The 95222-nt window shown below is 39.3% G+C and carries 71 protein-coding genes and 2 tRNA genes (1 of these 73 cut by a window edge); 33 read left to right on the top strand and 40 right to left on the bottom strand.

The window, feature by feature from the left end:
* The first annotated feature begins 274 nt into the window (after nucleotides 1-274).
* The 3 genes from ACYVM0_RS23970 to pyrH all read left to right on the top strand — a co-directional run bounded on the left by ACYVM0_RS23970 (nucleotide 275) and on the right by pyrH (nucleotide 3415).
* Entirely contained in the window at nucleotides 275-1081 is an 807-nt protein-coding gene (locus ACYVM0_RS23970; RefSeq protein WP_460561437.1) for a class I SAM-dependent methyltransferase, read from the top strand.
* 71 nt (nucleotides 1082-1152) lie between these two features.
* Nucleotides 1153-2604: a tetratricopeptide repeat protein gene (locus ACYVM0_RS23965; protein ID WP_460561435.1), complete on the top strand. Its 1452-nt coding sequence runs from the start codon at nucleotides 1153-1155 to the stop codon at nucleotides 2602-2604.
* Nucleotides 2605-2695: 91 nt separating this feature from the next.
* A complete protein-coding gene (gene pyrH, locus ACYVM0_RS23960) occupies nucleotides 2696-3415 on the top strand; it encodes a UMP kinase (protein WP_460561434.1) in 720 nt (239 codons plus the stop codon).
* 1044 nt (nucleotides 3416-4459) lie between these two features.
* Here the strand turns inward: pyrH and ACYVM0_RS23955 are convergent.
* From ACYVM0_RS23955 to ACYVM0_RS23945, 3 genes are read right to left on the bottom strand one after another with little or no spacing between them, the layout of a single operon-like run.
* Nucleotides 4460-5437, bottom strand: coding sequence for a hypothetical protein (locus ACYVM0_RS23955; RefSeq protein WP_460561432.1), 978 nt, complete (start codon nucleotides 5435-5437; stop codon nucleotides 4460-4462).
* 60 nt (nucleotides 5438-5497) lie between these two features.
* Nucleotides 5498-6997, bottom strand: coding sequence for an outer membrane beta-barrel protein (locus ACYVM0_RS23950; RefSeq protein ID WP_460561430.1), 1500 nt, complete (start codon nucleotides 6995-6997; stop codon nucleotides 5498-5500).
* Entirely contained in the window at nucleotides 6994-7539 is a 546-nt protein-coding gene (locus tag ACYVM0_RS23945; protein ID WP_430988137.1) for an RNA polymerase sigma factor, read from the bottom strand. Before ACYVM0_RS23945 ends, ACYVM0_RS23950 begins: the two co-directional genes overlap by 4 nt.
* Nucleotides 7540-7697: 158 nt before the next feature.
* On the opposite strand from ACYVM0_RS23945, the gene ACYVM0_RS23940 reads away from it, so the two are divergent.
* The 3 genes from ACYVM0_RS23940 (at nucleotide 7698) to pdxH (ending at nucleotide 9525) form a co-directional block, all read left to right on the top strand.
* A complete protein-coding gene (locus ACYVM0_RS23940) occupies nucleotides 7698-8195 on the top strand; it encodes a hypothetical protein (RefSeq protein ID WP_460561427.1) in 498 nt (165 codons plus the stop codon).
* Between the two features lie 122 nt (nucleotides 8196-8317).
* Nucleotides 8318-8791 (top strand): hypothetical protein, encoded by a 474-nt coding sequence (locus ACYVM0_RS23935; RefSeq protein WP_460561425.1) that lies wholly within the window; start codon nucleotides 8318-8320, stop codon nucleotides 8789-8791.
* Between the two features lie 95 nt (nucleotides 8792-8886).
* Nucleotides 8887-9525, top strand: a complete 639-nt coding sequence (pdxH, locus tag ACYVM0_RS23930; protein WP_460561423.1) for a pyridoxine/pyridoxamine 5'-phosphate oxidase — start codon at nucleotides 8887-8889, stop codon at nucleotides 9523-9525.
* Between the two features lie 125 nt (nucleotides 9526-9650).
* On the opposite strand, the gene ACYVM0_RS23925 is transcribed toward pdxH, so the two are convergent.
* The 6 genes from ACYVM0_RS23925 to ACYVM0_RS23900 form a co-directional block, all read right to left on the bottom strand.
* Nucleotides 9651-9764 carry a 30S ribosomal protein THX gene (locus tag ACYVM0_RS23925; RefSeq protein ID WP_460561421.1) on the bottom strand — a complete coding sequence of 38 codons (114 nt, stop codon included), beginning with the start codon at nucleotides 9762-9764 and terminating at the stop codon, nucleotides 9651-9653.
* Between the two features lie 102 nt (nucleotides 9765-9866).
* Nucleotides 9867-10136, bottom strand: coding sequence for an HU family DNA-binding protein (locus tag ACYVM0_RS23920; RefSeq protein ID WP_430988132.1), 270 nt, complete (start codon nucleotides 10134-10136; stop codon nucleotides 9867-9869).
* Between the two features lie 289 nt (nucleotides 10137-10425).
* Entirely contained in the window at nucleotides 10426-10731 is a 306-nt protein-coding gene (locus ACYVM0_RS23915) for a DUF4286 family protein (protein WP_460561419.1), read from the bottom strand.
* Nucleotides 10718-11971 carry a hypothetical protein gene (locus ACYVM0_RS23910; protein ID WP_460561417.1) on the bottom strand — a complete coding sequence of 418 codons (1254 nt, stop codon included), beginning with the start codon at nucleotides 11969-11971 and terminating at the stop codon, nucleotides 10718-10720. Before ACYVM0_RS23910 ends, ACYVM0_RS23915 begins: the two co-directional genes overlap by 14 nt.
* Complete coding sequence (locus ACYVM0_RS23905; RefSeq protein WP_460561415.1) at nucleotides 11949-14414, bottom strand: DUF2339 domain-containing protein; 2466 nt, start codon at nucleotides 14412-14414, stop codon at nucleotides 11949-11951. The genes ACYVM0_RS23910 and ACYVM0_RS23905 overlap by 23 nt, the downstream gene beginning before the upstream one ends.
* A 157-nt stretch (nucleotides 14415-14571) precedes the next feature.
* Complete coding sequence (locus tag ACYVM0_RS23900) at nucleotides 14572-15348, bottom strand: exodeoxyribonuclease III (RefSeq protein WP_460561413.1); 777 nt, start codon at nucleotides 15346-15348, stop codon at nucleotides 14572-14574.
* An 85-nt stretch (nucleotides 15349-15433) separates the two neighbouring features.
* Here ACYVM0_RS23900 and ACYVM0_RS23895 point away from each other — a divergent pair, with 85 nt between their 5' ends.
* Nucleotides 15434-16420 (top strand): class I SAM-dependent methyltransferase, encoded by a 987-nt coding sequence (locus tag ACYVM0_RS23895; RefSeq protein WP_460561411.1) that lies wholly within the window; start codon nucleotides 15434-15436, stop codon nucleotides 16418-16420.
* A gap of 21 nt (nucleotides 16421-16441) precedes the next feature.
* Nucleotides 16442-17380, top strand: a complete 939-nt coding sequence (locus ACYVM0_RS23890; RefSeq protein ID WP_460561409.1) for a DUF3137 domain-containing protein — start codon at nucleotides 16442-16444, stop codon at nucleotides 17378-17380.
* Nucleotide 17381: 1 nt separating this feature from the next.
* Here ACYVM0_RS23890 and metH read toward each other — a convergent pair whose 3' ends face one another.
* From metH to ACYVM0_RS23815, 15 genes are all read right to left on the bottom strand, one after another.
* Nucleotides 17382-20102 (bottom strand): methionine synthase, encoded by a 2721-nt coding sequence (gene metH, locus ACYVM0_RS23885; RefSeq protein WP_460561407.1) that lies wholly within the window; start codon nucleotides 20100-20102, stop codon nucleotides 17382-17384.
* Between the two features lie 3 nt (nucleotides 20103-20105).
* The gene (locus tag ACYVM0_RS23880) at nucleotides 20106-20651 is read right to left on the bottom strand and encodes an ORF6N domain-containing protein (protein ID WP_460561405.1); all 546 of its coding nucleotides are present in this window, start codon (nucleotides 20649-20651) and stop codon (nucleotides 20106-20108) included.
* Nucleotides 20652-20746: 95 nt separating this feature from the next.
* Nucleotides 20747-21745 (bottom strand): homocysteine S-methyltransferase family protein, encoded by a 999-nt coding sequence (locus ACYVM0_RS23875; protein ID WP_460561403.1) that lies wholly within the window; start codon nucleotides 21743-21745, stop codon nucleotides 20747-20749.
* 341 nt (nucleotides 21746-22086) lie between these two features.
* The gene (locus ACYVM0_RS23870) at nucleotides 22087-22509 is read right to left on the bottom strand and encodes a hypothetical protein (protein ID WP_460561401.1); all 423 of its coding nucleotides are present in this window, start codon (nucleotides 22507-22509) and stop codon (nucleotides 22087-22089) included.
* 114 nt (nucleotides 22510-22623) lie between these two features.
* Nucleotides 22624-23385 (bottom strand): LytR/AlgR family response regulator transcription factor, encoded by a 762-nt coding sequence (locus ACYVM0_RS23865; protein ID WP_460561399.1) that lies wholly within the window; start codon nucleotides 23383-23385, stop codon nucleotides 22624-22626.
* Nucleotides 23385-26294 (bottom strand): sensor histidine kinase, encoded by a 2910-nt coding sequence (locus tag ACYVM0_RS23860; RefSeq protein ID WP_460561397.1) that lies wholly within the window; start codon nucleotides 26292-26294, stop codon nucleotides 23385-23387. Before ACYVM0_RS23860 ends, ACYVM0_RS23865 begins: the two co-directional genes overlap by 1 nt.
* 11 nt (nucleotides 26295-26305) lie before the next feature.
* Nucleotides 26306-26851, bottom strand: coding sequence for a YceI family protein (locus tag ACYVM0_RS23855; RefSeq protein ID WP_460561395.1), 546 nt, complete (start codon nucleotides 26849-26851; stop codon nucleotides 26306-26308).
* A 58-nt stretch (nucleotides 26852-26909) separates the two neighbouring features.
* A complete protein-coding gene (locus ACYVM0_RS23850) occupies nucleotides 26910-27809 on the bottom strand; it encodes a DUF5777 family beta-barrel protein (RefSeq protein WP_460561393.1) in 900 nt (299 codons plus the stop codon).
* 22 nt (nucleotides 27810-27831) lie between these two features.
* Nucleotides 27832-28383: a YceI family protein gene (locus tag ACYVM0_RS23845; RefSeq protein WP_460561391.1), complete on the bottom strand. Its 552-nt coding sequence runs from the start codon at nucleotides 28381-28383 to the stop codon at nucleotides 27832-27834.
* A gap of 27 nt (nucleotides 28384-28410) precedes the next feature.
* Nucleotides 28411-28809 carry a hypothetical protein gene (locus ACYVM0_RS23840; protein WP_460561389.1) on the bottom strand — a complete coding sequence of 133 codons (399 nt, stop codon included), beginning with the start codon at nucleotides 28807-28809 and terminating at the stop codon, nucleotides 28411-28413.
* 14 nt (nucleotides 28810-28823) lie between these two features.
* The gene (locus tag ACYVM0_RS23835) at nucleotides 28824-29516 is read right to left on the bottom strand and encodes a c-type cytochrome domain-containing protein (RefSeq protein ID WP_460561387.1); all 693 of its coding nucleotides are present in this window, start codon (nucleotides 29514-29516) and stop codon (nucleotides 28824-28826) included.
* 12 nt (nucleotides 29517-29528) lie between these two features.
* Nucleotides 29529-29984 carry an OB-fold protein gene (locus tag ACYVM0_RS23830; protein WP_460561385.1) on the bottom strand — a complete coding sequence of 152 codons (456 nt, stop codon included), beginning with the start codon at nucleotides 29982-29984 and terminating at the stop codon, nucleotides 29529-29531.
* A gap of 98 nt (nucleotides 29985-30082) precedes the next feature.
* The gene (gene recR / locus ACYVM0_RS23825; protein WP_460561383.1) at nucleotides 30083-30706 is read right to left on the bottom strand and encodes a recombination mediator RecR; all 624 of its coding nucleotides are present in this window, start codon (nucleotides 30704-30706) and stop codon (nucleotides 30083-30085) included.
* 100 nt (nucleotides 30707-30806) lie between these two features.
* A complete protein-coding gene (locus ACYVM0_RS23820; RefSeq protein WP_460561381.1) occupies nucleotides 30807-32207 on the bottom strand; it encodes an Ig-like domain-containing domain in 1401 nt (466 codons plus the stop codon).
* A gap of 69 nt (nucleotides 32208-32276) precedes the next feature.
* Nucleotides 32277-35426 (bottom strand): ATP-dependent helicase, encoded by a 3150-nt coding sequence (locus ACYVM0_RS23815; protein WP_460561379.1) that lies wholly within the window; start codon nucleotides 35424-35426, stop codon nucleotides 32277-32279.
* 130 nt (nucleotides 35427-35556) lie between these two features.
* Between ACYVM0_RS23815 and ACYVM0_RS23810 the strand changes: the two genes are divergently transcribed.
* A complete protein-coding gene (locus ACYVM0_RS23810; RefSeq protein WP_460561377.1) occupies nucleotides 35557-36033 on the top strand; it encodes an SRPBCC family protein in 477 nt (158 codons plus the stop codon).
* 94 nt (nucleotides 36034-36127) lie between these two features.
* On the top strand, nucleotides 36128-37045 hold the full coding sequence (locus tag ACYVM0_RS23805; protein ID WP_460561375.1) for an OmpA family protein: 918 nt from the start codon (nucleotides 36128-36130) through the stop codon (nucleotides 37043-37045).
* A 6-nt stretch (nucleotides 37046-37051) separates the two neighbouring features.
* Here ACYVM0_RS23805 and ACYVM0_RS23800 read toward each other — a convergent pair whose 3' ends face one another.
* From ACYVM0_RS23800 to ACYVM0_RS23790, 3 genes are all read right to left on the bottom strand, one after another.
* Nucleotides 37052-38983: a beta-N-acetylhexosaminidase gene (locus tag ACYVM0_RS23800; protein WP_460561373.1), complete on the bottom strand. Its 1932-nt coding sequence runs from the start codon at nucleotides 38981-38983 to the stop codon at nucleotides 37052-37054.
* Between the two features lie 144 nt (nucleotides 38984-39127).
* The gene (locus tag ACYVM0_RS23795; protein WP_460561371.1) at nucleotides 39128-39781 is read right to left on the bottom strand and encodes a tetratricopeptide repeat protein; all 654 of its coding nucleotides are present in this window, start codon (nucleotides 39779-39781) and stop codon (nucleotides 39128-39130) included.
* Between the two features lie 51 nt (nucleotides 39782-39832).
* Entirely contained in the window at nucleotides 39833-40297 is a 465-nt protein-coding gene (locus tag ACYVM0_RS23790) for a VOC family protein (protein ID WP_460561369.1), read from the bottom strand.
* A gap of 737 nt (nucleotides 40298-41034) precedes the next feature.
* On the opposite strand from ACYVM0_RS23790, the gene ACYVM0_RS23785 reads away from it, so the two are divergent.
* Nucleotides 41035-41109, top strand: a tRNA-Arg gene (locus tag ACYVM0_RS23785).
* 52 nt (nucleotides 41110-41161) lie between these two features.
* A tRNA-OTHER gene (locus ACYVM0_RS23780) sits at nucleotides 41162-41247 on the top strand.
* 64 nt (nucleotides 41248-41311) lie between these two features.
* Here the strand turns inward: ACYVM0_RS23780 and ACYVM0_RS23775 are convergent.
* The 6 genes from ACYVM0_RS23775 to ACYVM0_RS23750 all read right to left on the bottom strand — a co-directional run bounded on the left by ACYVM0_RS23775 (nucleotide 41312) and on the right by ACYVM0_RS23750 (nucleotide 49417).
* The gene (locus ACYVM0_RS23775) at nucleotides 41312-43894 is read right to left on the bottom strand and encodes an outer membrane beta-barrel protein (protein ID WP_460561367.1); all 2583 of its coding nucleotides are present in this window, start codon (nucleotides 43892-43894) and stop codon (nucleotides 41312-41314) included.
* A 302-nt stretch (nucleotides 43895-44196) separates the two neighbouring features.
* Nucleotides 44197-44904 carry a LytR/AlgR family response regulator transcription factor gene (locus ACYVM0_RS23770; protein WP_460561365.1) on the bottom strand — a complete coding sequence of 236 codons (708 nt, stop codon included), beginning with the start codon at nucleotides 44902-44904 and terminating at the stop codon, nucleotides 44197-44199.
* Entirely contained in the window at nucleotides 44904-45953 is a 1050-nt protein-coding gene (locus ACYVM0_RS23765) for a sensor histidine kinase (protein WP_460561363.1), read from the bottom strand. The genes ACYVM0_RS23770 and ACYVM0_RS23765 overlap by 1 nt, the downstream gene beginning before the upstream one ends.
* Before the next feature lie 155 nt (nucleotides 45954-46108).
* Complete coding sequence (locus tag ACYVM0_RS23760; protein WP_460561361.1) at nucleotides 46109-46483, bottom strand: Hpt domain-containing protein; 375 nt, start codon at nucleotides 46481-46483, stop codon at nucleotides 46109-46111.
* A gap of 28 nt (nucleotides 46484-46511) precedes the next feature.
* Nucleotides 46512-48767, bottom strand: coding sequence for a sensor histidine kinase family protein (locus ACYVM0_RS23755; protein WP_460561359.1), 2256 nt, complete (start codon nucleotides 48765-48767; stop codon nucleotides 46512-46514).
* Between the two features lie 32 nt (nucleotides 48768-48799).
* Entirely contained in the window at nucleotides 48800-49417 is a 618-nt protein-coding gene (locus ACYVM0_RS23750) for a thioredoxin domain-containing protein (RefSeq protein WP_460561357.1), read from the bottom strand.
* A 233-nt stretch (nucleotides 49418-49650) separates the two neighbouring features.
* Here ACYVM0_RS23750 and ACYVM0_RS23745 point away from each other — a divergent pair, with 233 nt between their 5' ends.
* Together ACYVM0_RS23745 and ACYVM0_RS23740 are read left to right on the top strand one after the other, a co-directional pair.
* Nucleotides 49651-50199 (top strand): hypothetical protein, encoded by a 549-nt coding sequence (locus ACYVM0_RS23745; protein WP_460561355.1) that lies wholly within the window; start codon nucleotides 49651-49653, stop codon nucleotides 50197-50199.
* Nucleotides 50200-50245: 46 nt separating this feature from the next.
* The gene (locus tag ACYVM0_RS23740; RefSeq protein ID WP_460561353.1) at nucleotides 50246-52060 is read left to right on the top strand and encodes a response regulator; all 1815 of its coding nucleotides are present in this window, start codon (nucleotides 50246-50248) and stop codon (nucleotides 52058-52060) included.
* A 138-nt stretch (nucleotides 52061-52198) separates the two neighbouring features.
* On the opposite strand, the gene ACYVM0_RS23735 is transcribed toward ACYVM0_RS23740, so the two are convergent.
* Entirely contained in the window at nucleotides 52199-52582 is a 384-nt protein-coding gene (locus ACYVM0_RS23735; protein WP_460561351.1) for an Hpt domain-containing protein, read from the bottom strand.
* A 392-nt stretch (nucleotides 52583-52974) separates the two neighbouring features.
* Here ACYVM0_RS23735 and ACYVM0_RS23730 point away from each other — a divergent pair, with 392 nt between their 5' ends.
* The 14 genes from ACYVM0_RS23730 (at nucleotide 52975) to ACYVM0_RS23665 (ending at nucleotide 82059) form a co-directional block, all read left to right on the top strand.
* A complete protein-coding gene (locus tag ACYVM0_RS23730) occupies nucleotides 52975-54189 on the top strand; it encodes a glycosyltransferase family protein (RefSeq protein WP_460561349.1) in 1215 nt (404 codons plus the stop codon).
* A gap of 129 nt (nucleotides 54190-54318) precedes the next feature.
* Entirely contained in the window at nucleotides 54319-55668 is a 1350-nt protein-coding gene (locus ACYVM0_RS23725) for a sigma-54-dependent transcriptional regulator (protein ID WP_460561346.1), read from the top strand.
* A 60-nt stretch (nucleotides 55669-55728) separates the two neighbouring features.
* Nucleotides 55729-56871 carry an FIST signal transduction protein gene (locus ACYVM0_RS23720; protein WP_460561344.1) on the top strand — a complete coding sequence of 381 codons (1143 nt, stop codon included), beginning with the start codon at nucleotides 55729-55731 and terminating at the stop codon, nucleotides 56869-56871.
* Nucleotides 56858-60634, top strand: coding sequence for a PAS domain-containing hybrid sensor histidine kinase/response regulator (locus ACYVM0_RS23715; protein WP_460561342.1), 3777 nt, complete (start codon nucleotides 56858-56860; stop codon nucleotides 60632-60634). Before ACYVM0_RS23720 ends, ACYVM0_RS23715 begins: the two co-directional genes overlap by 14 nt.
* A 142-nt stretch (nucleotides 60635-60776) precedes the next feature.
* Complete coding sequence (locus ACYVM0_RS23710) at nucleotides 60777-65198, top strand: PAS domain S-box protein (protein WP_460561340.1); 4422 nt, start codon at nucleotides 60777-60779, stop codon at nucleotides 65196-65198.
* A gap of 28 nt (nucleotides 65199-65226) precedes the next feature.
* Complete coding sequence (locus ACYVM0_RS23705) at nucleotides 65227-65673, top strand: response regulator (RefSeq protein WP_460561338.1); 447 nt, start codon at nucleotides 65227-65229, stop codon at nucleotides 65671-65673.
* A 9-nt stretch (nucleotides 65674-65682) separates the two neighbouring features.
* The gene (locus ACYVM0_RS23700) at nucleotides 65683-72588 is read left to right on the top strand and encodes a PAS domain S-box protein (RefSeq protein WP_460561337.1); all 6906 of its coding nucleotides are present in this window, start codon (nucleotides 65683-65685) and stop codon (nucleotides 72586-72588) included.
* Nucleotides 72589-72605: 17 nt separating this feature from the next.
* Nucleotides 72606-73244, top strand: a complete 639-nt coding sequence (locus tag ACYVM0_RS23695; protein WP_460561335.1) for a response regulator transcription factor — start codon at nucleotides 72606-72608, stop codon at nucleotides 73242-73244.
* Between the two features lie 146 nt (nucleotides 73245-73390).
* Nucleotides 73391-73804, top strand: coding sequence for a response regulator (locus ACYVM0_RS23690; protein ID WP_460561333.1), 414 nt, complete (start codon nucleotides 73391-73393; stop codon nucleotides 73802-73804).
* A complete protein-coding gene (locus tag ACYVM0_RS23685) occupies nucleotides 73770-75950 on the top strand; it encodes a PAS domain-containing sensor histidine kinase (RefSeq protein ID WP_460561332.1) in 2181 nt (726 codons plus the stop codon). The genes ACYVM0_RS23690 and ACYVM0_RS23685 overlap by 35 nt, the downstream gene beginning before the upstream one ends.
* A 51-nt stretch (nucleotides 75951-76001) precedes the next feature.
* Nucleotides 76002-76631, top strand: a complete 630-nt coding sequence (locus tag ACYVM0_RS23680; RefSeq protein WP_460561330.1) for a response regulator transcription factor — start codon at nucleotides 76002-76004, stop codon at nucleotides 76629-76631.
* Between the two features lie 435 nt (nucleotides 76632-77066).
* Entirely contained in the window at nucleotides 77067-78860 is a 1794-nt protein-coding gene (locus ACYVM0_RS23675) for a sensor histidine kinase (RefSeq protein WP_460561328.1), read from the top strand.
* Between the two features lie 23 nt (nucleotides 78861-78883).
* On the top strand, nucleotides 78884-79513 hold the full coding sequence (locus ACYVM0_RS23670) for a response regulator transcription factor (RefSeq protein WP_460561326.1): 630 nt from the start codon (nucleotides 78884-78886) through the stop codon (nucleotides 79511-79513).
* Nucleotides 79514-79896: 383 nt separating this feature from the next.
* Entirely contained in the window at nucleotides 79897-82059 is a 2163-nt protein-coding gene (locus tag ACYVM0_RS23665; RefSeq protein WP_460561324.1) for a right-handed parallel beta-helix repeat-containing protein, read from the top strand.
* Nucleotides 82060-82138: 79 nt separating this feature from the next.
* On the opposite strand, the gene ACYVM0_RS23660 is transcribed toward ACYVM0_RS23665, so the two are convergent.
* On the bottom strand, nucleotides 82139-83926 hold the full coding sequence (locus tag ACYVM0_RS23660) for an AMP-dependent synthetase/ligase (protein ID WP_460561322.1): 1788 nt from the start codon (nucleotides 83924-83926) through the stop codon (nucleotides 82139-82141).
* A gap of 345 nt (nucleotides 83927-84271) precedes the next feature.
* Between ACYVM0_RS23660 and ACYVM0_RS23655 the strand changes: the two genes are divergently transcribed.
* Nucleotides 84272-86950 (top strand): T9SS type A sorting domain-containing protein, encoded by a 2679-nt coding sequence (locus ACYVM0_RS23655; protein WP_460561320.1) that lies wholly within the window; start codon nucleotides 84272-84274, stop codon nucleotides 86948-86950.
* Between the two features lie 15 nt (nucleotides 86951-86965).
* Here ACYVM0_RS23655 and ACYVM0_RS23650 read toward each other — a convergent pair whose 3' ends face one another.
* From ACYVM0_RS23650 to ACYVM0_RS23630, 5 genes are all read right to left on the bottom strand, one after another.
* The gene (locus ACYVM0_RS23650; protein ID WP_460561318.1) at nucleotides 86966-87973 is read right to left on the bottom strand and encodes a tetratricopeptide repeat protein; all 1008 of its coding nucleotides are present in this window, start codon (nucleotides 87971-87973) and stop codon (nucleotides 86966-86968) included.
* 256 nt (nucleotides 87974-88229) lie between these two features.
* Nucleotides 88230-89471 carry a DUF1015 domain-containing protein gene (locus ACYVM0_RS23645; RefSeq protein ID WP_460561316.1) on the bottom strand — a complete coding sequence of 414 codons (1242 nt, stop codon included), beginning with the start codon at nucleotides 89469-89471 and terminating at the stop codon, nucleotides 88230-88232.
* A 42-nt stretch (nucleotides 89472-89513) separates the two neighbouring features.
* Entirely contained in the window at nucleotides 89514-90626 is a 1113-nt protein-coding gene (gene serC / locus ACYVM0_RS23640; protein ID WP_460561314.1) for a 3-phosphoserine/phosphohydroxythreonine transaminase, read from the bottom strand.
* 56 nt (nucleotides 90627-90682) lie between these two features.
* Nucleotides 90683-91651 carry a zinc dependent phospholipase C family protein gene (locus ACYVM0_RS23635; RefSeq protein ID WP_460561312.1) on the bottom strand — a complete coding sequence of 323 codons (969 nt, stop codon included), beginning with the start codon at nucleotides 91649-91651 and terminating at the stop codon, nucleotides 90683-90685.
* Nucleotides 91652-91696: 45 nt separating this feature from the next.
* Nucleotides 91697-92314 (bottom strand): DUF502 domain-containing protein, encoded by a 618-nt coding sequence (locus tag ACYVM0_RS23630; protein ID WP_460561310.1) that lies wholly within the window; start codon nucleotides 92312-92314, stop codon nucleotides 91697-91699.
* Between the two features lie 120 nt (nucleotides 92315-92434).
* Between ACYVM0_RS23630 and ACYVM0_RS23625 the strand changes: the two genes are divergently transcribed.
* The 4 genes from ACYVM0_RS23625 to kdpA form a co-directional block, all read left to right on the top strand.
* Nucleotides 92435-93775: a sigma-54-dependent transcriptional regulator gene (locus tag ACYVM0_RS23625; protein ID WP_460561308.1), complete on the top strand. Its 1341-nt coding sequence runs from the start codon at nucleotides 92435-92437 to the stop codon at nucleotides 93773-93775.
* 261 nt (nucleotides 93776-94036) lie between these two features.
* Nucleotides 94037-94378 carry a GxxExxY protein gene (locus ACYVM0_RS23620; protein ID WP_460562318.1) on the top strand — a complete coding sequence of 114 codons (342 nt, stop codon included), beginning with the start codon at nucleotides 94037-94039 and terminating at the stop codon, nucleotides 94376-94378.
* A gap of 235 nt (nucleotides 94379-94613) precedes the next feature.
* Nucleotides 94614-94808, top strand: coding sequence for a potassium-transporting ATPase subunit F (locus ACYVM0_RS23615; RefSeq protein WP_460562316.1), 195 nt, complete (start codon nucleotides 94614-94616; stop codon nucleotides 94806-94808).
* A 3-nt stretch (nucleotides 94809-94811) separates the two neighbouring features.
* Nucleotides 94812-95222: the 5' portion of a potassium-transporting ATPase subunit KdpA gene (gene kdpA, locus ACYVM0_RS23610; RefSeq protein WP_460561306.1), read on the top strand. 1290 nt of this gene lie beyond the right edge of the window; 411 of the gene's 1701 nt are visible here — the first part of the coding sequence; its start codon is at nucleotides 94812-94814; the stop codon falls past the right edge of the window.

Here is a 95222-nt window from a genome sequence, read left to right as displayed (position 1 = left end):
GCTGAAGATGCTTTGCCTTTTCTTTATCCGGGTGAGCCACTCATAAGGAGTGACCCACCCTGCAGCCTTTAGCTTATCATAAGCTGAAGATGCTTTGCCTTTTCTTTATCCGGGTGAGCCACTCATAAGGAGTGACCCACCCTGCAGCCTTTAGCTTATCATAAGCTGAAGATGCTTTGCCTTTTCTTTATCCGGGTGAGCCACTCATAAAGAGTGACCCACCCTTTGTGTGGGCGGGCTGCCAGGTTGAAAAAATTTAAAATAGATTTGCAATATGACAACAGAGTACCAACAATATTTTGAAGCCAACAAAGAAGGCTGGAATAAAAGAACAGCTATACATAAGGCGTCCGCCTTTTATGATCTTGATGCATTTAAAAAAGGCAAATCCTCTTTAAACAAAATTGAACTGGAAGAAGTGGGAGATGTAAAGGGACGGTCCTTGCTGCACCTGCAATGCCATTTTGGTATGGATACATTAAGCTGGGCAAGAGAAGGAGCAATGGTTACCGGTGTAGACCTTAGTAATGAAGCCATTGCGCTTGCACAACAAATAAATGACGAATTGCAATTGAATGCTTCTTTCATCTGTTGTAATGTATACGATACTACGGCGTATGTAAAACAACAATTTGATATTGTTTTTACATCTTACGGTACTATCGGCTGGTTACCCGATTTAGAACCCTGGGCAAAAATGATTGCTGCAACATTACAACCCGGTGGCTTTTTTTACATTGCCGATTTTCACCCCACACTCTGGATGCTGGATGATGCAATGGAAAAATTGACCTACAGTTATTTTAATGATGAAGTAATTGTAACCGAACAACAGGGTAGTTATACAGATAGAACAGCAGCCATACAATACACAGAGTACGGATGGAACCATCCTTTTTCAGAAATTTTTACCGCATTGATTGAGGCGGGATTACAGATTGAATTTTTACATGAGTATTGTTTTTCTCCCTATAATTGTTTTGCCAATACCGAGCAGGGCGAAGATGGTATGTGGCGCCTGAAAGGCATGGGTAATAAATTCCCGATGATGTATTCGATAAAAGCAGTGAAAAAGCAGTAAAATACCTGCTGGTGGGTATGGCAGGTTGTATTTAAAAGGTACATATTTACAGCTTACAAAACCACCATACAATGAATACTGTTTTAAAACCGGCAGCTTTAATAAGCCTGTTATTTTTTTCTGTTGTAAGTATTGCACAACCAGCTAAGCCAAAGGTTACAAAGCCAGCAGCTTTAAAACCTGCGGTTGCAAAAACTGCCACTGTAAAAAAAATCGATTACGATAAATTAAAATCAGACATACGCAGCCTTTACCGTGATGAAAAACATGCAGAAGTAATTACCAAGGCAACGCAATACCTGCAGAAATATCCCAATGATACCACAGTGGTGTTTCAAAAAGCAATGAGCCATGTTTCTTTAAAACAATATCAAACAGGCTTTGATATGGTGCGTAAATTTTATCCCAATGCAGATTCTGCAGCAAAATATATTGCCGTAATGAGTTTCTCGGTTCCGCAGGACGATCTTTTAACCACCGGTATTGCCTGTGCAGACGAAGCTATAAAAATGGTAGCTGCAAGCCCTTATGGTTATTTTGCAAAAGCCGGTATTTATTCTGATGGCGGCGATCATGAAAAAGCATTACCCTTGATGGAAAAAATGTTTAACACCTGCAGGGATGATTTTGAAAAAAGATCTTTCCGTCATTTTTATGCCAAGGAATTAGCATTCAACAAACAATATGATAAAGCCATAAGCACCATCAATGATTTGTATATAAGTTATCCAAAAGATAAAGAGATCATTTATAGTTATGCGGCTATTCATCGCTTAAATAAATCTTACGATAAAGCGATTGTGAAATATGATGAGTTAACCGCATTATTTCCTGGTGAAGGAGAGTACCAGGCCCTAAAAGTAAGTGCATTGGATGCCTGGGGAAAACCAACTGAAGCCTGTGCCGAAGTAGAAACATTAGTTGCCATAGACAGCACGTATGATTTTATGCGCTATCGTTATAAATGTCCTGCTTACTTTGCTACCCCTGCTATTAACGGTTTTAAAACGGCTACCTGGGAAGTAAATGCCAATGGCGCTAGTTACGATTTTTTAGTTAGCAATCCCCGGGGAAATATAGATACCGATTTTGAATTTGATTGGGCCATGAGTAACAAGGATGATATGAAAGGCCATATCAAACTGACCAAAGACGCTATGGAAAAAGCGATTGCACAAAACAATTATTTTGGCCCCGCTTTAAAAAATGCCACACTAACAGATAAAACTACAGTATGGATAAGCAAGGCAGTTTTTGGCGACCTTACAAAAAACAACAGTGCTAAAATGGATGTAGGCAACGGGGAAGAAACTTTTACCGTTGTACCCGATGTGCAGGATAACAGGGATAAAGCATCTTTTGAAGATAAAGTGATGGTAAGCGGCAGCAACAAATATGTAAACACCCTGCATGTGCAAAATGAAGATGGCAGCCGGCAGTTGTGGATATTACATGATGCTAAAAATCCCCTGATCATAAAAATGGACCTGGGCTGGAGCATCGTTTTAAAAAGCATTGAATAATTTGTAAAAAAGCCGGCAATTTTTTTTGTTGTTATTAAATAAGAATGGTTAAACAGCCATAAAAATATATCTTCGCAAAAATTTTTAAGCAATGGCTTTAAAGTACAAACGCATTCTGCTAAAACTCTCCGGTGAGTCTTTAATGGGCAAAAGCAATGATGGTTACGAACCTTTGGATATCAGCATTATTGCGCAATATGCAAAAGATGTAAAAGAATTGATAGCGGCGGGTGCAGAAGTGGCGATTGTAATTGGCGGCGGTAATATTTACCGTGGTATGAATGAAGCAGAAACCGGTATTGAAAGAGCACACGGAGATTATATGGGCATGCTGGCCACAGTAATAAACGGTATGGCATTGCAGGCCGGTTTGGAAAAAGCTGGTGTGTACACCCGCCTGCAGAGCGCTATAAAGATGGAACAGATCGCAGAACCATATATCCGCCGCCGTGCTATCCGCCACCTGGAAAAAGGGCGTGTGGTGATCTTTGGTGCAGGCACAGGTAACCCTTATTTTACAACTGATACAGCAGGTTCGTTAAGGGCTATTGAAATTAAAGCGGATGTTATTTTAAAAGGAACCAGGGTAGATGGCATTTATACTGCCGATCCTGAAAAAGACCATACTGCTACCAAATACGAAACCATTTCATTTGCAGAGTGCATACAAAAAAACCTGAAAGTGATGGATATGACCGCATTCACACTTTGCATGGAAAATAAACTACCCATTATTGTTTTTGATATGAACAAAACCGGTAACCTTTTAAAAGTAGTAAAGGGAGAACAGGTGGGTACTTTGGTAAGCTAAAAAATACTGCAGCAATAGTTGGTATGAAACATACAGTTATCCTGCTTGCATTTATTATCTATTGTATCACAGGCTTTGCACAGTTTGTGCAGGTTCCCGATTCGAATTTCAGGAAGATTTTGAGAAAAGAATGTCCGTCTTGTTTTAATGACAAAATGGAGCTGGATACCAGTTGCACTATTTTAAACAGTATTACAGATTTAAAGTGCAACAATTCGGAAATCAATTCAATTGAAGGAGTACAATTTTTTAAAAAACTGGAATACCTGGATTGTTCAGGAAATAAAATTCAAGAGATTCCGCAACTGCCCCGGGAGTTGAAGTCTTTTGATTGCAGCAGAAATCAAATAACACGGCTTGTATATTTTTCAGATAGTATTACTTATCTCAACTGCTCATTTAATAAGATTGACACAATCAATCAGCTACCACAAAAACTTATATCTTTAGATTGTTCTGTTAACAAAATAAGGCTAATTAAAAAACTGCCGGATAGTTTAAAAAATTTTGACTGTATTGCTAACCTGATCGAAGAGCTGCCTCCCCTTCCTGTAAAGCTTCATGTATTATCTTGTGCCAATAATTTACTTAAAAAATTACCTCGTTTACCATCCGGTATCGAATATTTTACCTGTAACTATAATAAGCTGGTGAGTTTACCACCGCTACCTGAACGATTAATAAATTTTTACTGCCGCAGTAACCTTTTGAAATCATTACCAAAACTTGGAGAAAATATTAAGGAACTAAATTGTAGTTACAACCAGCTTACTGTACTGCCGGTTTTGCCTCAATCACTTACCTTTTTATCCTGTGAATTTAATTTTATACAACAGCCTCCTTTACTTACGCCAAAGTTGTGGTATTTGCATTGCCAGATGAATTGCTTTAAAACGCAGCCAGTTAATAAATACCCTTCTGTACTTATAAACTACTTAACAGGAAACAGAGGCGATTGTAACGATACCAGGTAACAATAGTTATAAAAAATGTTCCCCCGGCAAAAGTCGGGGGAACATTTTTTAGGTGTAGTTTCTATAGAGTTTATAAAGTGGCCAGGTAGGCTCGTATATCTGCCAAAGAAGTTTTTACAGGTGTTACCGGAACTTTTTGCACATTGTTAGCAGAAGCATTTACACCGGTAGAAATGGTTTCTTTTCCCAGGAAATAATCGTTGCCTTGTTTTGAAATAACTACTACCACAGCTGCCTTACCATTAGGTACCTTACCAGAGATAAATCTTCTTTCCGGCACATCTGCATTCATACGCAACACCGACCGGAAATCTTTAAATACTAAAAATGCAGTGGTATTGGCATTGGTATAATTAGAAGGCAGGCTTGCACTTACCTGCGAACGTGTGATAGCTGCAGTATCATAAAAATAATCGCAGTTGATCCAACGCAGGTGACTGGTAGCAATTTCATAAAACTGCGAACCAATACCAATGGTGTCTGTAGAAGTATTGGGTATCCAGTTAAATTGCCCTGGCACAGATTCATCACCAAAGAATAATTTCATTTGCTGACTGGTAGGTGCATCTGCATAACGGAGATAAATTTTTACATTAGGAGCCAGCTGTAACAGCTGGCCGTTTTTACTGATGCTGATAAAAATTTCGCCGCCACTTACCAGCATACTTCCGTTTGATGTGGTAGGTTTATTCAGCAATATCATATCGCCTTTGGCTTTTACCAGGCGGGCTTCTACATATACCTTACCCGTTACCGGTAGCCCCGCAAGTGTAACACAACTCAATGGCGGAAAAGTTATTTGCAACCCGTTAGAAGCAGTAATGGAAACCGTGTTGGCATTTATTTCAAAGCTATCCCTTACAGGCTCTGATAATAAACTGCTTTGTAATGAAAAGACGGGTGCACTTGTTGGTACCGAAGTACTCCAGGTAGTATCAGCACCGTTAAGTTGCCCGGCATCAGGCACAAAAATGTCAGTATTTTTCTGGCAGGCATTTAAAAAAAATGCGGCGCCGATTAATAATATGGTTACTATTTTTTTATTCATCGTTTCTTTAAATTGTGGTTAGTACTGTATAGATGCTTTAAGTTTTTGCTGCGCTGCCTGTTAATGCAAATCAACTCTCAGCCCTAACCTTATACCTGCAGAATTATATTTTTGAGTTAACGTTAATTTTTCTTTACTCATCGGTGATAAGTTGTAGCGGAAATACGGTTCTGCCAATACATGTATCTTATCGTTGAGCTTATAATAAAAAGATGCACCTGCCATAAAGCCAACTCCGATATTTGTTTTAAACTGGTAAGGCGAACTGGTTTTTCCTGTGGTGATACTTACCGGCCTGAATGCAGTATCCAGCACATCACCTTTTTGCCAGCTGTAAGCATTTACAATTATACCGGCATTAATATTCGCATGCAATCTTCCGTTTCCCATTTCGTAACCAATCAGCACGGGCACATCAATCGTTCTGAATTTATTGATGGTAGTTTTATACCTTGTTCCGGTGGTGATGTAGCTTCCGGTAGTATCGCCATTGGCATTAATGATATAAGTGATCTGCACTAAGTTACCCTGTACAAAAGTGAATTTTTCGTTGATCTGGCTGTAGTTAATGCCGGTGCGAATGCTCATGCCATTGCCGAATACTTTGGTGTACCGTATGCCTGCGCTGTAAGCAGAAGAAAATTTAGTGCTTTCTTTTCTTTTTTGTAAATAAGCAGAGTTGCCGGTATCGCTGAGGCTGCGGAAAGCAATATCAGGCCCGCCATAAACTTCTATGTAAGATTTATTACCGGCAGCATCTTTTTCTATCGACGGGCAATCTGGTAAAAATATATTGGGTAAAAAATTCTTTTTTAAAGTAGCTGTTTTCTTTTCAGTACCTATTCTTTGTATGTCGGCAAAAATTAATCTTCTTAAATAAAAATCCTGTAAAGCCTTATCAGCATTGTTGCCAGGTGAATTGTCATCATCAATATCATCAGCAGCATTTGTTGTGGCAGAATTTTTATTTTTCTTACCCGTTGTGGTTAAAGAATTATCCTCTCCGCTTTGTGCAAACGGCGAACGTATTTTTATTCTGGATGCACCACCTGATGTAATTGTATTGAAGCCTGTAGTTTTATTACTATTATCAGAAGTTATTGCTGTGTTATTATTACCTGCGTCTTCGGCAACATTTATACCTGCAGCTGTTTTAGAACCAGGGCTTGCAACAGCGTTTTCAGTATTTGTAATTGTAACCGGGGTGTTGTTGGTTTGCTCGCTTTCACTTGTTGCTGTAACATTACTTGTGGATGCTGTAGTATTTGTTTTGTTGTTATTATTTAAGGTTGCTGGTGTTGCAGTATTTGCAGCAACAGTTGAAGCCGCGTCTTTTTTATCTGTATTTTTTAATAATAAGTACGCACCACTGCCGGTAGCAATCAGCAACGCCGTTAACAGTAAAATATTACGGCCATTAAAAAAGTTGAGCCAGAAACCTGCAGGCCTTCTTTTTTCTCTTTCCTTAACAATATTCTCCCAAATGCGGGGATGCACTTCAGGAGTATAATCCTGGAACTGCTCCTTTATATTGTCGTCAAATCGCTGGTTATTACTCATACCGCAACCTTTTGTAATTGTAAAATTTGTTTCTGCAACATCGTCCGGGCTTTTACCAGCTGGCTACGGCTGGTGCCGGGTTGTATATGCAGCATTTCTGCTATTTCTTCGTGCTGAAAACCTTCAATCACATACAGGTTAAAGATCAGCCTGTATCCATCGGGTAAATTATTGATCAGCTCCAGTATCTCTTTCTGGGTAAGGTGCCCATATGCTGATGGTTCTGTGCCATCGTCTTCATCACGGTCTTTCACTTCATACCCCACCACTTCTTTTTCGTACCGGCGTAAAGAATATTTCTTCAACGCTGTATTTACCATGATCCTTCTTATCCAGCCTTCAAAAGAGCCTTCAAATTTAAACTGGTGTATTTTGTCAAAAATCTTAATGAACGCATCCTGTAAAATATCTTCGGCATCGGCTGCATTACGGGCATAGCGGTTACACACCCCCAGCATACGGCTGGCGTAACGGTTAAAAACCTCCCGTTGACAGGCGGCTTCTTCCTTAATACATCCTCGTATGAGTTCCTCTTCCGTCAAATTTTTTATACAGGTTTACACGGGGTGTTTGTTATAGATACCCCGACAGTTGATTACGCTGCCCCAAAGGTTTTATTGTACATAAGGTACAAAAAATGGCTGGTTTTTTTGTTTTTGGCTGCTAAATCGTATAATTTGAAGCTCTTATAACAACCCTTATGTTATCTGCAGCACAAATACAGCAATTAATGGCCGAAAATGACAGCCTGCAGGTACAGCTGGAAGAATTGAATTATATATTACTGCAACGGGAGCAGGAGATTGCCCGGCTTAAAGAAAATAATGCCGCCGATGCCGAATTACGCAGTGTACTGGATATGCAGCTGGAAGAATTGCAACTGATGCAAAACCGCATTGGCAAACACCAGCAAAAGGCCGAAGGTGCCGAGGAGAGGGAATTTGAGCTGCACCAGGAGCTGAGCCAGACGGTAAAAGTACAACAACAATACAGCGATCTTTTTCAACAATATACCTACATCAATACACAGCTGGAAGATATACAGGCCGAGCTGGCTAAGGTTAAAAAACGCAACGCCATGCTGCAGCAGATTGCCGTAAAGATCGGCGAAATGGAAAGCACAGTGGAGAATATTACCATGGAAAGGGATGAACTGAAAGCCCGGCTTGCCGAATTAGAAAAATTGCAAAACAGCTAACCTAACGCTGTGTATTAATTGCCGAAATGCCACATTGTTTAATCACTGTTCATAAAAAAGGCCTGTAATTATTGCAAACCTGCAATCCTTTTTTTACATTACATATCTAAAACTTAAAACTTATGAATTTTCAGACAATGAACAAACAGCGGAAATTTATCTTAATTGCCGCGGCTGTGGGAATTATTGGAATGTTTTTACCCTGGGTAAATGTTTTTTTCTTTAGTGTAAATGGTATGCATAGTTGGGGTATCCTTGCTTTCCTAAGCTTTATAGGCGCAGGTGCAGTGTCGTTAATGGGAGACCAGACAAAAAACCTGGACAAAACTTTTTGGTTCATAGCCTTAGCCTGTGGTGCTCTTGCAACATTGGTTATCTTCTGGACATTGCTCAGCGCAATGAGTGATGGTGGTATGTCTGTACTTAGCGTGGGTATTTATGTTGCAGCCCTGGGTGCAGTTGGTACTTTGTTAGCGGCATACATGTATCGTTCTCCAACGGATAGCATAAAAGGTGGCTTTGATAGTTTGAAGCATGATATTGAAGAAAAAACAAAAAACCCCAATAATCCTCCGCCACCTCCATCTCAACCATAAAAAAAATAAAATTTTATACCTGCACCCGGATTAATTTATCCGGGTGTTTTTTTATGTGTATGAATTAGATGAATTTTGCAGCTAAATAAGTGTATATGAGTATTGCCGACATAAGAAAGGATTATCAATTGCAAACATTATCTGAAGCGGATGTTACCGCAGACCCGATTGCGCAGTTTGGTAAATGGTGGGATGAAGCCGTGAAAAGTGATATTGTTGAAGTAAATGCCATGACGCTGGCTACAGCCGATAAAAACGGTATACCATCGGCAAGAATTGTTTTGCTGAAAGAATATGATGCCAAGGGCTTTGTGTTTTTTACCAATTACAATAGCAAAAAAGGAGAGCAGCTTTTACAAAACCCTAATGCCTGCCTGGTATTTTTCTGGAAAGAACTGGAAAGGCAGGTGCGTATAACAGGCACCACAGAAAAGATTAGTATAGAAGAAAGTATTGCTTATTTTAACAAGCGGCCCGATGGCAGTAAGATTGGTGCCTGGGCATCGCCACAAAGCCTGGCAGTAGCGGGCAAAGCATGGCTAAAGGAAACATTTGATTATTACCGGGAGCGTTTTAAGCACGGCGAAATTCCTAAGCCCCCACACTGGGGTGGTTACCGTGTAAAACCATTTACAATAGAATTCTGGCAGGGCCGCCCCAGCCGTATGCACGACAGGATACAGTATACTTTAAATGCTGACGGTACCTGGAGTATTGAGCGGTTAGCCCCTTAGTAATGGATAATGAAATAATGGATAATTAATAATGCGTTAATGATGAAATACTGTTACGTAATCAACAGGCACTATAAACCGAAAGAATTATCCATTATTCATTAATCAATTATCCATTAAAAAGCTTACGCACTCTTCTTAGGCGCTACATTTTTCTTTTTAACTTTTGCAGGCCTTGATTTACCGAAAGAAGCTTTAGTAATTTTTCCTTTTTTAGTTTTTATATCACCACGTCCCATAATAGATAGATTTTATTTTTTTAATTAATAAGAAATTCAAAGGTATAAACAAAAAGCAAGGTGCAAAGGCGCCTTGCTTTTTTAATGTGATTACTTACAGCATTACATTTTAGCAGATAATTCTTTACCGGCTTTAAATTTAGCAACCTTCTTGGCTTTAATTTTGATAACAGCACCAGTTTGTGGGTTACGGCCATTACGGGCAGCTCTTTTTGATACAGAGAAAGTACCAAATCCAACCAATGTAACTTTACCACCTTTTTTTAAAGTAACAGTTACAGCTTCCACAAAAGAATCCAACGCTGCATTTGCCTGTGTTTTGGTGATACCTGCATCGTCTGCAAGTTTTGTAATTAATTCAGCTTTGTTCATGATAATTTTTTTTGAATTTTATTGAGCGACAAATATATATGGTTTTTAATTGCAACAAAATTTTTTCTTCAAAATAATTTTTTGTAAAAATGGCTGTAAACCGCAAGGAATAAGGACTTGAGGGGATTGCAAATTTTAGATTTTGGATTTAATATTTATGATTTTCCGCTGAAAGTGTTGCTGGTAAAGGGTTTTGGCTTAAGGTCTTTGAAATCCTTTGCCAATGCGGCTTGCGGCGGAATATACAAACGATTTGAATAGGACCAAATTAAAATTATTTTTTTGCACATTAGTGCACAACCTGCATTAAAGAGCGGAATGCAATGAACTGGTTGCCCCATTTATCAAATGCTTTTTGACGCATTGCGGCGGCATGTTTTTCCATGTAATTATTGTATAAAGATTTGCTGTCTGCAAAATACTGCACAGCGTAGGTTGGGCCTTCGCTGTCATCAATGTCCAGTAACTGTAAAACAGTGGCATGTGTAAAACAACCGGTATTAATGATGTCGGGAATATGTTCTTCCTGTATCCATTGCAACCAATCGGTTTGTATTGCGGCGGCAACTTTTGTGGTAACGTTATATACTATCATGTTCTTTTCTATTATTTACTTCTGCCATCATTTTTTTGGTAAACACAAGCAACACAATTAATACGGCAATGATTGATGCCCATAGCATCCAGGTGTTGTTTTTTTGTGGTGTTACGGTAACTGCTGCTTCTTTAAATGCCATTATTTTTTTGAAGGATAATAATGGGGTACTATCGGAAAACTTTGCATTGATGCCGGCGAGGTCATAATTGGGTTTTGTTGCAGAAGCATTTTTCATTATCAATTCGTACTTATTTCCCTGCTCTAAGTAAGAGGTGATGTAACGGTAACCAATTGATGTATTAACGGCCGTAACTTTTAACGGCAGATTATCTTCATTGTGAATAAGCAGGTAAAATATACCGGCATTAATAAGTGGTACATAAAATTGCAGGGTACTATTATTGGAAACTGTAAAATTTTGCAATAATTGCCCGGGATTGGAAAACGAATGAGTTACTGAAGCGGGAATATACAGTTCAACATTTCTTGAAAAATATTTTACGCCGTCTACTTTTAAACTGATGCCCGAAAAGTGAAAAGCCTGCTGCTGCGTAACTTTTATGTAAGAAATTTTACCGCTATCTTTTTGCTCAATTATTGTTTTCGGGTTTTCAAGTAACTCAGGCTTGTCATTAATCATTGCAGAAGTGTTGGTGAAATGCAATACATCCCTGATGTCAAATGGATCTTTATTTTTATTATCAATTACTATTTTGAAAAAACTATAATTATTCGGAGGGAAATCTATTCTAAAACTGTTGACGGTGCTTTTTTCACCGGGTGCAGGATTGATGAGAATGCTGTCATTAATCACAAACCAGTTTTTATTATTGTCGCTTCCACTTAATGTACAAAATCTTTCTGCCGCGGTATTCCGGATATTTAATACCAGGTTGGAGGTAACAGGCTGACCTGCTGCAATAACTACAGTTGTGAATGACCCTGCCGTCTCTTTTTTTACAATCCTTAAATCCATATACAGGGCCAAATCACTTCTTTCACCGGCCGGGTAATGTAACACATGCGGCACCCATTTTCCCGAATCATTTACAATCCTCAGATCACTGTAATCAGTTTTTACATGCGCCGATAATTCCGGAGTAATGGCGATATTATAAAATCCGGATGTTTTTACACTATCGAGTTCAGCATAAAATTTATATCCTGCTGTTTGAGCAGTACCACAAACAGCGATCAAACAAAACAATGCAACACTAATCCGCTTTTTTCTCATCATCAATAATTATTTTTTTCAAACGCTGGTACATAAATGAAACCACCAGTAATAAAACACCCAGGCAAAAGAAAGCTGCAATTTTACCTCCCGGAGGAATATTCTGTATATCGAATATAAATAATTTCAATAAGGTTAACGTAAACAGGCTGAGCGAAATGATACGAAGACTGCGGTATTTAAAATGCATGCCCAGCCACATAAAGGCAAAAGAACACAGGCCCCACAAAATGGGCAGCCCGGTTTTAATGTAGATCCTTTGAATATTTGATAAAGGATTATCGGCTGCATAAAAAACAGTGTTGGAAAACAAATACAATTCTATACTTAAATAGATAACTATAGCAGCACACAAAACCCAGGTGAAGAAATTAAAACTGTCATTAAGCGCTGTTTTTTTATTGCGTAATAATTGTATCAGCCGGTACAATACCAGTAGCGCCAATAAGGCGCCGGCCCAGTGCGCTATAAAATGTTCGCTGTTTTTATGTAATTCCAGCACATCTTTTTGTATGGCAATAGTTTGGGGAATACTTAAAAAATAAAATAAGATACTACCTGCAAACATAACCGCAACAATTTGCCAATGCAACTGCAACGGTCTTACTTTTTGGGTAATAAAAGTAAGCAGGCTGATAAAAACCAATGTATATAAAAGCAAATACAAAATATGGAAGTTAGCAGCAGGGTAATAGAAATTAAATTGGTAATTAATTTCTAAAGCACCGGCAACAAATAATAAAATGATCGCTGCAATCCTGAAAATATTCTTACCGGGAATAAAAGCTGTTGCAGCCGGATCTGTATTTTCTGTTTCTTTATTTCTTAATACAAACAATAAATACGTGGCTATTGCAGCAAACACAGTAGTAATAAAACCTTTGTTGGCAATGATGGTAAGCGGCGTACTGTAATAGGTGTACAATTGCATCCAGTCCATAACTAAACTGATAAGCATTAAGGCCCATACCAGCAATGCGGAATATTGCATTATGCTGATCCTGGATTTAGTGAATAGCCAATACAGCAACACCGTTTCGCTTGCCCAGAATAAAGTGATGTAATTGCCATGTAACTGTATGGGTGCTGTGATGGAAATAAATGTTAGCGTAATACCAATGAGCAGGTATAAAATATTGGTATCCACTTTTTGTTTGCGGAATAAGAAATAAGACACAATTAAATTAAATACACCCATTGATGCACTGAATAAGCCTTTAAATTCAGGCGCATTCATTTCTGCCAGGCAAAAAATACCGGCACCAAAATACAGGGAGGTGTTGGCTAAAAGAATACCAAAGTCTGATGCAATAAATTTTTTCTTCTCCTTAATATTATGTGCAATATTGATGATAAAGAACAACAGGTAAAATGCAGTTGCAAATAAAAATCCGTTTTTATAAGTTACTGCAGGTTCATCATACCGCAGGAAAAGTAACCAGCTGCCAAAAATGAGTATCGTAAAAATAAAACTGAGGAAATTCAATATACGCCAGGCTTTATGGTAGGCAATAATTAAAAGTCCGCTGTTTAAAATAATAAGATAAGTGAATAATACTTTATAATTACCATCACCGGTACTTACTAAAAAGGGTGCTGTAAACCCACCAACCAGCGCAACAATTGCCAATTCCTGTTTATTGTACAGCAATGATAATATAACAGCAAAAGCTGTTATTACAACCATTATTATAAAGGCAATGGTTTGCCCATTGGTTTGGCCGAACAGGTGAAATTTTTGAAATGCCAGTGTAATGGTAAAATAAAAAACGGCTAAACCTCCTCCAGCAAGTATCGAACTGAAGTTTTTGTAAGAATTGCGAAGTTTGTGCGCCAATGCAATTAAAATTCCCCCGCTTAATATGCCAATAGCCACACGGCCCACCGGCCCTATCCAATTTTGATCAATAGCATAGTTAACAAAAAAACCAATGGCCAAAACTAAAATGCCAATACCAATTTTACTGATAAGATTTTCGCCGATAAATTTTTCAATATCAGGATTATTGCGCACCCATTTTTCACTCCAGCTTTCTTTTGGTGGCGCAGGCGGGGCCGGTGCTATTTTTATTGGGGGAGGCTCAATAGTTTCATTAATGGCAACAAAAGCAGCCGGCTGATGTAATAGTTGTTTTGCTTCTTCCTCTTTTTTTCTTGCCTCACGTTGTAATCGCAGCTCTTCTATTGCTGCAATTTTTCGTTTGTATTCTTCCTGTGCCTGCAATTCGGCAGCTGCTTTTTCTTTTTGCTCCTGATCTGTTGATGCAGGTTTTACTTCGGGAGTTTTAAACTGAAGGTTTGTGAACTCGTTTTTTAAATCCTGGAGCTGGCGGTGGAGAGAAGAAAGGCTTTTTTTAAGGTCATCAGCATTGCTGCGCTGACTGCTTTGAATATTTAGTACAATGATGAAAATTACAACCAGTGCAATAAAAATTAAAAATTCCATAGCAGTATATTAGTTAGTTACTGCAAAACAAGATACAATGCTATTTGATATCATTATGGAATAAATTGTTAAAGCAATATTTAGGAAACCCTTCGTTTAACATTTATTACTTGTACAAAACAGCCGGTTTTAACAAATTACATTTGAGGTGCAGCAGCTAAATTTTTATCTCTACATAAATGGGGCAATGGTCGCTATGCTTTACATCCGGAAAAATATCGGCATCTTTTAATTGCTTTTGAAATGGTTCGGTAACCGTGATGTAATCGATGCGCCAGCCTTTGTTATTTAAACGCACGCTTGGGAAACGCTGGCTCCACCAGCTGTAGCGATGCGGCTCTTTATGAAATTCACGAAAAGTATCTATCCAGCCGCTGGCTAAAAATTTAGTCATCCAGGCTCTTTCTTCGGGCAAAAAACCAGAGGAGTTCTTGTTGCCCTTGGGGTCATGAATATCAATTTCGTTATGGGCAATATTATAATCACCCACCAAAACAATTTTGGGGAATTTCTTTTTTAATTTGGTAAGATAGGTATGAAATTCATCCAGCCATACGTATTTAAAAGCCTGCCGTTCTTCGCCGCTGGTACCACTGGGGAAATAGGCATTGATCAAACGGATATCTCCAAAATCCAATTGTATCACTCTTCCTTCGTCATCGCTTGCGGTATGGCCATTGCCGTATACTACATTATCTGGTTTTATTTTGCTGAAAACGGCTACGCCGCTATATCCTTTTTTTTGTGCACTGTACCAGTGATGATTAAACCCCAATGCTTCCAGTTGTTTTATATCCACATCATCTTTAGTGGCTTTGGTTTCCTGTAAGCAAATAATATCTGCCGGATTGGTTTTTAACCAATCGATAAAACCTTTTTTAAATGCAGCACGAATGCCGTTAACATTATAGGAGATAATACGTAGTGTACCCATTTTATTGTTTATTTTGCTGCTGCAATTTACTTTTTAATATTATATGCACAACAAGCAGGAGTTAATTTTATCTTTCGAAAAAAAAATGGAGGCGATTGATGCAGATGCCATCAGCGATTATTCCTACTGTAAAAGCTATTTTTTACACCTGCTGCAATACAAACGCTTTTACCTTACTATTTACAGCCATGTATTGGAGATTTTGTTACAACATGCCCGGTTGCCGAAAGAAGAATTGACAATAGTTGATTACGGGGCTGGCAATGGCTTACTGGGTTTGTTTGCTAAACATTGCGGTTTTGGTAAAGTGTATAGTAATGATGTAAATGAAAAGTTTGTAAAAGCTGCGGAACAAACGGCTCAATTAATGAACATTACCATTGAAGGGTTTATTACCGGCGATATTGATGCTGTTGCAGCTGCTTTCCCGCTGCAAAAGCCACATGCAATTATTGGCACAGATGTAATAGAACATATTTACAACCTAAATGTCTTTTTTAAACAATTGCAGGAGCTGAACCCTGCAATGACCACAGTGTTTACTACTGCAGCCAATGCTGCCAATCCATTTAAAAGAAAACGACTGCAACAATTGCAACGGAATGATGAAAACAAAGGCGGCTTACCCGGCGACTATGCCTTATTTGGAGAAGAAGCGATTGAGCCTTTTATAATTACCAGGAAAAAAATAATACAGGAGAATTTTCCTACTTTGACTGCAGAAGAAAATGAAATACTTGCCTTGCATACACGGGGGTTAAATAAAAAGGATATTATTAATGCCGGGGAAAAATATATTGCCGAAAAAATCCTTCCATCATTATTACAACACCCTACCAATACCTGCGAACCTTTAAGCGGCAGTTGGACGGAACATTTATTAACTATTGCGGAATACAAAACCATTTATAACCGGGCGGGATTCCGATTGCAGGTATACAATGGGTTTTACAATGCATATTCAGGGGGTGCTAAAAGTTTGATAATGAAACTGGCTAATACTGGTGTTGCCATTGCAGGTAAACTACTTGCTCCTTTTATCAGTTTGGTTGGAACCGGAATTGAAAAGTAAGGGTCGATAAATTATGAAAGTATGGAAGAGATCAAAGACTTTGAAAGCTTTTATACCATTAAACTGCAGCCGCTGATTGATAGTTTAAAAAAGGACGCAGGCGCAGCAGGTAACTGGGGTATTATTGCACCTGTTGTTGCATTTTTATCTATTGTAGTTTTTGTGGGATACCAGGCTGGTTATATTGAAGGGTATGGCGGCCGGGCAATTTTTTGCTGTATTACAGCAATAGCGATCAGTGTATATTTTTATGCCAATAAGAATGACCGGTATACCAAAGACTTTAAAGAAACCATCATTAAAGAAATTATAACCTACCTGCATTCTGGCATTACTTACAAGCCTGATGAAGTAATTGCCAAAGAAGATTATAAATACAGCGGTCTTTTCCGGCATAAGTTTGATTATTATGATGGGGATGATTATATGGAAGGCGTTTATAAAAATGTACCATTCCGTTGCTCGGAATTACATACAAAATATGAAAGGCTGGGTACAGGAATTACGGGTAGCAGGCTGGTGACAATTTTTAAAGGATTATTTTTTGTTGCAGAGATCAGTAAAACTTTTTCATCGGGTACTTATTTATGGTCTGCAGGTGCAGCACACACAGGTGGCAGTTCTATCCATCAACCGAATGTGTACAAGATTAAATTACAGGATGCCAACACCGGATTTGATGACCATTTTTCGGTGTACAGTACTAATCCATCAGAAGCCGGTACCATTCTTACCAACACGATGACAGAGCGAATGGTAAAATTTCAGCAACAGGTTAAACGTGATATTGCCATTTCTTTTGTGGCGGGCCGCTGTTATGTAGCTATTGGTATTAATGAAGACCTTTTGGAGCCCAGTGGTTTTGATACTGATGACAGGGAAGAAGTAAAAAAATATTTTTTCACCGTCTTGCTGGTGCTGAGTATTATTAACCAGTTGCATTTAAATGAGCTGGTGTAACTTATTCCAGTATCGGCCTCAGCCATCTTGTAGCATCATCTACACTCATTCCTTTTCTTGCTGCATAATCATGTAATTGATCCTTTTCTATTTTACCCACACCAAAATATTTACTTTCGGGATTGGCAAAATACCAGCCTGCAACAGATGATGCAGGATACATGGCCAATGATTCGGTGAGTTCAATACCTGTGGCTTCTTTGCCACCCAACAGATCAAACAATTTATATTTTTCAGTATGGTCAGGACAAGCGGGATAACCCGGCGCCGGACGAATACCTAAATATTCTTCTTTAATCAATTGTTCATTGGTGAGGTGTTCATCAGTTGCATATCCCCAATATTCCTGTCGTGTTTTTTTGTGCAGTAATTCAGCAAAAGCTTCTGCCAAACGATCAGCTAAAGCCTGTAAAATGATTTTATTGTAATCGTCTAAAGCAGTTTCAAACTTTTTAATGTGCGGCTCAATACCTTCAATAGTTACGGCAAATGCACCAATATGATCCTGGTAATTTTTTTCTGCCGGTGCAATAAAATCAGCTAAAGAAAGATTGGGCTGTCCGTCAGCTTTTTTTATTTGCTGGCGCAGAAATTGTAATTGTACGACTTCTTTATCAGCTAATACATCAACAGCATCAGCACTAACTTTATTGGCCGGCCAAAAGCCAATAGCTCCTCTTGCATTTAACCATTTTTCGGCGATGATCTGTTTCAATAATTTTTGAGCATCATTGTAAAGATTGGTTGCAGCAACACCAATAACACTATCGGTTAAGATGGCAGGAAATTTACCATGCATTTCCCATGCAATAAAGAAGGGCTGCCAATCGATATAGGTTGCAATTTCTGCTAAATCATAATTGTTGAAAGTCTTTGTGCCGGTAAATGTAGGTGCCACCGGGGTGAAACTATCCCAGTTAATGGCTGCACCATTTTTTTGTGCCTCTGCAAAAGATAGATATTGTTTGGTAGATTTTTTGTTACCGAAATCTTCTTTTAGTTTTTCGTATTCTTTCTTTACACCCGATAAAAAATCAGGTTTTTGTTCTTTACTTAATAAACTACCTGCAACAGTTACGCTACGGCTGGCATCTAATACGTGAACTACGCCTTCGTCGTATTGCGGTGCAATTTTTACAGCAGTGTGCATACGGCTTGTGGTAGCGCCACCAATCAGTAAAGGTTGTGTCATGCCGCGGCGTTTCATTTCGTGTGCCACATGCACCATTTCATCCAGCGAAGGGGTAATTAAACCACTCAGACCAATGATATCTACATTTTCTTTTATTGCAGTTTCTAGGATTTTATCTGTTGCCACCATTACACCCAGGTCAATAATATCATAACCATTACAACCTAATACCACACCTACAATGTTTTTACCAATATCATGTACATCGCCTTTTACAGTGGCCAGTAAAATTTTTGCCGCACCTGCAGATTCTTCATTGATAGTACCCGCAGTGATATGGGCTTGTTTTCTGTCTTCTTTTTCCTGCTCAATATATGGAGTAAGAACAGCCACGGCTTTTTTCATCACTCTTGCACTCTTAACTACCTGGGGTAAAAACATTTTACCGGCGCCAAATAAGTCACCCACAATGTTCATCCCATCCATCAACGGGCCTTCAATAACATCTAATGGTTTAGGATATTTTTGCCTGGCTTCTTCTGTATCAGCATCAATATAATCGGTAATACCGTTTACTAAGGAGTGCGACAATCTTTTTTCAACCGCGTCATTTCTCCACTTCTCATCTTTTACGGTTTCTTTTCCCTTTGCTTTAACGGTATCTGCAAAAACTATCAGTTTTTCTGTAGCGCCATTATCGTCGTTATTTCTGTTGAGTAAAACATCTTCACAAAGATCTCTCAGTGTGGGTTCAATTTCATCATACACTACCAGCTGTCCGGCATTTACAATGCCCATATCCATTCCTGCTTTAATGGCGTAGTATAAAAACACGCTGTGAATGGCTTCCCTTACATGATCATTACCTCTAAATGAAAAAGACACATTACTTACACCACCACTTACTTTGGTAAGCGGCATCAATGCTTTTATTTCTCTTGTTGCTTCTATAAAATCAACGGCATAGTTGTTATGTTCTTCAATGCCTGTTGCCACTGCAAAAATGTTGGGGTCAAAAATAATATCCTGCGGTGCATAGCCTACCTGTTCCGTTAGAATTTTATAAGCCCGGTGGCAAATTTCAACCTTACGCTGTTTGGTATCTGCCTGTCCTACTTCATCAAAAGCCATTACAATTACAGCAGCACCATAGCTTTTACAAATATGTGCCTGTTCAATAAATTTAGCTTCGCCTTCTTTCATCGAAATAGAATTCACAATACATTTTCCCTGCACACATTTTAACCCGGCTTCTATAATTTCAAATTTAGAAGAATCGATCATGATGGGTATCTTGGCAATATCAGGTTCGGCCTGCACTAAATTTAAAAATGTGGTCATGGCCTGTACACCATCCAGTAAGGCATCATCCATGTTCACGTCAATTACCTGTGCGCCGCTTTCCACCTGTTGCCTGGCAACAGATAAAGCTTCTTCATATTTGCCATCCCTGATCAGGCGTGCAAATTTTTTACTGCCGGTTACGTTGGTACGCTCACCAACATTTACAAAATTAGTTTCCGGACGAACTACCAATGGTTCTAATCCGCTCAGGCGTAAAAAGGGTTTTATATGTATTGTCTCGCTCATTTTTTATTTTTTATTAGGGTAAGGAAATCCAATTGCTTTTCTTGGTTTGGTTTCCTGTACTAATAATTTTTTAAGGTATTCAAATATTACTTTTATCTCTTCGTCGTGTTTCACCAGGTGACGTTCTATCTTTTCTATTTTATTCCAAAGCTCTTTATTATCAAACAGCAGTTGTTTCATTTTAGTGAACACCCTTATTATTTGGATGTTTACTTCAACAGCTGTATCTGAATTCAAAACCGAGGAGAGCATGGCAACACCTTGCTCGGTAAATGCAAAAGGTAAATACCTTGCACCACCTCTTCCTTTCTTTGAGGTCGCAATTTGCGACCTCAAAGAATTCCATTCTTCGACGGTCAATTCAAACATGAAATCCGGAGGGAATCTTTGAGATTTTCTTTTGACCGCCTCATTTAGTCTTTTTACTTCTACCCCGTACATTTCTGCCAGATCTTTATCCAGCATTACTTTCATTCCACGAATGAAGTACACTTTTTCTACAATCTTTTCTTCCGTTACTTTAACTACGGTTGGCTTAGCTTTCGTCATAAATTAATTTTAAATGATTAATTATTTGACTTTTCTAAGGACCAGGTTTATTTTGTTAGGCTTCTTTATACCTGCTTTAACTTGCAGCTTTTCATTTATAATGCCTCTTCCAACACCGGCAATTCCCTCGGCTTAAACTTTCTCACTTCATCTGCAATATGTTTAATATGATCGGGCGTGGTGCCGCAGCAGCCCCCCACAATATTCAACCAGCCATTGGCAGCCCATTCTTCAATGATATGTGCTGTTTGATGTGGTTGCTCATCATACTCTCCAAATGCATTGGGTAAACCTGCATTAGGATAGGCTGATGTATAACAGGCAGCGATCTGTGACAATTCTTCAATATGCGGCCTCATTTCCTGTGCACCCAATGCACAATTCAAGCCTACACTAATTGGATTGGCATGTGCTACCGAGGTATAAAATGCTTCTAAAGTTTGTCCGCTTAAAGTTCTGCCGCTGGCATCAGTGATAGTACCGCTGATCATGATAGGCAATTCCGGTAAATTATTTTTTCTGAAATAATTTTTAATGGCATAGATGGCAGCTTTTGCATTCAAGGTATCAAAAATAGTTTCTACTAATAAAATATCTACACCGCCATCCACCAAACCTTTTATCTGTTCGGTATATGCAGCAGCAACCTCGTCGAAAGTAACAGCACGGTAGCCGGGGTTATTTACGTCTGGTGATAAGGATAAAGTTTTATTAAGCGGGCCAATTGCTCCGGCTACCCATGCTGTTTTACCATTTTGTTTAATTGCCTCTTTAGCACATTTTGCAGCTGCCACATTCATTTCATACGCCAGCGATTGCATATCATAATCGGCTTGGGCAATAGAGGTACTACTGAAAGTATTGGTTTCAATAATGTCAGCTCCGGCCTCTAAATATTGTTTATGTATACCGATGATAATTTCAGGTTGTGTAATACTCAGCAGATCGTTATTGCCTTTTACATCGGTATGCCAGTCTTTAAAACGTTCGCCACGGTAATCAGCTTCCTGTAATTTATGGCGCTGTATCATAGTGCCCATGGCACCATCAATAATTAATATTTTTTCCTGTAATGCTTTTTTAATTGAACTCATGATGTTATGAATTTAAGGCAGTGGATACTGGTATGCCGTATAAGTGACTACACAATGATTAACATTGTAACACTTTACTTCAGATAAAAACTGATAAACGCTGGAAAACTAGTGGAGTTTTGTGGACGTTTATTAGTTCTGTTGAAGGCTGAACAATAAACAAATCTGCCTGTTTTACACTGCAAAGATACAATACAAAAGCCGTAACACAAAAATGTTACGGCTTTTGTTTGGGACCCATGCCGGGGGGTATTTTTTATAAGTATTTAGTCTTTCAACAGGTATTTTGAAATAACTTAAACTCAATAGTTAAGGAGCTGGATATTAAGCGGAACAGATAATTAATTTATAACAAATTGTACTTTTTCGTCGCTGGAAGGATTGTCGTCTTTAAGGTTGATGGCAGTTGCGGTTTTTTGTTCGATCAGCCAGCTTTTGTTAAGGTTGCTTAAGGTTGCATTGGCACCAAAACTAATGGTGAATTTGCTGCTTCCCTGGCTCCAGGTACCATTGATGGTGGTACCACCATTAGTAGCAGTGGCAAGGCCGCCGGAAGTGAAAGCAAATGTGTAACCACTGAATTTACTGGTCTCGTCTTTTTTATCCCAATACAAACTTACACGCCAGGTGCCCGGCACAGCGGTACTAACTGTTGCAACATCGTCGTTTTTTGAGCAGGAAGAAGATTGCAGGGTGGTGAAAAAACTTACCAGCACCAATGCCAGTATAAGATTAAAGCCTTTTGTTTTTGCGGATAGTAGCATAGCTGTAAATTTTAGCGGTTAAATAATTGATACCGTAAAAATGCAGCAACCGGGTGGCGCATAAAACTAAATATTACCGAACAGGTATTTTGGTATGCTGAACGGGGAATAACATTATTTTTCGTCACCCAGCCATAATTTAAAATCGGCAGAACGTTCTGTACTCACAATAGTTTCGTGTTTTGCAGGCGGATTTAATTTTACCAGTACCCTGCTTTTGGAATACGCAAACATTTCGGCAATAGATTGAATGCTGATGATGTATTGACGATTGATGCGGAAGAATGTTTTGGGGTCCAGCATCGATTCCAATGCATCTAAATTAAAATCAATGGTAAAACGACGGTTTTCTTTGGTTGTTAAAAAATTCACTTTGTCTTCGGTATAAAAAAATGCTACTTCTTCAATATTGATGGTTTTAATGTGTTCGCCATAACGGACTACAAAACGTTGTTTGTAAGCAGCCGCCGGATTAGCAAAGCTTTTTAATAACTGGTTGATATCTATTGAAGGGGCAGCAACTTTTGTTTTTTTATATTTAGCAATAGCATTGGCCAGTTCTTCTTTTTTAATGGGCTTTAAAAGATAGTCGATGCTGTTTACTTTAAAGGCTTCAATGGCATATTGATCGTAAGCCGTGGTGAAGATGACCGGGCATGCTATTTCTACCGCCTTAAATATTTCGAAACTTAGGCCATCAGATAATTGAATGTCGGAAATGACAAGGTCGGGCAGTTCATTTGCAGCAAACCATTTTACAGCAGAAGATACGCTAACAATATTATCCTCCACCACTGCATCGGGTTCCAGTTCCTTCAGCATTTTTTGCAGGCGTTTTGCTGCAGGCTCTTCGTCTTCTATCAATAATATTTTCATTAGTGTTGTTTTAAAGCGGGTAATGAAACAGTGAAATATTTTTTATCGTTATTGACCACCACGGGCTCTTTACTTAAAATGTTGTACCGGTTAATAATGTTTTGCAAACCCATGCCGGTACCGGCCTGTGCCGAAGTTTTGGGATTGATATTATTGCGTACCACCAGGTACTGGTCTTGTAAAAATAATTCAATTACCAAAATAGTTTCTTTTGAAACGGCATTGTGTTTGATGGCATTTTCAATAAGCAATTGTAAAGTAAGTGGGGGAATGAAGATGTGTTTTTTTACTTCTTCATCAACCTTGATATGGAGTTGTAAATTATCGCCATACCTTTTTTGCTGCAGGTAAAAATAAGTTCTCAGTATATTGGTTTCTTCTGTTAAGCTGATCACATCTTTATCGCGGTAGTTTACAATGTTGCGGAAAAATTCCGACAATTGTTCTACATAATCTACGGCTGTTTTGGGGTTTTCTTCAATAGCAGAGATCAGTGTATTAAAACTATTGAATAAGAAATGCGGATTTACCTGGTTACGTAATACCTGGAACTGAAACTCAATTTTTTCCTGCTGCAGCTGCTGCATTTTGGTGATGTTCTTCTCTCTCCATTTTACATACCAGGATAGCAGTGAAGCACCTGTTGCAACACAAAGTATGATGAACCACCATCGTTTCCAGAAAGGGCTGGTGATAACAAAACTATAAGTGGCTTCACTTGCCGTATCAAAATTTTCATTGAGCGAAGAGCGTACATGAAAAGTATATTTGCCCGGCCTTAGATTGGGAAAAGGAATACTCTGATCTTTGGTAGCCACCCAGGATGTATCCCAGCCATCTAATTTATATTGGTAATGCACTTCGGCAGGATTGGTATAATACAAACCGGTATAATTAAAGGTAAAACCGTTTTCGTCATATGTAAATTCGTGAGTTGCATCTTTGTCAATCGTTTGTAAAAACAATGCTATACTATTGATAATAGTTTTGGGTTGTTGTATTGTATTTATTACCGGTGAATAAGATACAATACCGTTTTCTGTAGATAATAATACATTGCCTTGCAGATCTGTAGTCACGCTTTCTATGGCAGTGTTTACCTCACCGATACCTTGTACATTATTTAAGTAAGACACAGTTCCGTTTTCGGGATTCAAAATATCAATCCCTCTTTCATTTACAATAATGATATTGCCCAGCCTGTCTGTTTTAAGCGAAGTAATTTTTAAATCGCTAATGCCTTGTGCGGTGGAATAATTTTTAAATTTCGCTCCGTCAAAACAATACACGCCGGCATCTTTGGTGTTGAACCATATCCTGCCTTTAGCGTCTTCTGTAAAAGAAAATACATGATCGTCTTTTAAGCCACTGCTTTTATCATAATGTGTAAAATTACCATTCTGCAACACCGTGATACCTTTTCCATCGGTACCAAACCATAGCCGTCCGCTTTTATCTTTATATACCGAATGAATATAATTGTTGCCTACGTTAGGGATATTATTATAGTTGGTGAACTGGTAGTGGGTATCAATGTCTTTATTAAGATCCGAAAGTTCGAATATAGTCGCCACACCTTCCAAACCGCCGGCGCAAACCGTATTGCCGCTACCTGTAATAGAAAGAATGCTTGCTTTTTTTAAAAGTGGGTTTTCTGTGATGTTACGGTATTGCCCCGTTGCCGGATCTACTACAAAAATTCCTTCGCCCATGGCACTTACCCAGATATTGTGATACGGGTCCTGGTATAAACCGGTGATATCGGTTTTACTGTTTAATTCTTTAATGCGGAAAAATTTACTTCCTGCGTCGTTGTTTTTTAAATTGTATTTTATAAGCCCGCCATCTGTACCTACCCAGATATTATTCTCGTAATCGGATAGTATGGTGTGAATGGTTTCGTATGTTGCTTTATCATACAATGGCAGCAGGTGCAGTTTATTGCCTGCGGTACAGATCAGCTCTTCGTTGCCGGTCATCCAGATATTACCTTCGTTATCCTGTAACAGATTATTGAAATTGCCCTTACTTTCCTCTTTTGTAAATGCCGGTGTTATCAATTGATTGGTATAGGATAATTTTAATACACTATTTTCCTGCGTGGCAATCCATAAACTGTTTTCTGCAGAAAGTAATGCATTTACCTGGCCATAATTCCAGTTATTAACTGCGGGGGGGATAGTAATTTGTTTATTGGTATGATTGTACAAACAAAATCCTTTTTCCTGGGTACCGATCCAAAAACTGTTATTGCCTGCCGGGGTTATTGCAGTAATATAATAATCAGGTAAACCATTTTTAGGGCCTATTATTGCCACCTTTTTTTTTGATCCTTCTATTGTGCAGATATTAATACCCTGGTCGGTGGCCGCCAACACATCACCATTGTTTGCAAGCGTTAAAGCATGTACATATTTATCGCTTAAGCCTTCATCTTCATTAAGTAGATACAAATGATTGTTGGTAAAATAATAGATGCCTTCACCATTGGTGGCAAACCACAGGTTGTTTTGCTTATCCTGTAAAAAAGCAGTGATGGCCACTTTCGGAGTTCCTTCTTCGGGTTCAAAATATTGCAGGCTGCCTTTTATTTTTTTTGCGATCTTACCATTTTTGAAGCCTACCCATAATTGTTGTTTATTATCCTGGAAGATAGCAGTAACTGTGTCTTTTATTGCGGTATTTAAAAAATTAATGGCAGTAAAATTTTTGCCATCAAAAGTATAGAGGCCATTGGTAGTGCCTGCATAAATATATCCTTCATTATTTTTGTAGAGGGTATTTATTTTAAAAGCCCGGTTATCTTCAGTAAGCTTGAAAGACCTGTAGCCCAAAAATTGCTGTGCCGTGCTTTTTTGTAAAAGTGCAGTAAGTATAATAAGCGCTGTAATTCGTTTCAGCAGTGGCATTAATAAGATGGTTATTTTTTTATCAGGTCTGCTTTAATATCTACTTTTATTTCCGACGCCAATTTTTCGTGTACCACTTTTGGAATGGGAATATTATGATCGGCCAGCAAAACAGTAAAATTTGATCTGATACTGATATTGCCATCTTTTACAGTCAGTTCACTTTTAATGATCCGTTCCTGTACCACACCATGAATAGATAGATTCCCTTTAGCACGTACCGCATACACACCGTCTTTGGAAACATCAACATCTTCAATAATTTTTCCTTCAAATGATGCAGTTGGATATTTATTGCTTTCGAGGTAATTTTCATTAAAATGTTCCTGTTGCAAAGGGCTGTTGAAACCTTTAAAAGATTTCATGTTTACGATAAAGGCAAATTGTTTTTTATCTGCCAGGAACAAACCTTTTAATTCATTGCTCTGTGCTTTTATTAATTCCAGTGATGCGTCGGATCTGAAAGCAATGCTGCCGGTGCTGACCTTAAAATCCAGCTGTGTGGAAAATGACAGCAACAGCAATAACGGAAGCAATATGGCAAGCCTTTTCAACATGGTGTAAATTTACGCAATACTTTGCCCTCACCATCTTTACTGCAATACAAATTTTAAATTAGCGGTGTTTGCCAATAGTAAACACCCTTGATATATTGAACCCGAAAAGTATATCGCCTTTTTCCCAATGGCCCTTGGTTTCTGTTATAAAAGATCTTTCGCTCATACCTTGTGAGTTGGTGAAATGTAATTGAAACACGTGGCCGCCTGTTTCAATATCAAAACCAACAGAAAGGGAATTGGTGGTGTTTTGCAATTTATAATCCGGCAACTGGTAATAGTATTCAAAATTAAGGCTGATACGCTTACTTAATTTTTGTCTTCCGCCAATACCAATTGCAATAAGGTCGTTAGGGTCTGCGGCCAATTGTACCAGGTTTTGATGTGTATAGGTCGGCATCAGCTGCAAAGATGTGCCTTCAGAAAATTTTCTGCCAATGATCAGCTGGTGTGTATAAAATAAACGTGAGGTAAAATAATTTTTTCTTGTGGGGTCTTCAAACTTTAATGTTTTTAATGCAATGGTAGGTACATAACTTAAAGTGATGGGCATTATACGCTTGCCTTTGGATTGCCGCAACAATTTTACTTTAAAAAAAGCATCGTATGTTTTTTCAAAAGTACTGCGGCCAATGCCCACCATTAAGTAATTGGTGATACCAAAATCAAATCCCAGCCGCATGGTAGCATTATCTAATCCAAATAATTCGTAACCGCCGCCATTTACTTTTCCAAAGCGGTGAGAAATTTTTACATCCATAACACCCTTGCCTGCATTTTCCACTGTATGGCCATTGATTAACCGGGTGGTCTTAAAAGTAGCCGTGGTATAATCGGTTGTTTTTTCAATATCGTTCTCCAGCATTTTCATAATATCAGTAGTGTCCTGGGCGGCAACTGAAAAATGCGATGCTGAAAAAATTATCCCGGCAAAAAATATTTTTTTAAAAGGCGTCATGTTGGTTTATTAGAAAGCTGAATTACATTTTTTGATCGAGGTTACACTTTACCGTTATTTCAATAGTCTCAGAAATATTACTTTTAACCGCACCAGGTATTGAAATATTATAATCTGCCAGCTTTACAATAAACTTTGATGAAGTAGCCACTTTACCATCTTTAATCACAATACTACCCGGGGCAGTGATGTTTTTAGTTACACCATGTATCACCAGGTCGCCTTTTACTGATACCGGGTAAGTGCCATCCTGTGTAAAATTTACTTTGCTGATTTCAGCCACAGTGCCTTTAAAAGTTGACTTGGGAAACTTGTTGCTTTCAATATAGTTCTCATTAAAATGTTCTTCCATCAGCGCTTTTGGAAAATGAAAACCTTTATTGAGTACAGAAAATTGCAGTTCGCCTGTTTGGGTATTCAGTACGCACAGAACCTGGTTATTATCAGCTTTTATGTCTTCCATTTTGGTAGAAGAAAAAAAAGAGATCAGCCCGTTTTTTGTATACACTCTTTGTGCATTGGCTGCAACTGAAAATATTGTTAATAGGGTAGCAATAAAAAAGAAACGTTTCATGACTAAAATTTTGTTGGTGGTATGTTTTTAATTGTTTGGCGCACCGGCGTCTATCCATTTTTTTATTTTGGTTAAATTACAGCTGCTCATTTTTGGGGCATTCTTCGGCATTGGCGAATAGCTTACTGCCTGTGATACTGCTCCCCATAACCTGCCATTGGTTACCTGTATTTTTACATCTGCATAAGTGTCCAGTTTAATGCCTGCAGATGGTGTAGTGCCCCCATGGCAAACCGTACAATTGGAAACGAGTACCGGTACTACCGAACTGCTGTAGGTAACATTGGCTGTATCACAAACTGTTTGCGGATATAATATTTCTTCCTTATCATAATAGCAACCTGTATTTGATATCATTACTACAAATAAACCGGCGGCAAGCAGTACAAGAATATTTTTTGTTTTTTTAACTGGCTGAAATTTCATTGCTTACTACTGGTTTAATTATTAGGTGCTCCTGCTGCCACCCATTTTTTTATTTGGGTGATCTGGCAATCTTTTAATTTGTTGGCATCTTTTGGCATGGCTGCATAGCCCGCAGCTTGTGTAACGGCACCTACCAGCCTGCCATTATCAACCTGTACTTTTACTTTGGCATAAGTAGTAAGATCAATATTGCCCGAAGGTGCCGTACCGCTATGGCAACCGGTGCAAAATGTACTCATGATAACACTGATGGTGGCACCGTATTTAAACTGTGCAGTATCGCAGGTAACATTGCAGTTCACCGTATTTTTTGCACCTTCATTGATCCATTTACCAATCAATGCTTTTTGTGCAGCAGTTAAATCGGCATTGGGTGCAGGCGGCATTTTATCGTTACCGGTTTCAAATAATACCCTGTAAATTTTACTGTTATCGGCTCTGCCCGGTACAATATCCTTGCGCATGATATTGGCATAACTGTCTAAGATCAGGTCTTCGGAATGTGTGGCCGCATCGTGGCAGCCGGATTTAGCACAGTTGCTTTGAAATAAGGGTAAAATTTCACTCTCAAAACATACACCGTTGTTAGGAACAGGTCCTGTTTGCGGAGTAGTATCAACAGTAAGTATGGGCACTTCGTGTTTGCAGGAGTTGATGAGCACCAATGCGGTACTGACGAACAAAATGAAGGCTATTGTTTTTTTCATAAATTAAATGCGTTATTTAGCAATGATACACCTTGTTAAAATAACATCACCGGGTATGCCCAGGTCTGCTTCAAATAAATAGCCGCTGCAAATACCTTTGAGTACAATTTTATTGCCAGCAATAACGCCGTCTGCATTTCCTTCCATTTCGCAATTTATAAATGCCCCGTCGGTTGCAGTTTTTAACTTTATCACTACATGTTGCAGCTGGTCTTTATTAATATCGCTCACCTCTCCACTAACCTGTATCACTTTCTGGTTAGCTTCATCACCAATAAATTTGTTTTTGGCTACTGTGGTATCTGTTGAAAATGCTTTGTGTAAATCGATGGCCGAAATTGCTGCCGCAGGTGATGCAGATGCTACGCTGAAATGCTTTTTGTTGTACATTTTGTAACCGATAACAGCGCCAATAAGTACGATGCCTGCAACAGCAAGCAGGAGTATTTTTTTTGTTTTGCGTGCCATAAGTAGTTCTTAAAGTGAAAATAAAGCCATAAACCTGCATAGCGACACATTTGTTGCTGAACAGGAATTTATAGCTACTGAACGGGAATAATAAAGGCTTAGTTGCTTGCGGTAATGTAATTTTCAACCGGAATGCGGTTGCTGATGCTTTTGGCAAGCGTCATTTCATCGGCATATTCCAGCTCGCCGCCAAAGGCAATACCACGGGCAATAGTGGTGATTTTTACGGGGAAGGATTTTAGCTTTTTGCCGATATAATAAATGGTGGTATCGCCCTGTATATTGGGATTGAGGGCAAAAATAATCTCACTGATATTTTCTTTGCTGATGCGGCTGATGAGCGAATCAATTTGCAATTGTTCGGGCCCAACCCCGTCTAACGGGGAAATGATGCCGCCTAAAACATGATATACGCCATTGAATTGCTGGGTGCTTTCGATAGCAATTACATCACGGATATTTTCCACCACGCAGATCATTTCCTGTTTACGCATGGTGTTGCTGCAGATATTGCACAACTCCTTATCAGAGATATTGTGGCAACGGCTGCAGAACCTGATCTCTTCTCTTAATGTGGCAATAGCGTTGCTGAAGCCAATCACATCATTCACATCCTGTTTAATAAGATGCAGCACCAAACGCAGGGCAGTCTTTTTGCCAATACCCGGCAGTTTGGCAAATTCATTCACCGCATTTTCTAAAAGAGAAGACGAAAAAATCATGTTGTAAAGTTAATGGATAATGGAATAATGTAAAATTGATAATGGTATTAAAAAATAGCTTGTTAAAAATGAAGAAACCTGAAAGCGAAAAAATGATCCATTACAAATTAATGTCGCTTTCATTATCCCAGTTTGCCTTTACAGCAAATTTTTTGGGCAGGGCAATTACTTTTTCGGGTTGTAGTTTTTTAGTGTAGCTGCCGGGGTCCCATTTGCCATTGTTATTATCGTCGTATAAAATCCTTATTTCGTATTCCCCCGGCGGGAATAATTTGTTGCTCCATTCACTGGCTGTTACCGGGAAAGATTCTTTTACGATATCATCCTGTACAAACTGCAGTACTGGATGTTTGGTAAGTATAATATTTTTAAAACGTAATACCACATTACCATAATCAGCCGGCCCCATGGTTTTAATACGGATAGTATCTGTTTTTGTAATAGTACTGTCGGTGCTGTCTCTTACCGCATTTTTTTGTATCACAATTTTATAATCAGCATCTTCAAGCCATTTTGTTTTAAGGATCACTTTATTGCTGTCTACCAAATAACTAACGCCGGGCACGGCAACAAAGTTGGTATCTGTAAGTGTGATCTTTGTGGTATCGAGTTTTTTAATGGCATTATTAAAATCAAGCACAAGATTTCCCCTAAGGTCCTGCTTTTGCCCGCCGGAACCTAAAGTATACTTTAATTTTTTCTGTGCTGCAGTCTTAGGTTTTACAGTAGTTGTTGTTACCGGTGTTTTATTCATTTTTTCTTCGGCATAGGCAAACAATGCTATGGGCTTATTATTTTCAGTAACAGTTATAGGGCCATCGGCAAATGCAAATTGCTCGGTTTTTGAATTGTAGGTTTTGCCGCCATCACCATCTTTTAATGCATAGATATTAAAATTACCCGGCGGAAGATTATTAAAAGTAAAACTACCATCGCCTTTTAAAAAAGCAATGTATGCAGGTTTTATTTGTTGTACAGATGAGTCGTTGGCATTGCGGTACAGCATTACAATCATGGTACTATCGGGTTTACCGGTTTCTGCCAGTTCTACTTTTCCGGTTAATCGTAAAGAATCAATGGTATTGCCGGTAGAAAACACATAGGTAAAATTCTTCAGCACATTGCCTTCGTTCACATCTCTTATAGCGTTGCCAAAATTGATAGAGTAGGTGGTATTGGGCAGCAAGGTATCTTTTAACTTTATTGAAACTGTTTTTAGTTTACTCTTAAATTCCGGAGCAGATTTTGGATAAGGAGATACCAATACATTGGCCTGCACTTCCTGCAACTCGTCAATGTATTCATCAAATGTGAGGGTGATTTTATTATCGGTAATATTAGTGCTCAGTAATTTAGGGCTTGCAGTTAAAAGGGCCGGTGGCAAGGTATCTTTAAGGCCCCCGGAAATGGCGCCGATCTGGCCACAGCCGCTGTTACCAACTATAACAAGGCCACCGAGGGTAATAATAAGCAGTACATTTAAAAAGTGCGATACTTTCATTAATTGGTATTGAAGTGCAAACTTAAAGCGTTTGTGCTGTTTACACTTTTTTAAAATCATAAAAATCCCTTAATCTGCAATTTCTTCTTCTTCCAGGTCGTGCAATGCTACCGCCAGCTGGTTATCTTTAACAAAATTGCACCAATGGCAATCTTCTTTACCGCACCCGGTATAAAAATCCCGGTCCTGAATTTTTTGCCAGGTTTCAGTAATTTGTTGTTTTACGGTCTCGGTATCCGCAGGAGTAATTACAATTTTTTCTTTGCGGTACTCTTTCTTTTTATCGGGCTCTACAAAGTCAAATTCGGTACTTATTACTTTCCAGTCTTTAAGTGGATAATTGTCTACTAATATTTTATAAAAGACTGCCTGCCTCCAATAACCTCCACCGTCGGGATCTTTATCATTTGGCGGTTTTAATTTAGATAGCGCCTTATCAATATCGCCGCTCTTATAATCCACCACATTTACATTCCTGCCATCAAATTCCAGTTTATCCAACTTGCCTTTTAACGGTACACCATTTACAACAACACCACGGATATTTAATTCAACCGAAACAACTTTATTCCAGGTAGTGATATATTTATCATAATAGTTTCTCAATACCTCATCGCCGTATTCCATTCTTCTGTCGAATTGCTCTTTTGTGAAGCTCTCTCTATGGCGGTACATATACCAATTAAAATCAGCCATCATTTCGTCTTTAGATGGAAATTTATTCTGCTTACCTTCCTGCATCTTCCTGAAAAGTTTTTCCAGGGCATAGTGTACGGCACTGCCAAATTCCATATTCTCATTTTTCCCTGATGGTATACGGATCAAATTCTGATAATAGAATTGTAAAGGACAATTTAAATAATTATTCAAAGCCGTTACATTCATTACAAACTTATCCAGTATAGCAGTAATAAAATCTTCTTCCGCTTTTTCAATTTCAGGGGCCTGTGCATTGAATTGCAATAATTCAAATTCGGCGATGGTTTCATCAGCTAAACTTATTTTTTCTATGGGTATAGTATGCTGTTCTAAAATTTCGGCGATGAACATAGAGGGTTCCATTTCCTTGCCATCATTTTTAAATTTGGCATAAGAAATATACAAATGTTTTTCAGCTCTTGTGAGTGCCACATACACCAGCCTGCGCAATTCTTCTTCATCAGAGGAAACGGGTTGCGAAGAAAACATCGTATCCGGAAATTTATAACCGCCACCGGGTTTTCTTTTCTTCTCCCACGATGAGGCGTTTACACCGGTAAAAAAAACATATTCAAATTCCAAACCTTTACTGCCATGTGCGGTCAGCAGGTTCACGCCTTTATCATTACCAGCCACCTGTACCATGGGCAATGGCAGGTTTTCTTTTTCCATTAATTCAATGATGGAAACTAATCCTGCCAGGTCCAATAACGGATTGCGGCTGCACTCTTCCTTGATGAAATCGAACAGGGCACTCAATAATTGCATCAATGCAATTTTATCTTTGCTCTGCATGATATAAGGCAGCACACCTGCATGTTGAATGATATTGGCAAACAATTGCTGCAATGTTACATTTGAAACATCTGCAATCAATTGTTCAATAATAGCGCTTATCTTTTTTAAACGGTCATTAATGCCGGTATCAAACAGATCTTTTGCAGGTTGGTTAGCTTTATCAAATAGTAATTTACGGATTGATGTGGGCTCGCCGCCATATCTTTTACTATTGACTTCTACTGTAAGTTTTGCAATTGCTATTGGGGGAATGCTATAGAAATCAAAATGTAAAATTTCAAATAGCATTTCATCACCACCATAGGGAATATCATGTTCTGCATTTAAGTATCGCAATAGCTGCAGTAATTTTCTTACAAAAGCATTTTCTAAAATATTGGTATTTCGTTTACTGTAAACAGGAATGCCTTTTAAACGGAAATATTTAGCCAGCTCTTCGCCATATTTATTTTCCTTATAGATCACTGCAATTATACCTGCTTCAACTTGTTGCTGCAGCAATTCGAAAACCTGGTTGGTAATGCCGGCCATTTCTTCCTTAACAGAATTATATTCATTAATTACGGGCTGGTTAGTAAGGTCTTTTATTTTTATGTTGGAAGAAATTAATTCTTTGCTGAGCCCATCAATTTTTTTAACTAAACGTTCTTCGTTTTTATTGATGAGTGTTTTTGAAATATCCAGTATGGGTTGTGTGCTGCGGTAATTGTTGGTCAATACCACCGTCATCAATTCTTTGGTATAGGCATTGGCAAAGCCCAGCATATTTTCAACATTCGCTCCCTGGAAGCGGTAGATACTCTGGTCGTCATCACCTACAACAAATACATTGGGTTTATCCCAGTAACTGATAAGTAATTGCACCAGCCTGTTTTGTATACCGCTGGTATCCTGGTATTCATCCACTAAAACGTATTGAAATTTTTCCTGGTAGCCTGAAAGTACTGCTGCATTTTCTTCAAATACTTTTATCACCCAGTTGATCATATCATCAAAATCGTAACGGTTTTTTTTACGCATCAGGTTTTGATAACTATCAAATTCATTTACTGCAGCTCTTAATTTTTCTGTTTTTTCTTTTTCTTCGGCGATCTTATCGGTACGTACATCGCCTTTTTTAAAATCCTTTACGGCCCGTTTGGCAATGTATTCATCCCTTGCAGGCAGGCCAGCAACATACTCATCAATTTTTTGATTAATGAAAGCCGGTGTCCAGCCTTCTCTTTTCATTGCAGAGAATAAACTCTTTAAATTATTGATCTCGTAATACACATCCCCGCGGTATCTTTTTAACGGATGATTTTTAGGGAAGGAATCGATGAGCGTTTTAAATAATTGAATACTTTCCAATTCGGACACCGCATCTAATGAAGTTTTTTCAAACAGCGATAAATTATCCTGTATCACATCATTACAAAAAGCGTGGAAGGTATAGATGTTTACTTTGTAGGCATCGGCACCAATAAACTGCACCAGTCTTTTACGCATAGCAATGGTACCGGCATCGGTGTAGGTGAGGCATAAAATATTTTCGGGCAGTACATCAGTATCTAATAAAATTTTGCCGATACGTGCAGCTAAAATTTGCGTTTTACCTGTGCCGGGGCCGGCAATAACCATTACCGGACCTTCAATGGTATCAACAGCATGGCGCTGTTGTGCATTGAGTTTTTGATACTCCTGTTCAAATTTATTTTGTAAAATACTTCTGTAGCTGGCCATCCGTCAAAGATAAACCCGAAAGCCCTCCCGAAAAAATTGCAGTAAATGAGGCGCTTTTAGTGTTGTAAATATTATATCGCCTTTTTCGTAAACAAAATGGTTGATTTGATGTTTTATAAAAAACTACCAAATGAGCAAAGTCTATTCTATTAAAACCATCCAGAAAATCCCTGTTTCCTTAGCTACTGCCTGGGATTTTTTCAGCAGCCCGGCCAATTTAAAAGAAATAACACCTGGTAATCTTGGTTTCAATATCATCTCCAAACACCATGGTGATAAGATGTATGCCGGGCAGATCATTGAATACAAAGTGAGCCCCGTTTTAAATATCCCCTTATACTGGATGACCGAGATTACCCACGTGGAAGACCAACAATATTTTGTAGATGAGCAGCGTTATGGTCCTTATAGTATGTGGCACCACCAGCATCACTTTAAAGCTGTTGAAGGCGGTGTGGAAATGACCGATATTGTACATTATAAACTGCCCTTTTGGTTTTTGGGCGACATAGCACAGGGGTTATTTGTACGGAAACAGTTGCAGCATATTTTTGATTTCAGGTATAAAGTGGTGGAGCAAAGATTTGGAGCCATGACAAATAGCTGAAATTTAAGCCAAAAAGCAACCGTTAACCCTTAAATACTGTCAATCGGTATCATTATTGCAGTACCAACCGCAATATCACCTGAACGTGTACCGAATGAAAAAGATCCTATACCTGTTTATATCAGTTTTCATCAGCAATGTTGCGGCAGTTAATGCCGCGCCGATTAATATTTCAGAGGAGCAACAAAACCCGGTGTATACCAAAAAGCCTTATGCTGACTCCGCGGTGATACTTATTCCTTTCGATTATAAACAATCAGCATTATACCATGCTTATACCTACGAAGTGATTGACAGCGTGGTTAATTTGCTGTTGAAAGACAGTAGCATTACACTTTCTATTAATGGGTATGCCCACCAGGACGAAGGCAGTGATACCATTTGCAAATATCTTTCCTTAAACAGGGCTTTGTTTGTACGTGATTATATTTTAGGCCGTGGGGTACAACCTTTCCGCCTGATTTTTGTAAGGGGCATGGGTAAAAAACGTTCTGAAAAAACGAATGTAAATAAAGATGGCCATGCATTGAATTGCCGTGCCGAACTGGTATTGAACTACCCGCCTCCACCGGTGCCGCCGCAAATTGAAGATAAGGATGGAGATGGCATTGCGGATGTAGACGATGCCTGTGCAGATGTATACGGCTATAAAGAAAACGATGGTTGCCCCGATAAAGATGCCATTGTAATACCCTTCGATTACCAGCAATCCTGGCTATCGCCGGTAACTTATAAAGCGCTGGATAGCGTGATTGTGGTATTGAAAGAAAACCCGGCGCTTAAACTTTCTGTTCAGGGACATGCTTACCCTGCAGAAGGCATTAATTCGCTTTGCGAAAGACTGGCCAATGAAAGGGCAGAGATCGTAAAAAATTATTTACTCTCCCGCAATATTGCCAATAGCCGGATCTTATCAGTAAAAGGGTATGGCAACAGCCGCCCCTGCAATGCCGGCAGAAACCCACAGGAGATGGCATTAAATTCAAGGGCACAGATCATGATTGAAAAATAATGACTCCTATTTTATCCCTGCCCGCTTTTTCAATTCTGTAACAGGCATTACTATCATTCTTCCGATGGGTTTATTATCACGGTAAGTAATCAGTTTCATAAACGAAGCATCTTTAGGAACAGTGAGCGGTGTAGTGTATGCCGGGTAAAAATTATCCGGGAAAGAATTATCGAAACTATAATGGATTTTTAAACCTTCTACTTCTGTACTTAATGCAACTATTACTGTGGCAGTATCTTTTTTGCTTACGTTAAAAACAGGGTCATACATACTGGGTGCATACTTTATTTCTGCAACATCAAATCTTTTAAACTGGCCTTCCACACGTTGTACAAAATCATTCCAGTCTCTTTTTTCTTTAGGGCTCCACAATACTTCTGCAATAGCAAAAGCACGGGGCCATGTCATGTATTGCGCATGGCGCATATTGTACACCTGTTCTGTCCACAGGTTAGCTTGGCCGCCTTTAACAAATTTTGCATCTATGCCATCGGGAACGGGCTCAAACTGGTACGCTTTTTTTAATCGTAAGCTGGCATACACAGGAGGTTCTATAATGGCATCGCCCTGCATATAATCGATATAGCAAAATTCTGTTGGGGTCATCACTATGTTGTGGCCTTGCCTGGCAGCTTCAATACCATCTTTAGTGCCCCGCCAGTTCATTACTGCGGCATTGGGCGCCAATCCACCTTGCAGGATCTCATCCCAGCCGATCATTTTTTTACCTTTAGAAGCAATGATCTTCTCTACCCGTTTTACAAAATAGCTCTGCACTTCATCCAGGTTTTTCAGGTTCTCTTTTTTCATCAATGCTTTTATAGCATCGCTTTTCTCCCAGAAATTGCGTGCCGTTTCATCACCACCCATATGGATATACGCAAAAGGAAATAATTCTGCCACTTCGGTAAAAACCTTATCTAAAAAATCGTATACTTTTTCGTTGGCAGGGCAAAGGGTATTATCAAGTGTACCATAAAAATGCTGGCCGCCACCGGGCCATATCATAAACTGTTCGCCGGAGTTAACCGCATAAGTACCGGGGGTACAAGTCAATTCGGGATAAGAAGCCAGTGCTGCCAGGCTATGCCCCGGCATATCAATTTCCGGAAGAATATTGATGTATTTTTCCCCGGCATATTTCACCAGTTCCTTAATGTCTTCATGCGTATAAAAGCCGCCATAGGTTTTAGGTTCATTGGGGTCAGGCTTGGAAAATCTTCCGAAACTGCCGGTTTTATCTACACGCCATGCACCCACTTCAGTTAATTTGGGCAGGCTGTTGATCTGGATACGCCAGCCCTGGTCGTCGGTTAAATGCAGATGTAAAATGTTGAATTTATATTTGGCCATCTGGTCGATATAATCTTTAACCTGTGCCACGGTAAAAAAATGACGGGATACATCCAGCATTAAACCACGCCAGCCAAAGCGGGGAGCATCCTCAATAGTAATTACAGGAACCGTCCATTCGTCAACTGGTTTTTGGGTTTCCCTGCTTTCTACGGCAGGAGGCAATAATTGCAGCAGTGTTTGTACGCCATAAAAAATACCGGCAGGCGCTTTAGCAGAAATAACAATACCACTATCGCTTACTTTTAAACGGTAGCCTTCAGCAGGTATGGAGGTATCATTGGTAAGCGATAAAAAGATAGAATTGGCAGTTGCTGTTTTACTTTCTTTAATGTTTATTTTATTGGCTGCAATATTCAGTTGCTGCGATAATTGCAGCGCCATCTTTTTAAGCTCTTCATTTTTTGTAATAAGAATGGAGAACTCGTGGGGTAAAGTAAAAAAACCTTCGCCCCTGGTGAGGGAAACCGGTTTGGGTACAATATTGTTGCGCCAGGCAATGCTTTGTTTGGGTGCCGTGTTTCTTTGCGCCAAAGCAACAACAACAAGTATCAACAGACAACTTACAAGGACAATCTTTTTCATATAAAACAAATTATAACACAAGTTAATTATTTGAAACCACCTGTTGGTCTTTGTTGCCAATGAGCCGAAAAAAATATTTTCAGCATACAAAAAAAGGGCTGACAAATTATTCTTGTCAGCCCTTTTGAATTTTATTAAAAAAAATTATCCCGGCATACGGCCGATATATTTTTCAATTTGTTTTATCTGATCTACAATTTGAGGAGTGGTGGGCTTAAAGCTTTTTGCTTTTTTAAAATAATCTTTGGCTGCACGGAATTCTCTTTTGTTCATCATTATGGAATACAATTGTAAATAAGCAGCGGCATTGTTTTCGCTATCAGGTAACCCGGCACGAATAGCCTGGCGGATATAACTTTCTCCCTGTTTCATATCGCCCCTTTGAATGCAAAGCATGCCCAGTTGCAATTTGTTAGGGCCTTCAGCCTGTTTGGTCATGGTGCCACCCAGCGACAAACTTTTTTTCATCAGCTCTTCTGCTCCCGCATAATCCTGGTCAACCATGGCAAGGTTGCCTTTAATAGTATAATACACTGAACGAACAGGTTTAATTAAAAGCGCCGGAAACCAGATGGAATTCACTACTTTTTTAGCACCTTCAATATCACCTTCTTCCATATAACCCTGTATCAAACGCATGGGGCCAAACAGGAAATGGCCTGCAATAGCTATTACGGCTATAAAATATAAAATAAAGGAAGGCCAGAAACTGGTTTGGATATTAGTATAAATAGCCAGTGCTAAAAATACAATGCCCAGCCAAAGGCGGTATTTAATTAAGAGGTTCAACCACTTCATGATCACTAAAATTTAGGACGGCAAAGATAAGGTTTGCTGCCTTAAAAGGCCTTAGTCTTTTGCATCATTTATTTCCACCCAGTAGCCATCAGGGTCCTGCAGCCAGATCTGCTTTACGCCATCCACCCTTGTAGTAATGGCGTTGGGCGTGCCTTTTACATCTTCAAAAGCTATTTTTTTATCCAATAACATTTTAGCAAAAACATCTACCGAGCCCACGCTGAAGCAGGTATGCTGGTTTTTATAATAGGTTTTGGCTTCAGCAGCACCTTGTATAATATGCATTTGGGTGTGTGGTGAGGTCTGCAGCCAGATATGTTTGCCATCATGAAAAGGTTCAGGTATAGTATCCAGCCCCACCACGTTCATATAAAAATCACCGGACTTTTTAAGGTCCACCACAAAAATGGCGGTATGGTTAATATGGGCTTTAGTTTGCGTATTACTTTGCGAAAAGGAAGCAAAAGGCATTGAAAGTAGCATGGCTATGGGTAGAATAAGCCTGTATTTTTTCATATTTAAGCTGTTTAAGGCTAAATGTAATTAAATTAATGCTGATTTTTATAATCGGGTACGCAGAAATAATTACTTTTGCCATCCGAAATTCCATAGCGCTGAAATGAGTAGTCATTTGGAGCCTGAAGAAACTGGTCCTGTAGTTCAATGGATAGAATATCGCCAAGTATCTTGGGGACTAAACTTGAGTTACAAGTTCGGAGAGTAAAAAAAAAATAACTGGTCCTGTAGTTCAATGGATAGAATATCGCCAAGTATCTTGGGGACTAAACTTGAGTTACAAGTTCGGAGAACAAAAAAAAATAACTGGTCCTGTAGTTCAATGGATAGAATATCCCCAAGTATCTTGGGGACTAAACTTGAGTTACAAGTTCGGAGAGCAAAAAAATAACTGGTCCTGTAGTTCAATGGATAGAATATCCCCAAGTATCTTGGGGACTAAACTTGAGTTACAAGTTCGGAGAGCAAAAAAATAACTGGTCCTGTAGTTCAATGGATAGAATATCCCCAAGTATCTTGGGGACTAAACTTGAGTTACAAGTTCGGAGAACAAAAAAAATAACTGGTCCTGTAGTTCAATGGATAGAATATCCCCAAGTATCTTGGGGACTAAACTTGAGTTACAAGTTCGGAGAACAAAAAAAATAACTGGTCCTGTAGTTCAATGGATAGAATATCCCCAAGTATCTTGGGGACTAAACTTGAGTTACAAGTTCGGAGAGCAAAAAAAAATAACTGGTCCTGTAGTTCAATGGATAGAATAGAAGTTTCCTAAACTTTAGATACAAGTTCGATTCTTGTCAGGACTACCAAAAAAGGCGACTTATTACAGTCGCCATTTTTTATAAGTTTTTTTTACACTGAAGTCCTGTAGTTCAATGGATAGAATATCCCCAAGTATCTTGGGGACTAAACTTTAGATACAAGTTCGATTCTTGTCAGGACTACCAAAAATGGCGACTTATTACAGCCGCCTTTTTATTTTTGTACAGATTACAGCTTCAAATCATACTCTTACTGCTGTAAACCTTCAGTAGCATTACTTTCGCCACCACTGCTTTTACGTTTAAAAAGTGAAGCGTCCAGTTTACCAAAACGATAGGCAAAATTAAGTTTAAACATTTGCGGGTCACGCAGGCGGCTGTAGGTTTGCGTAAAATAATCGCTGGTAGAATATTGAGCGTTGATACGTGTTTTAAAAATATCTGTTACACTCAATGATACCGATGCTGCATTATTCTTCAGGAAACTTTTTTTAACCGCAAGGTCCATACCCCATGATGGTTTGATATAACCCTGGGAAGAACTCTGGCTCTGCATCATTGGCGGGCCACCCATACCACCACCCTGGCTTACCGGTAAATTGGTTTTGGATTGGTATGTGGTAGTAAGCTGCACAGCAAAATTGGAAGGCAGTTTAAAATTACTGTTGAACTTACCAAACAAACTCCATAAAGCGGCTTGCTGAGTGGTGGTTACATTGCTGGTATTTACTTTGGAATTATACACGTTAACATTGGTGCTGATGTCCCACCATTTAGTAAGGTTGTTTAACACCGTTGCTTCTGCACCGGCAGCATAACTTGAATTGGCATTGATATAGGTATTGATCAATTCTGTATTGCCACTCACGGCATCAACTTCTGATGATAAATAACGGGTAATTAAATTATCGGTGTGTTTGTAATATAAAGAACCTAAGAAAGTACTGCTCTTCTGAAATGTTTTTAAATAAGACAACTCTACTGATTGTGTAAACTCCGGTACCAGGTTAGGGTTACCCCGGGTGATATTTAATTTATCGGTATAATCAGTAAAAGGTATCAGTTGAAAAAAGTTGGGCCTGTTAACACGGCGGCTGTAGCTGAATTGCAGTTCCTGCCGGTTAGCTAATTTCTGGCTTAAAAAAACCGAAGGAAAGAGGCTTACAGGATAACTGTTTTTGAATGTTTCGCCGGTATTGGTTAATGTACCGGTATAGTCAGAGCTTTCTGCACGAACACCTACTTTATAACTGAAGTCTTTAATGCTGTTGCTGTAAGTGGCATAAGCAGCATATACATTATCGGTGTTTTTATAATTGCTTGTTGCAGATGGAATGATGAGGTATTGTTTTGCACTGTCGTTATACAAATAGTTATCATTAACGTTTACCCTGCTCCGTATGGCGGCTCTTACACCGGTTTCTAATTTTGCAGTTTTACTCAGGGGCAGTGTGTAATCAGACTGTATCACAAAATTTTTATCGCTGCCATAACCTGATGCGGTTTGCAATGCAGTGCTGTCTGTTGTACCGGCAGTGGTAAAATAATTGGTAGTGTATAAAGAATTATTATTGTTTTTGCCACCAAAATAATTGGCATCAACGGTAAGTTCTTCACCCTGTTTGGCAAAAGTATGTTTTAAACCAAATACCAAGCCTTGCCCGTTAAACTCTCTGGTGCCGGTGGTTAATCTTTCACTTGCTACACTTATCTTGCCGCTGTTGTATAAACTGTCAGTTGATACGCCGATCAGTTCATAAGGGTTAAATTCTCCATGTACTTTTATACCCGACAAAGACAAAGTAGTTTTGTTAGTAGCAAAATAATCAACACCCAGTTTTGCAAAGAGAAAGCCGCCTGTTGTTTTATTAAAATTATTTTGTGCAGTAATAGTTTGCGGCGTTGTTAACTGGCTGATACGTTCTGTAGTTCCGGTTGTTTGTCCTTTATTCTGGTTGCCATTAACTGCAGCACTGATATTGATTTTATCCTGGCGCACATTAAAATCCAGGCCACCATTTACTGCACCTCTTTTATCTACACCGGCTCTTACATTACCGTTGTAGCCGGTTTTTTTATTTTTCTTCAATACAATATTTAAAATACCTGCACCGCCGCCGGAAGCATCATATTTTGCAGAAGGATTAGAGATTACTTCCACACTTTCAATGGCATCTGCCGGTATCTGGTCTAATGTTAAGGTAGTTGGCCTGCCATCAACCAACAATTGCGGCGCTGCGTTTCGCATGGTAATATTGCCATCAATATCCACATTCACCGAAGGCACATTGCGCATTACATCCACACCGGTACCGCCGGCACTCATGATATTCTTTTCTACATTAAATATTTTTTTATCGGCGTTTAGTTTTATAGTGGGAGTTGATGAAACTACGGTGACCACCTGCAGGTCTTTTGCGTCAGGTGTAAGTTTGATCTTGCCCAAATCTTTATCTGTTGATGGTGGTTGCATGGTGCCATCGGTACTTTTTGTAAAAAAACTAACCGGCAGTTCGTAGGCTTTAAAACCAACACTGCTGATCTTTAGAGTGTACCTGCTTTTTAAGGAGACGTCTTCAAAGCTAAAATCGCCATTCGCTTGTGTAATGGTGGATTTATACAGCAACTGCTTTGTTTTTTTGGTAGCGGAGTCTATCTTATTCTCCATCAATAATACGGTAGCTTCTCCAATGGCTTTACCATCATTGTCGGTAAGCTTGCCGTATAAATGAGCACTGAGACTGCCGGATGGTCTCATTCCTGCAGGGGGCATTTGAGCAAACAAACCTGTTGCGCCCAGTACTATCGTAATCAATAATAATAATTTTTTCATTTGTTTATTTTTATACTGTAAAAGTAAATTGCTGCAACAGCGTGTCGGGGGCAAAAGAGATAAGATGGGGAAATGTTGCGACGAAAGAGAAAATGCAGGAACAAGGATGACGGTGATAAAGCGGATTTTATATGATTTCTTTTTGGCGCTGGAGTTTGTGGTATTAATTACTTCATGCTAAAATTGAATGACCACCGATGATTTTTATATTCGCAGCATGTTGATTGTAGCAAGAATCCAATTTATTCTGCAAGGCAGAATTAAAATCTGTGTTCATCCGTTCAATCCGTGTCCTCGGTGTTTTACTTCGCTGTTAATGCAGCAATAGCATCACGGTAATGATCGCTTACCGGAAGTTCCAGGGTATCTATAAATACACTGGTTTTGCGGATAGAAGTAATAAATGAAACGCCAACAATATAAGATTTATGAATGCGGATAAATTGTTTGGCCGGCAGCTGGTCTTCAATCGTTTTCATGGGCATACGTGTAACCACAGGCCTGGAAGAACTTTTTAAATGTATCCTGATGTAATCTTTTAATCCTTCGATATACATAATATCAGCGATGGTGATTTTTACCAGGCTGTATTCAACATTCACAAAAAAATATTCTGCATTTGCGGGGGTAGTATTTTCTTTAGCTGCATGTTTCAGTTCAAATAATTCTTTGGCTTTGTAACAGGCTTTTATAAAACGGTCCAATGCCACGGGCTTTACCAGGTAATCGGTAACATCTAAATTATATCCTTCCAGTGCATATTTTTCATAAGCAGTGATCAGTATAAACATCGGTTTCACTGTCATGCTTTGAATAAGCTGTAAACCTGTAAGTCCCGGCATTTGAATATCTAAAAAGATAAGATCAACAGGTTGTTTTTCTATTACCTGCAAGGCTTCCATTGCATTGTCGCAGGCAGCTACCAGTTGTAAAAAAGGCACTTTGCTGATATTATCCTGCAATAATTCCAATGCAAGTGGTTCATCATCTATGGCAATGCAGCGGATCATTAATTTAAATGTATTTGAAGTGAGATACTGAAGGTATTGTTATCCCTGTTGATGATTAACTCATGTTTGTGATTGCCGTATAATAACTCCAGCCTGCGTTGCACATTAGTTAAGCCAATACCACTGGCCGAATCTTTTATTTCCTGCGATGCAGGGTCGTATTTGTTTTGTACTGTAAAATATAAAATATTATTCAGTGCTTTTAAACTGATATCAATTTGCGGGTGATCGATCATACCGGTGCCGTGTTTAAATGCATTTTCTACAAAAGGTATCAGCAACATGGGTTCAATATCATATTGTTTATCGGCAGGCAATACATTTACATTGACCACTAATTTTTTTCCGAAGCGCTGCAGTTGCAGGTCGATATAGCTTTGCAGGTATTCGGTTTCTTTTTCCAAAGATACTTTTTCCTCCCCTGTTTCGTATAGCATGTAGCGCATCAGTGAAGAAAGTTTGATCAACGAAGGTTCCAGCAGGTCGGATTGTTTGCGAGCCAATGCCACCATATTATTCAATACGTTAAACATAAAATGCGGACTTACCTGCGAGCGCAATAAGGATAATTCTGTTTTTAAATTTTCGTTCAGTCTTTCCCTGGCCAGGTTTTCAAAAACAATTTTGTCTTTGATGGTTTTATAGGCGATGCTGCAGGCCAGTATAAACAGGAACACAAAAACGCAAAAGGGTAAATGTTTTCTGAAGCTGAAAAAAGAATCGGTGTACGTGAATGTTTTTAATACATTAAAAGAGAGGAATGAAAAAACGGCAAAACAAAAAAGGACAGAAAGGATATACCAAAAATATTTTTTCCTGTAAAATAACCGTACAATTAATACGCCTGCATTAAGATAAAAAAATCCGATGAGCATTATATCGTTAAACCGGGCCGTGAAAAAATTGGCGGTTTCATTTACCGGTTGTGCATGCCTTGGCTCATTTGCATTGTAAGAAGGGCGCAACAAATAGGGCAGGGAAAAAAGCAGTATCCACGCAGCCGCATGCATTACAAAGACCACTTCTTTTTTATACCTCGTTTGTTTCATGCTGCTAAATTAGGCATACAAATATACAATGCGAAAAATAGGGCATGTAATGCGACGTAAGGGGTAAATGCTGCGACGAAAAGCGTATTAAAAAGCCACCTGGTGTAAGGGTGGCTTTTTAATTTTGTAAAAGAATTGCGGGAGCTTACCGTAATTTATAAGCTTTCAATATAAATTTTCAGGCCCATTTCTACCAGGCAATATTCTTCGATGGTAGCTTTGAGCAGGTCGTTAAGTACGTTTATGCTGCCTCCGTTTTTTCCTGTTATTTCAATGCTGTTTAATAAGTGTACCAGTTTTTCGGCCTGTATTACACCGGCGCTGCCTTTAAGCTGATGTGCTTTTTTGCAAACCATAGCTATATTACCAGCCTGGAGCGCCGCTTTCATTTCTTTAATTTCTTTAGGGCTATCCTGCAATATAAGTGTAAGTACTTCATGCAGGTAACCGGGGTCATCCATTTCTTCCAGCATGCTTAAATTGTATAAACCTTCGGTAGTTGTAATAGTTTGTGTGTCTGAATTTTCCATAACGGTATTTTTGAGGTATTATATTGTATCAGGCTCTTTTTTCGCCAGGTGTTTTTTGTTTTCCGATATCCGACCATTTGGCCAGCATGTTCACGAGCTCCTCCAGTTTTACAGGCTTACTTAAAAAATCATCCATTCCTGCCCTCAGGCATTCGTCCCTGTCTTCCTTCATAGCATTGGCCGTCATTGCAATTATAGCCGGTTGTATTTGCATACTCTGCCTGATGATACGGGTAGCCTGCAACCCATCTGTTTCAGGCATCTGCACATCCATTAATATTACATCAAAGGCCTGCAGGCTCGCCATTTCCACCGCTATTTTTCCATTTTCTGCAAGGGCAGCATTAAAGCCGAGTTTACTTAGTATTTTAAGTGTTAGTTTCTGGTTCACCAGGTTATCTTCGGCTACCAGTATACGTAAGGGATGCTCCACAGCAAAATCAGCAGACAGTTTTTGCTGTGGAGGTTGTATTTCTGCCGCATGTTTCGATTTGCCTCTCAGTTCGTTGATGATCAGCTTGCATAACATTTCCTGTTTTATCGGCTTTGTGAGTATCGATTTAAATAAGCCGGCATATTCTTTATTTCTTTCGTCGCCAACAGAACTCAATAAAATAACCGGCAGCCCGGGATACAGCCGCTGCATGTTTTGTGCTAATTGACAACCATCCATACCGGGCATCTGCATATCAGTAAGTACCAGGTCGAAAGGTGTTCCTTTGGCCAGTATTTCCAGGGCTTCGGCGCCACTGCAAGATAATGTGGGTACCAGTTTCCATAACTCCAGCTGGTTTTTAAGAATACAACGGTTGGTTAAGTTATCATCTACCACCAGTATCTGCCTGCCTTCCAAACCGGTGATATGATTGGTCACATAGGTACGCAAGGATTGAGAACTGGCTGCGGTTTGCATAGTGAATGTAAATGTGGTACCAATATTTTCTTTACTGGTTACATGGATCTGTCCGCCCATCAGTTCAATCAGTTTTTCACAAATGATCAATCCTAAGCCGGTACCGCCATATTTGCGGCTGGTAGATGAATCTACCTGTGAGAAAGCTTTGAAAAGACGTTCCATTTTATCTGCAGGAATACCAATACCGGTATCACGAACTTCAAACTGTAACTCTGCCTGCCCGCCATCTTTTATTTTATTTAAATGCACACCAACAAATATCTCACCCTGTTCGGTAAACTTAATGGCATTGCTTACCAGGTTCACCAATACCTGGCGCAACCTTAAACTGTCGCCTATAATTTGTGCCGGCACATTGTAATCAATTTCATACACCAGGTCAAGCCCCATTTTACCTGCCTTGTTGGCAAATACATCCAGCACTTCTTCAATACAGGTACGCAGGTCAAAATCACGATGCTCTAATTCCATATTGCCTGATTCTATTTTAGAAAAATCAAGGATATCATTGATCACCGTTAACAATGCTTCGCCACAGGTGCTGATGGTTCTGGCATATTCCTGTTGCTCGGGTGTAAGATTGGTTTCATTTAAAAGCGATGCCATACCTATTACACCGTTCATGGGTGTACGAATTTCATGGCTCATGGTAGCTAAGAAAACACTTTTGGCTTTATTGGCCGCATCAGCTTCCTGCCTTGCCTGTTCTGCTTTCTGGTAGGCAACTTTTAATGCCTCTTCATTAATGATTCTTTCTTTATGAATTTGTGCTTCTCTTTCCAGTCGCCCCATTTCACGGGTTTGTTCTACCTGTATTTTGCTGTATTTTTTTAAGAGGTAAGCCCATAGGCCACAGATAAAAAATATTAATGCCGAAAGTACGATATGTATTATGAAGGTGCTTAATTCAATCGTATCAAGCTGGCTGAAGTAAACGCCTTTTGCACCTGAGTTTTGCAGGTAAGCCAGCCCTGCGTGATGGATCAATACAAATAGTACTAACGGAATCTGCAATTTCCAGTTTTGGTACGTGATCAATATGGCACTGGCAACAAATGCAGCAAAATGCATTTCAAAAAGGCCATGCATCTGGTAAATACCCTGCGCCATAAAAATACCCAGCACCACACTCAGTACATACTGGTATAAATTGGAATCGGGCATGGCGGCTTTAATATAGTAATAAGCAAAAAGCGAAAAGCCTCCCACGCCAAAAGCTATCATCCAGGTGTCGTAAAAAGGCGCTATTATCAGGCCACATAAAAAAAAGCAGATGAGAAAATAATTCATCAGCCTATCTGACCGCTCTTTTACCTGTTGTGCAAACGATGTGTGTCCGCCTTGCTTTTTTGGTATTGTATGTTCCATTGCAGGGTTATGGTTTTAGGGTTTTATCAGGTTTATTTTTTACAGGTTGAGCCGGGAAGAGAGCATCCATAAGCTGTTAGGGCATACGCATTAAAAACAGGTTGCTGCCTGTTAGATAGTAAGGCTTCAATAGCCGATTGTGCATAATTGGTCTTTTTATCCGCACAATAGCGGCTCTTATTATAATTGCCCCTGTAATACAAAGATTGATCTGCAGTTAATAAAACAGCTTGTGGCGTTGAGTATACGCCACACTCACGTGCAATAGAAGTGTCGAACAAAACGGGTACCGTAATCCCGAATTTTTTTCTGATAGCTGCTTCACTATATTCATTGTCTTTCATCATTACCACCACAGCAAAGCTGATCTGCTTTCCATAAGTGCCGGCCAGTTCTTTAAAATGCGGTACATTAAAACGGGAACAGGGGCAATCGGGGTTGAAGAAATGGAGGAAGACCGGTTGATTTTTTTTGAAGGCAAACTTTGCGCTGATATCAATATGTTCTCCCACTGCAACAGCATGGTAGGCAGCTGGTACCGGTGTTGGTAAGGCGTAACGCCATTCGCTGTACCAGAATAGAAACCCGATACAACTGAATGTGGTTAAGAGTACGGTAATGGCAATTACTTTTTTTAAAAATGCCGGCATTTTTAGTTTTTTGAGGATATATTGGTTCTGCAATAGAACGCAATAAACGCAACAGTGGTGTGAGACAGGTTACCAATCTGTTGTAGAAGAATAACTACTAATGTTGTATTGCCTGTAATTTTTATTGCAGCTATACAATTTCTGTTGCCATAAATAGTTCTACAATATATTACCCTGTAATAAATTAAATACACTTTACAGGATTTAAAGAGACAGTAACAATTTCACACCTAATGAAAAATGTTTTACCAGAAAAGATCGATATTTTTCTTGTAGTAAACCCTGAGGCACTTGAAGAACATTTTAATAAAAATGATCCGTCGCCTTTTTACAAGCGGCAGCTGAGCCATGAGTTTGAAGAATATATTAACCGCATTAAAGCACCGGCCCGGAGATTTACGGTAATTGAATATAAGGTTACCTGCAAAAGGGAAGAAGACAAACAGTATACAGAGCCATTGATATATGCTATCAAAAGGCATTTTGCCAATGTGATGCTTGCCAAGCAGGGCGAATTTGAACGGTTTAAGCGCCGCAATTATATTGTACTTTTTATCGGGCTTGCCATTATATTATTATCGCATATTCTGATACCAATGATCATTAAAGATAGTGGCGGTGTGGAATCGGCCATACTTACCGGCATTGATATTTTTAGCTGGGTGATGATGTGGCAACCGATTGATAATTTATTATTTCACTGGAACAGCCATTTAAAAGAGATCAGTACAGTTAAAAAACTTACAGAGGCGCCGGTGGTGTATACTGAAGAAGCAAGATAATTACCAGTAAAAAATTAAACCCCAAAGGAAAACCTAAAAGTTTTGTATGGAAATAGTTCATCATATTTTTTTAAAAGGATACCTGCCGCTTTTTGTACTATCCACTTTTAGCGCCTGCCTGTTTATCGGAGTGATTATAGCCATGGCCCTGGTGTTATTTGGTTTTTACAGATCTAATGTTACCAGTTACCATAACAAAATAACTGTGCTTGGCCAGCAGATAGCGGCCATGCAGCAACACCTGGATTATGCCAGTCGTGAAGAAACCAAGGCCAGAAGCGATGCAAAAAGGGCCGCTGCAGCAAGAGATACACTACTGAACTCTTTAAGCCACGAAATTCGTACACCCATGAATGGTATATTGGGCATGGCGATATTGCTGGAAGAAACTCATCTTGATCATGAGCAAAAAGATTATATCGATACCATCATCAGTTCGGGCAAAATATTACTGAATAAAGTAGATGAGGTAATGGCCAACGATCTGCTGGAACAATCCAAAATTAACCGCACAATCACTGCTGCACAACAAAAAAATACCGACCTGCGCAATTGCGTGGAAGAAGTGATAGATACCTTTGCAGTAAGGGCATCACAAATGGGAATGGAATTATTGTACGACCTGGATGCGGCCGTACCTGCACAGGTATTAACAGATAATAAACGCCTGCAGCAAATACTCACCAATCTAGTGGAAAAGGTAATGGAAGATAAACCGCAACAGGTTTGTATTGGTGTGTACATTATTAAACACGATAGCGTGGATAAAGCTCCGGCATTAGGTTTTACTGTTAGCGCCAAACCTTTGGGCAATACTGCTGCAATAGCCATGCTGCAGGCCGAAGGTAAAACTTTACCCGGCGGTATTACAGAAGAAGAACAGCACCTGCAATATCTTGGCCTTACCATCAGTAAACAATTGGTGGAAGAAATGAATGGCGAAATAAAGGCGGTGAACGATAATAATGCTGGTTTTATTATCAGTATTCCATTGCATACTGCTACGTTGTTTATAAATAATACTGCTGGTTATAACCTGAAGGATTTTGAAGGTAAATCAGTATTGGTAGTAAACAGCAATGTAATTGCGGCTGGTATTTTATTAAAGCAATTGCGGCAGTGGCAATTAATGCCGGTAGTAGTGGGCACCGCTAAAGAAGCATTACAACTGGCCGATGAAAATGATTTTAACCTGGTGATCACTGAAATGGATTTGCCTGATATGACAGGCATGCAACTGGTAGGAAATATGAAAAACATTCATCCGCAGTTACCGGTAATAATGTTTAACCCGCTGAATGATAAACGTTATAAGGAACAGGAAACTATTGCGGGAGCGATTACTGTATTAAGCAAACCCATTAAGCAACACACTTTATTTGATCATATTCTAAGCAATATAAGAACGGATAAAAAAGCAGGGCAGATGCAGGATATGCAGGTAAAAAAACTGTCGGCCGACTTTGCCAAACAATATCCATTACGTATACTAATAGCCGAAGATAACCCGGTAAACCAAAAATGGGCCACCAAGATATTGGACAGGTTGGGGTACGAGGCAGATATTGCAGCCAACGGGCATATTGTATTGGATATGGTGGGTAAAACCACCTACGACCTGGTATTAATGGATGTGCAAATGCCTGGGATGGATGGACTGGAAGCTACTAAAATGATAAGGGTATGCCTGAATAAACAACCCGTTATTATTGCCATGACGGCCAATGTAATGCACGGCGACAGGATGGCTTGTATGCAGGCCGGAATGGATGATTACATCAGCAAGCCGGTACAATTAGGCGAGCTGGTGAATATGCTGGAAAAATGGGCGCTGGTAATAACGGATAAAAAAATGGTATAACTACAGCATAAAAAAACCTCTTGTAAATAAGATCAATAGCATTTGCGAAAACCGCCAAAAAGGCCGCTAAATATATCTTTCCTGTATAGTGTTTTTGCGATTGCATAATTTTATAAAATGTTTGTCTTGAACTCCGTATTATAAATAGTCTTTTTTCATTTGTGCTACAACAGCAGTAATCACGTCATCCAGCTTTTTTATTTTTACAGCCAATTCATTTACTGATGCTGTTTCAGCCAGGGCTTCTATAAAACGGATATCTTTTACCAGCGAAGCAATGCCGTAGTAAGTTAATGTTGGCTTTATTTTGTGTGCTGTTTTTTTAATGGTTACAAAATCAAGATTATTATAAGCCAGTTTTATTTCTTCTACAGAGGGCGGAACCTGCTCTACAAAAACAGCGATCATTTTGGCAACCTGTTCCTGGTTACCCCTGCATAATTGGTCAATCATACTCAGTTCGTATAACTTTTCGCCAGGGGCTGCAGCGCCTGCTTCAAATTGGTTATCTGATGGGTGCATGTGTTATTGGATTTATTATTATCAGTACCTGATCTGACAAGCCATATTTGTGCCAGAATAAAATTCATTTTTAATACAAACGCAATCAAATAGTTAGAAAACAAGCTTCCACCCGGGGTTCTATAAAGTGGAATAATTTTCCGGAATATGGAATTTTATTTTCGTGTAATCGTTTGATGAAGTCATCTAAAACAAAAGGGTAAATTTAATTATAATGCAACGTTAGCTGCCTACATCCGGCACATAGTTATTCCGGCTCCATATTTTTATTCTGGAATACATTTCCGGAAAATGGAATGATATAAAACCTGTATGCGCTGAAATGCTGGATGGATAAGACTTTTGCTTTTTGGCACGGCTTTAGAAATCACTGAAGAAATTAATGCAATTCTATGTCCGGTAAAAAAAAGATAGCCATTATTGGCAGCGCTGGTATCCCCGCCAGGCAGGGAGGTTTTGAAACACTGGCAGAGCAACTGGTAAAGCAATTAGGCGACGAGTATGATATGACGGTGTATTGTTCTGCAAATAAATATCCCGGGGCCGATCGTAAAAAGAAATACCTGGATGCCCGCCTGAAATATATTCCGCTGCAATATGACGGGCTGCAAAGTTTTTTATACGATGGTTTCTCCATTATCAATGCATTGTTTTATGCCGATGTGTTATTGATACTGGGTGTGGCAGGTGCATGGATGTTGCCTTTTGTAAAATTATTTACCAACAGGAAAGTAATTATTTCCATTGATGGCACGCAATGGCACAACAACAGCAGAAGTGCACCCGCCAGGTGGTATTTGCGCTGGGCAGAAAGGATAGCGATCAAATATTCAAATGCCGATATTGCAGATAATAAAGCTACCCATGATTACAATGCAGTTCGATATGGCAGCTTAAGTAATATTATCGAATACGGGGCCGATCATATCAGTGCCATAAAACCCACTGTTGCTGATAAAGAACTTTACCCGTTTCTTGCAAAACCATATGCCTTTAAGGTATGCCATGTAGAACCACGAAATAATATTCACCTTGTACTGGATGCATTTTCTAAAATGAATAAGTATACATTGGTGATGATGGGCAACTGGAAAAGCAGCATCTATGCTACTGCACTGAGGCAACAATATTCAGATTTCAGCAACCTGGTATTACTGGATACACCGGATGAACAACGGCAACTGGATCTTATCAGGGGCAATGCGTATGTATACATACACGGGCACAGTACGGGTAGTACCAATTCACTGCTTGTGGAAGCAATGTACCTAGGGCTTCCTGTACTTTCTTTTGATGCTCCGGCAAACAGAACTACCACAGAAAACAAAGCCTTTTATTTTAAAACTGTTGAAGATCTGATAAATATCATAGGCAGTACCCGGATCGGCGAGTTGAAAGCAAAAAGTGTTTTGATGAAAGAAATAGCTGACCGCCGTTATACATGGGAAGTAATTGCAGAAAAATACAATTACCTGTTTCATCGTGTTTTAAAAAGCAACAAAAAAATATCGGTAAGGCCGGATACAAATGATGCCGGTAAAAGAAAATTAACTACGCCGGGGGTGAGGCATTTACAGTTAACATCAGTACTCTACGAAAAAAAGTAGTACTCATACCCTCTTTTAGGGATATTATGTAGTACACAACTACAGTGCTGTGTAGAACAATTTCTACTTCTATATAGTTCCACAATTTGGAAATTAATGTAGCGTTAAGTGGATACCTAACACTATCCAATGGAACCTTATAAGATTTTTATTGTAGAAGATGACCCGTGGTATGGCGAGATCCTGGAATACCACCTCTCCTTAAATCCTGATTACTGCATCACCCGTTTTACTAATGGTAAAGATTGTTTAGCCAACCTGTACAAAAAGCCAGATCTTATTACCATCGATTTTTCATTGCCGGATTATACGGGTGATAAGTTATACCAGAAAATTAAGGAAACAGACGATAGTGTTCCGGTAATAGTTATCAGCGGACAGGATGAAATTGCAGTAGCAGTAAACCTGTTAAAAATGGGTGTGGCCGATTATCTTATTAAAGACGATAATACAAAAGATATTTTATGGAATGCCGTAACCAAAATTAAAGAAACGGGTAAGCTAAAAAAGGAAGTAGCGCATTTAAAAGAAGAACTGGGACAGAAATTCTCTTTTGATAAAAGCATTAAAGGCCAGAGCCCGGCACTTAAAAAAATATTTGAATTGATGGACAAGGCCACCAAAACAAATATCAATGTGTCTATTACCGGCGAAACCGGAACAGGTAAAGAAGTTGTGGCAAAGGCCATTCACTATAATAGCGACCGTAAAAAGAAAAATTTTGTAGCAGTGAATATGGCTGCTATCCCAAAGGAGCTTATTGAGAGTGAATTGTTTGGCCACGAGAAAGGCGCTTTTACCGGCGCCCTGGCACGTAAGGCCGGCAAATTTGAAGAAGCTAACGGCGGCACTATTTTTTTAGATGAAATAGCAGAGCTTGACCTGAGCTTACAAAGCAAATTATTGAGGGTATTGCAGGAAAGAGAAGTAATAAGAGTGGGTGGAAATGAAAATGTAAAATTAGATGTTCGCTTATTAATTGCCACGCACAAAAATTTAGCTGAAGAAGTAAAAAAAGGCAATTTCAGGGAAGATCTGTATTACCGTATAATAGGGCTACCTATTGAATTGCCGCCTTTAAGAGAAAGGGGCAATGATGTTTTGATACTGGCTAAATACTTTGCAGATGAATTTACAAAGGATAATAAAATGGGTAATATTAATCTTACCCAGGATGCAAAGGATAAATTGCTGCGGTATAACTACCCCGGTAATGTAAGAGAACTGAAAGCGATGATTGACCTGGCTGCTGTGATGTGTGACGGGCAGGAAATAAAAGCAGCCGATATCAGCTATACCACCGCAAAAGGTGACCAGACTTTTATGGCAGAAGAAAAAACATTACGGGATTATACCTGCGACATCATTAAATACTTTCTTAAAAAATACGATAATGATGTAATTGCTGCTGCAGGTAAACTGGATATTGGTAAGAGTACCATTTACAAAATGATCCAGCAAAAGGAAATTGCTGTTTAAGTAAGCTGAACCAGGCACTTGTAATAAGGTTGGCATAAACGATCTATATATCTAAGACTAATGAAAACTACATTATTTCAATTAGCAGGTGATAATTGGGAAACACATACAGCAAATAATATCAATGCAGCAACAGATGCCGGCCTTGTATTATGTTTTGCTGCCAAAGAAAAACTAACTGCACCGCACATTTATAACACTGTAAAAAATAAATTTCCTGCGGCACAGATTATATTATGTAGTACTGCGGGAGAAATTTTTCATGATGTGGTACAGGATAATTCCTTAGTAGCTGTAGCCATTACGTTTGCAGATACAGCTATTAAAACAGCAGTGGTAAATATTACAGATTTTGAGAACAGTTACACCGCCGCCGAAGCCCTGGTAAAAAAAATACCACAACCGGGCCTGGTTAACATGCTGGTATTTTCTGATGGCGGATTGGTAAATGGCAGCGAACTGGTAAAAGGCCTTAACGATGCGGCGGAAAATAAAATTTTAATTACCGGAGGCCTTGCAGGTGATGGTTCCAATTTTGTATCCACACTGGTAGGGCTAAACGAAAAACCTGCACAGGGTAATATTGTGGCTATTGGTTTTTATGGCGAAAAAATAGCTGTTACACATGGTTCCCAGGGAGGCTGGGATACATTTGGCCCCGAGAGAGAGGTAAGTAAATCGGCTGGTAATAAATTGTTTGAGATTGATGGAAAAAATGCACTGGAACTTTATACCAGGTATCTTGGCTCCGATGCTGATCAGCTACCAGGTTCTGCTTTATTATTTCCATTATCTGTAACTATTCCCGGCAGCCCGCAACCTGTGGTAAGAACAATTCTTTCTATAGATAACGAACTCCAGAGCATGACTTTTGCAGGAGATATTCCTGAAGGGTCAAAAGTTCGTTTTATGAAAGCCAATTTTGATAAGCTAACTGCTGCCGCAGCAAAAGCCGCACAACAAACTTTGTTGGGCAAAAAATTTAAACCTGGTTTTTCATTGCTGGTAAGTTGTGTTGGCCGCAAATTAATATTGGGTGGAAGAATTGATGAAGAAGTGGAAGCCGTAATTGAATCATTGGGCGAACAAACGCCCGTTGCCGGTTTCTATTCTTACGGTGAAATATCTCCTTTTAACGATGGTGGAGATTGCCGCCTGCATAACCAAACAATGACCATTACTTCTTTTTATGAACTTCCATAGATTATTAAAAAAGCAGATCAAAAAATTTCTTCCGGAGGCGTTGCAGCAACACCCGGACCTGGAAAAATTTCTGCTTGCAGTTAATGATTCCTATGTTGCCTGTGAAAGAGATGCTGCTTTGGCAGACAGGGCTTTCCGGATCAGTGAAGAAGAGTACATTGAGATCAATAAGAAATTACAACACGAAGCAGCTGTTAAAAAACAATCCATTGAAAAATTAAAAGAAACCATTGGTACCATTACCGGTGATGAAAAAAGCAATAATACTGACGATCTGCTGATGATTGCACGCTACCTTAACCAGCAGGTTAACAGAAGAAAAAGTGCAGAACAGGTTTTTACTTCACTTATCACTAATATGCAAAGCGGTGTTTTACTGGAAGATGAAACACGGCATATTGTATTTACCAACCAGCAGTTTTGCGATACGTTTGGCATTACCGCACCGCCATTGGCATTGCAGGGAGCCGATTGCAGTGCCAGCGCCGAACAAAGTAAATTTCTTTTTAAATACCCTGAAAAATTTGTGGCCGGAATAAACACCATATTGCAACAACAAAAATTAGTGGCTGCTGAACCAATAGAATTTGCCGATGGAAGGATTTTTGAGAGAGATTATATTCCCATTTTTGTAGATGAAAAATATAAAGGACATTTCTGGAGTTACAGGGATATTTCTGAAAGAAAAAAAGCGGAGGCAGATCTTAAATCCAGCCAGGAGCTATGGCAATTTGCTTTGGAAGGTGCAGGCGATGGCGTTTGGGAATATGATTTTGAAACACAGGATGTTTTCTTTTCCAGGCAATACAAAAAAATGCTGGGCTATAATGATGAAGAGTTTAAAAATGATCCGAATGAATGGTTAAGCAGGGTGCATCCCCGGGATATTACTATTATTGAACAAACAGATAAAGACTATTACGAAAACAGGATCACTTCTCACCAGCGGGAATACCGGATAAAACATAAAAACGGCGATTATCTATGGATACTCGATCGCGGCATGATCGTAAACCACACTGCATCCGGGCAACCTAAAAGAATTATTGGTACGCACACCGATATTACGGCAAGAAAAAAGGCAGAAGAAGAATATAAACGTATTTCGGTAGTAGCCAGTGCCAACGAAAACGGCGTTGTGTTTACCGATGCCCTGGGAAAAATTTCGTGGAGCAACGAAGGGTTTTCAAAAATCACAGGTTTTGCACAGGAAGAAATTATAGGGCAAACGCCGCTGGAATTATGCGAAGGGCCATTAAGCCAGGGCGATGCATTGCTGAATATGGTGAGTGCTTTTTTTGAAGGCCGCTCTTTTAATGTTGAGCTTATTCATTACCGTAAAGATAAAACCACTTTTTGGGGACGGGTTACAGGGCAGGCGCTTACCAACAACGAAGGTAAAGTAGAGCAGTATTTTGCCATCATCGAAAATATTTCGGAAGAAAAAGAAGTAGAACGGAAACTGAAGCAGTACGATGAAAGACTGAAACTGGCATTGACCAATGTGGGAGATAATTACTGGGAACATAATTTTTTAACCGGTAAAACTTTTTTCTCCAGTGACATTTATCATCTTCTCGGGTTTACATCAGAAGAATATAACGATGTAGCTACTTTGTGGTGGGACAGGATACATCCTGCAGATAAAAAGATACTGGCAGATAATGACAGCAAGTATAAACAGGGATCTATTGACCATCACACCAACGAGTACAGGGTAATTCATAAAGATGGTAAAGTACGATGGGTATATGACAGGGGCGTGGTTACAGAAAAAGATGCCAACGGAAAACCCCTCACCATCATAGGTACGCATATCGATATTACAGAAAGAAAACTTTCGGAACAGGCCATTAAGATAAGAGAAGAGAAATACCGGAGCATTATTGCCAATATGAACCTGGGTTTACTGGAAGTAGATAACCAGGAAAAAATTCAGTTTGCCAACCAGAGTTTTTGTGATATGAGCGGGTATGCATTAAAAGAACTACTTGGTAAAAAGGCTTCCACATTATTTGCAAAAGGAGAAAATGAAGAGTTTATTGAAATGAAGAATGAAATGCGCAAGAAAGGAATTTCTGATGCATATGAAATATCGCTTAAAAATAAAAAGGGCGAACCTAAATGGTGGCTGGTGAGTGGCGCACCACGATATAATGATAACGGCGATTTGGTGGGGTCAATTGGAATTCATTTGGATATTACCCAGCAAAAAATACTTGAACTTGAATTGGTTGATGCCAGGGAACAGGCAGAATCATCGGTAAATGCCAAGCAAACTTTTCTGGCTAATATGAGCCACGAGATACGAACACCGATGAATGCAATATTGGGTATGACCAACCAACTGGGCAAAACGAAATTGAATAAAGACCAGCATTTTTACCTGAATACTATTCACTCTGCCGCCGATAATTTATTGATCATTATCAACGATATCCTGGACCTTAGTAAAATAGATGCCGGTAAATTAACACTCGAAAAAATTGGCTTTGAACCTAAAAGGGTAATAGACAGGGTGATGCAGGTAATGGTGCATCGGGCCGAAGAAAAAGGATTGAATTTTATTAATTCTTCCTGCGATTATAAACTGTCGCCAATCTTAATGGGCGATCCATACCGGCTCAACCAGGTTTTACTTAACCTGGTAAGCAATGCTATTAAATTTACCCATAAGGGTACTATTGATATAAACTGCAGGGTATTGACAGATACTGTTCTAAAGCAAACTGTGCAAATAACGGTAACGGATACCGGTATTGGTATGGATGAATCATTTGCTAAAAATCTCTTTGATAAATTTTCCCAGGAAGATAGTTCCATCATCCGTAAATATGGTGGTACAGGATTGGGCATGAGTATTAGTAAAGAACTTGTTGACCTGATGCATGGCAGAATAGAGGTAGTAAGCAAAAAAGGAGAAGGTACTTCCATCTCAGTTATCATTGAATTTGATAAAGGCAATATAACCGACCTGCCTTTTAAGGAAATGGTGGCTACCGATACCAGCTTGTTACAGGGAAAAAAAATACTGGTTACCGATGATAACGAAATGAACCAGCTGGTGGCAGCAACTATACTGCAAAACTTCGGGGCCGCAATAACAGCTGCATTTAATGGCGCCGAAGCAATAGAAAAAATAAAAGAAACTGCTTTTGATATTGTGTTGATGGATGTTCAGATGCCCGTAATGGATGGTATTGAAGCTACTAAAATAATCAGGGAAACTATCAGTACTACTTTACCCATTATTGCGCTTACCGCTTTTGCCATTAATGGCGATAACCAGAAATGTATTGCCGCCGGTATGAATGATTATTTATCCAAACCGTTTGAAGAAAGCCAGTTGCTGAATATCATTTCTAAATGGCTGGGTAAATCTTTACAAAACGAAAAGAACAGGCCTGAAATTACAGGCAAAGAAGACGTATTATACGATCTCTCTAAACTAAATGAAATTGCACGGGGCAATAAAATATTTGTTGATAAGATGATCAATCTTTTTATTGAACAAATTCCTGTATCGGTGGAAGAGATACAGGCTGCCTACCTGGAAAAAAACTTTGGTGCCATTAAACGGGTGGCCCACCGCATCAAGCCCTCCATTGATAATATGGGTATTGCTGCTTTAAAAACCGAAGTAAGGGAAATAGAGGCGCTGGCCCAGGAAAACCAAAACTCTCCCAAGCTGATACAGCTGATACAACAAATGGACAATACCCTTAAAAAAGTGGTGGAAGAATTACATAAGGAATTGGTTTAAAAATAATTACGGGTCTGTAGTATTTATACTACATCGATTTATAAACAATTATTTTAACTTAACTTACATATAAATAATAAAACTTTCCAAAACGGTTTTATTACCACAGCCAAACCTTATTCTTTTAACCTAATAGCTTGTTATGCGCTTTCGGCTAACGACTACTAAACTATTAACGTCAGTCATAGCCCTGGTGGTACTCATCTTTGTAGCCATTGTAGTATTGCTGTTACGGCAAGCTTCATTGGCCAGGAGTACCGTTGCAAGGGTTTCCCATACCCAGGAAGTATTATTTCAAACCGCAAAAGTATTAACCACCATCACTGATAATGAAACCAGTTCCAGGGGGTTTGTACTTACCGGGCAGGCCGCATTTTTAGAGCCTTTGGAAGCGGCAAAAAAAAATATTTACAGGCAAATAGAAACCTTAAAAGTACTTACCCAAAATGATGCTGCCCAGCAACAACGCATAGATTCTATCCTATTTTATACCAATAAAAGAATTCTTTTTTCGGATAGTACGGTTGCTTTGCGGCAACAACAGGGCCTGGATGCCACCATACAACTGGTTTCTGCCGGTAATGGAAAAAAATACATGGATAATATCCGGCGGTTTATAAATGCCATGCAGCAATCAGAAACTGCTGCATTGGAGCAACAGAAACTGGCCAACGAAAAAGCCGCAGTTTTTTTAGACAGGATCATTTTTACCATTATTATCATCAGTGTTTTTTTAATTATTGTTTTTTTAAGAAAAGACGCTTTACATATTGCCGCACAAAAAAAAGCGGAAGAAACACTTAAAAAAAACGAGGAGTATTTTCACCTGCTTACCAGCAATATCAAGGACTACGCAATTTCTATGCTGGATACTAACGGAAAGGTAATAGGCTGGAGCAGCGGCGCCGAAGATATTAAAGGATACAAGGAAGCAGAAATTATCGGCAGGTCCTTTGAAATTTTTTATACAAAAGAAGATATTGCCAAAGGAATACCACAGCATAATCTTGAAATGGCCAGGCAAAATGGCCATTATGAAAGTGAGGGCTGGCGCTTACGAAAAAGCGGATCAAGATTTTGGGCCGATGTTATTTTTACCGCACTGAAAGATGAAACCGGTAAACTTTACGGCTATTCTAAAATCACCAGGGATATTACTGAAAAAAGAAATGAACGGGAAGAGCTGGAGTTTTTGAACCTGCAGATCAAACAGTCCAATGATGCCATATATACGCTGGATGCTAATCGCAAAATAAAGAGCTGGAACCATGGTGCCGAATACCTGTATGGATTTACAAAGGAAGAAGCGCTTGGCAGGGAACCCAACGAGCTGTTAAAAACTGATATTTCGCATGAGGAAATTAATACAGCCATAAAAGAAATTAGCAGGCAGAATTACTGGATTGGTGAATTAAAACGAAAAGCAAAATCAGGAAAAGTAATTTACGTTCATGCTTCCACCAGTACTATTAAGGATGGCAATGGTACACTTACAGGTTATGTTTCGGTAAGCTATGATATTACCGCACAAAAAGAATTGCGGGAACAGGTGAACCACCTGGCCAGCATGGTGGAAGAATCATCTGAAGCAATTTTTTCCAGGGGATTAGACCAACGAATCATAAGCTGGAACCGAGGCGCCGAAAAATTGTTTGGCTATACCAAAGCAGAAGCTATTGGTAAAACTGCCGAAGCACTGGGGATTACAAAAATTACCCGGGAAAGAATAGCTGCTATTGAACAGCAGATATTACAGAAAGGAACCTGGAGGTCGGAACGGGATTTTTTTCATAAAAGCGGGTATTCATTTTTTGGAGCTATTTCGGGTAATGTTACCCGTAATGAGAAAGGAGAAATTGTTTCTTATTATTTTATAGTAAAAGATATCAACGTAAGAAAACAATTAGAAGAACAACTGAAGCAATCCAATGAAGAGCTGGAAGAAAAAGTAAAGGAAAGATCACTGCAGATATATAACAATGAAAAAAGATACCGCTATCTTTTTGAAAATAATCCATTGCCCATGTGGGTGATCGACCTGGAAACATTCAGCTTCCTGGATGTAAATGAAATGGCAACACTTCATTATGGTTACAGCAGGGAAGAATTTTTATCAATGAAAGCCACGGATATAAGGCCGGAAGCAGAACGGGAAAACTTTATACAGGCCGACCATGCCTACGAAATAGACCCCTTCAATTATAACAGGGGCATATGGAACCACAGGAAAAAAGATGGTACTATTATACAGGTAGAAATTATTGCCCATAAAATTATGTTTGAAGGCCGGCCGGCAAGATTTATACTGAGCAATGATGTTACCGAAAAAAAGATAGTGGAAGAAAAGCTGATCTCCAGCGAAAAGCGTTTCCGTATGTTGATTGAAAATAACTACGACATCATCACCTTGATGGACGCATCTTTTAATGTCATCTACCGCAGCCCTTCCACCTTTCGTATAACAGGCTGGAGCAATGAAGAAATGATCAATAACAGGGGAACAAAAAATATCCATCCTGATGATATTGAATATTTTAATGGTGTTATCAGGGAGATAATGGCACACCCGGATAAACCTGTTAACACTTCATTTCGCAGCAGGCATAAAGATGGGCATTATTTACGCCTGGAAGGAACATTAACGAACCTGCTGCACCAGGAACATGTAAAGGCAATTGTGTTTAATTCCCGTGATGTAACCGAACGTATTGAAACCGAAGAAAAACTTGCCAACAGCGAATTACGCTTCCGCTCGCTGATTGAAAACAGCGTGGAAGGAATTTCATTACTCGATGAAAAATCTAACGTGATCTACAGGTCGCCCTCTGCTTTAAAAATAATTGGTAATAATCCAAAAACAAATACTATCAGTTACGCACACCCTGATGACCTTGAAAATTTTAAAAATAAGTTTGCAGAAACTTTAAGCAAACCCGGTGTTCCTGTTCCGTACAGGGTTAAATATCTGCATGCTGATGGGCACCACTTCTGGTCCGAAGGTACATTTACCAACCTGTTGCACATAAAAGGTGTTAATGCAATAGTAGCCAACTATCACGATGTAACAGAAAAAATAGAAGCAGAAGAAAAACTGGAATCCAGCGAAAAACGTTTTCGTGCCCTGGTCGAAAATAACAAAGACGTGATCATGTTGCTGGATGCTTCCTTTAACGTTACTTACCGCAGCCCTTCTGCAACAGCTGTAAATGGCTGGACGGATGAAGATGTAAAGACAATGAGCGGTATTCAGAATATTCATCCTGATGATATGAATTATGCAAATGGTGTTATCAACAACATGATGAATAACCCTGGCAAACCATACAATGTTATTTTTCGCAACAGGCATAAGAACGGAAACTTCAGGTGGCTGGAAGGTGTGGTTACCAATTTGCTGCAGGATAAAAATGTAAATGCCATCCTGTTTAATTTTCGAGATGTAACGGAAAGGATTGAGGCCGAAGAAAAACTAAAAGCCAGTGAAGAACAATTTCGCCATTCTATGGATAATATGCTGGAGGGCGTTCAGATAATCGGTTTTGACTGGAAGTATATCTATGTTAACAATGCGATGGCTAAACACGGCAAATATGCAAAAGAAGAATTACTTGGGCATACGGTAATGGAAAAGTATCCTGGTATTGAGCAGGCAGAAATATACAAGGTGTACCTGAAATGTTTTAACGAAAGAGTGCCCATACACCTGGAAAATGAATTTGTTTTTCCTGACGGCAGCAGCGCCTGGTTTGAATTGAGTTTTTTACCTGTACCGGAAGGTATTTTTATTTTATCCATAGATATTACCGAACGTAAACAGGCAGAAGAGGGTATAAAAAAATTAAATACAGAACTGGAGGAACGGGTAAACAAACGTACTGCAGAACTGAAAAAAGCCAATGAAGAACTGGAGGCATTCTCTTATTCTGTATCTCACGATCTTCGTGCACCCCTGAGGGCTATCATTGGATATTCGCAGATACTGGAAGAAGATTACAGCAGCAAACTGGATGATGAAGCTAAAAGGATTACAGGTGTAATAAAAGCCAATACTGCAAGAATGGGTACCCTTATAGACGATCTGCTTACATTTTCACGTATGGGCAGGCACGAAATTGCAAAGGCTCCTGTAAACAGCGTAGAAATGGTAGATGAAATAATTAAGGGGATGAGCAGCAATGGCGGTGGCAATGTGAGTTGGTCGGTTCACACTTTGCCTGAAGTAAAGGCAGATCATAACATGTTACGCCAGGTATGGATCAACCTGATTTCAAATGCTATAAAATATTCTGCCACTAATCAAACACCAAAGATCCATATCGGTTCATTTAAACATAACGGGCAAATGGTTTTTTTTGTTGAAGATAACGGTGTGGGGTTTGATGAAAAATATAAGAACAAGCTTTTTAAGGTTTTTCAAAGATTACATAGTGCAGAAGAATTTGAAGGCACGGGTATTGGTTTAGCCATTGTAGAAAAAATTGTTTCCAAACACGGAGGCCATGTTTGGGCAGAATCTGAATTAAATAAAGGGGCAAGTTTTTATTTCAGTTTGCCCGAAAATTAAATGACAATTTAAAACATCAAAATACTTTATGATGAATCTTAACAGCATCGATCTTTTATTGGTAGAAGATAATGTTAGTGATGCAGAACTTGCCATAAGAGAATTAAAGAAACATAACCTGGCCAATAACCTCTATCATGTAAGGGATGGAGAAGAAGCGCTGGAATTTATTTTTGCAACAGGCAGGTATTCCGGAAGCCGTAGTTTGGAAAATACTCCCAGGCTGATACTGCTGGACATTCAAATGCCAAAAGTAAATGGCATAGAAGTACTGCAGCAAATAAAAAGTGATGACCGTACCATGTCAACGCCGGTGGTAATATTAACATCCTCAAAAGAAGACCCGGATATAAAAAAATGTTATGAACTGGGTGCCAATAGTTATATTGTAAAACCTGTAAATTTTGAGGGTTTTGCAGAAGCGATAAAAAATCTTGGCTTTTACTGGTTATTGCTAAACCAGCCACCTGTTTAAATTACTGTTATGGTAAATGACGCTTTAAAGATATTATTGCTGGAAGATAACGATGCAGATGCTGAGATGGTACAGCGCCTGCTGAAGAAAAATAATTTTAACTGCCGGTTTAAAGTAATGATGACAGCATCTGCCTACAAGCAGGCATTGGATGAATTTAAGCCCGACCTCATTCTTTCTGATAACGATATGCCGCAATTCAATGCATCAGAGGCATTGCAGATACTGCAGCAACGCAAACTGCATATTCCGTTTATATTGGTTACCGGCACTGTATCAGAAGAATTTGCAGCAGGTATTATTAAAGCAGGTGCCGATGATTATTTACTTAAAGACAGGTTAGCCAGGCTACCGGCAGCCATTGAAGCTGCATTAAAACAAAAACAGACTGAAAAAGAAAAAAATGAAGCTGCAGAAAGATTGTTGCATAGTGAAGAACAATACCGCAGTTTAATTCAGCAGGCTTCTGATGGTATTTTTATTGCGGCCCCTGATGGAAAATATATCGACGTAAATGAAAGCGGCTGCAGGGCATTGGGATATTCTAAAGAAGAATTTTTACAACTCAGCATCAAAGACCTGGTGGTAATGGATGGTGACCCCGTTCCTTCCCGTTTAAATGAGGTAAATACAGAAACACCCATTATTCAGCGAAGGCGTTTACGGAAAAAAGATGGTACTGTTTTAATAGGTGAAATAAGTGCCAAGAAAATGCAAAATGGCAATTATTTCGGTATTGTGAGAGATCTTACCGAAAGGATTGAAGCAGATATAAAACTGGAACAAAGCGAAAAGCGTTTTCGTACACTGGTGGAAAATAATGATGGTATTATTTCGCTGGTGGATAGAAACAGAAAGGCCATATTCAGAAGTTCGTCTGCCGCAAGGCTTACAGGCTGGGCCAATGAAGAATTTGATAAGCTGGATACCAGCGAACTTATACATCCCGATGATATAGCACCATTGCAGGCAGCAGGCAAAAAAGCAGCAGAAAATCCTGGTGTACCCGTTGCCGTTACCATGAGGGCAAGGCATAAGAAAGGGCATTATATCTGGCTCGAAGGAATGATGACCGATATGACAAATGATCCGGCTATCAATGGTGTGGTAAGTAACCTCCGGGATGTTACAGAAAAAAGGATTGCAGAGCAAAAGATCATTAAGGCCAAGCGCCTGTATTTTTTTATCAGCCAGATCAACCAGATGATTGTGCGTACTACCGATGAAAATACACTTTTTGAAGAAGTATGCCGCATTGCTGTTGAATTGGGCGAATTTAAAATGGCATGGATAGGAATAACTGATGAACAAACCAAGATGGTAATTCCTGTAATGCATGCGGGTGAAGAAAAAGATTATCTGTCTAAAATAAGACCCATTTCAGTTGCTGATATACCCGAAGGCAGGGGCCCTACGGGTACTGCTCTACGTGAGGGAAGGTATATCATCTGTAATGATATTGAAAACGACAGCAATATGCATCCGTGGAAGGAAGCTGCATTGATAAGGGGCTACAATTCTTCAATGTCTTTACCCATAAAAAAATTTGGCAAAGTAGTAGGTGCTTTTACCGTGTATGCTGATGAAAAGAATTTTTTTGACGACACTGAAATAGCATTACTGGAAGAAGCCACCGGCGATGTGGCCTTTGCATTGGAAAATTTTGAAAAAGAAGCATTACGTAAAAAGGCTGAAGAAGGCGTTAAGCTGTCAGAGGAAAAATATACGTCGCTTGTAAATACTGTAGATGGCATAGTATGGGAAGCAGATGCCACTACCTTCCAATTTAATTTTGTAAGTAAACAGGCAGAAAGATTATTAGGCTACTCAACAGAAGAGTGGATAAATAGTCCCGCTTTTTGGGGCAGCCATATTCATGAGGAGGACAGAAACTGGGCCATTGAATTCTGCAGGCGTAATACGAAGGCGAAAAAGCCACATGAATTTGAATACCGGATGGTGGCTGCCGACGGACGAATTGTGTGGCTGAGAGATATTGTATCTGTTATTATGGAAAATGATGCGCCTGTAATACTCAGGGGCATTATGATAGATATTACAGAACGTAAAAAAGCGGAAGAAGCCATCATTGAAAGCGAGAAGCGTTACCAGACCTTGACCGAGATATCGCCGGTGGGTATTTTTCATACTGATGCTGCAGGCATTACTACCTATGTAAACCCCAGGTGGAGTGTAATTTCCGGCTTATCCGGAGAGGAGGCTCTGGGTAATGGCTGGTTGAATGCAGTACATGAAGACGATAAGGAATCGTTGATAAAAGGCTGGCAGAATGCCACAACAGCAGTAGAGCAATCGTTATCTGAATACCGTTTTGTTCGCCCCGATGGATCAATAGCCTGGGTAATAGGCCAGGCAATACCGGAAAAAAATTCCGATAACCAGATTGTGGGATATGTGGGTACCATAACGGATATCACTGAACGAAAAACAGCCGAAAAACAGCTTTTTACAGAGAAAGAACTTTCCGATAAAATTATCAACAGCCTGCCGGGTATTTTTTATTTATCAGATACCACACCAAAATTATTACGCTGGAATAAGGCATTGGAAAAAATATCCGGATACACAGCAGCAGAAATAGAATCCATGCGGCCCATGTATTTATTCGATCCGGAAGATCATAGGATTTTGCAGGATGGACTTATGAAATCCTATAAAGAAGGTGCTGCCGAAGTTGAAATAAGATTGCTGACCAAAAGCGGTGAAAGAATTCCTTTTTACTTTACAGGTGTAAGTATCGATTATCGTGGTAAGCAGGCAGTGCTGGGTACGGGTATTGATATCAGTGAACTTAAAAAGGCAGAAGAAGAAATTAAAAGATCTAATCAGCGGTTTGAAATTATTGCAGAAGCAACTAAAGATGCCGTATTTGAAGTAGACCTGTTAACCGGCCGTAGCAAACACAATAAAGCATTTGTTGATCTTTTTGATTTTGGCTTTAATAATGATCCCGAGGCCGACAACAGGGCTGTATGGAGATCTAAATTGCACCCCGATGACAGGGAAAGAGTAATCAGAAAGCTTGAAGAAGTGTATGCCTCAGATGCACCTGGCTGGACGGACGAATTTCGTTTTAAGAAAGCAGATGGCAGCTATGGTATTTTTTACGACAGGGCTTCTGTGATCAGGGATGCTACAGGAAAGGCGGTTCGGTTTATAGGCTCAATGGTAGAAATTACAGAACTAAAAAAGGCAGAAGAAGAAATTAAAAAATCGAATGAAAGATTTGAGTTGATTGCAAAAGCCACACACGATGGTTTGTGGGACTGGAACCTGGAAACGGGTACGCTTTGGGGTAATGAAGTACACCAGCAATTATACGGTCTTACTATGGCCGATCCTGTTCCCGATCATGAAGAGTGGAAGCGCAGGATACATCCCGATGACAGAGAAAGAACAAATAGAGCTTTTGAAGAGGCTAAAACCTCCAGCCAGGAAAGCTATACAGATGAGTACCGATTTTTTACCGAAAACGCTGGCTGGATGGATGTATACGGCCGTACACTTATCCAGCGCAATAAAGAAGGCAAGGCTGTTCGGTTAATTGGCAGCATGATGAATATTACCGAACGTAAAAAAACAGAAGCCTTACTGGCCGCCAATGAAAAGCGGTTTAGAAAACTGGTGGAAAATGGAAACGATGCTTTTGCAATTTTAAACCCGGAGGGTAAAGCAATTTATGTATCATCCTCAGTACAAAGAGTGCTGGGATATACCGAGGAAGAAATATACCAGCTGGATATGGCTTCCCTGGTGCATCCGGATAATATTGAAGAAGTGCAACAGACCATGCAGTTGGTTATGGCTAAACCTGGAGTACCTGTTGTAGGCCATCTATCAAGGTTAAAACATAAAGATGGCACATGGCATTGGTTTGAAGATACCATCACCAATTTACTGGATGATCCGGATATCCGGGGTATTGTAGATAATTTCCGCGATGTTACCGAAAGGATAAATAACCAGATAGCGCTGCAGCAAAGCGAACAGAAGCACCGTGATATTGTAGAGAATATTACCGATATACTTTGTACACACGACCTGGAAGGGAAAGTACTTTCGGTAAACCTTACCGCAAAAAAGCAATTGGGTTACGAAATTGAGGAAATGCTGAACATGCATATCCAGGATATACTGCAGCCCCAATCGAAAAATGTTTTTGGTATGTATATCGATAACATTAAAAAAAATGGTTTTGCGCAAGGCCTTATGTATGTAAAAACCAGCACGGGAGAAAAAAGAATATGGGAATTCAGGAATAGTTTACGTGACAATGGTATAAATCCACCTTTTGTATATGGCTTTGCACAGGATGTAACCGAAAGGATACTTGCAGAAGAAAAATTACTGGCGCAAAAACTGCAGTTGGAAACCCTGAGTAATAACCTGCCGGGAGTAATGATATACCAGTTAATAAGAGAATTGGACGGATCGATGCATTTTACCTATATCAGCGAAGGTGTGAAAGGGCTTATTGGTAAAACACCCAAAGAAGTAATCGACAATCCTTCATTGATGTACAAACCAATTATTGATGAAGATGTTTCTAAATTGATCGCTGCAGAACAACAGTCTTTTCTCAACATGTCTTTATTTCACGAAGAAGTTCGTTTCAGGGCAAATGATGGCAGTATCCGGTGGTTAAATATAGTTTCTGTACCGCGTAAACTTGGCGATGGAAGAACGGTGTGGGATGGATTTCATGTAGACGTTACCGATAGAAAGAACCGGGAAGAGGAAATAATTGCCAGCGAAGAAAAGAGAAGGCTGATTATGAATTCGGCACTGGATGCTATTATATGTATTGATACGGAAGGAATGATTACCTTCTGGAATCCACAGGCTGAAAAAATATTCGGTTGGAAGGAAGCAGAGGTGATGGCAAAAAGACTTTCTGATATTATTATTCCCGTGCCATTTAGGGCAATGCATGAAAATGGCATGAAGAACTATTTAAAAACCGGCGCTGCCCCTGCATTAAATGTATTGCTTCAGCTTACTGCTGTTAACCGGCAGCAGGAGGAGTTTCCTGTTGAATTAACAGTGTTGCCGATTAAGCAGGGCGGTGAAGAATTCTTCTGTGCTTTTATCAGGGATATTACCCAGCGTAAAAAGGCCGAAATAGCTATAAAAGAAAGCGAGGAAAAATACCGCACATTGGTAGAGCAGGCATCTGATGGTATTTTTATTGCAGATAATACCGGCAAATTCATCATTGTAAATACCAGCGCCTGTAAATTATCGGGCTATTCTGTAGAGGAATTACATGAACTTACAATTTATGACCTGGTACATCCCGAAAGCCTGAAAGCCAATCCTTTTAATTTTGAAGAAATGATGCATCCGCAGGGAGCCAGGAGCGAAAGAAAAATGATATGCAAAGACGGCACTGTGATGGACATAGAGATCAGTGCTAAGTTTTTAACCGACAAACGCTTTATCGCTTTTGTAAGGGATATCAGCGAAAGGATAAAAGCAGCAGCTGCAATAAAATTCAGTGAAGAAAAATACCGTTCATTGGTAGAGCAGGCATCCGATGCTATTTTTATTTCAGATAAGGACGGCCGTTTTATAACTGTAAATCCGAGTGCCTGTAAACTTTCGCAATACACCGAGGATGAATTATTGCAAATGACCATTTTTGATTTCTTTATAGCAGAAGATATTGAAAAGAACCCCATACAGTTTGAAGCTTTACAGGACGGCAAAACAATACGGTCAGAAAGAAGAATGAAAAGAAAAGATGGGGGCGTAAACCACCTGGAGATCACGGCCAAATTACTTAATGACGGTAAGTTATTATCTTTTGTAAGGGATATTTCTGAAAGAATAAAAGCGCAGAATGAAATACTGAAAGAAAAAAATCTTTCCGATTCTATCATCAACAGTTTGCCCGGTGTTTTTTACTTATACAACCGCCAGGGAAAATTCCTGCGCTGGAATACCAACTTCGAAAGAGTATCCTTATACAGTGCTGCAGAAATTAAAGAAATGCATCCATTGGATTTTTATGATGCAGGTGAAAAATTATTGATGGCCGAAAAAATTGATAATGTATTTGCCAGTGGCGAAGACGAAGTACAGGCCAACTTTCTGCTTAAGAACAAAGAAAAAATACCTTACTATTTTACAGGTATAGCAATTGACTATGAAGGCGAGCCCTGCCTTATGGGAGTGGGTATCGATTTTTCGGAAAGGGAAAGAGCACAGCAGGAAATTGAAAAGACCACAGAAAAACTGCGTGAACTGACGGCTCACTTACTTAACATCAGGGAAGAAGAACGTAAAAGGATCGGCAGAGAAATTCACGACGAACTGGGCCAGCAGCTTACCGCTATAAAAATGGATGTATCCTGGATCGATAAAAAAACGCCACCTGAAACAGAACTGATAAAAAATAAACTGAAGAATATCATAACGCTCCTGGATGGCAGTAATCAATCTATAAGAAGAATATTGAGTGAGTTAAGGCCCGGCATACTGGATGATTATGGTTTGGTAGAAGCTTTGGAATGGCAGAACCGCCAGTTTACGGCCAATACCGGGATACCGGTGGAATTTGTAACTGCTGAAAGAGAAATAAAATTACCCGAACCTCTGGCAACCTGTATCTTCAGGGTTTACCAGGAGGCTTTTACCAATATTACCAGGCATTCGGCAGCTACTAAAGTAATAACCTCTTTACAAGTTGCAAAAAATGCTATTATTGTTACTATTAAAGATAATGGTAAAGGTTTTGAAACTACCGCTACAAGAAGTAAAAAATCTTTTGGCATTTTAGGAATGAAAGAACGGGTATTGGCACAAGGTGGTACTTTTGAAATGAATTCGGCACCGGGAAAAGGTACCAGCATGGAGATTCAATTACCTTTTGAAAATAAAACACTATTCTAAACTAACATACTTGTATTATGAAACGGATAATTTTAGCTGACGACCATAGTTTTATAAGGCTCGGACTTATTCAATTGCTTAAAGATGAATACCCGGCAGTAGAAATTACGCAGGTAAGTGATGGCGAAGCCCTGATTAAGCAGGTAATGCAGCACGACTGGGACCTTGTAATATCCGACCTTGATATGCCCGGCCGCAGCGGGCTGGAAGCGCTGGAACAGATAAAGCTGATAAAGCCACATTTACCGGTGTTAATACTGAGTATATATGCCGAAGACCTGTATGCCGTAAGGGTTTTAAAAGCAGGTGCTGCAGGATATCTTAATAAAAACTCGGCGCCGGATGAATTGATTACGGCAGTACAGCGCATCTCTTTAGGAAAAAAATATATCACTGCAGAAATTGCAGAAAAACTATTAACCAGTGGCGATGATATAAAAAAACCACATGAACTGCTTACCAACAGGGAATTTGAAATATTTAAATTACTGGCCCTGGGAAGAACAGTTACACAAATAGCCGACTCCCTGTCTCTTGCACTAACCACTATTAGCACCTATCGCAGCAGGATCATGGAAAAACTCAATTTATCCACCAATTCCGATCTTACACGGTATGCATTATCGCACCACATAATTTCTGATATAGAACAGTAAACACAATTGTAGTTTTTTATTGCTCCTTTTATAGTATAACTACTACATATGCTAATTCTTTACTACTACTGTAGTAAGGCTGCTAACACTATTTTACAGGACCTGCTTTTGTTGGTTCTTTGGGATGTAAAAGAAATACTAACCCAATGACAGTTTTAATTGTAGAAGAATCTTTACTGATAGGTGGACGGATTCGGAACTTACTTTTAGAAACCGGCAATGCTTCAAACATTTATCAAACGATAGAACATAGTAAGGCAGTTACACTTTTTGAAGAAGTGCAACCAAACGTAGTATTGCTGGATATGTGTATGCCCGGGGCTACTTCAATTAACCTGTTACAAGACATAAAAAAAGCAGCTGCCAAAACCGCTATTGTTGTTTTGGTTAATGCAGACGATCATCAAAAGCAATTAAAATGTAACTCTATTGGTGTTGATTTCATTCTTGACAAATATCATGAGTTTGAAAAGCTACCCGAGATAATGGATATTATAGTTCGTAAAGGAAATTTTAAACCAGGCAATGAAAAACCAAAACATTATTCAAAACTCTGCTGATGCGATTTACACCTGCGATCAGAAGGGATTTATAAAGAGCTACAATACAGCTGCAGTTAACCTGTGGGGCAGAGAACCGGTTGTAGGTAAAGACCTCTGGTGCGGCTCATGGAAGATTTTTGATAAAAACGGGGGCCACCTGCCTGTTGATCAGCATCCCATGGCTATTGCTTTACGTGAAGGCAGGCTGGTGCATGGTGAAGAACTGATTGTGCAAAGGCCGGATGGCAGTTTGCGTCATGTAAGTCCTTACTCTTCTCCTTTGGTTAATGCCGATGGGCACCTGACGGGTGTGGTTAGTATGCTGATAGAAGTATCTGAACAAAAGAACAGGGAAAGGCTGAGCGAAGAAAAATACAGGAACCTGATTGAGCAGGCAGCCGACGGAATTTTTTTATTCAATTTAAAAGGGGACTTTGTTTCTGTTAATACCAGTGGTGCCAAAATGCTGGGTTACGATATTGAGAGCCTGCTGCAATTAAACATAGTAGATATTATTCCGGAGCAATTTATTGATAAGATGCCTTTACGCATAACCAGTTTAGCCGATGGCAATCCTTTACTGGTAGAAAGAATTTACAAACGTAAAGACGGCAGTTTATTTTATGCAGAAGTAAGGGCACAGATGGTATTGGGAGGAAATATCCAGGCAATTGTACGGGATATAACGGAACGAAAAAAAGCAGAAGCCGCATTAAAGGAAAGTGAAGTATTTAATAAAAGTATTTTAACTTCTATCAGTTCACATATAGCTGTGGTGGAACAGGGTGGTGCAATTATTTCGGTAAACAAGGCATGGGAAGATTTTTCTGATAAGCAAGGAGCCTGCCTTTTGGAACGTACCGGTGTTGGTAGTAACTATATAGAGGTTTGTAAAAGATCGATAGGTAATGGAGAAATGCTGGCGGCAAAAGCGCTGGATGGTTTTTATAAAGTAATGAATGGGGAGCAGCCTGTTTTTGAAATGGAATATCCCTGCGATCTGCAAAATAAAAAACATTGGTTCTTATTAAGGATAACAAAGTTTGCTGATAACTCTCCCAAAGTAGTGATGATGCACATTGATATTACGGCAAGAGTAGAGGCTGCAGCTTCAATGCACCTGGCACTGGAGCGTTATGATATGCTGGCCAAAGCTACCAGTGATACCATCTGGGATTGGGATATTGCAAACCACCGGATAAGATACAACGATGGTATTACACAAATGTTCGGCTATGAAACTGATGAAATAGCAAACCTGGAAGACTGGTGGAAAAAAAATATTCATCCCGATGATTTACCTGCTGTTTCTGCAGCACTGGAAAAAATATTCAGCAATAAGGCACAACACTTTCAGATGGAATACCGTTTTCGTTGCGAAAACGGAACTTATAAATACATATTTGACAGGGCCTCTGTAATTTTTGACGATAACGGAAAACCTGTACGAATGATAGGTGCCATGCAGGATATTAGCGACCGTAAAAAAACCGAGCAGGATTTCAGGATGATGAAAAAAGCCCTGATGCATCAGAAAGTAGAGGAGCAGAAAAAAATTACGAGGGCTATTTTAAATGCACAGGAAAAGGAAAGGCGGTATATGGGAGAAGAGCTGCACGATAATATCAACCAGATGCTGGCCGGTACTAAATTATATTTATCTGTGGCCGGTAATGGCAATGCCCAATTAAAGGAAGCCCTGCAATATCCTATTCAACTGATTGAAGAAACCATGACAGAAATTCGCTTGCTCACCAAACGAAGCGTTACCCCAAAACAAAATATAAACCTGGAAGATCTGCTGCAAACATTGGTAGATACTATGTTTAAGAGCACAGCCATAAAAACCTGTTTTGAATATAAAATAGTAGATGAGTGCCTGGAAGATGAACTTAAACTAAACATCTACCGCATTTTACAGGAACAAACCAACAACATAATGAAGCATGCCAGTGCAGCTAATGTAAACATTTCGGTAAAAGCAAATAACCATATTTTAAATGTTGTGGTATCGGATGATGGCAATGGCTTTGATGTAAATAAAAAAAGAGAAGGTATCGGCATCTCTAATATCATAAACAGGGTAGAATCTTTTAACGGCGAGGTTGTAATTAAAAGCAGCCCCGGTAACGGATGTAAACTACTCATTAAAATACCTTACTAAGCCAGTAATTTAAAACCAATCATTGGTTGGTTAACTATAAAAACCTTAAACATGTTACGCATATTAATTGCAGACGACCACACCGTAGTAAGAAAAGGATTGAGACAAATACTGATGGATCATTTCAGGGAAATATGTATTGAAGAAGTGGCAGAAGCAGAAAGCCTGATTGATAAAGTAATGACCGCCAGCTGGGATGTTGTGATATCAGATATCAATATGCCGGGCAGAAGTGGCCTGGATGCATTGAAACAAATACGCGGTATTTTCCCTGATCTGCCGGTGCTGATCCTCAGTATTCATCCCGAAGAACATTATGCCATCAGGGTTTTAAAATCAGGTGCTTCGGGTTATTTAAGCAAAGACTCTGCAAGCGAAGAGCTGGTAAATGCGGTAGAAAAAGTATTGCAGGGAAAAAAATATTTTTCTTCTTATGTAATTGAACAACTGGCCAATCATATTGATGCAGACCTTAGTAAATTATCGTATGAATATTTAAGTAACCGGGAGTTTGATGTAATGCGCTTACTGGCTTCAGGTAAATCTGTTTCTGATATTGCAGAAAAATTATCCCTGAGTGTAACTACTGTGAGTACTTATCGTACAAGGATTATGACTAAAACAGGTTTAAGGTCAAACTCCGACATTACCAAATACGCCATTGAAAACCAGCTGTTGTAATAAGGGCTGAAAAAATATACATCCGGAAAACCGTTCCTTATTCCACTTGTAACCACAAAGAAATTTATCCTGTTTATTTTACCCGGTTTAAATTGATCACCATATCAATTGCCGGGTATTTTTTTATTTACACTATTTTAAAAAGCCTTAACCCCGGCAGGCCTCCTGCAGTTTGTACCTCCTGCGTATAATCTGTAAAATAGCATTCATTCCACTTCAATACGCCGTATATCTTACCGGGAAATAATTTAAGCCTCATGCATTAGTACCCAATTATGGTATGCCTGCTATATCCCGCAAAAATTGGAGGGTATAGCCTCTATAATTGGGGGTAAATACCGGCCTGTACAAATTTATTTTTGACTCAGCATTTACCAAAGATTACCCGGGTGTTACCATCGCCGGACAATTGCAATATCCATTTAAAACTAAAAAATGAAAAACCAAAACATTATTCAAAACTCACCTGATGCGATTTACACCTGCGATCAGAAGGGATTTATAAAGAGCTACAATACAGCTGCAGTTAACCTGTGGGGTAGGGAACCGGTTGTAGGTAAAGACCTCTGGTGTGGCTCATGGAAGATTTTTGATAAAAACGGGGGCCACCTGCCTGTTGATCAGCATCCCATGGCTATTGCTTTACGTGAAGGCAGGCTGGTGCATGGGGAAGAGCTGATTGTACAAAGACCGGATGGCAGTATGCGCCATGTAAGCCCTTACTCTTCTCCTTTGGTTAATGCCGATGGGCACCTGACCGGTGTGGTTAGTATGCTGATAGAAGTATCTGAACAAAAGAACAGGGAAAGGCTGAGCGAAGAAAAATACAGGAATCTGATTGAGCAGGCAGCTGACGGAATTTTTTTATTCAATTTAAAAGGAGATTTTGTTTCTGTTAATACCAGTGGTGCCAAAATGCTGGGTTACGATATTGAGAGCCTGCTGCAATTAAACATAGTAGATATTATTCCGGAGCAATTTATTGATAAGATGCCCTTACGCATAACCAGTTTAGCCGATGGCAATCCTTTACTGGTAGAAAGAATTTACAAACGTAAAGACGGCAGTTTATTTTATGCAGAAGTAAGGGCACAGATGGTATTGGGAGGAAATATCCAGGCAATTGTACGGGATATAACGGAACGAAAAAAAGCGGAAGCCGCATTAAAGGAAAGTGAAGTATTTAATAAAAGTATTTTAACTTCTATCAGTTCACATATAGCTGTGGTGGAACAGGGTGGTGCAATTATTTCGGTAAACAAGGCATGGGAAGATTTTTCTGATAAGCAAGGAGCCTGCCTTTTGGAACGTACCGGTGTTGGTAGTAACTATATAGAGGTTTGTAAAAGATCGATAGGTAATGGAGAAATACTTGCGGCAAAAGCGCTGGATGGTTTTTATAAAGTAATGAATGGGGAGCAGCCCGTTTTTGAAATGGAATATCCCTGCGATCTGCAAAATGACAGGAGCTGGTTTTTACTGCGAATAACAAAATTTGCAGACAACTCCCCTAAGGTGGTAATGATGCATATTGATATTAGCGACCGTAAAAAAACCGAGCAGGATTTCAGGATGATGAAAAAAGCCCTGATGCATCAGAAAGTAGAAGAGCAGAAAAAAATTACGAGGGCTATTTTAAACGCACAGGAAAAGGAAAGGCGGCATATGGGAGAAGAGCTGCACGATAATATCAACCAGATGCTGGCCGGTACCAAATTATATTTATCTGTGGCCGGTAACGGCAATGCACGGGTAAGGGAAGTGCTGCAATATCCTATTCAACTGATTGAAAAAACCATGACAGAAATTCGTTTGCTCACCAAACGAAGCGTTACCCCAAAACAAAATATAAACCTGGAAGATCTGCTGCAGACACTGGTAGATACTATGTTTAAGAGTACTGCCATAAAAACCTGTTTTGAATATAAAATAATAGATGAGTGCCTGGAAGATGAACTTAAATTAAATATCTACCGCATTTTACAGGAACAAACCAACAACATAATGAAGTATGCCAGTGCAGCTACTGTAAACATTTCGGTAAAAGCAAAGAATCATATTTTAAATGTTGTGGTATCGGATGATGGTAACGGCTTTGATGTAAATAAAAAAAGAGACGGTATTGGTATCTCAAACATTATAAACAGGGTAGAATCTTTTAATGGCGAAGTTGTAATTGAAAGCAGCCCCGGTAGCGGATGTAAACTACTCATTAACATACCTTATTAAGCCAGTAATTTAAAACCTTAAACATGTTACGCATATTAATAGCAGACGACCATATTGTAGTAAGAAAAGGATTGATACAATTACTAACGGATCATTTCGGGGAAATATGTATTGAAGAAGTGGCAGAAGCAGAAAGCCTGATTGATAAAGTAATGACCGCCAGCTGGGATGTTGTGATATCAGATATCAATATGCCGGGCAGAAATGGCCTGGATGCATTGAAACAAATACGGGGTGTCTTTCCTGATCTGCCGGTGCTTTTTTTCAGTATTCATCCCGAAGAACATTATGCCATCAGGGTTTTAAAATCAGGTGCTTCGGGTTATTTAAGCAAAGATGTTGCAAGCGAAGTGCTGTTAAATGCAATTGAAAAAGTATTGCAGGGAAAAAAATATTTCTCTCCTTATGTAATTGAACAACTGGTGAATTATATTGATGCTGATTTTAGTAAATTATCGTATGAATATTTAAGTAACCGGGAGTTTGATGTAATGCGCTTACTGGCTTCAGGTAAATCTGTTGCTGATATTGCAGAAAAATTATCACTGAGTGTAACCACCGTGAGTACTTACCGCAGAAGGATTATGACTAAGACAGGGTTAAGATCAAACGCTGATATTACCAAATACGCCATCGAAAACCAGCTGTTGTAATACCAGTAAAAAATATATCCGTTAAACTATTTCCTGTTCTGCCTGTAACCATAAAGAAAATTTATCCTGTTTATCTTACCCGGTTTAAATTGATCACCATATCAATTGCCGGGTAATTTTTTATTTGTACCTGAACTATATTCTGCTAAAGCAGATCCGGTGTACTAGCTCTGCACATTATATCCGGCGCATAGTAATTACATTTTATTTACAAGGTATTCACTACCGGGTTAACCCCACAAAAATTGGAGGGTATAGTCTGTATACTTGGGGGTAAACGCCGGCCTGCAGCATTTTACTTTTGACAAAGAATTTACAGCTGATTATCAGGTGCCACCATCGCCGGGTAATTACAATATCCATTTAAAGCTAAAAAAATTAAAATGAAATCCAATCATCTTTCTACCAGGAGAGTTATGCGCTCTTTTGCCGCACTCTTCACCTTGATTTTTTGTTTTGCCCTTACAGCTTCTGCCACTACTTACTACATCAGCCCTTCGGGTAATGATGCTACCGGCACCGGCACCAGCGCTAATCCATGGAAAACGTTGTACAAAGCCACTAACACTGTTGCTGGTGTGGGCGACATCATCCATGTAAATGCAGGCACCTACATTGAAACATTGCAATGCGCTTTAAAACCAGGCGTAAGCATTGAAGGCGATGGCGCTACCTCAATACTTAAAAGCAGTTTAACTGCCGACTGGACAGAAATGTTATCCCTGCGCTCAGCAGAAGGTACCAATGGCAACCAGCACATTTCCTTTGTAAAATTCGACGGACAAAATCTCTCCACCTTCTGGGGTATTTATGTTGGTGGCCGTAGCAACGTGAGTATACATGATATTACCATGGTGGATTTTAAAGACCGTGGTATTTTATTCGGCGGCCGCAATGATGGCAATGGTGCGCCGCCCACCATTTATGCAACAGGTAACAGCTTTTATAACAATACCATTACCAATTGTGCAGCCTATAATTTATCAACCGGTGCCTATGGCCGTGGTTGTTTAAATATCGGCGGGCAGGATGGTATGTTGATCTACAACAATACCATCTCACAAACCAGCAGGCCCGAAGGCTACAATGGCTGGCCCATTAAAGGCTGGAACGAAGGTTACCTCAAAGGCTGTAAAATCTATAACAATACCCTCAATAAAATACCTATGGGCAACTCTTCGGGTAATACCGGCTGGAATTTTGCCATTGAACTGTTCAATGAATCAGGATTAGAGATCTATGGCAATACCATTACCGGTGGTTCTATCGATCTTAACTTTCAAACTAAAAACGGTTATGCCTATAGTGTATGGATACACGATAATATAATTAAGCAAACCACTTTAAACACCTGGATAGAAAGTGGCATTGTGCTGGAATATGGTACCGATGGTGCCATCATTGAAAACAATACCATTGATAAAAAAGCACACGGTATTGAATTTAATCCCCGTTCGGGTGATATGGTTAAAGATGTTACCATCCGCAAGAACCTGCTTACCAATATTACCATGGCGCAGAACACCGGCGGCCTCATCGGTGTTTTCAGCAATGCAGGCGACTTCAGCATCAACAACTTTAATGTACTTAACAATACCATGGTGGCCACAGCAGGCTCTGCTCCGTGGTGGGGTATAAATTTTGGTGCCTTAAATGCAGGCACTGCCAGGAACATCAGCATCAAGAACAATATCATCATGAACATACTCAGCGGCTTTATGGTGCAGGGCGGTGCTATAGGTATGGATTCGGTATATATCCAGAACAACAATACCTACAATAACGGCAACAGCAACAATCCCACCTTTAATGGTGTGGTACCAACTAACTACACTAATAGCAATAATATCAGTGTTGTTCCGCTCTTTGTTTCAGCTACTGATTTTCACTTACAGGCTTTATCACCTTGTATAGATAATGGGGTATATGTTGGCTTGCCTTATACAGGTGCGGCGCCTGATAAAGGCTTTGCAGAATTTGGCAGCATTATTCTGCCGGTTAAATTACTCGACTTTACGGCTGCAGAAAAAGCTGGTAAAAATATATTGCAATGGAAAACAGCCACCGAAAGCAACAGCGATTATTTCAGTATTGAAAGAAGCAGCGATGGCCAGCACTTTACCGCCATTGGCAGGGTAAGTGCAGCAGGCTTCAGTTCATCAGAACTCAGTTATAATTTTACTGATGCCAGCCCCATTGCCGGTGTAAATTATTACCGCCTGGTAATGCTGGATAAAGATGCCAGTAAAGATTACAGCAATACCGTTGCAGTGATGAATAAAAAAGACCAGTCGCTGAGTATTACAAAAACACAATTATCTGCCGGCAATAAAAATTTGGCACTAACTGTGGCAAGTACACAAAATCAAAAAGTAACGCTGTCATTATTTGATGCAGGCGGAAGAATATTTATAAACGAAACGATGCAGCTGCAAAAAGGTATGAACACGATAAATACAAATACACCATCTATAGCAACAGGTATTTATTATATCAAACTGGCTGTTGCAGGCGAAATGATTGTAAAGAATGTACTGGGAAACTAGTATGGATTCAGTTTTAAGTATGGATTAGTTTTAATGGTAAAAGGGTTTCAGTCTTGAAACCCTTTTTTACAATATAATTTTAGCTATAAATTCTGTCTATGGCAGCCTTATACTTTTCCATAATTACTTTACGTTTCAATTTTAAAGTGGGTGTTAGTTCACCACTGTCGATGGTCCATTCGTAAGGCAGTAATTCAAATTTTTTCACCTGCTCCACGTGGTTAAAAAAAGTATTGAAAGAATCGATCAGTTCACGGTACAGGTCTAAAACTTTTGGATTGTGTACCGCATCTTCTATGGTAGTAAATTTTATGCCTTTGTGTTGCATCCATTCTTTTAAATTAGGTACAGAGGGAACGATCAATGCGCCTACAAATTTTTGTTCGGCACCCACAATCATCATTTGCTCTACAAATGGCGATTCCTTCATTTTATTTTCAATAGGCTGTGGCGCCACATATTTGCCGCCGCTGGTTTTAAAAAGTTCTTTTTTGCGGTCGGTGATTTTTAAATATTTGCCATCTTCAAAAATACCAATATCACCTGTGTGCAGCCAGCCGTCAATTATAGTTTCTGCGGTAAGATCAGGGCGTTTATAATATCCCATCATTACACTCGGGCCTTTTACGCATATCTCGCCATCAGCTTCCAGTTTTACTTCCTGCCCCGCTATCACCAGGCCAACCGTTCCAAATTTTGTTCCTTCTTTCCCTTTGCAATTCACACTTATAACCGGGCTGTTTTCGGTAGGCCCGTAACCTTCATAAATAGGTATTTTAGCAGCAGTAAAAATTCGTATCAGCCTTACCTGGCAGGCAGCGCCGCCGGTAACCAGGGTTTCAATATTGCCACCCAGGCCTTCACGCCATTTGCTGAATACTAATTTATTGGCAATAGCCAATTGCAGGTTGTACCAGAGGCCGCCACTGCGCTGATTATCGTATTTATCTCCCAATGCAACTGCCCAGTAAAATAATTTTCTTTTGATACCGGTTTGCTCGGCACCCCTGGCCATTATTTTTTCATACACTTTTTCAAGCAAACGGGGTACGGTGCAGAATAAAGTGGGTTTTACTTCTTTTAAATTTTCAGCAATAGTGTCCAGGCTTTCGGCATAATAAATAGAATTGCCGCTGGTGATGTAGATATAACTTACCATACGCTCAAAAATATGATTGAGCGGTAAAAAACTTAATGCCCGTCCATTCACATTATCTTCAAACGGAAACATTTTTTTTGAGTTCATTACATTGCTTACAATATTACGGTGGCTAAGCATAACACCCTTAGGCGTACCCGTAGTGCCCGAAGTGTAAATAATGGTAGCGCAATGTTGCGGCAAAATAGTGGCTCTCACCGCCTCCAGTTTTGCAAAGTCAGCAGCACCTGCATTAGTTGTGATTTTTTCCCAGTAATCAACACCATGTAAATTATCAAAACTGTACACATTTTTAAGACTGGGCACTTTATTGCGAACATTATTTACTTTATCCAGGATATCCTGTCCGCTGATAAAAACATATTTTACTTCGGCATCATTAAAAATAAATTCCAGTTCATTTACATTGGTGGTGGGGTAAATAGGACAAAGTGCAGCGCCTATCTGCTGGCAGGCCATATCCAGCATTAACCATTCGGGGCGGTTTTTTGATATGAGTGCAATTTTATCCTGCTGCTCAATGGTCATATTGTTGCCACTAACACCCAACTGTAATAGCCCTGCGCTAAGTTTATTTACAGTATCCTGTACATCCTGTGTGCTATAGGTTTTCCATGCGCCATTTTCCTTGGCAGCCAGCATATCTTTTTTAGGAAAGTTGCTTAGCTGGTAAGCAATGCAATCAAATATCCTCGAGTTCTCATTCATATGCAATCGTTTTATTCCACTGCCTTATGCTAAATATAAAAGCAATTTAAAACAAGATAATGAAAAAATTGACAAACTATTTATCGTTTAATTAATGAAAGAGTAAAAAGGAACTTTAAGCATGCTGTTAACACTTTTCTTTAACGCTGTTAAACAAAACTTATATAAATACATTTAAAGTTGCCGGAAAAGTAATTCTTTTTAAAATTACCAGTTTCCCTTTTAATACTTTTTATACCGCATGCCTGCTTTATCATGCAACTAAATAATATTAATATCCATCTTTTTCTTGCAAAACCAACGTGCGTACATCGCTGTTATTTACCCATTATTTTAAAAAATAAAATGAAAAAAAATCTGGTTAGATTTTTAATTGTTGCCTTGTTGGGCCCCGTTTTTTTTACGGCAAAAGCTACTAATTATACAGTTACCAACACAGGCGATAACGGAGGTGTTAACCCGGCTGTAGGTGCCGGTACAGGTACACTAAGGCAGGCAATTGTAGATGTAAACGCAGCTACAGCTGCAGGCCCGCATATTATTGATTTTAATATAGCCGGTGCAGGGTTGCAGGTTATTTTTCCACTGACTAGTCTACCCACATTAACACACAATAATGTAAATATTGATGGCTATACCCAGCCTGGTTCCTATGCCGGTGCTGGTACATTTGCCTCCCGGATATATGGGATAAAAATTGATGGCATTAATATTCCCAACACTTATGTTATGTCCATCCAGGCTAGCAATATTGTATTCAGGGGCTTTGTTTGCATGGCTTCTTCTGCCACAAGCAATATCTCTTTTCTAACAATAGGAGCAAGATTTGGCAGTGCTGTAAACAATACTTATACCAACATAAAAATACAGGGTTGTTTTCAAAATGTAACTGCAGCGGGTACCATTGTATCTCCAACTCCTGCTAACACTATTAACGGATTTGTTCATGCCTTTGGCATACCGGATGCCCTTGGTGTATCTAGTGCAAGCAGGGTAATAATCGGTACAGATGGTGATGGCGCAAACGATGCTAATGAAGGTAACCTGATGGTAATTAGTAACTCCGGTGTATCAACTATAAGACTGGATGGACTGGATGATTGTACAATAGCCGGCAACTGGGTAGGGCTTGCGGCAGATGGAATAACGCAAATAAACTATTTACCCACCGGTAATGGCACCATTGCAAATCCGGCATTTTTTCTTGAGAACTGTGTGAGAACCGTTGTAGGTACAAATGGCGATGGCATAAGTGATGTAATCGAAAGAAATGTGGTGGCTGATGGACGTGATGGTGTACAGGTAGCCTACAATTATCTACCAGGTCAGGGTAATGCTCCCTATAATAGCACTCTTTGCCGGGCCCCGGGCAACAATATGGTAACGGGTAATTATTTTGGCACCCTCCCGGATGGAAATACAGCTACCAACAGGATTAATGAAGCAGCGATATTGACCCGGGGCTATGGAAATTTTGTTGGGTGCAACACATCCGAAATTACCAATAGTACATTTCGCAACATAATCAGCACTGCCGTTAGCGGCACTTCAATTACAGGTATAGGAGTGTGGGATGTACCGCATGATGCCACCAAAAACAGTGTTACCAATACCATCAGGGGCAATTATATTGGCATTGGTGCCAATGGTACAAGTGTATTGGGTGCAAGAATTGGTATTGCCATTCAATGTGCCGTAAATTCTAAATATATTGAAAACGTAGTGGGTAATATTACAACTTCCGCAATACAAGCTTCTAAACTTACTGCCAGCCCGGTAAACAATACCGGTTTGCAGATTTTAAATAATAAAGTGGGTATTTGTAATGATAATACTACTGCAGCACCCAATTTGGCCATTGGCATCCGTATACGTAATGCCACCAACAGTTTAATAATGAATAATACAGTAACTAATAACACACTGGCTGGTATTACACTGGAACCGGGAAATAATATCAACTCAACTTTTCAAACCGCCAACGTACAAATATCTCAAAATAGCATTTACAACAATGGCGGCCTTGGCATTGATTTGGCGGCAGGGGCTTTGCCAACTTATGGGGTTACTGCCAATGATGGGCTTAAAGCCAGCGCAGGTTCGGTAACAGACCCTAATTTGTTTATTGACTACCCGATTATTTCCACTTCAACATTATCTGGTAATAATTTAACCATTACGGGTTTTGTTGGTTCTGCCGCAGGACAATCCTTATTTGCAAATGCCAAAGTGGAGATTTTTATAGCTAACAATATTCCTGCTGATCAAAATGGCGAAAAGTTTTTAGGTGACGGAATAAATGTTGGCCATGGCGAAGGACAAACTTATTTGGGTACTTTAACTACTGATGCCAACGGCAATTTTTCCGGTACTATTGATGTTTCGGGTAAAGGGGTAACCACAGTTACTCCGCTAACCTCTACCGCCACTGATGCTTCAGGTAATACCAGTGAGTTTGGCGTAAATTTCAATACCATAGTTTTGCCGGTAACCTTATTGACTTTTGATGTTAATTGCAATAATGGTAATTCAATTATTTCCTGGAGTACTGCATCGGAAATCAACAATGCATATTTTGAAATAGAAAAGAGTAATGACGCAGCTGTATTTAATTCCATTGCTAAAATTGTTGCCGCAGGAAATAGTTCACAAATAAAAAATTACAACTTTACAGATAAGGATAACAATTGGATTAAAGCATACTACCGTTTAAAACAAGTAGACATGGATGGAAGATTGAGTTACAGTAATATCCGGATGATTAATTATTGCATACCAGATGCAATGGAGGTTACTGTATTTCCGCAACCAGCTTCAGATGTGGTAACTATAGTATTTAATTCAGACAAAAATAATTTTAAAATAAGCTTATGTAACAGTAAAGGACAACTGCTACTGAGCGATGAGGTTAAGAACGAAAATAAAAAGCAAATCAAGGTATCACATTTGCCGGATGGTATTTATTCCATACTGCTTACTTCAGATAAAAAATCAATAACCAGGCAGATTATTATTGCCCGGTAATAATAATCTGCAGGCTTAATGATAATACTGCCCTGATGGAATTTTAAAAATACGACCCCGCTGAAAACGGGTCAGCTCATTATATTCATCGGTATTCAGGTTGATCCAGTTTTGATAGGCGGGTAAATTTTGTGCAGCGGTAAATATCCATTGGTTATAGGCATCAAACATGCCTTCCTGTAATAACTGGCGCTGCAGTTCAAAAAGTTTAAAAGGAAATTTATTGCCAAAATCAGTAAACCAATCCAGTATAAAACGAGTCCTTATCATCGTCAGCGATTCGGTGTTGATACCACTGGCGGCCAGGTTGCTTTGCTTGTTCATGGTTTGCAAAAAGGCCTGCGTAAACGTATTTTTTTCAGGGTTATTTTTTTCATTTTCCAGGTTGGGGTCGGCAAATAATTTTTTATAGCTCTCTAATAAAATATTTTTTATTTCGGGAGATAAGGTACTGGAGGGTTCAATATTTAAAAAGATCTCGCCATATAAAATGCTCCAGGTTTTATCGGTGGTAAAATAATAATATTTGCAGGCGTTGTAATAATTTTTAGAAAAACCCGGATCAGATTGAATACCTTTTTCCCATTGTTTAATTGCGGTATAATCTTTTTGTGCCCAGAGTAATTCGCCCAGTTCGTTATACAAAGCGCCGCTTTGCGGAAACTGTTTCAAGCCTCTTTTATACACTTTTTCGCATTCTTTAGGATTATCTGTTGCCAGGTAAATATCACCGGCCACCTGGAAGGTTTGGTCATCAGCATCCGGCCTGTCTAAAAGCGGTTTATAGATCTCGAGTGCTTTGGTATAATCTTTTGAAAAGTAATAATTGAGGCCCAGGTCTTTCAGTATCTCTATATTTTTAGGGTCCAGTTTGGTAGCCCGGTTCAATACTAAAATGGCATTGGCATAATCGCCCTGGCGCATAAATGTTCTTGCAGTTTCATGCAATTGTGCCGCATCCTGTGCAGTTGCTGTAAACGCAATCGATAAAATAAAAAAAGAAAAAATAAACTTCTTTATCATGTATTAAAGGTATAGCTAAAATAAATACACAAAAAGTTAATCCGTTTTTTTGCACAAGGATGACTCGGGTTGAACGGATACTCACGGGTTTTTATTCTCCATTGCATAATAATTGGATTATTTTGGTAATCTGGCATTCTGCGAAACAGGATCATCTGTGTCCATCCAAAATAAAGCCGCTATACGATTGAATAAACTCTTGCGTAAAAAAATCATATAAAATCTATCCGGTCAGTGTCATCCGTGTTCCATGCATTCAGGCTTCCGGCGCATCAATCAAATGAGTAAGCAATCCGTCTCTCAGTTTAGGTTCAAACCAGGTACTTTTTGGCGGCATTACATTACCACTATCGGCAATGTCGAACAATTGCTGAATGGTTACCGGGTGTAAACTGAATGCCACAGCCATTTCGCCGCTGTTCACTCTTTTCTCCAATTCGCCCAGGCCACGTATACCGCCTACAAAATCAATACGTTTATCGGTGCGTTGGTCTTTAATGCCCAACACAGGCTCTAATAAATTATTGGAAAGAATAGTGATATCTAAAATGCCGATAGGATCGGTAGTAAATGTATTTTCTCTGGCAGTTAATTTATACCACTGATTATTGAGGTACATGCCAAACTCATGCAGTTTGGCGGGAGCCAGTGCTTCATTTATTTTTTCTACAGTAAAATTATTTTTTACCTGCATTACAAATTCATCTGCAGTTAGTCCGTTCAGGTCTTGTATCACACGGTTATAATCCATAATGTGCAATTGATCCGAAGGAAATAAGGTAGTCAGAAAATAATCAGCACCTTCAGTTGCCTGCTCGCCTAACGCCTTACGCACTTTAGCTGCAGAAGCGGCACGGTGATGGCCATCGGCAATATAGGTAACCGGTACCAGCTCTTTAAATAATTGCGTAATGCGGCTGATAGTAGCTGTATCATTGATTGTCCAAACACTGTGTTGTATTCCATCATCAGCAATAAAATCATATACCGGGCTGCGTTCTTTTTTCCAGTCGTTGATCAATGCGTCAATAGCAGCCACATTTTTGTAGGCTAAAAATACATTGCCGGTTTGTGCGCCGGTGGTTTTAATATGATTGATCCTGTCCTGTTCTTTTTCAGGCCTTGTAAATTCATGTTTTTTTATCAGGTCATTTTCGTAATCATTTACACTGCTGCCACAAACCAGTCCGGTCTGGCTTTTACCATTCATGATAAGCTGGTAAATATAATAGCAGGGTTTACTTTCCCTGAATAAAATATTACGGCTGGCAAAAGCATCTAAATTTTCTTTGGCTTTAAGATATACTTCCTGCGAGTGAATATCGGTAGTTTCAGGAAGGTCAATTTCACTTTTGGTGATGTGTAAGAAACTGGCCGGGTTTCCCTGCGCTTCTATCTTTGCTTCTTTGCTGCTGAGTACATCATACGGGCGTGAAGCGACCTGCTTCGCAAGTTGTGCTTCGGGCCTGAGTGCTTTAAAGGGTGCTATTGTTACCATTGTATTTAACTGTTAGGGGACGTTAAAATTAGTATATAAAATTTAATCGTGTATTTTAGTAAATTCCTGCATGGTATTAACCAAAAAGGCCACACTGCTTAAAGGCAAAGCGTTATATAAAGAAGCCCTGAAGCCACCAGACAAACGATGCCCTTTAATGCCCACAATGCCACGTTCTTTGCTAAACTTTAAAAATGATTCTTCCAGGGCAGGGTCGTTCATTACAAAGCAAACATTCATTTTGCTCCTGTCTTCCACCGCAACAGTGCCTTTGAATAATGGATTGTCATCAATCTCTTTATATAACATGGCTGCCTTCTGATCATTGATTTTTTCAATAGCGGCCACTCCGCCTTGTTCTTTCAGCCAACGTAAGGTAAGCATACATACATACACCGCAAATACAGGAGGTGTATTTAACATACTGCCCTCTTTAATATGATTGCGGTAATCCATTATAGTAGGGATGGCCCGTTTTACCTTGCCTAAAATATTTTTATTTACCACCACTACATTTACACCTGCTGCACCAATATTTTTTTGTGCGCCTGCGTAAATCAATCCAAAAGCATTAAAATCCATGTCGCGGCTAAGGATATCACTGCTCATATCGGCTACCAAAACATTACTTGTATTTGGGATTTTATGCCACTGGCTTCCGTAAATGGTATTGTTGGTGGTGATGTGAAAATATTTGGCATCGTTGGGTACCGCAAAATCTTTTGGTATGCTGGTGTAATTACTTTCTTTGCCACTGCAAACCATTTCTACCTTGCCGAATAATTTAGCTTCTTTTATTGCTTTACTACTCCACACACCGGTATCAGAATAAGCCGCTGTTTCTTTATCGTCTAATAAATTCATAGGCACCTGCATAAATTGCGTGCTGGCACCACCATGTAAAAACAAAACTTCGTGATCCGAATCCAGGTGCATCAGTTCTTTCAATAAAGCCTGTGCTTCATCCATTACAGCCTGAAATACAGGTGTACGATGGCCTATTTCTAATATAGATAATCCTGTATTGTTGTAATTTAATATGGCCCGGGCGGCTTCCTCAAAAACATTTTTGGGCAAAATAGAAGGCCCTGCATTAAAATTGTGTACCACTGCTTTGTTGATTAAAACTGATGAACTATAAATTTTCCGCTGCAAAAATACCCAAATCAAATTAATCCATCGGTAAATGATTAAAACATAGAAATCATTTACTAATCTTCCTGTTTTCCCAACATTTTACCACCTGCCTTCCAATTATTATTTAATTTGTCGAATTCTTTCAAATCCTGTTCGCTGAATTGCTGGTTCACTAAATTTTTAAGATCGGGCTGCCCGGCATTTACCCAGGCGGTGTACCAAAAGCTGGCTACAGCAAAAATAGATTGCCGCATTCTTCTTTCTATCATACCATCTAATTTTTTATTAAAAGCAATTGTAAATGCACTTGAATACTGCCGTACAATTTTTCCGTTTCTTTCTTCAAAAGAATATTTTTTATCATCACTGAATTGCAGGGTCAGTTGTTTTTCAAAAAGTAAAACACTGTCGGAAGCTTTGGCACTTTCTAAAACACGTTTCCAGATAAAATCACCGGGATTTTTTATATACTCCGCTTTGCCAATAAAAAAATCAAATTCTTTTTCGGCTAACAATTCCGGTACCCGGCTTTCCCAAAAACCATGTATGCCTCTTTGATTGGTAAACTGCCCGTTGTGATTACTGTTGGCATGCAGGGGTACATGTGCATCGCCAATGTAGTGACCGATCTCTGCACTTGTTTTCATAATCTTACTAAAATCTTTTGCCTTGAATGCATTGGTTAATCTCGCCAGCATGGTTTGCACATGCCAGGGCACAATGCCATAGGCCTTTACACTATCTTCCCCGAATTTTGCCACCACATCATTCCATTTACGGGGCAAACTGTCGTAGGGATATTTGCCATAATGATCAATATCAATATAGTGCCGTGCGCCTTCATCCGCAACTGCATACCTTCTTTTATCCGGATCAACTGCATGTTCACTTAAAAATGAAATATTGGGTTTATACAGTACCAGCATTTCAGGAGGTAATAAAAAAACAGCGTAGTAATTAATTTTCTGATGGCCATAAAAGCCCCAGCAATAGCAATTGGAATAGATAATTGATAATGCAATAATGAAGAATACTCTTTTCATGCCACCTTTTTTAGTTATAAAAAAGGCTTTTCTTTTGGAGAAGGTTCAGGAAGTGGTGGTTTCGTCATCCACATCAGTGATGCCGCCACTTACGGCAAACTTCATGGTTTGTGCAGCACTGATATTGGTGATGGGTTTTACTCTTTCTTTTGGAATAACATATACATTACCGGCAACAGAATATGCCATCGGAATGTATACGGTTACATAATCTTTCAATCCAAATTCTTCCATATCATCACGGGTGATAAATCCAAAACGCCACACATCATTATCATCTACATTAGCCAATACATTTTTGGTGAATTTTTTTTTGTCGCCGGCAAAGGCTTCAAAAAAATCACGGGTGGTGGAATAAATATATTTTATGCCGGGTGTTTTTTCTAAAAGTTTGTCCACAAAACTTACCACACGGCCGGTAATAAAGAACGAGCTGAAATATCCAATTACAATAAGTGCCGCAATGATAATTAAAAAGCCGATGCCATAATTCTGCACTTTTACATTACCCTGTACATCTTTGTAGGTAAAAATAGGTAACAAACTATCAATAGAAGTTACCACCCAGAAAATGGCATAAGCAGTAATAGCCAGCGGCGCCAGTATCAGTAACCCTTGTAAAAAATATTGCAGCAGCTTTTTGTAGTGAAACGGCCTTTTCATTCTTTGGTGATTTATACCACAAAGATACTCGAAATAAATATGCCCGGGCTGCCGTGTTTAAATTACTGCCGGCAATGTTTAATTTAACTAATTTTGAATTTAATTAATTAGTTTGTTGCAATGAGCAAAATTTTAATTGTTGATGACGAAGAAAAATTAAGAACGCTGATGGCACGCATTATCGGCCTGGAAGGGTTTGAAGTGTTGCAGGCGGCAGATATTAAAACGGCCACAAAAAAGCTGGAACAAACAGATATTGATGTAGTGTTGTGCGATGTAAAACTTCCTGATGGTACCGGTGTTGAATTTTCGAAACAGGTAAAAGAAAAACATCCTTTAATTGAGATCATACTGCTGACAGCGTATGGCAATATACCGGATGGTGTGCAGGCAATTAAGAACGGTGCTTTTGATTATATCACCAAAGGCGATGACAATAATAAAATAATTCCTTTACTCTATCGTGCAGTAGAAAAAGTGGCCCTTGCAAAAAGAGTGCAACACCTGGAAAAACAATTATCTCATAAATATTCTTTTGATAGTATCATTGGTAAATCAAAAACTATTGCAGCTGCCATTGAATTGGCAAAAAAAGTAGCGGTTACCGATGCGTCGGTTTTATTAACCGGCGAAACCGGTACGGGCAAGGAAGTATTTGCACAAGCCATTCACCAGGCCAGTAACAGGGCCAGTAAAAATTTTGTGGCCATTAATTGTGCGGCTATCAGTAAAGATTTATTGGAAAGCGAATTGTTTGGCCACAAGGCCGGCGCCTTTACCGGCGCAATTAAAGATACCAAAGGCATTTTAGAAGAAGCCAATAACGGCACTGTTTTCTTAGATGAGATTGGCGAAATGCCACTGGAACTGCAGGCAAAATTGTTACGGGTTTTAGAAACCGGTGAACTGATGAAAGTGGGAGAGAATAAAACCATCAGGATAAATATCCGCCTTATTGCTGCCACCAACAGAAACCTGCAAAAAGAAATTGAAGCCGGCAATTTCAGGGAGGATTTATTTTACCGCATTGCTGTTTTTCAAATTGCATTGCCGGCATTAAGAGAACGGGTAATGGATATTGAAGCATTGGCAAATCATTTTGCAAAAATTGTTGCTGCTAAAACCAATAAAAAAATAAAGCCTGTATCAAAGGAATTGGTGGCCATTTTAAAACAGCATCAATGGCATGGTAATATCCGTGAATTGAAGAATGTAATGGAACGGGCGGTGATATTAATGAACAATGATGAACTGACCATCGATAATTTACCTTTTGAATTGCAACAGGGGGTGAACACGCCTGAAGCCATGTTCCTCTCTGCATTCGATTTAGCCAGCGCCGAAAAAATCCATATTCAAAAAGTATTGAACTACACTAACGGCAATAAAACAGAAACTGCTAAACTGTTGAATATTGCGTTAACTACTTTGTACCGTAAACTGGAAGAGTACAAATTGTAGTAATCAAAAATAAAACCATAGAGGCATATAAGAAATATGCAAGATTTTTTTTCTTTCTTATATGTCCTTATATGCCTAAATGGTAAATTACGAGCTCGCCGCAGGTGGATTATCTCCCCAAAATAGTATTAGCAATGCAAGCTTTATTTACCATCCCACAATCTGGTACAATAAACGAATAAATATGTATATAATTACTAAAAAATTTATTGACCAATTGGCATATGAAATTATTGGTGCAGCAATTGAAGTGCTAAACAGATCGGCCCGGGATTATTGGAAAGTGTTTATCATGCTTGTATGAAAGAAGAACTTAAATACAGAGAAGTCCCTTTTCGATCGGAAATGATTATTCCGGTTAAATACAAGGAAATAGCTGTTGATGCCTTACTTAGGTGTGATTTATTGGTAGATAATTTAATTGTGGTAGAGCTGAAAGCTGCTGAAAAGTTGTTGCCAATTCATGAGGCACAGGCAATCACCTACATGAAATTATTAAAAGCTCCTAAAAGCATCGCTATCAATTTCAATGTGACCAATATTTTCAAGGAAGGTCAGAAAGCATTTGTTAGCGAATACTATAGAGATTTACAGGGTTTTTAAATATATCTATTTAGACATTTAAGGCATATAAGAAAGAAATGCGCTCTTTTGTATTTCCTAAATGTCTTAAATGCCTATATGGTAAAACTTCTTTTGTTTACCATCTTATCAAAATGCTAGCCCACCCTTTCAAAATGAAAGGGTTTTTTAATACCCTCTTTTTCTGCGATTCCTCTTAAACCCTTACTGCTTAGTGGTTTCTGTGTTTTTGTTGCCACAGGCATGGCAATTGACAATGTTCTGGCATAACAAAATGAAACAACCATGTTACTCACTATTCTCATCACTGGCGGCATTATACTATTTGCCCTTTTTTACCAGGCCATTAATTTTTTTGAAAAAATCTAACACCATGACAGCATTATTCATCATCTCACTGGCCGTGTTTGTTTACATGTGCTATGTACTTATTAAACCAGAAAAGTTTTAAACCATGAACACAGAAATCACCGGCATCATTGCCATGTTTGTACTGTTATTGTTGTTGGCCATTCCATTAGGCAGGTACATTGGAAAAATATTTACCAACGAAAACACCTGGCCGGATAAAATTTTCAATCCACTTGATAAAGTATTTTATAAACTCAGCGGTATTGATGAAAATAAACCCATGAACTGGAAGCAACATTTACTTGCATTGCTCACCATCAATTTATTTTGGTTTTTAATTTCCATGCTGGTACTCACTAACATGAGTTGGTTACCATTAAATCCGGATGCCAATCCATCCATGAGTGCCGACCTGGCCTTTAATACCACTGTAAGTTTTATCAGTAATACCAACCTGCAACATTATTCCGGCGAAACCGGTATGTCGTATTTAGGCCAGCTGATCTTAATGCTG

Source organism: Ferruginibacter profundus (assembly GCF_054783275.1).
This window is presented reverse-complemented; position numbering and strand designations above follow the sequence as displayed.

What these genes read in the sequence shown, in the direction of transcription:
- ACYVM0_RS23765 (WP_460561363.1), bottom strand. Translation starts at nt 45,953, where the DNA reads ATGAAACAAACGAGGTATAAAAAAGAAGTGGTCTTTGTAATGCATGCG.
- ACYVM0_RS23865 (WP_460561399.1), bottom strand. Translation starts at nt 23,385, where the DNA reads ATGAAAATATTATTGATAGAAGACGAAGAGCCTGCAGCAAAACGCCTG.
- ACYVM0_RS23910 (WP_460561417.1), bottom strand. Translation starts at nt 11,971, where the DNA reads ATGATGAGAAAAAAGCGGATTAGTGTTGCATTGTTTTGTTTGATCGCT.
- ACYVM0_RS23725 (WP_460561346.1), top strand. Translation starts at nt 54,319, where the DNA reads ATGGAACCTTATAAGATTTTTATTGTAGAAGATGACCCGTGGTATGGC.
- ACYVM0_RS23815 (WP_460561379.1), bottom strand. Translation starts at nt 35,426, where the DNA reads ATGGCCAGCTACAGAAGTATTTTACAAAATAAATTTGAACAGGAGTAT.
- ACYVM0_RS23710 (WP_460561340.1), top strand. Translation starts at nt 60,777, where the DNA reads ATGCGCTTTCGGCTAACGACTACTAAACTATTAACGTCAGTCATAGCC.
- ACYVM0_RS23685 (WP_460561332.1), top strand. Translation starts at nt 73,770, where the DNA reads ATGAAAAACCAAAACATTATTCAAAACTCTGCTGATGCGATTTACACC.
- ACYVM0_RS23800 (WP_460561373.1), bottom strand. Translation starts at nt 38,983, where the DNA reads ATGAAAAAGATTGTCCTTGTAAGTTGTCTGTTGATACTTGTTGTTGTT.
- pyrH (WP_460561434.1), top strand. Translation starts at nt 2,696, where the DNA reads ATGGCTTTAAAGTACAAACGCATTCTGCTAAAACTCTCCGGTGAGTCT.
- ACYVM0_RS23720 (WP_460561344.1), top strand. Translation starts at nt 55,729, where the DNA reads ATGAAAACTACATTATTTCAATTAGCAGGTGATAATTGGGAAACACAT.
- ACYVM0_RS23755 (WP_460561359.1), bottom strand. Translation starts at nt 48,767, where the DNA reads ATGGAACATACAATACCAAAAAAGCAAGGCGGACACACATCGTTTGCA.
- recR (WP_460561383.1), bottom strand. Translation starts at nt 30,706, where the DNA reads ATGATTTTTTCGTCTTCTCTTTTAGAAAATGCGGTGAATGAATTTGCC.
- ACYVM0_RS23970 (WP_460561437.1), top strand. Translation starts at nt 275, where the DNA reads ATGACAACAGAGTACCAACAATATTTTGAAGCCAACAAAGAAGGCTGG.
- ACYVM0_RS23750 (WP_460561357.1), bottom strand. Translation starts at nt 49,417, where the DNA reads ATGCCGGCATTTTTAAAAAAAGTAATTGCCATTACCGTACTCTTAACC.
- ACYVM0_RS23690 (WP_460561333.1), top strand. Translation starts at nt 73,391, where the DNA reads ATGACAGTTTTAATTGTAGAAGAATCTTTACTGATAGGTGGACGGATT.
- ACYVM0_RS23730 (WP_460561349.1), top strand. Translation starts at nt 52,975, where the DNA reads ATGTCCGGTAAAAAAAAGATAGCCATTATTGGCAGCGCTGGTATCCCC.
- ACYVM0_RS23660 (WP_460561322.1), bottom strand. Translation starts at nt 83,926, where the DNA reads ATGAATGAGAACTCGAGGATATTTGATTGCATTGCTTACCAGCTAAGC.
- ACYVM0_RS23770 (WP_460561365.1), bottom strand. Translation starts at nt 44,904, where the DNA reads ATGATCCGCTGCATTGCCATAGATGATGAACCACTTGCATTGGAATTA.
- ACYVM0_RS23740 (WP_460561353.1), top strand. Translation starts at nt 50,246, where the DNA reads ATGGAAATAGTTCATCATATTTTTTTAAAAGGATACCTGCCGCTTTTT.
- ACYVM0_RS23830 (WP_460561385.1), bottom strand. Translation starts at nt 29,984, where the DNA reads ATGGCACGCAAAACAAAAAAAATACTCCTGCTTGCTGTTGCAGGCATC.
- ACYVM0_RS23860 (WP_460561397.1), bottom strand. Translation starts at nt 26,294, where the DNA reads ATGCCACTGCTGAAACGAATTACAGCGCTTATTATACTTACTGCACTT.
- ACYVM0_RS23635 (WP_460561312.1), bottom strand. Translation starts at nt 91,651, where the DNA reads ATGAAAAGAGTATTCTTCATTATTGCATTATCAATTATCTATTCCAAT.
- ACYVM0_RS23820 (WP_460561381.1), bottom strand. Translation starts at nt 32,207, where the DNA reads ATGAAAGTATCGCACTTTTTAAATGTACTGCTTATTATTACCCTCGGT.
- ACYVM0_RS23675 (WP_460561328.1), top strand. Translation starts at nt 77,067, where the DNA reads ATGAAAAACCAAAACATTATTCAAAACTCACCTGATGCGATTTACACC.
- ACYVM0_RS23810 (WP_460561377.1), top strand. Translation starts at nt 35,557, where the DNA reads ATGAGCAAAGTCTATTCTATTAAAACCATCCAGAAAATCCCTGTTTCC.
- ACYVM0_RS23745 (WP_460561355.1), top strand. Translation starts at nt 49,651, where the DNA reads ATGAAAAATGTTTTACCAGAAAAGATCGATATTTTTCTTGTAGTAAAC.
- ACYVM0_RS23880 (WP_460561405.1), bottom strand. Translation starts at nt 20,651, where the DNA reads ATGACGAAAGCTAAGCCAACCGTAGTTAAAGTAACGGAAGAAAAGATT.
- ACYVM0_RS23870 (WP_460561401.1), bottom strand. Translation starts at nt 22,509, where the DNA reads ATGCTACTATCCGCAAAAACAAAAGGCTTTAATCTTATACTGGCATTG.
- ACYVM0_RS23670 (WP_460561326.1), top strand. Translation starts at nt 78,884, where the DNA reads ATGTTACGCATATTAATAGCAGACGACCATATTGTAGTAAGAAAAGGA.
- pdxH (WP_460561423.1), top strand. Translation starts at nt 8,887, where the DNA reads ATGAGTATTGCCGACATAAGAAAGGATTATCAATTGCAAACATTATCT.
- ACYVM0_RS23790 (WP_460561369.1), bottom strand. Translation starts at nt 40,297, where the DNA reads ATGAAAAAATACAGGCTTATTCTACCCATAGCCATGCTACTTTCAATG.
- ACYVM0_RS23925 (WP_460561421.1), bottom strand. Translation starts at nt 9,764, where the DNA reads ATGGGACGTGGTGATATAAAAACTAAAAAAGGAAAAATTACTAAAGCT.
- ACYVM0_RS23850 (WP_460561393.1), bottom strand. Translation starts at nt 27,809, where the DNA reads ATGACGCCTTTTAAAAAAATATTTTTTGCCGGGATAATTTTTTCAGCA.
- ACYVM0_RS23915 (WP_460561419.1), bottom strand. Translation starts at nt 10,731, where the DNA reads ATGATAGTATATAACGTTACCACAAAAGTTGCCGCCGCAATACAAACC.
- ACYVM0_RS23650 (WP_460561318.1), bottom strand. Translation starts at nt 87,973, where the DNA reads ATGATAAAGAAGTTTATTTTTTCTTTTTTTATTTTATCGATTGCGTTT.
- ACYVM0_RS23705 (WP_460561338.1), top strand. Translation starts at nt 65,227, where the DNA reads ATGATGAATCTTAACAGCATCGATCTTTTATTGGTAGAAGATAATGTT.
- ACYVM0_RS23805 (WP_460561375.1), top strand. Translation starts at nt 36,128, where the DNA reads ATGAAAAAGATCCTATACCTGTTTATATCAGTTTTCATCAGCAATGTT.
- ACYVM0_RS23795 (WP_460561371.1), bottom strand. Translation starts at nt 39,781, where the DNA reads ATGAAGTGGTTGAACCTCTTAATTAAATACCGCCTTTGGCTGGGCATT.
- ACYVM0_RS23775 (WP_460561367.1), bottom strand. Translation starts at nt 43,894, where the DNA reads ATGAAAAAATTATTATTATTGATTACGATAGTACTGGGCGCAACAGGT.
- metH (WP_460561407.1), bottom strand. Translation starts at nt 20,102, where the DNA reads ATGAGCGAGACAATACATATAAAACCCTTTTTACGCCTGAGCGGATTA.
- ACYVM0_RS23920 (WP_430988132.1), bottom strand. Translation starts at nt 10,136, where the DNA reads ATGAACAAAGCTGAATTAATTACAAAACTTGCAGACGATGCAGGTATC.
- ACYVM0_RS23935 (WP_460561425.1), top strand. Translation starts at nt 8,318, where the DNA reads ATGAATTTTCAGACAATGAACAAACAGCGGAAATTTATCTTAATTGCC.
- ACYVM0_RS23625 (WP_460561308.1), top strand. Translation starts at nt 92,435, where the DNA reads ATGAGCAAAATTTTAATTGTTGATGACGAAGAAAAATTAAGAACGCTG.
- ACYVM0_RS23680 (WP_460561330.1), top strand. Translation starts at nt 76,002, where the DNA reads ATGTTACGCATATTAATTGCAGACGACCACACCGTAGTAAGAAAAGGA.
- ACYVM0_RS23760 (WP_460561361.1), bottom strand. Translation starts at nt 46,483, where the DNA reads ATGGAAAATTCAGACACACAAACTATTACAACTACCGAAGGTTTATAC.
- ACYVM0_RS23665 (WP_460561324.1), top strand. Translation starts at nt 79,897, where the DNA reads ATGAAATCCAATCATCTTTCTACCAGGAGAGTTATGCGCTCTTTTGCC.
- ACYVM0_RS23840 (WP_460561389.1), bottom strand. Translation starts at nt 28,809, where the DNA reads ATGAAATTTCAGCCAGTTAAAAAAACAAAAAATATTCTTGTACTGCTT.
- ACYVM0_RS23955 (WP_460561432.1), bottom strand. Translation starts at nt 5,437, where the DNA reads ATGAATAAAAAAATAGTAACCATATTATTAATCGGCGCCGCATTTTTT.
- ACYVM0_RS23630 (WP_460561310.1), bottom strand. Translation starts at nt 92,314, where the DNA reads ATGAAAAGGCCGTTTCACTACAAAAAGCTGCTGCAATATTTTTTACAA.
- ACYVM0_RS23845 (WP_460561391.1), bottom strand. Translation starts at nt 28,383, where the DNA reads ATGAAACGTTTCTTTTTTATTGCTACCCTATTAACAATATTTTCAGTT.
- ACYVM0_RS23965 (WP_460561435.1), top strand. Translation starts at nt 1,153, where the DNA reads ATGAATACTGTTTTAAAACCGGCAGCTTTAATAAGCCTGTTATTTTTT.
- ACYVM0_RS23890 (WP_460561409.1), top strand. Translation starts at nt 16,442, where the DNA reads ATGGAAGAGATCAAAGACTTTGAAAGCTTTTATACCATTAAACTGCAG.
- ACYVM0_RS23655 (WP_460561320.1), top strand. Translation starts at nt 84,272, where the DNA reads ATGAAAAAAAATCTGGTTAGATTTTTAATTGTTGCCTTGTTGGGCCCC.
- ACYVM0_RS23875 (WP_460561403.1), bottom strand. Translation starts at nt 21,745, where the DNA reads ATGAGTTCAATTAAAAAAGCATTACAGGAAAAAATATTAATTATTGAT.
- ACYVM0_RS23905 (WP_460561415.1), bottom strand. Translation starts at nt 14,414, where the DNA reads ATGGAATTTTTAATTTTTATTGCACTGGTTGTAATTTTCATCATTGTA.
- ACYVM0_RS23895 (WP_460561411.1), top strand. Translation starts at nt 15,434, where the DNA reads ATGGAGGCGATTGATGCAGATGCCATCAGCGATTATTCCTACTGTAAA.
- ACYVM0_RS23615 (WP_460562316.1), top strand. Translation starts at nt 94,614, where the DNA reads ATGTTCTGGCATAACAAAATGAAACAACCATGTTACTCACTATTCTCA.
- ACYVM0_RS23950 (WP_460561430.1), bottom strand. Translation starts at nt 6,997, where the DNA reads ATGAGTAATAACCAGCGATTTGACGACAATATAAAGGAGCAGTTCCAG.
- ACYVM0_RS23715 (WP_460561342.1), top strand. Translation starts at nt 56,858, where the DNA reads ATGAACTTCCATAGATTATTAAAAAAGCAGATCAAAAAATTTCTTCCG.
- ACYVM0_RS23645 (WP_460561316.1), bottom strand. Translation starts at nt 89,471, where the DNA reads ATGGTAACAATAGCACCCTTTAAAGCACTCAGGCCCGAAGCACAACTT.
- ACYVM0_RS23940 (WP_460561427.1), top strand. Translation starts at nt 7,698, where the DNA reads ATGTTATCTGCAGCACAAATACAGCAATTAATGGCCGAAAATGACAGC.
- ACYVM0_RS23835 (WP_460561387.1), bottom strand. Translation starts at nt 29,516, where the DNA reads ATGAAAAAAACAATAGCCTTCATTTTGTTCGTCAGTACCGCATTGGTG.
- ACYVM0_RS23735 (WP_460561351.1), bottom strand. Translation starts at nt 52,582, where the DNA reads ATGCACCCATCAGATAACCAATTTGAAGCAGGCGCTGCAGCCCCTGGC.
- ACYVM0_RS23700 (WP_460561337.1), top strand. Translation starts at nt 65,683, where the DNA reads ATGGTAAATGACGCTTTAAAGATATTATTGCTGGAAGATAACGATGCA.
- ACYVM0_RS23900 (WP_460561413.1), bottom strand. Translation starts at nt 15,348, where the DNA reads ATGGGTACACTACGTATTATCTCCTATAATGTTAACGGCATTCGTGCT.
- ACYVM0_RS23695 (WP_460561335.1), top strand. Translation starts at nt 72,606, where the DNA reads ATGAAACGGATAATTTTAGCTGACGACCATAGTTTTATAAGGCTCGGA.
- ACYVM0_RS23855 (WP_460561395.1), bottom strand. Translation starts at nt 26,851, where the DNA reads ATGTTGAAAAGGCTTGCCATATTGCTTCCGTTATTGCTGTTGCTGTCA.